The 111,645-nt window shown below is 52.9% G+C and carries 117 protein-coding genes and 3 pseudogenes (2 of these 120 running past the window's edge); 49 read left to right on the top strand and 71 right to left on the bottom strand.

The window, feature by feature from the left end; translation table 11 throughout:
• Together ACMGGR_RS12700 and ACMGGR_RS12705 are read left to right on the top strand one after the other, a co-directional pair.
• Window positions 1-520, top strand: partial view of a hypothetical protein gene (locus ACMGGR_RS12700; protein WP_414147019.1) — the end only. 743 nt of this gene lie to the left of the window's left edge; only the last 520 of its 1,263 coding nucleotides appear in the window; its start codon lies off the left edge, out of view; its stop codon occupies window positions 518-520.
• 325 nt (window positions 521-845) lie between these two features.
• The gene (locus ACMGGR_RS12705) at window positions 846-1,055 is read left to right on the top strand and encodes a hypothetical protein (RefSeq protein ID WP_414148959.1); all 210 of its coding nucleotides are present in this window, start codon (window positions 846-848) and stop codon (window positions 1,053-1,055) included.
• 3 nt (window positions 1,056-1,058) lie between these two features.
• Here the strand turns inward: ACMGGR_RS12705 and ACMGGR_RS12710 are convergent, their stop codons facing one another.
• Window positions 1,059-2,285, bottom strand: a complete 1,227-nt coding sequence (locus ACMGGR_RS12710; RefSeq protein ID WP_414147020.1) for an MFS transporter — start codon at window positions 2,283-2,285, stop codon at window positions 1,059-1,061.
• Window positions 2,286-4,727: 2,442 nt separating this feature from the next.
• On the opposite strand from ACMGGR_RS12710, the gene ACMGGR_RS12715 reads away from it, so the two are divergent.
• Window positions 4,728-5,192 (top strand): STM2901 family protein, encoded by a 465-nt coding sequence (locus ACMGGR_RS12715; protein WP_414147021.1) that lies wholly within the window; start codon window positions 4,728-4,730, stop codon window positions 5,190-5,192.
• Window positions 5,186-5,524: a DUF1493 family protein gene (locus tag ACMGGR_RS12720; protein WP_414147022.1), complete on the top strand. Its 339-nt coding sequence runs from the start codon at window positions 5,186-5,188 to the stop codon at window positions 5,522-5,524. Before ACMGGR_RS12715 ends, ACMGGR_RS12720 begins: the two co-directional genes overlap by 7 nt.
• A gap of 339 nt (window positions 5,525-5,863) precedes the next feature.
• Here the strand turns inward: ACMGGR_RS12720 and ACMGGR_RS12725 are convergent, their stop codons facing one another.
• The gene (locus tag ACMGGR_RS12725; RefSeq protein ID WP_414148960.1) at window positions 5,864-6,271 is read right to left on the bottom strand and encodes a glycoside hydrolase family 19 protein; all 408 of its coding nucleotides are present in this window, start codon (window positions 6,269-6,271) and stop codon (window positions 5,864-5,866) included.
• Between ACMGGR_RS12725 and ACMGGR_RS12730 the strand changes: the two genes are divergently transcribed.
• From ACMGGR_RS12730 to ACMGGR_RS12745, 4 genes and pseudogenes are all read left to right on the top strand, one after another.
• A complete protein-coding gene (locus tag ACMGGR_RS12730; RefSeq protein ID WP_414149018.1) occupies window positions 6,249-6,437 on the top strand; it encodes a hypothetical protein in 189 nt (62 codons plus the stop codon). The genes ACMGGR_RS12725 and ACMGGR_RS12730 overlap by 23 nt on opposite strands.
• A gap of 126 nt (window positions 6,438-6,563) precedes the next feature.
• Window positions 6,564-7,031 carry an STM2901 family protein gene (locus ACMGGR_RS12735; protein WP_414147023.1) on the top strand — a complete coding sequence of 156 codons (468 nt, stop codon included), beginning with the start codon at window positions 6,564-6,566 and terminating at the stop codon, window positions 7,029-7,031.
• On the top strand, window positions 7,025-7,342 hold the full coding sequence (locus ACMGGR_RS12740) for a DUF1493 family protein (RefSeq protein WP_414147024.1): 318 nt from the start codon (window positions 7,025-7,027) through the stop codon (window positions 7,340-7,342). Before ACMGGR_RS12735 ends, ACMGGR_RS12740 begins: the two co-directional genes overlap by 7 nt.
• A gap of 136 nt (window positions 7,343-7,478) precedes the next feature.
• Window positions 7,479-7,679 (top strand): annotated as a pseudogene (locus tag ACMGGR_RS12745) (integrase); the annotation flags it as partial.
• A 98-nt stretch (window positions 7,680-7,777) separates the two neighbouring features.
• Here the strand turns inward: ACMGGR_RS12745 and ACMGGR_RS12750 are convergent.
• Together ACMGGR_RS12750 and ACMGGR_RS12755 are read right to left on the bottom strand one after the other, a co-directional pair.
• Window positions 7,778-7,951: pseudogene (locus ACMGGR_RS12750) on the bottom strand (NADP-dependent isocitrate dehydrogenase); the annotation flags it as partial.
• 140 nt (window positions 7,952-8,091) lie between these two features.
• The gene (locus ACMGGR_RS12755) at window positions 8,092-8,331 is read right to left on the bottom strand and encodes a DNA polymerase V (protein WP_414147025.1); all 240 of its coding nucleotides are present in this window, start codon (window positions 8,329-8,331) and stop codon (window positions 8,092-8,094) included.
• 199 nt (window positions 8,332-8,530) lie between these two features.
• Here ACMGGR_RS12755 and ACMGGR_RS12760 point away from each other — a divergent pair, with 199 nt between their 5' ends.
• Window positions 8,531-9,235: a hypothetical protein gene (locus ACMGGR_RS12760; protein ID WP_414147026.1), complete on the top strand. Its 705-nt coding sequence runs from the start codon at window positions 8,531-8,533 to the stop codon at window positions 9,233-9,235.
• 223 nt (window positions 9,236-9,458) lie between these two features.
• On the opposite strand, the gene ACMGGR_RS12765 is transcribed toward ACMGGR_RS12760, so the two are convergent.
• The 4 genes from ACMGGR_RS12765 to ACMGGR_RS12780 all read right to left on the bottom strand — a co-directional run bounded on the left by ACMGGR_RS12765 (window position 9,459) and on the right by ACMGGR_RS12780 (window position 11,599).
• Window positions 9,459-9,641: a hypothetical protein gene (locus tag ACMGGR_RS12765; RefSeq protein WP_414147027.1), complete on the bottom strand. Its 183-nt coding sequence runs from the start codon at window positions 9,639-9,641 to the stop codon at window positions 9,459-9,461.
• A gap of 382 nt (window positions 9,642-10,023) precedes the next feature.
• Window positions 10,024-10,167: a hypothetical protein gene (locus ACMGGR_RS12770; protein WP_343215880.1), complete on the bottom strand. Its 144-nt coding sequence runs from the start codon at window positions 10,165-10,167 to the stop codon at window positions 10,024-10,026.
• 256 nt (window positions 10,168-10,423) lie between these two features.
• Window positions 10,424-10,810, bottom strand: a complete 387-nt coding sequence (locus ACMGGR_RS12775) for a hypothetical protein (protein ID WP_414147028.1) — start codon at window positions 10,808-10,810, stop codon at window positions 10,424-10,426.
• A 621-nt stretch (window positions 10,811-11,431) separates the two neighbouring features.
• Window positions 11,432-11,599: a hypothetical protein gene (locus ACMGGR_RS12780; RefSeq protein WP_414147029.1), complete on the bottom strand. Its 168-nt coding sequence runs from the start codon at window positions 11,597-11,599 to the stop codon at window positions 11,432-11,434.
• Window positions 11,600-11,820: 221 nt separating this feature from the next.
• Between ACMGGR_RS12780 and ACMGGR_RS12785 the strand changes: the two genes are divergently transcribed.
• The 3 genes and pseudogenes from ACMGGR_RS12785 to ACMGGR_RS12795 form a co-directional block, all read left to right on the top strand.
• Window positions 11,821-12,267 carry an STM2901 family protein gene (locus ACMGGR_RS12785; protein WP_414147030.1) on the top strand — a complete coding sequence of 149 codons (447 nt, stop codon included), beginning with the start codon at window positions 11,821-11,823 and terminating at the stop codon, window positions 12,265-12,267.
• Window positions 12,261-12,587, top strand: a complete 327-nt coding sequence (locus ACMGGR_RS12790; RefSeq protein WP_414147031.1) for a DUF1493 family protein — start codon at window positions 12,261-12,263, stop codon at window positions 12,585-12,587. Before ACMGGR_RS12785 ends, ACMGGR_RS12790 begins: the two co-directional genes overlap by 7 nt.
• Window positions 12,588-12,723: 136 nt before the next feature.
• Window positions 12,724-12,924: pseudogene (locus ACMGGR_RS12795) on the top strand (integrase); the annotation flags it as partial.
• A 98-nt stretch (window positions 12,925-13,022) separates the two neighbouring features.
• Here the strand turns inward: ACMGGR_RS12795 and icd are convergent.
• Window positions 13,023-14,273, bottom strand: a complete 1,251-nt coding sequence (gene icd / locus ACMGGR_RS12800; protein ID WP_246758818.1) for an NADP-dependent isocitrate dehydrogenase — start codon at window positions 14,271-14,273, stop codon at window positions 13,023-13,025.
• Between the two features lie 130 nt (window positions 14,274-14,403).
• On the opposite strand from icd, the gene rluE reads away from it, so the two are divergent.
• The 8 genes from rluE to ACMGGR_RS12840 all read left to right on the top strand — a co-directional run bounded on the left by rluE (window position 14,404) and on the right by ACMGGR_RS12840 (window position 22,286).
• Window positions 14,404-15,036: a 23S rRNA pseudouridine(2457) synthase RluE gene (rluE, locus tag ACMGGR_RS12805; protein ID WP_246758817.1), complete on the top strand. Its 633-nt coding sequence runs from the start codon at window positions 14,404-14,406 to the stop codon at window positions 15,034-15,036.
• A 19-nt stretch (window positions 15,037-15,055) separates the two neighbouring features.
• A complete protein-coding gene (locus tag ACMGGR_RS12810; protein WP_246758816.1) occupies window positions 15,056-15,529 on the top strand; it encodes an NUDIX domain-containing protein in 474 nt (157 codons plus the stop codon).
• A 61-nt stretch (window positions 15,530-15,590) separates the two neighbouring features.
• Window positions 15,591-16,688, top strand: coding sequence for a tRNA 2-thiouridine(34) synthase MnmA (mnmA, locus tag ACMGGR_RS12815; RefSeq protein WP_246758815.1), 1,098 nt, complete (start codon window positions 15,591-15,593; stop codon window positions 16,686-16,688).
• Window positions 16,689-16,746: 58 nt separating this feature from the next.
• Window positions 16,747-17,388: a high frequency lysogenization protein HflD gene (hflD, locus tag ACMGGR_RS12820; RefSeq protein WP_246758814.1), complete on the top strand. Its 642-nt coding sequence runs from the start codon at window positions 16,747-16,749 to the stop codon at window positions 17,386-17,388.
• Window positions 17,389-17,406: 18 nt separating this feature from the next.
• Window positions 17,407-18,777, top strand: a complete 1,371-nt coding sequence (gene purB, locus ACMGGR_RS12825; protein ID WP_246758813.1) for an adenylosuccinate lyase — start codon at window positions 17,407-17,409, stop codon at window positions 18,775-18,777.
• 160 nt (window positions 18,778-18,937) lie between these two features.
• Window positions 18,938-19,606 (top strand): two-component system response regulator PhoP, encoded by a 669-nt coding sequence (gene phoP, locus ACMGGR_RS12830; protein WP_246758812.1) that lies wholly within the window; start codon window positions 18,938-18,940, stop codon window positions 19,604-19,606.
• Window positions 19,606-21,066: a two-component system sensor histidine kinase PhoQ gene (gene phoQ / locus ACMGGR_RS12835; protein WP_246758810.1), complete on the top strand. Its 1,461-nt coding sequence runs from the start codon at window positions 19,606-19,608 to the stop codon at window positions 21,064-21,066. Before phoP ends, phoQ begins: the two co-directional genes overlap by 1 nt.
• A gap of 92 nt (window positions 21,067-21,158) precedes the next feature.
• On the top strand, window positions 21,159-22,286 hold the full coding sequence (locus ACMGGR_RS12840; RefSeq protein ID WP_246758809.1) for a cupin domain-containing protein: 1,128 nt from the start codon (window positions 21,159-21,161) through the stop codon (window positions 22,284-22,286).
• 76 nt (window positions 22,287-22,362) lie between these two features.
• Here the strand turns inward: ACMGGR_RS12840 and pepT are convergent, their stop codons facing one another.
• Window positions 22,363-23,598 (bottom strand): peptidase T, encoded by a 1,236-nt coding sequence (gene pepT, locus ACMGGR_RS12845; protein WP_414147032.1) that lies wholly within the window; start codon window positions 23,596-23,598, stop codon window positions 22,363-22,365.
• Between the two features lie 101 nt (window positions 23,599-23,699).
• Complete coding sequence (locus ACMGGR_RS12850; protein ID WP_414147033.1) at window positions 23,700-24,269, bottom strand: helix-turn-helix domain-containing protein; 570 nt, start codon at window positions 24,267-24,269, stop codon at window positions 23,700-23,702.
• 91 nt (window positions 24,270-24,360) lie between these two features.
• Between ACMGGR_RS12850 and ACMGGR_RS12855 the strand changes: the two genes are divergently transcribed.
• Window positions 24,361-25,545, top strand: coding sequence for a benzoate/H(+) symporter BenE family transporter (locus ACMGGR_RS12855; RefSeq protein ID WP_414147034.1), 1,185 nt, complete (start codon window positions 24,361-24,363; stop codon window positions 25,543-25,545).
• 123 nt (window positions 25,546-25,668) lie between these two features.
• Here the strand turns inward: ACMGGR_RS12855 and cobB are convergent, their stop codons facing one another.
• Genes cobB through lolC form a run of 5 tightly spaced genes read right to left on the bottom strand, consistent with a single transcriptional unit; the run spans window position 25,669 to window position 30,566 of the window.
• Complete coding sequence (gene cobB, locus ACMGGR_RS12860) at window positions 25,669-26,502, bottom strand: Sir2 family NAD+-dependent deacetylase (protein WP_246758805.1); 834 nt, start codon at window positions 26,500-26,502, stop codon at window positions 25,669-25,671.
• A gap of 10 nt (window positions 26,503-26,512) precedes the next feature.
• A complete protein-coding gene (gene nagK / locus ACMGGR_RS12865) occupies window positions 26,513-27,424 on the bottom strand; it encodes an N-acetylglucosamine kinase (protein ID WP_414147035.1) in 912 nt (303 codons plus the stop codon).
• A 1-nt stretch (window position 27,425) separates the two neighbouring features.
• A complete protein-coding gene (gene lolE, locus ACMGGR_RS12870) occupies window positions 27,426-28,670 on the bottom strand; it encodes a lipoprotein-releasing ABC transporter permease subunit LolE (RefSeq protein ID WP_246758803.1) in 1,245 nt (414 codons plus the stop codon).
• Window positions 28,670-29,374, bottom strand: coding sequence for a lipoprotein-releasing ABC transporter ATP-binding protein LolD (gene lolD, locus ACMGGR_RS12875; protein ID WP_246758801.1), 705 nt, complete (start codon window positions 29,372-29,374; stop codon window positions 28,670-28,672). Before lolD ends, lolE begins: the two co-directional genes overlap by 1 nt.
• The gene (gene lolC / locus ACMGGR_RS12880; RefSeq protein ID WP_246758800.1) at window positions 29,367-30,566 is read right to left on the bottom strand and encodes a lipoprotein-releasing ABC transporter permease subunit LolC; all 1,200 of its coding nucleotides are present in this window, start codon (window positions 30,564-30,566) and stop codon (window positions 29,367-29,369) included. Before lolC ends, lolD begins: the two co-directional genes overlap by 8 nt.
• A 256-nt stretch (window positions 30,567-30,822) precedes the next feature.
• Here lolC and ACMGGR_RS12885 point away from each other — a divergent pair, with 256 nt between their 5' ends.
• Window positions 30,823-31,032: a hypothetical protein gene (locus ACMGGR_RS12885; RefSeq protein WP_246758799.1), complete on the top strand. Its 210-nt coding sequence runs from the start codon at window positions 30,823-30,825 to the stop codon at window positions 31,030-31,032.
• A gap of 77 nt (window positions 31,033-31,109) precedes the next feature.
• Window positions 31,110-34,556, top strand: a complete 3,447-nt coding sequence (gene mfd / locus ACMGGR_RS12890; protein ID WP_414147036.1) for a transcription-repair coupling factor — start codon at window positions 31,110-31,112, stop codon at window positions 34,554-34,556.
• Between the two features lie 54 nt (window positions 34,557-34,610).
• Here mfd and gvpU read toward each other — a convergent pair whose 3' ends face one another.
• Entirely contained in the window at window positions 34,611-35,036 is a 426-nt protein-coding gene (gene gvpU, locus ACMGGR_RS12895) for a gas vesicle accessory protein GvpU (RefSeq protein ID WP_246758797.1), read from the bottom strand.
• Between the two features lie 193 nt (window positions 35,037-35,229).
• A complete protein-coding gene (locus tag ACMGGR_RS12900) occupies window positions 35,230-36,462 on the bottom strand; it encodes a diguanylate cyclase domain-containing protein (protein ID WP_414147037.1) in 1,233 nt (410 codons plus the stop codon).
• Window positions 36,463-36,670: 208 nt separating this feature from the next.
• Between ACMGGR_RS12900 and ACMGGR_RS12905 the strand changes: the two genes are divergently transcribed.
• The gene (locus tag ACMGGR_RS12905) at window positions 36,671-37,561 is read left to right on the top strand and encodes an oxidoreductase (protein ID WP_414147038.1); all 891 of its coding nucleotides are present in this window, start codon (window positions 36,671-36,673) and stop codon (window positions 37,559-37,561) included.
• Window positions 37,562-37,671: 110 nt separating this feature from the next.
• On the opposite strand, the gene ACMGGR_RS12910 is transcribed toward ACMGGR_RS12905, so the two are convergent.
• The 3 genes from ACMGGR_RS12910 to ACMGGR_RS12920 form a co-directional block, all read right to left on the bottom strand.
• The gene (locus ACMGGR_RS12910) at window positions 37,672-38,703 is read right to left on the bottom strand and encodes a methionine synthase (RefSeq protein WP_246758794.1); all 1,032 of its coding nucleotides are present in this window, start codon (window positions 38,701-38,703) and stop codon (window positions 37,672-37,674) included.
• Between the two features lie 29 nt (window positions 38,704-38,732).
• Window positions 38,733-39,710 carry a DUF1852 domain-containing protein gene (locus ACMGGR_RS12915; RefSeq protein ID WP_414148961.1) on the bottom strand — a complete coding sequence of 326 codons (978 nt, stop codon included), beginning with the start codon at window positions 39,708-39,710 and terminating at the stop codon, window positions 38,733-38,735.
• Window positions 39,711-40,085: 375 nt separating this feature from the next.
• The gene (locus tag ACMGGR_RS12920; RefSeq protein WP_414147039.1) at window positions 40,086-40,748 is read right to left on the bottom strand and encodes a glutathione S-transferase family protein; all 663 of its coding nucleotides are present in this window, start codon (window positions 40,746-40,748) and stop codon (window positions 40,086-40,088) included.
• Window positions 40,749-40,863: 115 nt separating this feature from the next.
• Here ACMGGR_RS12920 and ACMGGR_RS12925 point away from each other — a divergent pair, with 115 nt between their 5' ends.
• From ACMGGR_RS12925 to ACMGGR_RS12935, 3 genes are all read left to right on the top strand, one after another.
• Window positions 40,864-41,757 (top strand): LysR substrate-binding domain-containing protein, encoded by an 894-nt coding sequence (locus ACMGGR_RS12925; protein ID WP_414147040.1) that lies wholly within the window; start codon window positions 40,864-40,866, stop codon window positions 41,755-41,757.
• A 73-nt stretch (window positions 41,758-41,830) separates the two neighbouring features.
• Window positions 41,831-42,568 carry a 2-phosphosulfolactate phosphatase gene (locus ACMGGR_RS12930; protein WP_414147041.1) on the top strand — a complete coding sequence of 246 codons (738 nt, stop codon included), beginning with the start codon at window positions 41,831-41,833 and terminating at the stop codon, window positions 42,566-42,568.
• Between the two features lie 52 nt (window positions 42,569-42,620).
• The gene (locus ACMGGR_RS12935) at window positions 42,621-43,130 is read left to right on the top strand and encodes a GrpB family protein (RefSeq protein ID WP_414147042.1); all 510 of its coding nucleotides are present in this window, start codon (window positions 42,621-42,623) and stop codon (window positions 43,128-43,130) included.
• A 225-nt stretch (window positions 43,131-43,355) separates the two neighbouring features.
• Here the strand turns inward: ACMGGR_RS12935 and ACMGGR_RS12940 are convergent, their stop codons facing one another.
• Window positions 43,356-43,487: a hypothetical protein gene (locus ACMGGR_RS12940; protein WP_414147043.1), complete on the bottom strand. Its 132-nt coding sequence runs from the start codon at window positions 43,485-43,487 to the stop codon at window positions 43,356-43,358.
• Between the two features lie 32 nt (window positions 43,488-43,519).
• Complete coding sequence (locus ACMGGR_RS12945) at window positions 43,520-44,374, bottom strand: LysR family transcriptional regulator (protein ID WP_414147044.1); 855 nt, start codon at window positions 44,372-44,374, stop codon at window positions 43,520-43,522.
• Window positions 44,375-44,448: 74 nt separating this feature from the next.
• Here ACMGGR_RS12945 and ACMGGR_RS12950 point away from each other — a divergent pair, with 74 nt between their 5' ends.
• Window positions 44,449-45,372 (top strand): DMT family transporter, encoded by a 924-nt coding sequence (locus ACMGGR_RS12950; RefSeq protein ID WP_414147045.1) that lies wholly within the window; start codon window positions 44,449-44,451, stop codon window positions 45,370-45,372.
• A 29-nt stretch (window positions 45,373-45,401) separates the two neighbouring features.
• Here ACMGGR_RS12950 and ACMGGR_RS12955 read toward each other — a convergent pair whose 3' ends face one another.
• Window positions 45,402-46,121: an SDR family oxidoreductase gene (locus ACMGGR_RS12955; protein WP_414147046.1), complete on the bottom strand. Its 720-nt coding sequence runs from the start codon at window positions 46,119-46,121 to the stop codon at window positions 45,402-45,404.
• A 115-nt stretch (window positions 46,122-46,236) separates the two neighbouring features.
• Window positions 46,237-46,869 carry a glutathione S-transferase family protein gene (locus ACMGGR_RS12960; RefSeq protein WP_414147047.1) on the bottom strand — a complete coding sequence of 211 codons (633 nt, stop codon included), beginning with the start codon at window positions 46,867-46,869 and terminating at the stop codon, window positions 46,237-46,239.
• 117 nt (window positions 46,870-46,986) lie between these two features.
• Here ACMGGR_RS12960 and ACMGGR_RS12965 point away from each other — a divergent pair, with 117 nt between their 5' ends.
• The 3 genes from ACMGGR_RS12965 to ACMGGR_RS12975 all read left to right on the top strand — a co-directional run bounded on the left by ACMGGR_RS12965 (window position 46,987) and on the right by ACMGGR_RS12975 (window position 49,976).
• Window positions 46,987-47,892, top strand: coding sequence for a LysR family transcriptional regulator (locus tag ACMGGR_RS12965; RefSeq protein ID WP_414147048.1), 906 nt, complete (start codon window positions 46,987-46,989; stop codon window positions 47,890-47,892).
• A 98-nt stretch (window positions 47,893-47,990) separates the two neighbouring features.
• Entirely contained in the window at window positions 47,991-48,758 is a 768-nt protein-coding gene (locus ACMGGR_RS12970) for an enoyl-CoA hydratase/isomerase family protein (protein WP_414147049.1), read from the top strand.
• An 84-nt stretch (window positions 48,759-48,842) separates the two neighbouring features.
• On the top strand, window positions 48,843-49,976 hold the full coding sequence (locus ACMGGR_RS12975) for an alkene reductase (protein ID WP_414147050.1): 1,134 nt from the start codon (window positions 48,843-48,845) through the stop codon (window positions 49,974-49,976).
• 42 nt (window positions 49,977-50,018) lie between these two features.
• Here the strand turns inward: ACMGGR_RS12975 and ACMGGR_RS12980 are convergent, their stop codons facing one another.
• The 5 genes from ACMGGR_RS12980 to ACMGGR_RS13000 form a co-directional block, all read right to left on the bottom strand.
• On the bottom strand, window positions 50,019-50,807 hold the full coding sequence (locus ACMGGR_RS12980; RefSeq protein ID WP_414147051.1) for an alpha/beta fold hydrolase: 789 nt from the start codon (window positions 50,805-50,807) through the stop codon (window positions 50,019-50,021).
• A 159-nt stretch (window positions 50,808-50,966) separates the two neighbouring features.
• Complete coding sequence (gene yajD / locus ACMGGR_RS12985) at window positions 50,967-51,311, bottom strand: HNH nuclease YajD (protein ID WP_246758780.1); 345 nt, start codon at window positions 51,309-51,311, stop codon at window positions 50,967-50,969.
• Between the two features lie 586 nt (window positions 51,312-51,897).
• Window positions 51,898-52,461 carry an Ail/Lom family outer membrane beta-barrel protein gene (locus ACMGGR_RS12990; RefSeq protein WP_414147052.1) on the bottom strand — a complete coding sequence of 188 codons (564 nt, stop codon included), beginning with the start codon at window positions 52,459-52,461 and terminating at the stop codon, window positions 51,898-51,900.
• Between the two features lie 733 nt (window positions 52,462-53,194).
• Window positions 53,195-53,743 (bottom strand): glycine zipper 2TM domain-containing protein, encoded by a 549-nt coding sequence (locus ACMGGR_RS12995; protein WP_246758778.1) that lies wholly within the window; start codon window positions 53,741-53,743, stop codon window positions 53,195-53,197.
• Between the two features lie 284 nt (window positions 53,744-54,027).
• The gene (locus tag ACMGGR_RS13000; RefSeq protein WP_246758777.1) at window positions 54,028-55,332 is read right to left on the bottom strand and encodes an NAD(P)/FAD-dependent oxidoreductase; all 1,305 of its coding nucleotides are present in this window, start codon (window positions 55,330-55,332) and stop codon (window positions 54,028-54,030) included.
• A gap of 528 nt (window positions 55,333-55,860) precedes the next feature.
• On the opposite strand from ACMGGR_RS13000, the gene ACMGGR_RS13005 reads away from it, so the two are divergent.
• Window positions 55,861-56,460, top strand: coding sequence for a carbonic anhydrase (locus ACMGGR_RS13005; protein WP_414147053.1), 600 nt, complete (start codon window positions 55,861-55,863; stop codon window positions 56,458-56,460).
• 13 nt (window positions 56,461-56,473) lie between these two features.
• On the top strand, window positions 56,474-57,922 hold the full coding sequence (locus ACMGGR_RS13010; protein ID WP_414147054.1) for a SulP family inorganic anion transporter: 1,449 nt from the start codon (window positions 56,474-56,476) through the stop codon (window positions 57,920-57,922).
• Window positions 57,923-58,090: 168 nt separating this feature from the next.
• Here the strand turns inward: ACMGGR_RS13010 and ycfP are convergent, their stop codons facing one another.
• The 20 genes from ycfP to yceD all read right to left on the bottom strand — a co-directional run bounded on the left by ycfP (window position 58,091) and on the right by yceD (window position 74,307).
• The gene (gene ycfP / locus ACMGGR_RS13015; protein WP_246758774.1) at window positions 58,091-58,633 is read right to left on the bottom strand and encodes an alpha/beta hydrolase YcfP; all 543 of its coding nucleotides are present in this window, start codon (window positions 58,631-58,633) and stop codon (window positions 58,091-58,093) included.
• A gap of 22 nt (window positions 58,634-58,655) precedes the next feature.
• Window positions 58,656-59,663 (bottom strand): beta-N-acetylhexosaminidase, encoded by a 1,008-nt coding sequence (nagZ, locus tag ACMGGR_RS13020; RefSeq protein ID WP_414147055.1) that lies wholly within the window; start codon window positions 59,661-59,663, stop codon window positions 58,656-58,658.
• Window positions 59,664-59,678: 15 nt separating this feature from the next.
• Window positions 59,679-60,527, bottom strand: a complete 849-nt coding sequence (gene thiK / locus ACMGGR_RS13025) for a thiamine kinase (RefSeq protein ID WP_414147056.1) — start codon at window positions 60,525-60,527, stop codon at window positions 59,679-59,681.
• On the bottom strand, window positions 60,511-61,080 hold the full coding sequence (gene lpoB / locus ACMGGR_RS13030) for a penicillin-binding protein activator LpoB (RefSeq protein ID WP_246759286.1): 570 nt from the start codon (window positions 61,078-61,080) through the stop codon (window positions 60,511-60,513). The genes thiK and lpoB overlap by 17 nt, the downstream gene beginning before the upstream one ends.
• Before the next feature lie 43 nt (window positions 61,081-61,123).
• On the bottom strand, window positions 61,124-61,492 hold the full coding sequence (locus ACMGGR_RS13035) for a YcfL family protein (RefSeq protein WP_246758771.1): 369 nt from the start codon (window positions 61,490-61,492) through the stop codon (window positions 61,124-61,126).
• Window positions 61,493-61,504: 12 nt separating this feature from the next.
• Window positions 61,505-61,855 (bottom strand): purine nucleoside phosphoramidase, encoded by a 351-nt coding sequence (hinT, locus tag ACMGGR_RS13040; RefSeq protein ID WP_246758770.1) that lies wholly within the window; start codon window positions 61,853-61,855, stop codon window positions 61,505-61,507.
• 199 nt (window positions 61,856-62,054) lie between these two features.
• Window positions 62,055-63,488: a PTS glucose transporter subunit IIBC gene (gene ptsG, locus ACMGGR_RS13045; RefSeq protein ID WP_414147057.1), complete on the bottom strand. Its 1,434-nt coding sequence runs from the start codon at window positions 63,486-63,488 to the stop codon at window positions 62,055-62,057.
• Window positions 63,489-63,794: 306 nt separating this feature from the next.
• Window positions 63,795-64,589 (bottom strand): metal-dependent hydrolase, encoded by a 795-nt coding sequence (locus ACMGGR_RS13050; protein ID WP_414147058.1) that lies wholly within the window; start codon window positions 64,587-64,589, stop codon window positions 63,795-63,797.
• A gap of 9 nt (window positions 64,590-64,598) precedes the next feature.
• Entirely contained in the window at window positions 64,599-65,591 is a 993-nt protein-coding gene (gene holB / locus ACMGGR_RS13055) for a DNA polymerase III subunit delta' (protein ID WP_246758764.1), read from the bottom strand.
• The gene (gene tmk, locus ACMGGR_RS13060) at window positions 65,588-66,220 is read right to left on the bottom strand and encodes a dTMP kinase (protein WP_414147059.1); all 633 of its coding nucleotides are present in this window, start codon (window positions 66,218-66,220) and stop codon (window positions 65,588-65,590) included. The genes holB and tmk overlap by 4 nt, the downstream gene beginning before the upstream one ends.
• On the bottom strand, window positions 66,210-67,229 hold the full coding sequence (mltG, locus tag ACMGGR_RS13065) for an endolytic transglycosylase MltG (protein WP_414147060.1): 1,020 nt from the start codon (window positions 67,227-67,229) through the stop codon (window positions 66,210-66,212). Before mltG ends, tmk begins: the two co-directional genes overlap by 11 nt.
• On the bottom strand, window positions 67,226-68,041 hold the full coding sequence (gene pabC / locus ACMGGR_RS13070; protein ID WP_414147061.1) for an aminodeoxychorismate lyase: 816 nt from the start codon (window positions 68,039-68,041) through the stop codon (window positions 67,226-67,228). The genes mltG and pabC overlap by 4 nt, the downstream gene beginning before the upstream one ends.
• Window positions 68,042-68,166: 125 nt before the next feature.
• Complete coding sequence (gene fabF, locus ACMGGR_RS13075; protein WP_246758759.1) at window positions 68,167-69,408, bottom strand: beta-ketoacyl-ACP synthase II; 1,242 nt, start codon at window positions 69,406-69,408, stop codon at window positions 68,167-68,169.
• An 89-nt stretch (window positions 69,409-69,497) separates the two neighbouring features.
• Entirely contained in the window at window positions 69,498-69,734 is a 237-nt protein-coding gene (acpP, locus tag ACMGGR_RS13080) for an acyl carrier protein (RefSeq protein ID WP_124233666.1), read from the bottom strand.
• A gap of 154 nt (window positions 69,735-69,888) precedes the next feature.
• On the bottom strand, window positions 69,889-70,623 hold the full coding sequence (fabG, locus tag ACMGGR_RS13085; RefSeq protein ID WP_246758758.1) for a 3-oxoacyl-ACP reductase FabG: 735 nt from the start codon (window positions 70,621-70,623) through the stop codon (window positions 69,889-69,891).
• A 13-nt stretch (window positions 70,624-70,636) separates the two neighbouring features.
• Window positions 70,637-71,566, bottom strand: a complete 930-nt coding sequence (gene fabD, locus ACMGGR_RS13090; protein ID WP_414147062.1) for an ACP S-malonyltransferase — start codon at window positions 71,564-71,566, stop codon at window positions 70,637-70,639.
• Between the two features lie 16 nt (window positions 71,567-71,582).
• Window positions 71,583-72,536, bottom strand: a complete 954-nt coding sequence (locus ACMGGR_RS13095; RefSeq protein ID WP_246758756.1) for a beta-ketoacyl-ACP synthase III — start codon at window positions 72,534-72,536, stop codon at window positions 71,583-71,585.
• Window positions 72,537-72,542: 6 nt separating this feature from the next.
• Entirely contained in the window at window positions 72,543-73,577 is a 1,035-nt protein-coding gene (plsX, locus tag ACMGGR_RS13100; protein ID WP_246758754.1) for a phosphate acyltransferase PlsX, read from the bottom strand.
• A 23-nt stretch (window positions 73,578-73,600) separates the two neighbouring features.
• On the bottom strand, window positions 73,601-73,771 hold the full coding sequence (rpmF, locus tag ACMGGR_RS13105) for a 50S ribosomal protein L32 (protein ID WP_013025362.1): 171 nt from the start codon (window positions 73,769-73,771) through the stop codon (window positions 73,601-73,603).
• A gap of 14 nt (window positions 73,772-73,785) precedes the next feature.
• Window positions 73,786-74,307 (bottom strand): 23S rRNA accumulation protein YceD, encoded by a 522-nt coding sequence (yceD, locus tag ACMGGR_RS13110; protein ID WP_246758753.1) that lies wholly within the window; start codon window positions 74,305-74,307, stop codon window positions 73,786-73,788.
• A 142-nt stretch (window positions 74,308-74,449) separates the two neighbouring features.
• Between yceD and ACMGGR_RS13115 the strand changes: the two genes are divergently transcribed.
• Complete coding sequence (locus tag ACMGGR_RS13115; RefSeq protein WP_246758752.1) at window positions 74,450-75,031, top strand: Maf family protein; 582 nt, start codon at window positions 74,450-74,452, stop codon at window positions 75,029-75,031.
• Between the two features lie 108 nt (window positions 75,032-75,139).
• Here the strand turns inward: ACMGGR_RS13115 and rluC are convergent, their stop codons facing one another.
• Window positions 75,140-76,102, bottom strand: a complete 963-nt coding sequence (rluC, locus tag ACMGGR_RS13120; RefSeq protein WP_246758751.1) for a 23S rRNA pseudouridine(955/2504/2580) synthase RluC — start codon at window positions 76,100-76,102, stop codon at window positions 75,140-75,142.
• A gap of 571 nt (window positions 76,103-76,673) precedes the next feature.
• Here rluC and rne point away from each other — a divergent pair.
• Entirely contained in the window at window positions 76,674-80,588 is a 3,915-nt protein-coding gene (rne, locus tag ACMGGR_RS13125; RefSeq protein ID WP_414147063.1) for a ribonuclease E, read from the top strand.
• Window positions 80,589-81,270: 682 nt separating this feature from the next.
• On the opposite strand, the gene flgL is transcribed toward rne, so the two are convergent.
• The 11 genes from flgL to flgB all read right to left on the bottom strand — a co-directional run bounded on the left by flgL (window position 81,271) and on the right by flgB (window position 91,154).
• Window positions 81,271-82,236 (bottom strand): flagellar hook-associated protein FlgL, encoded by a 966-nt coding sequence (gene flgL, locus ACMGGR_RS13130; protein ID WP_246758748.1) that lies wholly within the window; start codon window positions 82,234-82,236, stop codon window positions 81,271-81,273.
• 20 nt (window positions 82,237-82,256) lie between these two features.
• Window positions 82,257-83,909: a flagellar hook-associated protein FlgK gene (gene flgK, locus ACMGGR_RS13135; protein WP_246758747.1), complete on the bottom strand. Its 1,653-nt coding sequence runs from the start codon at window positions 83,907-83,909 to the stop codon at window positions 82,257-82,259.
• Between the two features lie 121 nt (window positions 83,910-84,030).
• A complete protein-coding gene (gene flgJ, locus ACMGGR_RS13140; RefSeq protein ID WP_246758746.1) occupies window positions 84,031-84,972 on the bottom strand; it encodes a flagellar assembly peptidoglycan hydrolase FlgJ in 942 nt (313 codons plus the stop codon).
• A complete protein-coding gene (locus ACMGGR_RS13145) occupies window positions 84,972-86,069 on the bottom strand; it encodes a flagellar basal body P-ring protein FlgI (protein ID WP_281434519.1) in 1,098 nt (365 codons plus the stop codon). Before ACMGGR_RS13145 ends, flgJ begins: the two co-directional genes overlap by 1 nt.
• Window positions 86,070-86,078: 9 nt before the next feature.
• Entirely contained in the window at window positions 86,079-86,780 is a 702-nt protein-coding gene (locus tag ACMGGR_RS13150; protein ID WP_246758744.1) for a flagellar basal body L-ring protein FlgH, read from the bottom strand.
• A gap of 72 nt (window positions 86,781-86,852) precedes the next feature.
• A complete protein-coding gene (gene flgG, locus ACMGGR_RS13155; protein WP_246758743.1) occupies window positions 86,853-87,635 on the bottom strand; it encodes a flagellar basal-body rod protein FlgG in 783 nt (260 codons plus the stop codon).
• A gap of 17 nt (window positions 87,636-87,652) precedes the next feature.
• A complete protein-coding gene (locus ACMGGR_RS13160; protein ID WP_246758742.1) occupies window positions 87,653-88,393 on the bottom strand; it encodes a flagellar basal body rod protein FlgF in 741 nt (246 codons plus the stop codon).
• A 21-nt stretch (window positions 88,394-88,414) separates the two neighbouring features.
• Window positions 88,415-89,623, bottom strand: a complete 1,209-nt coding sequence (gene flgE, locus ACMGGR_RS13165) for a flagellar hook protein FlgE (RefSeq protein ID WP_414147064.1) — start codon at window positions 89,621-89,623, stop codon at window positions 88,415-88,417.
• 26 nt (window positions 89,624-89,649) lie between these two features.
• On the bottom strand, window positions 89,650-90,321 hold the full coding sequence (flgD, locus tag ACMGGR_RS13170; RefSeq protein WP_246758740.1) for a flagellar hook assembly protein FlgD: 672 nt from the start codon (window positions 90,319-90,321) through the stop codon (window positions 89,650-89,652).
• 11 nt (window positions 90,322-90,332) lie between these two features.
• Window positions 90,333-90,737, bottom strand: a complete 405-nt coding sequence (gene flgC, locus ACMGGR_RS13175; protein WP_414147065.1) for a flagellar basal body rod protein FlgC — start codon at window positions 90,735-90,737, stop codon at window positions 90,333-90,335.
• A gap of 3 nt (window positions 90,738-90,740) precedes the next feature.
• Entirely contained in the window at window positions 90,741-91,154 is a 414-nt protein-coding gene (gene flgB, locus ACMGGR_RS13180; protein ID WP_246758737.1) for a flagellar basal body rod protein FlgB, read from the bottom strand.
• Between the two features lie 155 nt (window positions 91,155-91,309).
• On the opposite strand from flgB, the gene flgA reads away from it, so the two are divergent.
• From flgA to flgN, 3 genes are all read left to right on the top strand, one after another.
• Window positions 91,310-91,975 carry a flagellar basal body P-ring formation chaperone FlgA gene (gene flgA, locus ACMGGR_RS13185; RefSeq protein WP_246758736.1) on the top strand — a complete coding sequence of 222 codons (666 nt, stop codon included), beginning with the start codon at window positions 91,310-91,312 and terminating at the stop codon, window positions 91,973-91,975.
• Between the two features lie 100 nt (window positions 91,976-92,075).
• The gene (gene flgM / locus ACMGGR_RS13190) at window positions 92,076-92,378 is read left to right on the top strand and encodes a flagellar biosynthesis anti-sigma factor FlgM (protein ID WP_414147066.1); all 303 of its coding nucleotides are present in this window, start codon (window positions 92,076-92,078) and stop codon (window positions 92,376-92,378) included.
• Between the two features lie 4 nt (window positions 92,379-92,382).
• The gene (flgN, locus tag ACMGGR_RS13195; RefSeq protein ID WP_246758734.1) at window positions 92,383-92,814 is read left to right on the top strand and encodes a flagellar export chaperone FlgN; all 432 of its coding nucleotides are present in this window, start codon (window positions 92,383-92,385) and stop codon (window positions 92,812-92,814) included.
• A 111-nt stretch (window positions 92,815-92,925) separates the two neighbouring features.
• On the opposite strand, the gene murJ is transcribed toward flgN, so the two are convergent.
• The 4 genes from murJ to rimJ all read right to left on the bottom strand — a co-directional run bounded on the left by murJ (window position 92,926) and on the right by rimJ (window position 96,919).
• Window positions 92,926-94,464 carry a murein biosynthesis integral membrane protein MurJ gene (gene murJ, locus ACMGGR_RS13200; protein ID WP_414147067.1) on the bottom strand — a complete coding sequence of 513 codons (1,539 nt, stop codon included), beginning with the start codon at window positions 94,462-94,464 and terminating at the stop codon, window positions 92,926-92,928.
• 128 nt (window positions 94,465-94,592) lie between these two features.
• Complete coding sequence (locus ACMGGR_RS13205) at window positions 94,593-95,507, bottom strand: Gfo/Idh/MocA family protein (RefSeq protein WP_414147068.1); 915 nt, start codon at window positions 95,505-95,507, stop codon at window positions 94,593-94,595.
• Window positions 95,508-95,669: 162 nt separating this feature from the next.
• On the bottom strand, window positions 95,670-96,323 hold the full coding sequence (locus tag ACMGGR_RS13210; RefSeq protein ID WP_414147069.1) for a DUF480 domain-containing protein: 654 nt from the start codon (window positions 96,321-96,323) through the stop codon (window positions 95,670-95,672).
• Window positions 96,323-96,919 (bottom strand): ribosomal protein S5-alanine N-acetyltransferase, encoded by a 597-nt coding sequence (gene rimJ / locus ACMGGR_RS13215; RefSeq protein ID WP_246758727.1) that lies wholly within the window; start codon window positions 96,917-96,919, stop codon window positions 96,323-96,325. The genes ACMGGR_RS13210 and rimJ overlap by 1 nt, the downstream gene beginning before the upstream one ends.
• Before the next feature lie 317 nt (window positions 96,920-97,236).
• On the opposite strand from rimJ, the gene grxB reads away from it, so the two are divergent.
• The 7 genes from grxB to solA all read left to right on the top strand — a co-directional run bounded on the left by grxB (window position 97,237) and on the right by solA (window position 102,257).
• Entirely contained in the window at window positions 97,237-97,884 is a 648-nt protein-coding gene (grxB, locus tag ACMGGR_RS13220) for a glutaredoxin 2 (RefSeq protein WP_414147070.1), read from the top strand.
• A gap of 152 nt (window positions 97,885-98,036) precedes the next feature.
• A complete protein-coding gene (locus ACMGGR_RS13225) occupies window positions 98,037-98,600 on the top strand; it encodes a lipoprotein (protein WP_414147071.1) in 564 nt (187 codons plus the stop codon).
• Between the two features lie 210 nt (window positions 98,601-98,810).
• A complete protein-coding gene (gene pyrC, locus ACMGGR_RS13230; RefSeq protein ID WP_246758724.1) occupies window positions 98,811-99,854 on the top strand; it encodes a dihydroorotase in 1,044 nt (347 codons plus the stop codon).
• A gap of 72 nt (window positions 99,855-99,926) precedes the next feature.
• Window positions 99,927-100,172, top strand: coding sequence for a DNA damage-inducible protein I (gene dinI / locus ACMGGR_RS13235; protein ID WP_246758723.1), 246 nt, complete (start codon window positions 99,927-99,929; stop codon window positions 100,170-100,172).
• Between the two features lie 162 nt (window positions 100,173-100,334).
• A complete protein-coding gene (locus ACMGGR_RS13240) occupies window positions 100,335-100,553 on the top strand; it encodes a hypothetical protein (RefSeq protein ID WP_414148962.1) in 219 nt (72 codons plus the stop codon).
• A gap of 237 nt (window positions 100,554-100,790) precedes the next feature.
• The gene (gene bssS, locus ACMGGR_RS13245) at window positions 100,791-101,045 is read left to right on the top strand and encodes a biofilm formation regulator BssS (RefSeq protein WP_246758720.1); all 255 of its coding nucleotides are present in this window, start codon (window positions 100,791-100,793) and stop codon (window positions 101,043-101,045) included.
• A 105-nt stretch (window positions 101,046-101,150) separates the two neighbouring features.
• Window positions 101,151-102,257, top strand: coding sequence for an N-methyl-L-tryptophan oxidase (gene solA / locus ACMGGR_RS13250; protein WP_414147072.1), 1,107 nt, complete (start codon window positions 101,151-101,153; stop codon window positions 102,255-102,257).
• 78 nt (window positions 102,258-102,335) lie between these two features.
• Here solA and proP read toward each other — a convergent pair whose 3' ends face one another.
• From proP to ACMGGR_RS13265, 3 genes are all read right to left on the bottom strand, one after another.
• Window positions 102,336-103,805 carry a glycine betaine/L-proline transporter ProP gene (gene proP / locus ACMGGR_RS13255; protein ID WP_246758718.1) on the bottom strand — a complete coding sequence of 490 codons (1,470 nt, stop codon included), beginning with the start codon at window positions 103,803-103,805 and terminating at the stop codon, window positions 102,336-102,338.
• A 317-nt stretch (window positions 103,806-104,122) separates the two neighbouring features.
• A complete protein-coding gene (locus ACMGGR_RS13260; protein ID WP_246758717.1) occupies window positions 104,123-104,716 on the bottom strand; it encodes an NADPH-dependent FMN reductase in 594 nt (197 codons plus the stop codon).
• A 321-nt stretch (window positions 104,717-105,037) separates the two neighbouring features.
• Complete coding sequence (locus ACMGGR_RS13265) at window positions 105,038-106,090, bottom strand: rhodanese-related sulfurtransferase (RefSeq protein ID WP_246758715.1); 1,053 nt, start codon at window positions 106,088-106,090, stop codon at window positions 105,038-105,040.
• Between the two features lie 208 nt (window positions 106,091-106,298).
• Between ACMGGR_RS13265 and ACMGGR_RS13270 the strand changes: the two genes are divergently transcribed.
• The 3 genes from ACMGGR_RS13270 to mdtG all read left to right on the top strand — a co-directional run bounded on the left by ACMGGR_RS13270 (window position 106,299) and on the right by mdtG (window position 109,814).
• Window positions 106,299-107,393, top strand: coding sequence for an NADH:flavin oxidoreductase/NADH oxidase (locus ACMGGR_RS13270; RefSeq protein ID WP_414147073.1), 1,095 nt, complete (start codon window positions 106,299-106,301; stop codon window positions 107,391-107,393).
• Window positions 107,394-107,549: 156 nt separating this feature from the next.
• Window positions 107,550-108,470 (top strand): Kdo(2)-lipid IV(A) acyltransferase, encoded by a 921-nt coding sequence (locus ACMGGR_RS13275; protein ID WP_246758712.1) that lies wholly within the window; start codon window positions 107,550-107,552, stop codon window positions 108,468-108,470.
• Between the two features lie 123 nt (window positions 108,471-108,593).
• The gene (gene mdtG / locus ACMGGR_RS13280) at window positions 108,594-109,814 is read left to right on the top strand and encodes a multidrug efflux MFS transporter MdtG (RefSeq protein WP_246758711.1); all 1,221 of its coding nucleotides are present in this window, start codon (window positions 108,594-108,596) and stop codon (window positions 109,812-109,814) included.
• A 4-nt stretch (window positions 109,815-109,818) separates the two neighbouring features.
• Here mdtG and ACMGGR_RS13285 read toward each other — a convergent pair whose 3' ends face one another.
• Window positions 109,819-110,133, bottom strand: a complete 315-nt coding sequence (locus tag ACMGGR_RS13285) for an ArsR/SmtB family transcription factor (RefSeq protein WP_414147074.1) — start codon at window positions 110,131-110,133, stop codon at window positions 109,819-109,821.
• A gap of 15 nt (window positions 110,134-110,148) precedes the next feature.
• The gene (locus ACMGGR_RS13290; RefSeq protein ID WP_414147075.1) at window positions 110,149-111,273 is read right to left on the bottom strand and encodes an alkene reductase; all 1,125 of its coding nucleotides are present in this window, start codon (window positions 111,271-111,273) and stop codon (window positions 110,149-110,151) included.
• A 267-nt stretch (window positions 111,274-111,540) separates the two neighbouring features.
• Between ACMGGR_RS13290 and ACMGGR_RS13295 the strand changes: the two genes are divergently transcribed.
• A protein-coding gene (locus ACMGGR_RS13295; protein WP_281434518.1) for a flagellin crosses the window boundary here: on the top strand, window positions 111,541-111,645 show its beginning. 705 nt of this gene lie beyond the right edge of the window; 105 of the gene's 810 nt are visible here — the first part of the coding sequence; its start codon is at window positions 111,541-111,543; its stop codon lies off the right edge, out of view.

The raw sequence follows: 111,645 nt of genomic DNA on the forward strand, positions 1-111,645 counted from the left end.
ACTTCATGATTCTTTTATTAAGCATTATAATCAGCTTAATAGCCATTCTATTAGCGACTATAGTTTTAAAAAACTAGAAGTGGCTACATCGATATTTACAACATCAATTTTTGAGGATTCACTTATTAACAAAATAATACTTTCAATGACAGTTATTGAAGTCTTATCAAATAAAACCAGAAAATCTGATGAAGAACAAAAAGGCATAGACCATTTAGTAACGGCCGTTAACACAAATAATGACATTGATGAAAATATCAAGAAAAAATTGATACAAACATTAGATTTTGCCAGAACTGAATCTATAGGTAAAAGCTGCAAAATATTAGTAAAGGAATTACTAGAAGGTAAGGACGCGAAATTATTCCATAAACTCTATGAGTATAGATCTCAATTAGTTCATGCCGGTACTTTAAAAGACAACAAAGAGGAGATGTACAAAATATATAGCGATTCTTATAGCTTAACTAAAAGATTGCTAATAGCATATCTAAACCAACTAAATAACTCTAATCAGTGAGTCTAGTTAATTATTAATAATATGGGTTAGTTTTTTTCGGGCGTGTCCGTATGTGGAGGAAACCATCGCAGCTTTTAATCGCTGAGTCATTGAATAGTTAACTAAGTTGTCTAGGGTTATGTTACTGCTCCAGGGTGAATCACTCCGCTCTATCAATGTTGTACAGCCTTTATAGAGCAGGGTGATAGTGGATAACTGTTCAATAATTATGTCCATATCGTCCCTACTCAAGGGGCCAGATTAAGGGGGTTACCTGGCGCCTCCTTCATAGTTACTGAGCTTGAGAACAGTAATAATGAATAGATAATCCGTGACGATTCCTCACATGCACGGGACCTTTCAAATCAGTTTATGTCATCAGCGCCGATTGGTGGTCACATTGGGGGTCTTGACAGAAAGGGAATTCAGGTTTAGCTTTAATATTAGCCAGTTACTGGCAAAGGCGATCCCAGTCAGAGGAGCCAAATTTAAAAAGCCCGCTCTTATGAGCGGGCTTTTTGCTGGGAAATATTCAGTCACCCTTCCGCATCAATAATGACTAATCGACTTCTGTCAGATTAATGCCAGTTACGTTTGGCAGGCACAGCGCGGCAATAATTCCAGTGCAATATGACACAATCGCCAGTATGCCCATCGAATAGCCTAAAGCAAAATGACTCGACGCAATTCCTACCAGAGCAGGCATTAATGAACCAAAGCCGCGTCCAAAGCTGGCACAAAAACCAGCCCCGCTACCGCGAATATGCGTTGGATAAAGTTCAGAAAAAGCGGGTGCCAGACCTGAAGCTAAACCGCCCTGCAAAGCACCCAGAAAAAACCCCAGTACAAGCGTGATATTTAAGCTGAAGATGGCAAACATATAAACGCTGACCACCGCCATCTGGCACAGTAGAAACAGTATGATAGTTTTCCAGCGGCCAAATTTATCGCTTAGCCTGCCGTAAAGAAATGGCCCGCCTAACGAACCAAGGATATTTATCGCTAAATAGCCGGACATAGATACTACCGGCAAGCCAAGCTCCATACGTAAATAGGTTGGCAGCCAGGTGATCATTATGTAAGCCCCGCCAAATATTCCACTTGCCAGGATTGTGGCCGTAACGGTAATACGACGATGGCCGGACTGAAATATCTCTGTGACTTTGCCAGATTTCTTATCTGCCCTTGAAAAAACGGGTGATTCAGGAACCAGACGACGAATGAACCACACTAAAACCGCAGGCACTATGCCGATAAAAAAGAACACTTTCCATGCCGTTTCCTGCGGGAAAAAGTTCAGTAAAACAGGTAAAACAGCCAGCGAAATGGCATAGCCAATTGCGTATCCACTTTGAATCGATGCCCCAACACGTCCACGATAGCTGGCGCGAATAACTTCGCTGATTAGTACTCCTCCAACGACCACTTCTCCGCCGTAGCCCAGGCCCTGTAAAAAACGAACGATAAGAAACTGCCAGAACTCGCCGCATAGCGCAGTAAGTGCCGTAAAGCAGGCAACCCATAATACCGTTAGCTGCATGACGCGTATGCGGCCCCAGCGATCGGCCAGCATACCCGAGCTCCACCCTCCAAGCGCGCTACCGATTAACGATGCGGAGCCTAATATACCGGCCTCAGATTTAGTCAGTATGGCCAGGCTTAATAAAATTGGCATCACCAGCGCAAAAATCGTGCTGTCCATGGAGTCAAGGACGAATCCACCTAAACATGCCCACCAGGTCTTTTTTTCATTTCCGGTGAGTTCGCTATACCATCCTGTTTTCATTTTTCACCTGCTATTGGCTATAAGAAACAAAAAGAGAAGCTTTTTTAAAGAAAGTTTTTTTGATGGTGCCTTTTAGAAATATATTAAAAATAAAATAGACAACAGCGATTCCGTAATCTTTTGTGAGCGTTATCCCATTACTGCTCGGATATAAAACAAAGAAAAATACCATCCGTATGTTTCAAGGAAAAATAAAATCACTAATACTTATTCAGCTATGAGTTTTATTTATCGCGCACTGATTTATTGTGGCAGGAGTGCCGTAGGTAAAATCGCCGTTAATTTGCTTCTGGATTTTAATAAAAATTTTTCACACAGTATTGAGAGGTAAAGAGGGAATGGGAAGCTAATTTTCAATATCGAATATTAACGAACGAAACAATTAGTCATTTCTCTTGATAAAAAATAAAATCGGGCACCTGACTTCAACGGCACCAGGTATCAAAAAAAATGGAAGACTAATGTTAAAGAGGTTGACAATAAACCAGCTTTTTCTCTAATAAAATAACTCCAACCAAAATAAATAAGCACAACCAATAAAAATGCATCCGATAAATCTTTTTCTCAGGCCAATCAAAATCGCCTGATACGTCGTCGCATCACGTTCCGCCTGATTATTAAAAAAAGCAATTCCTTTTGAATTAAACCCGTGCTCCACAACTTTTTCCATTTCCCAATTATTTACATGAAAAACCTTGACTAATTCCCCTCGCTGTTGGCTATGACAACCTATTTAATGTTGAGAACAACTAAATTCGGTTAATCACAAATTTTATGGGTCATTTTCGATACGTTTTTACACCGGAGAAACTGGCGATTTTCCGTATAAGTCGGATGGGTACAGGCACATGCAACCGGGAAAAATTCGCCCCCCATTTCAAACCTTAAATTTACTGCAATCTTTTGATAATCATCACAGAAAAAAATTACGATATTTAATATAAAAAACCGCTTCAACAGGCCGAACTCTCAACATTTATTCAAAAGGGAATTTTTATGAGTGCTATAACCCCGGATATGCCAGGAGCATTTGGCGATGGCGTAACGATATCCGGCGTTGAAGCTATTGCGAGCTGGGCCGTTGGAGCTGCATTAGGCGCGACAATAGCAGCATTTCAGTATGGGGAAACTTGCTGGTGGTAACTCACAAAATTAAATGGGCTATTTTAAACGCCGTAATTCTTATTATTGTTAATTCAATTTTTAAATACTTTTCCACTGAGGAGTTTTGGACAATAAAAAACATATTCCAGGTTTTTATTACTGCTGTACTAATCGCAATCGTTAACTATAAATTTATAAAATAGATTGAAGAGCGGTTTACTTCCCTTCTTAAGTCGTAAAACACATGCGGCAGCGTTTAAATTTTTACTTATCTGGGTTAAAGCTTTACGGGATATATAAATATCTGACAACGCTTCGGTAAGCAGACAACAAAAATATCAAAAGCGCGCTGATTGGTGTCATCGGCGCGCCTTACTTACGTTTCACCAATTATTTTTTTTATCGGTAACCAATCGCATCACTCAGACGATGATTACGACGACCAGTTTTATAATGGTTCGGATCCCTGTCATCCGCTTTCCCTTATCGAGAAACTGCGACCGACCAGCACAGCCCTCATATTTTCCCATAGCAGATCGCTCTATTGTCAAAGCTTGTTTGCTATATTTAAACCTCTCAGGAACAGTTTCAAAAAACCGGCTACCAGCCGTTTTTTTGTGCCTGCTTTATAGCAAGTCGAGATAGCTCAATAAGCTATCTTTTTTCGCTACTGGAAGCCCACAACGCAGATAGATAAAAGTTTTACTGTCATAATCTCTATTTGCCGGTAAACGGCTTTTTTGTGCACAGGAAACGCATCTGAAATAGCAGTCTTCCAGTTTCTCGAAGATCTTCCAGGCAGGTCTGTTTTAAGCATTTTCGCGTGACCAGCGGCGACGCATGCTGTCCTTACAGAAGGAGACTTTTTTATCGCCGCCTTTTGGTGAAACAGAACAGGGAATTGATATTCAAAAACTCGTGGGCTAAAAATCACAAAAAATGACGGACAAATGCAATGATGACCACGGCAAAGGATTGAACAGGCCCATCACCTTCTTTCGTTAACAGGACTTTAAAGCTGCGCTGGTAAATCTCGATCCACTCACCAGCCTGACGCAACGTGAAATGGTAATTGAACTACGCGAGGTTCTGTAAAAAATCAATGGTCGTAACCATCCGCCGCCCGCGCGGGCTATCTTGATACTCTCTCTGTATGCTGTTTTGATGTCATCGTAGCGCGCCATTGCTGCCTTCCCACACAACTATTTTTAGATACAGTGGTAATGCCCATTACTAAAAGCGAGCGATACGGTTGCGGTCCGCAATTATGTGTTTACGTAACCTCTAAAAAAATCCATATTAATAGCTCTGATACAACTATTAGCTTAAGGATGAGTGATGGATACTGTTGAAGAACTGAATAACACATATTATTACGCAGGTAGATCTAATCTTACTGCCTGTGAACTGCTTTTCATGATATTTTGTGAGAAAACTGTCGAGCAGTTGGGCCTTGGCATCGCGGATTTTAGTGCAGTCGTTGCTCTTTTAGCAGGTAGGAACGATCAGTTAACGCGAACAAAACCGCGTGATGCGCTCGAGGGAACCTCGCGCTTATCTAAGGCGTCGCGTAGGGTTTTCGGAAATGCAAAATTTCCCTATGGAATTAGGTTGCCGACCTTTATTGGTGGCTATACACCCCGGACGATGAAGCTGAGAATGGTTGCTAAAATAGGGACATTTACTGGCCGTACTATCCCCGTTGGGGGGTGGATGATTTTGGCTTCAGACATGTCAAAAATTTCATATAAAACAGTTCGTGATTATAATAGTATTGCACGCGGTAAGGATAAAATATGGTGACGGATGAAGAAGTATTGAAGTTTTTCCGTGATGATCTTTCTATACCTGTTAACTGGAAAGGGAAAGCAGTCCCTCTTGAACTTGATACGCATTTGCAGGATTATGCGGCCCCAGATGAATTACCGTATACTATAGAAGATTTCGGTAAAAAATTTAAAATTGATGTATCAGTAATAGATATGAATTATTACTGTCCAATAGTAAGAATTCCATTCATTAAGCAACTTATAAATGGTAAAAAATTAAAAGAAGAAAAACTAAAAAATCGGCCAGAATTTACTGTGCGAATGTTTGCAGAGTCTGCGAAAGCAGGCCGCTGGCTATACGATTGATTCAGGCAAGGCCCGGCAATGGCCTGGCCTAAGCCGAAGTCACCAACCTGGCGGTTTTTTATCTGGGGCGGTTTTTTATCTGGGGCGGTTTTTTATCTGGGAGCCGCATCTTCATTCCTAAACCTTTTATATCAATAGCTTAACGTCCACTTTTATCTTACGTTAAGCTCACAGGCTTAAAGTTTACAAGCGACGCATTCGAAAAAATCCTACTTTGAAAAGATAGTACGCTAATTTTAGACAAAATTAATATTGCGTTAACTTATACTATCTTTGTTTCCTTGGGCTGTGTGCGGATATTGCAGTAATCATGTTAAAGCATTGCATCCTTTACTTGGGCTAAAATAAACGCCTGTCAGGTAATCCATGTTCACCACCATTAATCCTGTGTGTCATTGCCACAATATCATCTTTATCTGCCAGCCTGTTTAACCCATGCTGCGTCCAGAAAAGACCTGCTGAATCAAGGGCGAGTAGTATATCACTGGCTAAAATTTCAGGATGATGAATCAAATCTTTGTATAAATCTTCGCCAGTTTTATCGTAATTATAACGACCCGTGATTGGTATGAATCCTCTTCCTCTTGATATATAACCGTCACCTCGCTTAGTTTTTCCCAACTGCTTGTTGCCTTCATAGGCATTATGATTCGGGTCTATACCCTGCTCGGTTAATGAAGAAAAGCCCTTACTTCCTTTACAAAGCTGCGCAAGAAAGTGGCAGATGCTTAATCTCGATCCACTCACCAGCCTGACGCAACGTGAAATGGTGATTGAACTAAGCGAGGTTCTGTACAAAATCAACGGTCGTAACCATCCGCCGCCCGCGCGGGCTATCTTGATACTCTCTCTGAAAGCTGTTTTGATGTCATCACAGCGCGCCATTGCTGCCTTCCCACACAACTATTTTTAGATACAGTGGTAATGCCCATTACCAAAAGCGAGCGATACTGTTGCAGTCCGCAATTATGTGTTTACGTAACCTCGAAAAAAATCCATATTGACAGCTCCGATACAATTATTAGCTTAAGGATGAGTGATGGATACTGTTGAAGAACTGAATAACACATATTATTACGCAGGTAGATCTAATCTTACTGCCTGTGAGCTGCTTTTCATGATATTTTGTGAAAAAACTGTCGAGCAATTGGGTTTAACGATAGCTGATACAGGAGCGGTTATCGCAATAGTTTCAGGCAGAAATGATATCCCAACCAGAACCAAGCCTGGTGGCACGATTGTGAATACGTCACGAGCCTCAATAGCTTCACGTCGTGTTTTTAAAAATGTAAAGTTCCCATACATGATTAAGCTGCCAACATTAATTGGTCACATTACCAATCCCAAAAGTCTAAAAATAAGAATGGTTGCAAATATAGGGACATTTGTAGGACGCACGATTCCTGTGATGGGCTGGCTTATTTTAGCGTCTGACGTATCGCAAATTACATATCGTACAATGATAGATTATAACCGCATTGCAAGAGGTAGTGATAAAATATGGTAGATAACATTGAAAGTAAAATATTTGAGTTGGTGGGGGCGTTCACCGGATTCGGATTAAAAGAGCTATCATTGACTGCTGAAACCGATATTGATGCGGATTTAAAATTGGACGATAGTGAGGCTGAAGAGTTGATGGAGATATATTTTAATCAGTTTAGAGTTAAAAAGCTAAATTTTAATATTAATACATATTATCCTCAAAAGCCGTTATCATTAAATCCATTCAAAAAAAAACCTCCTGTAGCCGTGCCAGCTTTTACGATTGGAATGTTAATTGAATCAGCAAAAGCAGGCCGCTGGCTATACGATTGATTCAGGCAAGGCCCGGCAATGGCCGGGCCTGATGCTACTTTAATAGCTGTAGCGCTAAATCTTCGGTCAGGTCCGGCTCGCCTTTTGACAGCTTCACTACCATATTCGCTAAACGCTCATTCGTAACCGGTCGACTTTCAGTAAGGCTCAAGACAAAGCAAATATTGCCCGGGCTGAAGGGACGCCGGCAACGTTTCATGAACAGCCTTCGCTGTCTGAACGGTTCTCGAGGGAACAGGGAGTGGATACCAGACTTTTACTGGGTCATAAATCGCAAAGACAGACCGACAGATATCATGACGATCGGGGCAAGGAATGGTTGCTTGTTGCGCTTTAAAAGGGCGGGTTTTGATAAAATTTTGATAACCGTTAGCAGGCTATCAAAAGCCAACACAATTTCAACAACCGTGTTGGCTTAGTGTTGCAAGAAGCAGCTTACATATGCTGAATCATAGCATCGCCAAACTCTGAAGATTTCAGCAGCTTAGCGCCGTCCATCAGACGTTCGAAGTCATAGGTAACGGTTTTGGCAGCAATCGCGCCTTCCATACCTTTAACAATCAGGTCTGCGGCTTCGAACCAGCCCATGTGACGCAGCAGTATTTTTGCAAAGTAGTGTTATGTTACTGATAAGCATAGATTTTACCTATGCTTTATGCAGGGATGTGCTTCACAATTAATGTCTTGAAACCCCTTTAAAATCAGCTCACTGCTATGAGTTTTGGGGAATAAAATCCGCGGCAAATCCTTCAAAATTCACCATTGTTTGGATTTAATAGCTGGAATGTTCGCCTGTCGCCTTCTTCCGTCGATACATCTTTAAAGATGCACTGGTAGATCTCGATCCATTCATTAGCCTGACGCAACGTGAAATGGTGATTGAACTTAGCAAGGTTTTGCACAAAATCCACGGTAGCGACTGTCCGGCGTCCTTGCGAGCTTATCCTGATACTTTCTCTGTATGCTGCAATGTCATCATAGCGTGCCATAGCTGCCTTCCCAGTAAACTGCTTTTATATACAGTATTTAGGTGGACTTGAAATGGCAAGTAACTTATCTGGATTACCTGTTTACACAACGACAAAATGAACACATTATAACTGTGGTTAATAGATAACCATATGTTTCTGCTGTGTATGTTGTGAGTCCCCATCAGCAGATCTATGAAAAACAACAAGGATTGTAAAAATGTCACATAATGTATTACTAGCGGAAAAACTTGAAGCAGACAGGTATTTATCTTTATTATTGGAAAAAAGCATACACAAAACAAAAGAAGAAGCATTAAAGCAAGCTAAACTCATTGGAAGTGGAATCCAGCGTCTGACATGGTATTCCTCTTGTTTTTTTGAAAACTATAAAGATGTTTGTGAAAAACAAAAAATTGAAGATATACGATTTGCCAAGGCGCTTATTAAAATAATAAAAAACCTAAACTCTAATGTTATAAATGAAATGGTCACTATATTTGTTGACCAAATGGTAAGAGGCTTATCCGATGAAAGAATTAGAAATATTACGCGAATATTAGCACGAAATGGTTCATCGATCACAACATCAACATTAACATTAACAAAACTTTCCTTTAGTTATACAATTGCTTCTGCTGTGAGTTCAGGTTTTGGTATGCGCGCTGCTATCGATAGCGCCACCACTTTGTGGACAGGAAGAGCTGTTTTAACTGCAAATTTATACGGTTATGTCCAAAAAGCCGCGAATGCAGCAGAAAGGCTAAAAAAGAGAAATTTAATTTATTATTCTGCGCTTTATCAAGAAGAATTAGAAATGCTTTATTTTCTTATTGAACCCTTAATCAATAGAGTTGATAACTTCGGCAGATCATTCCTCACAGATCAAGAGATAGCGAGTAATATTTTAAGGATTACATCATGAAAAAAATGCTAAGGGTTTTTTGGCAAGATTTAATAAGAATAATTACGAGAATATACTTGCCGCTATGTACAACTGTAATCTTCGCCATGATTGCAGCCAACTTCTGGCCTGATTATTTTCATGTTACTACTTTTATCTATCTGGTTATTTCCTTTTGCGTTAGCGATTATCTTTTTAAGAAAAAACCCAAATGATATAAAGCCCGGCAATGCCGGGCCTGTTGTTATTTAAGTATCTGCAAAGCAAACTCTTCTGCTGAATCCGGATCACCGTCTGATAGCTGTCGAATCATCTTTGCCATGCTCTCATTTGTGACCGGCTGCTCTGCGGCCAGCAGTTGAATAGCGGCCTCGCCGAACAACTGGCATACAGCATCGCGTGCCTGTTCTGTGAAATCCGTTTCCATAACCTTTCCTTTATTGCGATGAATTAAACCACCGAATAATAAGAAAGTTGCTCGTTACCGATCCCCTCACTATCTCCTGACTCTATATTAAAAATAATCATTCCAGAAGTATAATTACTGTACGTAATCGTCGATGGAAACCACGTACTTAGCCCGATAATAGACTAAGACGGCGAGCTAATCGGCACTGCTGTCAACGTTCCTACACCGGGTCCGTTCTTGCTGAGTTCAACGTTTCCCGTAGCATAACCTGTAATAGCATAAAGCTGCGTTAGTTGGGATGTGCTGAAGCTGTCGGAAGACGTCATTACCGTATCATCCATTAACGTTCATGCTATCAGTGTCATTCTGCGCTACTGGTATAGTTTGTACTGACGGCAAACTACGCTTTATTTCTTTTTTTTATCCCTGTCAGACGTTCCCAGAAATAATTTAGCGCCGCAGATCCCATTGTCCCGGACATGCCAGCGGCAGCGAGCGTGTAATAGATGCTGAGGCGCGATTCCATCACGCGCAGTCTGCCCATCAATCCGGCAAAACCTGGCACGACAACTTGCGCAAGAGCAGCGATCCAGCTCCACGCTGGATTTTTCCTGTAAATCTAAAAATATATTTAATCAGCCTGCCCCATATAGACATAAAAATAATGAGCACCGAGGCCAATAGGCCATAGGTGCCGGGGCTCTATGTGGCATTTTCATAGCTTCGCCTTCATGAGCGGGTGGCTGTGTTATAAGAGAAATAAAAAAGGCCTACCGAAGTGAGCCTTTGAGGTATTAAAGTTAATTTATATCCTGACTATCTTTATAAATATTTCCCAAAACATTTTTTATACAAATCGGCATCATTCTCTGTCTGAAGAAACTTCTGGCTTCAGAATAAGGAGTTGTCATTCCTTCTTGCATTTTTCTAAACCCTTCAGCCCCTTCAATAGAAACTTTCACAAAATCAGTTTCATCTATCTTGAAATCTGATAATGAATATCCAGAGTTTTTGAATTTTTTGACCTCTCCGTCAACTATATGCGAAATATTTGCATCGGTTGCCATAGCCTTATCGGTTATTTGCCATTCCATTTCGCATAAATCTTGAGCAGCTTTTTGAGGGTTACTGATGGCGGCAAAAGATGGACTAGCCAATAATACAAAAATAAAAGCTAATAATTTCATAGCCCCTCCTTGAGAAAAGAAGAACTTTAACCTTAAAACTGGCAAAGGTGAAGGCCGTACTAATAAAATGCAAACAATAACTCCCCCCGCGATTATGCCAGGGCTTAAATATTTTATGTTTATAAGACCACTACATCTCCGATCTTGTCTGTTCAAATCTGGCCCTTTCTAAGGGGGCAAGTACTTTACCAACCTTGATACAGCTGAATGAGCTATAACAGCTGCTATGCGCGCCAGTGCTCACAGCATAGAAATGTGAGGGCATTTATCCTTTCCGAACGCTGGCGTTTGACCATACTGTCAGTTACCGGGTTATTACTTACCTTAAAAAAGGAAGCACTGAGCTTTACCTACGCCAAAATTCAGAGTTGTTCTTGAATACAAACTCTATAATGGCAAACCTTATATCGCGCCTTCCATACCTTTAACAATCAGGTCTGCGGTTTCGAACCAGCCCATGTGACCCAGCAGTATTTTTGCAAAGTAGTGTTATGTTCCTGATACGCGCAGACTTTCCCTATACTTTATGCAGGGATTTACTCCACAATTAGTGTCTTGAAACCGCTTTAAAATCAGCTGACTGCTATGAGTTTTGGAGAATAAATATCTGCGGCGAATTCTTCAAAATCCGCCGTTGTTTGGATTGAACAACTGGAATGTCCGGCGATCGCCCTCTTCAGTCGAAACGTCCTTGAAACCGAGTTGGTAGATTTCAATCCACTCGTTCGCCTCGCGCAGCGTCCAGATATAATTGTATTGCGCCAGGTTCTGCACAAAATCGACAGCCATTACCGTTCTGCGCCCTTTCCCGTCAATTTTGATGCTTTATCTGTATGCGCTGCCGATGTCGTCGTAGCACGCCATACGCCCCTCAATTACTGTTTTTATATACAGCAGTAGACCCTATCGACAGAAGCAAGCGATACTATTGCAGGCCGCGATCATGTGTTTACGTAATAATCAAAATCTTTCATCATGTAGTCGGAAATTTATCAACTTAAGGACAAGTTATGGATACTGTTGAAGAGTTAAACGGAACCTATTTCTACAAAGGAGTCTTCAACCTTTCGGCGGGGGAATTGTTTTTCTGGATTTTTCTTGATGCTGTACATGAACAATTCGGTGTGTCTGACATTGTAGCGGCGGTCGGTGTCATTCTGGGACAACCTACTCGCCCGACAAGAGGTAAATTCGCAGGCGCAACCAAGGGTACTTCAATAGTTTCTGAAACCTCGCGTCGTTATCTAAATATAGAGCTGCCGTTCCGCCTACCGACATTTACTAATGCCAGCCTCAGAACCCTGAAGCCCAAATTTGTTAACAATCCTGGCGCTTTCGTCGGACGAACCGTTCCGGTGCTTGGCTGGGCAGTCTGTGCATCTGATATAGCAATAATAGCATTCAGGGCGACCACGAACTACAACCGGATAGCCAGAGGAAACGACAAGATATGGTGACTGATGAAGACGTTCTGGATTTCTTCCGCAGAGAACTGCCTCTGGTAACATCTCTACGCCTGAAACCCGTTCAGCTGAAGCCAGACACCATCCTGCAAGAATATGCAGAAGTTGAGGATCTGGCACAGGCGATAGACAGATATGCAGATAAATTCGGTATCGACGTATCTGTATTAAATATTGAAAATTATTTCCCCTGGGAAACCCCATGGTTTTTCCGAAAATGGTTTACCAAAAAATCTGTAAAGCCATCCCGGAAGCCACTAACAGTTGCAATGTTTGCTGAATCAGCAAAAGCAGGCCGCTGGCTATACGATTGATTCAGGCAAGGCCCGGCAATGGCCGGGCCTGATGCTACTTTAATAGCTATAGCGCAAAATCTTCCGCCAGGTCCGGCTCGCCTTCTGACAGCTTCACTACCATATTCGCTAAACGCTCATTCGTATCCGGCCGACCTTCAGTAAGGCTCAGGACAAAGCAAATATTGCCCGGGCTGAAGGGACGCCGGCAACGTTTCATGAACAGCGTTCGCTGTCTGAACGGTTCTCGAGGGAACAGGGAGTGGATACCAGACTTTTACTGGGTCATAAATCGCAAAGACAGACCGACAGATATCATGACGATCGGGGCAAGGGATGGTTGCTTGTTGCGCTTTAAAACGGCGGGTTTTGATAAAATTTTGATAACCGCTAGCAGGCTATCAAAAGCCAACACAATTTCAACAATCGTGTTGGCTTAGTGTTGCAAGAAGCAGCTTACATATGCTGAATCATAGCATCACCAAACTCTGAAGATTTCAGCAGCTTAGCGCCGTCCATCAGACGTTCAAAGTCATAGGTCACGGTTTTGGCAGCAATCGCGCCTTCCATACCTTTAACAATCAGGTCTGCGGCTTCGAACCAGCCCATGTGACGCAGCATCATTTCAGCGGACAGGATAACGGAACCTGGGTTCACTTTATCCTGACCTGCATATTTAGGTGCAGTACCGTGAGTGGCTTCAAACAGCGCGCATTCGTCGCCAATGTTTGCGCCAGGCGCGATACCGATACCGCCAACCTGTGCCGCCAGGGCATCGGAAATGTAGTCACCGTTCAGGTTCATACAGGCGATAACGTCATACTCGGCTGGACGCAGCAGGATCTGCTGCAGGAACGCATCGGCGATCACGTCTTTAACAACGATCTCTTTGCCGGTGTTCGGGTTCTTGATTTTCAACCATGGGCCGCCATCGATCAGCTCGCCGCCGAACTCTTCTTTCGCCAGCTGGTAACCCCAGTCTTTGAAAGCGCCTTCGGTGAACTTCATGATGTTGCCTTTGTGTACCAGCGTCACGGAGTCGCGATCGTTGGTGATAGCATACTCAATCGCTGCACGGACCAGGCGTTTGGTGCCCTCTTCCGAACAAGGCTTAACGCCGATACCGCACTGCTCAGGGAAGCGAATTTTCTTCACGCCCATTTCGTCGCGCAGGAATTTAATTACTTTGTCCGCTTCCGGCGTACCGGCTTTCCATTCGATACCGGCATAGATATCTTCAGAGTTCTCGCGGAAGATCACCATATCGGTATCTTCAGGACGTTTTACCGGGCTTGGCGTGCCGGTGTAATAACGTACCGGGCGCAGACAGATATACAGATCCAGCTGCTGGCGCAGGGCGACGTTCAGGGAGCGAATACCGCCGCCAACTGGCGTGGTCAGTGGGCCTTTGATCGCCACACGGTACTCTTTGATTAAATCGAGGGTTTCTTCTGGCAGCCAGACGTCCTGACCGTAAAGCTCGACTGACTTCTCACCGGTGTAAATCTCCATCCAGGAAATTTTACGCTCACCGTTGTAAGCTTTCTGTACAGCGGCATCAACCACCTTGATCATCACGGGAGACACGTCAACGCCAATGCCGTCACCTTCAATAAAAGGGATGATTGGGTTGTTTGGTACGTTCAGTTTGCCCTGATCCAGGGTGATTTTCTGACCTTCCGCCGGAACAACTACTTTGCTTTCCATTAACCTCTCCTGAGAACGCTTTTTGTTAATGATTTGTAAGATGCGGGTCAATACTACTTGAATATTCACGCCGCGCCAATCCTCACCGCTTTGCGTTATAATGCGCCCATTATGAACAAGTGCAATGACTATGCGTAAATCTTCCTTTAATAATCACCATGTTAAACGTCCAGGCGCGGCCCGTAGCGCAAAAGCTGCCGACAAGGGCCCACGTCGTGTTATCGTTTTTAACAAACCTTTTGACGTGCTGCCGCAGTTCAGCGATGAAGCCGGGCGCAGCACGCTAAAAGATTACATTTCAATAACTAATATTTATGCTGCCGGTCGTCTGGACCGCGACAGCGAAGGCCTGATGGTGCTGACTAACGATGGCGCATTACAGGCAAAATTGACTCAGCCAGGCAAACGTACCGGAAAAATTTATTATGTTCAGGTAGAAGGCGCACCTCAGGAGAGCGATATTCAGCCGCTGCGTGATGGCGTTAATCTGAAAGATGGCCCGACCCTGGCGGCTGGCGTAGAAATCGTCGCCGAACCCGCATGGATCTGGCCGCGTAATCCGCCGATTCGTGAACGAAAAGCCATTCCCACCAGCTGGCTGAAGATCACGCTGTATGAAGGACGAAACCGTCAGGTGCGCCGCATGACGGCCCATATCGGCTACCCTACTTTACGTTTAATCCGCTTTGCGATGGGCAAAGTAGAACTGGAAAACTTATCGCCCGGTGAATGGCGAGACGTCACCAGCGAGTTCCCCGACTAAAAACAGCAAGGAGTCAGCCATGTTTAAGCCGCACGTTACCGTAGCAACCGTGGTCCAGGCGGAAGGTCACTTTCTGGTGGTAGAAGAGATGGTACGAGGTCGTGCGACCCTGAATCAGCCTGCCGGTCATCTGGAAGCCAACGAAACGCTGTTGCAGGCCGCCGCGCGTGAGCTGTATGAGGAGACCGGCATTGAGGGTGTGCCGCAGGCTTTTCTGCATCTTCATCAGTGGATAGCGCCTGACGACACACCTTTTTTGCGTTTTCTGTTTGCGCTGGATTTACCAAAAATGCTGCCCGCTTATCCACAGGATCGCGATATCGATCGCGCTTTATGGCTGCCGCCGGAAGAGATTTTCGGCGCGAAAAAGCTTCGTTCTCCGCTGGTTGCCGAAAGTTTACGAATTTACCAGCAGGGAACCCGCTATCCGCTTGAGCTGCTGAGCGCTTTTCAGTGGCCCTTTAGCGAGGATGCGCCCGCCGCTGACGCGTGATAGAATACGCCGCAATTTTAAAGTGCAGCCTTTAACTGCAACTCAAAGTCGGGTACTTCTCATGTCGTTAAATAAAAAAGTGATCGTCGGTATGTCCGGCGGTGTGGACTCCTCCGTTTCCGCCTGGTTACTGCAACAGCAGGGCTATCAGGTAGAAGGCCTGTTTATGAAGAACTGGGAGGAGGACGACGGTGAGGAGTACTGTACCGCCGCAGAAGATCTGGCGGATGCGCAGGCCGTTTGCGACAAGCTGGGCATTCATCTGCACACGGTAAACTTTGCGGCGGAATACTGGGACAACGTGTTCGAGCACTTCCTTGAAGAATATAAGGCTGGCCGCACGCCGAACCCGGATATTCTCTGCAATAAAGAGATCAAATTTAAAGCCTTTCTGGAATTCGCTGCCGAAGATCTGGGTGCGGATTTCATCGCCACCGGCCACTACGTGCGCCGTCAGGATGTTGCCGGTAAAAGCCAGCTGCTGCGCGGCCTGGACGATAACAAAGACCAGAGCTACTTCCTCTATACGCTAGGCCATGAGCAGATTGCGCAAAGCCTGTTTCCCGTTGGCGAACTGGCCAAGCCGGAAGTGCGCCGCATCGCGGAAGAGCTGGAGCTGGTGACGGCGAAGAAAAAAGATTCTACCGGTATCTGCTTTATCGGCGAACGTAAATTCCGCGATTTCCTGGGCCGCTATTTGCCAGCCCAGCCTGGCCGCATTGTCAGCACGGAAGGCGAAGTAGTCGGTGAACACCAGGGTCTGATGTACCATACGCTGGGCCAGCGTAAAGGTTTAGGCATTGGCGGCACCAAAGAAGGCAGCGAAGAGCCGTGGTACGTGGTGGATAAGGATGTGGCAAACAACCTGCTGGTTGTCGCCCAGGGCCATGACCACCCGCGCCTGATGTCGGTTGGGCTGATTGCCCAGCAGCTGCATCTGGTCGATCGTGAGACGATAACGGCGTCCTTCCGCTGTACGGTAAAAACCCGCTATCGCCAGGGCGATATTCCCTGCACGGTAACGCCGCTGGACGCCGACAGGCTGGAAGTTCGCTTTGACGAGCCGGTTGCGGCCGTGACGCCAGGCCAGTCGGCGGTGTTTTATCAGGGCGAAGTTTGCCTGGGCGGCGGCATTATTGAAGAGCGTCTGCCGCTTTAAGGATTTTGCCGGGTGCCTGCCCGGCTTTTCCGCCTTACCGGCGCATACAGGAGTTACCGTGGCGAAAAATTTTTATGATATTACGCTGGCTCTCGCAGGCATCTGCCAGTCGGCACATTTGGTCCAGCAGCTGGCGCATCAGGGGCACTGCCCGCCAGAGTCGCTGAAGGTGTCACTGGAAAGCGTTGTCGATCTGAATCCTTCTTCCACGCTGGCCGTTTACGGCGGTAAAGAGGAAAATTTACGTTTCGGTTTAGAAACGCTGATTGCGGTGCTGAACAGCAGCAGCCGCCACGGTGCGGGCGCAGAGTTAACCCGCTATACGCTGAGCATGATGGTGCTGGAGCGCAAGCTGAGCGCAAGCAAAACGGCGCTGGACGATCTGTCAAAGCGCATCGCGCAGCTTGACCGCCAGCTGGTACATTACGATTTAGAGTCCGATACGCTGCTCAGCGCAATGGCGGCGATTTATGTCGACGTCATTAGCCCGCTTGGCCCGCGCATCCAGGTGACCGGCTCGCCCGCCGTGCTGCAAAACTCGCAAATTCAGAGCAAAGTTCGCGCCGCGCTTCTGGCCGGTATCCGCGCTGCGGTACTCTGGCAGCAGGTTGGCGGTGGCCGACTGCAGCTGATGTTTTCCCGAAATCGTCTCGTCACCGAGGCGAAGCAAATTTTATCCCGTTGTTCCCAATCTCTTTAATCTTCAGGAGTTACACTGATGGAATTATCCTCTCTGACTGCCGTCTCCCCGATTGATGGTCGTTATGGCGACAAAGTCAGCCCGCTGCGCGCTATTTTCAGCGAATTTGGCCTGCTGAAATTCCGCGTCGAGGTTGAAGTACGCTGGTTACAAAAACTGGCCGCCTGCGCAGAGATCAAGGAAGTTCCTGCATTTGATGCTGACGCAAACGCTTACCTTGATGCAATTGTGGCTAATTTCAACGAAGAAGACGCGGCACGCATCAAAACCATCGAGCGCACCACCAATCATGACGTCAAAGCGGTAGAATATTTTCTGAAAGAGAAAGTGGAGCCGGTTGCCGCACTGCACGCCGTGTCGGAATTTATTCACTTTGCCTGTACTTCAGAAGACATTAACAACCTGTCTCACGCGCTGATGCTGGAAACGGCCCGTCGCGAAGTTGTCGTGCCTTACTGGAACAAAATCATTGCGGCAGTAAAAGATCTGGCAGTGCAGTATCGTGATATTCCGCTGCTTTCCCGCACGCATGGTCAGCCCGCTACCCCTTCCACGCTGGGCAAAGAGATGGCCAACGTTGCTTACCGCTTTGAGCGTCAGCTGCGTCAGCTGGAACGCATTGAAGTACTGGGCAAAATCAACGGCGCGGTAGGTAACTATAATGCCCACATTGCCGCCTATCCGGAAGTTGACTGGCATCAGATGAGCGAAAGTTTTGTGACCTCTCTGGGCATCACCTGGAACCCGTATACCACGCAGATCGAACCGCACGATTACATTGCCGAAATGTTTGACTGTATCGCTCGCTTCAACACCATCCTGATCGATTTCGACCGCGACGTGTGGGGCTACATTGCGCTGAACCACTTCAAACAGAAAACCATTGCAGGCGAAATTGGTTCTTCTACCATGCCGCATAAAGTTAACCCGATCGACTTCGAAAACTCCGAGGGTAATCTGGGTCTGGCGAACGCGGTGATGCAGCATCTGGCCAGCAAACTGCCGGTTTCCCGCTGGCAGCGCGATCTCACTGACTCTACGGTATTACGTAACCTGGGCGTCGGCATGGGCTATGCGCTGATCGCCTATCAGGCGACGCTGAAAGGCGTTTCCAAGCTGGAAGTTAACCGTGACCGCCTGCTGGACGAGCTGGATCACAACTGGGAAGTACTGGCAGAGCCGATCCAGACCGTGATGCGCCGCTACGGCATCGAAAAGCCGTACGAGAAGCTTAAAGAGCTGACGCGCGGCAAACGCGTTGATGCAGCGGGTATGAAAGCCTTTATCGACGGGCTGGAACTGCCGGAAGAAGAGAAAACGCGCCTGAAGCTGATGACGCCAGCAAATTACCTTGGCCGCGCCGTGCAAATGGTTGATGAACTGCCGTAATTGCGGCGCTGCGTTTAATTAATTCTACAACCTGCCATACTCTTTTCAGGCCGACGCAAGTCGGCCTGTGTTAACCTGTTGTTTACCTGCTTTAACCTATACTTTTCTCAGATAAAAATCAGGCCCGGTCTTTGACCGAATCTACAGAAAGGATAATGTTATGCGCGTACTGATAGTGGAAGATAATCCCCTGCTGCGTCACCATCTGGCCGTCCAGCTGCGCGAAATGGGTCATCAGGTTGATGCGGCAGAAGACGCTAAAGAAGCGGATTATTTCCTTAATGAACACACCCCCGATATTACCCTGGTGGATCTGGGCCTGCCCGATGAAGACGGCATGACTATGATCCGCCGCTGGCGTGGTCTGGAAGTGAAGCAGCCCATCCTGGTATTGACCGCTCGCGAAGGCTGGCAGGCCAAGGTTGAAGCGCTGGAAGCCGGTGCCGACGACTACGTGACTAAACCGTTTCATATTGAAGAAGTGGTTGCCCGCATGCAGGCGCTAATGCGTCGCAACAGCGGACTTGCCTCGCAGATTATTACCCTCGCACCTTTCCAGGTTGATCTTTCCCGGCGGGAACTGAGTATTGACGAGCAGCAGATTAAGCTGACCGCCTTTGAATATACCATTATCGAAACGCTGATCCGCAACGCCGGAAAGGTTGTCAGTAAAGATTCGCTGATGTTACAGCTTTATCCCGATGCTGAACTGCGTGAAAGCCATACCATTGACGTACTGATGGGTCGCTTGCGTAAAAAAATCCAGGCCGTTTATCCGCAAGATGTGATTACTACCGTCCGCGGACAAGGTTACCGGTTCGATCTTTAATGTCGCTCTTTCGTCCTGAAACGCCCTTTTCGCTACGTGCCCGCTTTCTCCTTGCCACGGCTGCGGTCGTCCTGATCCTGTCACTCTCCTACGGCATGGTGGCGGTAGTGGGTTATGTGGTCAGCTTCGATAAAAATACCTATCGGGTTATGCGCGCGGAAAGCAATCTGTTTTTTACGCTGGCACAGTGGCAAAACCATCAGTTAACCATCGCGCAGCCGGAACGGGTCTCGCTTAACTTCCCGACGCTGGTCTTTATTTACAACGAAGATGGCAAGCTGCTCTGGCAGCTGCGGGACGTGCCGGAAATTCGCACCCGCATCAAGCGTGAATGGCTGAAGCGCGCCGACTTTTACGAAATCGACGCCGATAACAGCACCAGCCGTCGCGCGCTGGGTAATAACCCGGATGCACAGAATAAGCTGACCGCCTATGACGATAATAATAACGATACCTTTACCCACTCGGTAGCGGTCAACCGTTACGCGGCCACCACCTCACTCCCGGCGCTCACCGTGGTGGTGGTGGACTCGATTCCGCAAGAGCTACAGCATTCGGACGTGGTCTGGTCGTGGTTCAGCTATGTGCTGCTGGTCAATCTGCTGCTGGTTATCCCTTTGCTGTGGCTTGCCGCGCACTGGAGCTTGCGGCCTATTGGGTCACTTGCCGCACAGCTGCGTGAGCTTGAGCACGGTACGCGCGAAACGCTGGCCGACGAAACGCCGCAGGAGCTAAAAAGCCTGGTGCGCAACCTTAATTTTCTGCTGGATAACGAGCGCCAGCGCTATACCCGTTATCGCACCACGCTCAGCGATCTGACGCACAGCCTGAAAACGCCGCTGGCGGTACTGCAAACCACGCTGCGCTCGCTGCGCGGCGGCCGCAATCTCTCGATTGAGCAGGCTGAACCTATCATGCTGGAGCAGATCAGCCGCATCTCACAGCAAATTGGCTACTATCTGCACCGTGCCAGCATGCAGGCCGATCATAACGTTCTGAAACGCGAGCTGCATTCCGTTCCCGGCCTGCTCGATGGTCTTTGCTCGGCGCTGAACAAGGTTTATCAGTTAAAGGGCGTTGAACTGACGCTGGATCTCTCGCCGGAGATCACCTTTATCGGCGAACAGAACGACTTTATGGAAGTGATGGGTAACGTGTTGGATAACGCCTGCAAATATTGTCTGGAGTTTGTTGAAATTCGCGGTCGCCAGACCGATGACGAGCTGCATCTGATTGTTGAAGATGACGGTCCGGGCATTCCGGAAAGCAAACGCGATATGATCTTTATCCGTGGGCAGCGGGCCGATACATTGCGGCCAGGACAAGGCTTAGGATTGGCGGTTGCTCGCGATATTCTTGAGCAATATGCGGGCGATATTATTGCCTCCACCAGCGAGCTGGGCGGTGCCAGAATGGAGGTCATTTTTAAACGTCAGGAAGGCCTACACCCCGGCGAATAGCCCAGTTTGCGGCAGCCGCCGCAAATGCTTTTCCCCGCTCTTCTTCCCCGCTGTTATAATCGATAAAATTCAGCGTTTCAGGAACTCGCAATATGGACTATCAGCTCGATCTTAACTGGCCCGATTTTATTCAGCGCTACTGGCAGAAACGGCCGGTCGTGCTTAAGCGCGGCTTTAAAAATTTTGTCGACCCTATTTCGCCGGACGAACTGGCTGGTCTGGCGATGGAAAACGAGGTCGATAGTCGGCTGGTTAGCCATGAGGACGACAAGTGGCAGGTTGCCCACGGCCCGTTCGAAAATTACGACCACCTTGGCGAGCACAACTGGTCGCTGCTGGTACAGGCGGTCGATCACTGGCATGAGCCTTCTGCCGCGCTGATGCGCCCTTTCCGTTTTCTGCCCGACTGGCGCACCGACGATCTGATGATCTCCTTCTCCGTGCCCGGCGGCGGCGTTGGCCCGCATCTTGACCAGTACGACGTCTTTATTATTCAGGGAACCGGACGCCGTCGCTGGCGCGTGGGCGAAAAAGTGGCGATGAAACAGCACTGCCCGCACCCCGATTTACTGCAGGTAGAGCCGTTTGACGCCATTATTGATGAAGAGATGGAGCCGGGCGACATTCTTTATATCCCGCCAGGATTTCCGCATGAAGGCTACTCGCTGGAAAGCGCCATCAACTATTCAGTAGGCTTTCGTGCGCCAAGCGGCCGCGAGCTAATCAGCGGCTTTGCGGATTACGTTCTTTCGCGCGAGCTGGGCAGCCGTCGCTTTACCGACCCGGATGTGCCCGCGCGTGAAAACACCGCGGAGATCCTTCCGCAGGAACTGGACGGCATCCGCGAGATGATGCTGGAAGTGATTAACCAGCCGGAGCACTTTAACCAGTGGTTTGGTGAATTTATCTCCCAGTCGCGTCATGAGCTGGACGTTGCGCCGCCGGAACCGCCTTATCAGCCTGATGAGATTTACGATGCGCTGCAACAGGGCGACAGGCTGCAACGCCTGGGCGGCCTGCGCGTGCTGTCGATTGGCGAAGCCGTCTTTGTTAACGGTGAGAAGCTGGAATCCCAGCAGCCACAGGCGCTGCGCGTGCTGGCGAACCATCATTCGCTGAGCGCAGAAGCACTGGGCGAAGCGTTAAATGACCCATCCTTCCTGGCACAGCTGGCAGCGCTGGTAAACAGCGGTTACTGGTACTTTAGCGAAGAAGAATAGTTATCACGGCCTGACTGCTATTCTGGCGAAGAAGATAAATAAAGCGTGCCGCGACAGGGACGTCGCGGCCCGAACACTATGACTTTTTCGCCTGCTCGGCAGTTAGCGCGGCAATACGCACAATCACCGCAACTGCTTTTTCCATAATATCCAGCGAGGCAAACTCATGCTTGCCGTGGTAGTTATAGCCGCCGGTAAAGATATTGGGACAAGGTAACCCCTTGAACGACAGCGCTGCGCCATCCGTGCCGCCGCGTATCGGCTTCGTCTTCGGCTCTATGTCACAGTCGCGCATCGCCTGAAGCGCCAGCTCGATAATATGCGGATGCGCCTCCACTTTTTCACGCATATTGAAGTAGCTGTCTTCTGTCTGTACTTCAATCGCCGTTTCCTTTGGCTGGTCCTTTGCCAGCGTCGCGGCAATATCTTTCAGCGTCTGCTTTCTTGCGTTAAAACTGTTGCGGTCAAAGTCGCGAATAATGTAGTGCAGCTCGGCTTTATCCACGCAGCCCTTGATACCGTGCAGATGATAAAAACCCTCATAGCCTTCAGTCTGCTCCGGCACTTCTTTTTGCGGCATCGCCGCATGAAAACGCATGGCCAGATCCAGTGCGTTGACCATCACGCCTTTCGCACTGCCCGGATGCACATTATTACCGGTGATTTTTACCGTGGCGGAAGCGGCATTGAAGTTTTCATATTCAAATTCACCCAGATCGCTGCCGTCCATTGTGTAAGCCCAGTCAGCGCCAAAAGCCGCCACGTCAAAGCAGCTGGTACCTTTGCCCGTCTCTTCGTCCGGCGTAAAGGCAATGCGAATATCGCCGTGCGGAATATTTTCATTTTTTAGCCGGGCGATTGCCGTGACAATTTCTGCCACGCCCGCCTTATCATCAGCGCCCAGCAGCGTTTTACCATCGGTGGTGATCAGCGTGTGTCCCGTCAGGCGGTGCAGCACGGGAAACATAACCGGTGACAGCACTTCTGTCCCTACGCCCAGAGCAATATCGCCGCCGCGATAGTTTTCCACAATCTGTGGATTGACATTTTTACCGGTAAAATCCGGTGAGGTATCCATATGGGAGATAAAACCGATGGTGGGGACCGACCAGTCGACGTTCGCGGGTAATGTTGCCATTACCACGGCGTGGGTGCTCAGCGTGACGTTGCTTAAACCCAGCGCTTCCAGTTCTTTTTTCAGCTCGCGGGCCAGCTGCCATTGCCCATCGGTACTGGGAACCTGGCGGGTGTGAGCTTTAGACTGTGTGTCAAATGAGACATAGTGTAAAAAGCGATCGAGTAAATTATTCATCAGCCTTCCCTCTGAGTGCGGATGTTTATTATCTGTCTTTTTGCCTGGCGTTTATTGCGTCAGGTCAGTTGAATGAAAAGTGCCTGCGCGGCGTCGTCCTGTTAACGGTTCGCTTTACCACCCGGATAATGGATCAGGCTATGGAAACGTACCGATTGCGCGCTGCTGTTACGATAGCTGTGCGAGACGTCCGCCTGAAAGCGCAGCCCTTCACCCGCTTTAAGCGTATGCCATTGCTCGCCAATCGCCAGCTGTAGCTCGCCTGCAATCACCACCACGTGCTCAATAACGCCGCTGTCGTGGGCCGAGGATTCACTAAGGGCGCCAGCAGCCAGTTCTACCACCAGCATATCGAAGCCCAGCTGCGGGTCGAAAGGAAACAGTGAGCTAATCTGCATAGCGCTATTTTGTTGCTGCCAGCGTCGGGTTTCTTCGCTACGAAGAATCTCCGCATTTGAGGCTTCCGCCGTAATAAACAGCGAGAACGGTACGTTAAAGCCCGTGGCTATCTTCCATAGCGTCGCAACCGTGGGGCTGGATTCGCCGCGCTCTATCTGGCCCAGCATCGCTTTGCTCACGCCTGTTTGCGCGGCGGTCTGGCTAAGACTCCATTCGCGCGCCAGGCGGAGCGTTTTTAGCATCCGGCCAGGTTCCGGTAGTGCCTGCGTCATTACTCTCCTCCTTTTTTTGACAGTATAGCGCTTGTGCGTTATAACGCACATCATCGGTTTGTGCGTTATAACGGTCAACGCGGAGAAGGTTATGCGGCCTGCTTTTTCATTACGTCATCTTACTTTGCCGGCCCTCGCGGCGGGTTTTGTCGCCGTGCTGGTGGGCTACACCAGCTCCGCCGCGATTATCTTTCAGGCTGCCGGTGCCGCAGGCGCCACCACCGCTCAGCTTGGCGGCTGGCTGAGCATGCTGGGTCTGGCGATGGGAATCACCTCGATTGGGCTATCGCTTTATTATCGCGCGCCCGTGCTGACGGCCTGGTCAACGCCTGGCGCCGCGCTGCTGGTCACCAGCCTGCCCGGCACCTCCATGGCAGACACGATTGGCGTATTTATTTTTGCCTCGGGGCTGATTTTTCTTTGCGGCGTAACCGGGCTATTTGCGCGTCTGATGAATCATATTCCTCAGGCGATTTCTGCCGCGATGCTGGCAGGTATTCTGCTGCGTTTTGGCCTGGATGCCTTTGTTTCGCTGCAACCTGATTTTGTGCTGACGGCCAGTATGTGTCTGGCTTATCTGCTCGCCCGTCGCTTTCTGCCGCGCTACGCCATTGTCCTGACGCTGCTGGTTGGGCTGGCCGTCGCGGCCCTGAAAGGTGAAATTCACTTTTTGCACCAGCCGCTGGCTTTTGCCGTGCCGCAATTTATTATGCCGCACTTCAGCTGGTCGACGCTGCTGGGTATCGGCGTGCCTTTCTTTGTGGTGACAATGGCCTCACAGAACGCGCCGGGCATCGCTACGTTAAAGGCAGCTGGCTATCAGGTGCCGATTTCGCCGCTGATGAGCTGGACCGGGCTGGCTTCGCTGTTGCTGTCGCCCTTCGGCGGATTTTCCGTCTGTATTGCGGCCATTACCGCCGCCATCTGTATGGGGCCGGATGTGCATCCGGATCCGCAACGGCGTTACTGGGGCGCAGCGTGCGCAGGATTTTTCTATTTACTGGCTGGTTTGTTCGGCGGTGCGATTGGCCAGCTGTTCAGCGCGCTCCCGCCAGCACTAATCCATACCATTGCCGGACTGGCGCTGCTGGGAACGATAGCGGGAAGCTTACAGCGCGCGCTGGCAGAAGATAAACAGCGTGAAGCAGCAGTGATTACCTTTTTAATCACTGCTTCCGGCCTTTCGCTGCTGGGTATTGGCGCGGCGTTCTGGGGGCTTATTGGCGGCATTATCGCGCATCTGGTTCTGGCGCTGCCACAAAGGAAAACCGTTTAGCCTTAACATTTTTATTCAGCCTGGCCGTTGCTCTGCTGCCCACTGCTTTGCACCAATCCAGCAGCGACTGTCCCAGCGACACAGTCGCCTGCCCGGCCAGCAGCCACTTCCCCCGCAACTCTGCTACTTAATTTTCGCCAGCATTTTATGCACAAACCTCGGCACCACTTCGCTCGCCAGCCCGTACTCTTTTTCTTCAAACTCGCTGCCTACCTGGCTCGGTTCCAGATTCAGCTCGACGGTATGCGCACCCTGTAATTTCGCTTCATGCACAAAGCCCGCCGCCGGGTAAACGTGGCCGGAAGTGCCGATAGCAATAAAATAGTCCGCCTGCGCCAGCGCCTGATAAATCTCATCCATTTGCAGCGGCATCTCGCCAAACCACACGATATGCGGCCGCAGCACGGAAGGAAACTGACAGCAGTGACAGCGATCGTCCTCTGTTACGTCGCCCTGCCAGTGCAGCACCTGGCCGCTGGAAACGCAGCGTACCTTTAGCAGTTCGCCGTGCATGTGAATAACGTGGCGGCTGCCTGCGCGTTCATGCAGATTATCGATATTTTGCGTGACCAGCAGGAAGTGGTCACCCAGCGCCGCTTCAAGCTCCGCCAGCGCTGCATGAGCGGCATTGGGTGTAATCTCATCCGTCTGCATAAGCTGACGGCGACGTGCGTTATAAAACGCCTGTACTTTTTGCGGATTGCGGGCAAAACCCTCCGGCGTCGCCACCTCTTCCACCTTATGCTCTTCCCACAGGCCGTCAGCCGCACGGAAAGTCTGAATGCCAGACTCGGCGGAAATGCCTGCGCCGGTCAGCACCACCACGCGCGGTAATGGATGCTGGGCGATCTCCAGAGTGCGGTCGCGTTCGAAAATGCGCTGGCGAAAACGCTGCTGCACTTTGCGGCGGTTTTTCTTATAGCGGGCCAGCCTCAACCGGCGACGGGGTGTACGCATGATAAATCCTCTAATCCTTAATGTGCAGAAAGGCGGCGCCGCGCATGCCGCCTGCATCTCCATGACGAGCTTTGGCAAAGCGTGGCGGCTTTGCCCCCGGCAACAGGTGCTTCGCTACCTGCTGCGCCAGTCCGTCATAGAGCGCGTCAAAACCAGACAGGCCTCCGCCCAGCACCACCAGATGTGGATCCACCAGCGTCAGCCAGTTTGCCAGGCAAACGGCCAACAGCGCCTGGTAGCGCGCGGTATGGGCAATGGCCTGCTCGTCCTGCTGATAATAGCGGCTGGCTATCTCTGGTGCGTTAAGATCTGACTGATAGTGTAGCCGCCACAGGCGAGCAAAACCCGGCCCCGACAGCCACGGCTCAATGCAGCCACGCTTGCCGCAGCCGCACAGTGGCTGTACCACATCGCGCCCAAGTACTTCCAGCGCGTCAAGCGGCAGGCGCATATGCCCAAATTCGCCCGCAATGAAATTGCGTCCGGTCAGCGTTTTGCCTTCAATCACCAGGCCGCCGCCCACGCCCGTACCTAAAATCAGGCCCAGCACCACCGGATAGGCTTTAAACTCGTCGTCCCAGGCTTCCGACAGTGCAAAACAGTTGGCGTCGTTATCAATACGCACATCGCGGCCCAGCCGTTGGCTGAGATCCGCCTGAAGACGCTGCCCCTGCGCGGCCGGAATGTTGGCGGTAAATACCGTGCCGTCATCCGGCACGGGCAAACCGGGTATGCCCATGCCTATGCTACCTGGCTCACCGCAAAACGCGTCGGCCTCGTGCGTTAGCGCCACCAGCGTAGCCAGCAGCTCTGCGTAATCCTGCGTTGGCGTGGCGACGCGCTTGTGCCAGATTTGCTGGCGCGCCGCATTATAAACGCCAAGCGCAATTTTGCTGCCGCCGACGTCAAAACCGTAATACATCTTACTGCCCACTCAGCACGCGAGCCGGGTCGATGCGGCTGGCGCGCCTGGCGGGATACCAGCTGGCAATCAGGCTCAGCACCAGCGATGTTACCAGCACGATAGCCACATCCAGCCAGTGAACCTCTGACGGTAAGAAATCGATAAAATAGATATCGCCGGAGAGGAAATGATAGCCGGTCAGGGTTTCAATTCCGTGGATAAGCGGCGTCAGGTTATAGGCCGCCAGCACGCCGACCACCACGCCGCTGACGCTGCCCAGCAGACCTGCCATCAGGCCATACCAGACAAAAATCGCGCGGATCAGTCCGTCTTTTGCGCCCAGCGTACGCAATACGGCGATATCGCCGCTCTTGTCCTTCACCGCCATTACCAGCGTCGACACGATGTTAAAGCAGGCCACGCCAATCACCAGCACCATCGCCAGATACATAATGGCGCGGATCATCTGGATATCGCGGTACATATAGCCATAGGTGCCAATCCAGCTGCGAATATAGACGTAAGAATGCGTAACTTCGCCCGCGTCCCGCACCAGCTTCTGCGCGGCGAAAGGATTGGTCATCTTCAGCGCGATGCCGGTGACGCTGTCGTTCATCGCCAGATAGTCCTGCGCATCCTTTAGCGGCACCAGCGCCAGGCTGTGGTCCAGCATGCCGCTCAGCGCCAGAATACCGCTAACCTGTAGCCGCACGCGTTTGGGTTGCAGCAGCTTGTGCTCGGTATCGCTGTTGGGGATCATGATGGTTAGCCAGTCGCCCTGCTTTACCTTCAGGCTGTTGGCGACGCCCTGCCCCAGGATAATCTGCTGCTTGCCCGCGCTGAAGCTTTGCCAGGCGTTGTTCTGTACATAGGCCGGGAGCGCGCTGAGCTTCGTTTCCTGCTGCGGATCGACGCCTTTAACCTGAATCGCCTGCAGCTTCGCGCCGCTTTCAATCAGGCCAGTGAAGTTAATATAAGGTGCCGCCGCCGCGATACCCGGTACCTGCTCAACCTTTGGCAATAGCGTCTGCCAGCCGGTAAAAGGCTGATTAACCGGCTCGATTTCGCCGTGCGGCACCACCGCCAGAATGCGATTATTAAGTTCGCGTTCAAAGCCGTTCATCGCGCTCAGCCCGACAATCAGCACCGCCACGCCCAGCGCGATACCAACCGTGGAAATCACCGAAATCAGCGACACCATGCCGCCACGACGGCGCCCGCGGCTGAAGCGCAGGCCCAGTAGAAGAGAAAGAGAACTTGCCATTACGCCATGCCCGCCAGCGTCAGCTCTTCACTGAGTACGCCGTCACGCATCTCCATCTGGCGGTTCAGCCTTTTGGCCAGATGCAGATCGTGTGTCACTACCAGGAAAGCGGTGCCCTGACGCACGTTCAGTTCGCCCAACAGATCGAAAATGGCGTCTGCGTTACGCGCGTCCAGGTTGCCGGTCGGCTCGTCCGCCAGCACTAAACGCGGATTATTCACCAGCGCACGCGCTATCGCCACGCGCTGACGTTCGCCGCCGGAAAGCTCGGAAGGACGATGCGCCGCCCGTTTTTCCAGCCCGACCGCGCGCAGCATTTCAATGGCTTTCTCTTCTGCCTGCGCCTTGCTGGCTTTGCCAATCAGCAGCGGCATCGCCACGTTTTCCAGCGCGCTGAAGTCCGGCAGCAGGTGGTGAAACTGATAAATAAAGCCCAGTTCGCGGTTGCGCAGCTCGGCTTTCGCCGCCGAAGACATGCCGTTCAGCGATTTACCGTTAAACACCACGTCGCCCGAAGTTGGCGTATCCAGGCCGCCCAGCAGATGCATTAAGGTACTTTTGCCGGAGCCGGAACTGCCGACAATCGCCATCATTTCGCCGGGTGCCACGCTGAAAGAGACGTTGCGCAGCACGTCAGTCTGGACGCTGCCTTCCTGATAGCGTTTGCACAGGTTGTCGCACTGCAACAGGATGTTGTTACTCATAACGTAAAGCCTCAGCGGGTTGAACGGCGGCCGCGCGCCAGGAAGGATAAAGGGTGGAAAGCAGCGCCACGGCCATTGCCACGACGGCGATGGTAGCTACCTGTACGCCGGAAATGTCGACGGGCAGCGCCGCGCCGTCAAGGAAAGCGCCAATCAGCGGCATCAGGTTGTTGAGCTGGCTGGCCAGCAGCACGCCCAGCAGTGCGCCAAGCAGCGCGCCGACCACGCCCGCCGTTGCGCCCTGTACCATAAACACCAGCATAATCTGGCGGCGCGTCAGGCCCTGGGTTTGCAGGATCGCCACTTCGCCCTGCTTTTCCATAATCAGCAAGCCAAGCGAGGTAATGATGTTGAACGCCGCGACGGCGACAATCAGGCTAAGCAGCAGCCCCATCATATTTTTTTCCATTTTCACCGCCTGGAACAGTTCGCCTTTGCGCTCGCGCCAGTCTTTCCATACCAGACCGGCAGGCAGCTTTTGCCCGCTGAGCGTATCGACCTGCAGCGGCTTATCCAGCCACAAACGCCAGCCGGTGATATGGCCTGCCGGATAGCGCATCAGCCGCGAAGCATCCTGCTGGTTGAGCAGAATCTGGTAGCCGTCTACTTCGCTGTTGGCGGCGAAGGTACCAATCACCGTAAACAGGCGCTGGCTTGGCAGGCGGCCCATTGGCGTGAACTGGCTGGCGGAAGGCACCATCAGACGAACCTGATCGCCCCGCTTCAGGCCGAGCTGCTCTGCCAGCTGCTCGCCAACGATAATGCGGTACTGATTGGGCTGTAGCTCGCTTTGCTTAACGTTAACCAGAAACGGCGTCAGCGGATCCGGCTCGTCGGGGTTAATCCCCAGCATGACGCCGACGCCGACGCTGCGCGCGCTTTGCAGCACCGCGTCGCCGGTGGTCAGCGGCGTGACGCGATCAACGCCCTGTAGCTTCAGCGATGCCGCAGTAACCTGTTGCGGATCGAGAGAACCTTTTTCGCTGGTGATCAGCGCCTGGGGCATCAGGTTTAAGGTGTTTTTTTCCAGCTCGTGTTCAAAGCCGTTCATCACCGACAGCACGGTGACCAGCGCCAGCACGCCGAGCGTGATGCCAATGGCGGAGAGCCAGGAAACAAACCGCCCGAAGCGGTCTGATGCTCGCCCACGCATATAGCGCAGGCCGATAAATAACGCGACAGGTTGATACATGTTATCCGTCTTTTGGCGGTAATAAGGCAAAAAGTGATCGAAGATGATAAAGGTTAGCCCGGCGTTATGGAACCTCTAAGCCGCTGACTCTTTTACTAAGTTTTATGATCCTCGAGGCTTGCCGCACTTCGTGGCGAAATATCACACGAAAAACGACCGTTATTTACCCAATTGTTACGCAGGAAACGGCATAAACTTACCTTATCCCCCGGGGGAAAACTTTTGGGCAGCGTGAGTAAAGGCGGGAGCAGGCATAATGTCAAGATATCCTAAAGGCAGTATTGTCAGGCATAAAACTGGCGAAATTAAAGGGTTAGTGGTCAACGTCTTCGAACAGGGCGACGCGCCCGCGGGCTATTACGTTAAGTGGGACGACGGCAACCACAGCTATCACGGCGAAAAAGAGTTGATCTGGGCAAACATTGACCGGCCCAGAATGCACTACACGCAACAATCGCCAAAATAGAGGTATACTCGGTTAGCCGAACAGGAAACGTCTCGTTTCCTGCTCTCCCTTTTTGTGAAGAGACCGACTGACTGATTATGCCTGAACATGCCCGATATAACCTGCCAGCAAAAGCAGGCGACCAGCGTCAGCTGGGACAACTCACCGGTGCCGCCTGCGCGGTAGAAAGTGCTGAAATTCTCGCGCGTCACGGCGGCCCAGTGATGTTGATTGCACCGGATATGCAAAACGCGCTGCGTTTGCAGGATGAAATCCGGCAGTTTACCGACGAGCCGGTAATGACCCTGGCCGACTGGGAAACGCTGCCTTTTGACAGCTTTTCGCCGCATCAGGAAATTATCTCTTCACGTCTTTCGACGCTTTATAACCTGCCGACGCTGACAAAAGGCGTGCTGATCCTGCCGGTGAATACGCTGATGCAGCGGGTCTGCCCGCACAGCTTTCTGCACGGTCATGCGCTGGTGATGCGTAAAGGCCAGCACCTGTCGCGTGATGCGCTGCGCGCTCAGCTGGAGCAGGCTGGCTACCGTCATGTCGATCAGGTAATGGAGCACGGTGAATATGCCACGCGCGGCGCGCTTCTGGATCTCTATCCGATGGGCAGCGAACAGCCCTACCGCATCGACTTTTTTGATGATGAGATCGACAGCCTGCGCCTGTTCGACGTTGACAGCCAGCGCACGCTGGAAGAGGTAGAGGCGATTAACCTGCTGCCCGCCCACGAGTTTCCGACCGATAAAGCAGCCATTGAGCTGTTCCGCACGCAGTGGCGCGAACACTTTGACGTCAGACGTGAAGCTGAACATATCTATCAGCAGGTGAGCAAAGGCACGCTGCCTTCCGGCATTGAATACTGGCAGCCGCTCTTTTTTGAGCAGGCGCTACCTTCGCTGTTTAGCTATCTTCCTGCCAATACGCTGTTGATTAATACCGGCGAGCTGGAAAGCGCGGCGGAGCGCTTCTGGCAGGAAGTGATGGCGCGTTTTGAAAATCGCCGTGTCGATCCGATGCGGCCCTTACTGTCACCGGAAAAACTCTGGCTGCGCACCGACGAACTGTTTGGCGAGCTGAAAAAGTGGCCGCGCGTCCAGCTGAAAAGCGACGAGCTGGCAGAGAAAGCGGCCAATACCAATCTGGGCTATCAAAACCTGCCCGATCTGGCGGTGCAGGCGCAGGCAAAAGCGCCGCTGGACGCGCTGCGGCAGTTCCTGGAGAATTTCAGCGGTCCGGTGATCTTTTCGGTAGAGAGCGAAGGCCGCCGCGAAGCGTTACAGGAGCTGCTGGCCCGCATCAAGCTCACGCCGAAAACCATTCACGCCTTAAATGACGCGCAAGAACCCGGCGCTTATCTGATTATTGGCGCCAGCGAGCACGGCTTTATCGACAGCCTGCGCAACCGGGCGCTGATTTGCGAAAGCGATCTGCTGGGCGAGCGCGTCAGCCGTCGTCGTCAGGATAGCCGCCGCACCATTAACCCGGACGTGCTGATCCGCAACCTGGCGGAGCTGCATCCTGGCCAGCCGGTGGTGCATCTGGAGCACGGTGTTGGTCGCTATATCGGTCTGACCACGCTGGAAACCGGCGGCATTACCGCCGAGTATCTGATGCTGGCCTATGCCGGAGACGCCAAGCTTTACGTACCGGTTTCTTCTCTGCATCTGATCAGCCGCTACGCTGGCGGCGCGGACGAAAATGCCCCACTGCACAAGCTGGGCAGCGATGCCTGGTCGCGCGCGCGGCAAAAAGCGGCGGAAAAAGTGCGCGACGTGGCCGCCGAGCTGCTGGATATCTATGCCCAGCGCGCGGCTAAAGCGGGCTTCGCCTTTAAGCACGATCGCGAGCAGTATCAGCTGTTTTGCGACAGCTTCCCGTTTGAAACCACGCCGGATCAGGCGCAGGCGATTAACGCGGTGCTCAGCGATATGTGCCAGCCGCTGGCGATGGACCGGCTGGTCTGCGGCGACGTGGGCTTTGGTAAAACCGAAGTGGCGATGCGCGCTGCCTTCCTGGCAGTGGAAAACCACAAGCAGGTTGCCGTGCTGGTGCCAACTACCCTGCTTGCCCAGCAGCATTACGATAACTTCCGCGATCGCTTCGCCAACTGGCCAGTCCGCATTGAGATGCTTTCCCGCTTCCGCAGCGCTAAAGAGCAAACGCAAATTCTGGAAGAAGCTCGCGAAGGCAAAATTGATATTCTGATCGGCACGCACAAGCTGTTGCAGAGCGAGATTAAATGGCGCGACCTGGGGCTGCTGATTGTCGATGAAGAGCACCGCTTTGGCGTGCGTCATAAAGAGCGGATTAAGGCGATGCGTGCCGATGTCGATATTCTGACGCTGACCGCCACGCCAATCCCGCGTACGCTCAATATGGCAATGAGCGGCATGCGCGACCTGTCGATTATCGCTACGCCGCCAGCGCGTCGTCTTGCGGTAAAAACTTTCGTCCGCGAGTTCGATAATCTGGTGGTACGTGAGGCGATCCTGCGTGAAGTGCTGCGCGGCGGCCAGGTTTATTATCTTTATAACGATGTGGAAAACATTGAGAAAGCCGCGAACCGCATTGCGGAGCTGGTGCCGGAAGCGCGCGTTGCTATTGGTCACGGCCAGATGCGCGAACGCGACCTGGAACGGGTGATGAACGATTTCCATCATCAGCGTTTTAACGTGCTGGTTTGTACCACCATTATCGAAACCGGCATCGATATTCCTACAGCGAACACCATTATCATCGAACGAGCCGACCACTTTGGCCTGGCGCAGCTGCACCAGCTTCGCGGCCGCGTGGGCCGTTCACACCATCAGGCCTATGCGTGGCTGTTAACGCCGCATCCGAAGTCGATGACTACCGATGCGCACAAGCGTCTGGAAGCTATCGCCTCGCTGGAAGATTTGGGCGCGGGTTTTGCACTGGCAACGCACGATTTAGAGATCCGTGGCGCGGGCGAGCTGCTGGGCGAAGATCAGCATGGCCAGATGGAAAGCATCGGCTTCTCGCTTTATATGGAGCTGCTGGAAAACGCCGTCGACGCGCTGAAGGAAGGTCGCGAGCCATCGCTGGAGGATTTGACCAACAGCCAGACCGATATCGAACTGCGCATGCCTTCGCTGCTGCCGGACGATTTTATCCCGGACGTAAATACGCGCCTGTCGTTCTACAAGCGGATTGCCAGCGCGCAGCAGGAAGGCGAGCTGGATGATTTGAAAGTCGAGCTGATTGACCGCTTTGGTCAGCTGCCGGATGCCGCGCGCAACCTGCTGGACATTGCCGCGCTGCGCCTGATGGCGAAAAAGATTGGTATTCGTCGCGTCGAGGCCAGCGAGAAAGGCGGTTTTGTCGAGTTTGCCGAGAAGAACAAGGCCGATCCAGGCTGGCTGATTGGCCTGCTGCAGAAGGAGCCGCAGAACTGGCGGCTGGATGGCCCCACTAAGCTGAAGTTCACGCGCGAGCTTGCTGAACGCAAGTTGCGCATGAAGTGGGTACGTGACTTTATGGCACAGCTGCTGGAAAACGCGGCCGCCTGAACCATCACCGTTTCAGTACGTTAATAACGGCTGAAACGGTGCTTTCCCGGCTCATCAGTCGTTAGTCGAAATACCCAGCATAAAGCCGTCGATCTCTTCTATTTTGATCCTGAGCAGGCCATTTTTATGGTGTGAGAACTGTTCGGAACCGAGGCGGAAAGAGACATCTTTCAGATGCAGAAAGTTAAGCGGCACGGAAGCATCATCATCTTCCGGCGTGTAATAGGCTTCGCCGGTGCGTTTGAAATAGTTGGCAATCGCCTGTTCTACCGTGCCTTCCTCAACCTTGCCAAAAAACTCGGCGATTTGTTCGTAATATTCCTTGCCGGAAATGGTATTTCCCGTCACCAGCGCCCCTTTAACAAACAAGGTAACGCCCAGGCCCACGCCAAATTTGCTGGCGATATTGGCAATAAAATTCAGATCGGCATCGCGCATTTTACTGGCGAACACGTTAGTCATTTCACTCTGTTCAGACATGATTATCTCCTTGCCTTATGGAAGCGATACATCAGCTTGAGTAATGAGTTTAGTGGATAACGGGTCGCTGACCACTGCCTGCTGCGAGTTTTACCTCCGGGCCGTGCCTTATGCGCTATTTCAGGGGGGGAAATAAACTGAACGGGCGATATGCTGCTGAAGGCTACCGCTAACGACGTGCCTGAACGCCAGATCAGAAAAACTGATATGACCCATCACGTCGTGCTTTCGCCTGGTACATCGCTATGTCGGCATGCTCAAATAAATTTTTAACCGATGCCGTCCCGGGCCGCGCCAGGCTAATACCTATCGCCGCCCCGATCCGTACTTCCTTATCATTAAAGACAAAAGGCTCTTTCAGGCTGTCAATGAGGCGCTGGGCGATGGCGGACGCTGCCTGCCGATTGCTGCACCTGGCTGCCACTACAAACTCGTCGCCGCCAAGGCGTGCCACCGAGTCGCCCGGGCGCATGCAACCTTGTAACCGTTCGCTTACCTGTTGCAGTAAAGCATCTCCTGTCGCGTGTCCCATTGAATCATTCACGGCCTTGAAGCCGTTCAGATCGATAAACAGGACCGTGGTGTAGGCCAGATCGTCACGCTGCGCCAGCATTTCGCTAATCTGGTTGTTGATCCAGGCCCGGTTAGGCAAGCCGGTCAGCGTATCGCGAGTTGCCAGTTTCTCAAGCTCCTGCATCTTTTTCTTATCACGGGTAATATCGCGAGAAACCAGCACTGCGCCAATATTCTTGCCCGTAGAAGGATTCCTGACGCCGCAGGCCTTTGTGCCAAGCGTAATATAGTGACCGTCGCGATGTAGCTTGCGTACCTCGACTACGTCCGGCAACGTGCCGCCGTTGAAGATATGTTGCAGTGCCTCCGTCGCGGGTGCCTGGTCATCGGGGTGCAGGAAATTGACTACCAGTTGACCCACCACCTCATCGGCTGACCAGCCTATCATTTCGCTATAGGATGGCGAGATAGAAACGTATCGGCCATCTTTATCGCAATGGGCAATCAGGTCGGTGCTGTTTTCAATCAGCAGACGATATTCCGCTGCCGTGCGCAGCGCATCCTCAAGAGCTTTGCGCGGCCCGGTGATATCAAGGATGAAGCCGCTATACTGTTTTTCCGATGCCCCAGGTTGACTATCCGGCAAGCCGGAAAGGATTACACGCCGCGTGGTTCCGTCCAGACAATGGATAGGTATTTCGATATGAAAAGGCGTCACCCGTTCCAGCGCCGCCGTCAGCTGGAGCGCGATATTGGTATCATCGTCAGCCTGTGCCAGCCTCAACCATGTACTTAACGTGACGCCTTTCAGTGCGGGCATCAGGCCGGCCGGATTTTCCTGGCTGGTGACGCATACGCCCTGGCTATCCGTGGACCAGACGGCGGAAAGAGCGGGTTTGTTCACAGTGATCATGGTGGCCGGTCCCATTGTTTACTGAAGCGCCAGCCTGTTCGGCAGCCGTTTCTGTAGTGCTATCTTGCCCGCAAAATGCACGAGGCATTATCTATAACGAGATTCAAGGTCAGAAGTAGTAGCCTACGTATATCGGCAAAGCGGCCTACAAACTTTAATGGACCTTAACGTATGGTATGTAACAACGCTGACTTCAGGAGGACTTATTATGTCTGACCGCCCTACAATTGCGCTTGTCGGCCCCGGTGCGATAGGTACTACCATCGCCGCCGCGCTTCATGAAGTTGGTCGCACGCCGATACTTTGCGGACGGACCGCGCATTCGCAATTAGTTTTGCATCACGATAAGGGAGAAGTCGTCGTGCCAGGCCCGGTCCTGAATAACGCCTCTATCGTCACCCATCCGATAGAGTTGGTCTTTGTGGCAGTAAAAACTACTCAGGTAGCTGACTGCGCAGACTGGCTGGCCGCGTTATGCAATGAAAATACCGTAGTCTGTGCCCTGCAAAACGGCGTGGAGCAGAAAACCCAGCTGAAACCCTACGTCAACGGGGCAACGGTACTGCCTTCCGTAGTATGGTTTCCGGCGCAGCGCGAGCCTGATGCTTCCGTTACCCTTCGCGCCAAACCGCGTTTGACTCTGCCCAGTTTGCCGCAGGCACAACGTGTCGTAGATGCGCTTGACGGCACGCGCTGCACGGTGGAGTTGTCGTCAGATTTTCTCTCCATTGCCTGGCGAAAACTGCTACAGAATGCGGCAGCAGGTCTAATGGTGCTGGCAAATCGCCGCTCGGGGATGTTTTCACGCACGGATATTACCTCACTGACCCTGGCTTATCTGGGGGAATGTCTGACTGTCGCGCGAGCGCAGGGTGCAATACTTCAGGATAACGTTCCACAGGAGATCGTCGAGGGTTTTCAGCGTGCGCCTGCGGATCTGGGTACCTCTATCCTCGCCGACCGCCAGGCTAACCGCCCGCTGGAATGGGATATACGCAACGGCGTTATTCAGCGTTATGGTCGCTCACAGGGTATTCCAACCCCCATCAGTGACATCGTTGTCCCCTTGCTGGCGGCAGGCAGTGAGGGGCCGGGTTAAATCCTTTTACCCGTATTTGCTGCCATCAACCCTGGTAAGCTATAAAAAAAGCAGGACGACCGTATCAGCCGCCCTGCTTCGAACTCTGTTTCAGAAGGGATTAACCCGTCTTATTTTGCCAGCAACTCTTTGCGAACGATTTCCGCGCCTGCACTCAGGGCATTCAGCTTGCCTCTCGCTACATGGCGTGGCAGCGGGATCATGCCGCAGTTAGTGCAAGGATAAAGCTTGTCGGCATCGACAAACTGCAGGGCTTTACGCAGCGTTGCGGCGACTTCTTCCGGGGTTTCAATGTTGTTGGTTGCCACGTCAATGGCACCAACCATTACTTTCTTACCGCGAATCAGCTCAATCAGCTCCATTGGCACGTGCGAGTTCTGACATTCCAGCGAAACGATATCAATATTAGATTTTTGCAGCTTAGGAAAAATCTCTTCATATTGACGCCATTCTGAACCCAGCGTTTTTTTCCAGTCCGTGTTGGCTTTGATGCCGTAGCCGTAGCAAATGTGCACGGCAGTTTCGCACTGCAGGCCTTCGATAGCTCTTTCTAACGTTGCGATACCCCAGTCGTTGACTTCATCAAAGAAAACGTTAAAGGCAGGCTCATCAAACTGGATAATATCGACACCGGCGGCTTCTAATTCTTTGGCTTCCTGGTTAAGGATTTTAGCGAATTCCCAGGCCAGTTTTTCACGGCTTTTATAGTGACCGTCATACAGCGTATCGATCATGGTCATCGGACCAGGCAATGCCCATTTGATTGGCTGTTTGGTTTGCTGACGCAGGAATTTGGCGTCTTCAACAAAAACCGGCTTGCGGCGCGCAACATCGCCAAACACCGTAGGCACGCTTGCCTCATAACGGTCGCGGATTTTAACGATTTCGCGCTTCTCAAAATCAACGCCGTCAAGGTGTTCAATAAACGTAGTAACAAAGTGCTGACGCGTCTGCTCGCCATCGCTAACGATATCAATACCGGCCTGCTGCTGGTCGTCCAGGCACAGGCGCAGCGCATCTTTTTTACCGTCGACTAATTCATCGCCCTGCAGTTTCCAGGGTGACCAGAGCTGCTCTGGCTGAGCAAGCCATGATGGCTTAGGTAAGCTGCCAGCAGTAGAAGTAGGTAGTAATTTTTTCATCGCAGGTGACCTTATATTTTTTTGATTAATCAAGAAACGGAACGTGCAAACCACTGCTCAAGAAGAGCCTGGTACGGTTTGATAAAGTGCTCTTCAGTAAACTTCCCTTGTTCTACTGCCAGATGGCTGCGTTCTTCTCGATCGTAAACAATTTGCGTTAAGGAATAATCCTGATAGTTCAGATCCGGGCGGTACTCTTTTCCTGCCGCGGAATTGGCGTTGTAAATTTCTGGCCGATAGATTTTCTGAAAAGTTTCCATCGTGCTGATAGTCCCAATCAGTTCAAGATTGGTGTAATCGCTGAGCAGGTCGCCAGAAAAATAGAAAGCTAAAGGCGCCACGCTATTGGCCGGCATAAAATAACGAGCCTGCAGGCCCATTTTGGCGAAATAGCGGTCGGTCAGAGAATATTCATCCTGCTGATATTCAATGCCCAGCACGGGATGCGTATTACCGGTACGGTAATAGGTATTTTTGCTGGAAACGCTCAGACAAATAACCGGCGCTTTTTTGAAGTTTTCTTTGTAAACGTCCGAGTTGATAAAGCTTTTGAAGATATTCCCGTGCAAATCACCAAAATTATCCGGCGTGCTGAAGGCAGACTGATTTTTGTTGTGCTCTGACAGCAGTACGCTGAAGTCATAATCCCGCACGTAAGAGGAGAAGTTATTACCCACAATACCGTCAATGCGTTGGTTAGTTTTTTTATCAACGATATTGGTTTTCAATACTTCAATGACCGGGAAGGCTTTACCCGTGCCTTCAATGTCCAGCCAGGCGGAGATGATGTCCAGCTCAACGGCATAACGGTCTGCTTTAGGGTTATCCCAGTGCGCCAGAGAGTTGAAACGATTGTTCATCATCACTAAGGCGTTGTGCAGGTTTTCCTGACGTTTCTCACCCCTTGCCAGGTTCGCAAAGTTGGTGGTGATACGCGTATTTTCGGAAGGGTTATAATTTTCGTCGAAACGAAGGCTCTTAATGGTGAAGCTAAATGCGTTAGTCATCGTCATCCGGTATCCTGATATCTGTTATAAACCTGATTCTGTTGCTTGCTGTCAGGACATCCTGATGTTCTTTGCAGGCTTTCTCATTCAGTTGTGTTTATGTTATCTGTGTTAATAACTATGCATACTTTATGCCTGAGTCACAGAATGAAAAAAAGTGATTTAATTTCAACGAACATGAGAGAAATTCATGTTGCGTCGGGCAGATGATGAAAATGATGGCGGGCGTGGCCGGATGGTCGCCTAAGCAGGCATGCTTTTAGCAGAACAGCAGGCACCCTGCTTTGAACACCGGATGCCTGATAAGAGATAACTTCCCGAATGCCAGGCTATTTGCGGCATTCTGTTTTGAGCATACCCAGGCTTGAGGTTGCTTCAGACGTTTGACGCGTTCAAAACGCCAGCCATGCGTTTTTCTACTTCGTCACGCGTCGATGCCCACGCGGGCACGGTCTCCAGCAGACGCTGCTGCCAGGCTATCAGCCCCGGAAACTCGTCAAACGGCGCGCCGGTGCGTTTGTATTGCGAAAAAGGTGCGGCGATATCAATATCGGCAAGCGTCAACGCATCGCCAACAATGAACTTTCGGTTTGCAAGTTGCTCATCCAGAGCCTTTGCCGCGCTACGAATATTGCTTATCGCCAGCTGGATAATCGCTTCGTCCTTTGGCTTATCCATAAAGGTTTCCCCGGCCCACGCATCGAACAGCAGAGTAGAGAATATCCGCCATTGCTCACCGGACCAGAACATCCATTGTAATACTTCCCACTTCTCTGACGGCGTGCGGCCAGTCAAACTGGAATCTGCTTTGTCGGCCAGGTAGAGGTTAATGGCTGACGCTTCCCAGATAATGGTGTCGCCGTCCTGCAATACGGGAGAAAGACCGTGCGGGTTTAGCTTCAGAAACTCGGCAGTATGGCTTTCTCCTTTGAACAAGTCGATATTCATTCGTTCGATATTAATACCCATAACCGCAGCGGCGGTTGTGACACGTCGGAGGCTGCCTGAACCAGGGTCGCCGTAAATTTTGATGGACATAATTTCCTCATGGATCGGTGATTGTTAACTCAGCCTGTAGTGAAGGATCCACGTTAAACTTTTTCTTCTGGTAAATGTATACTGCGATTTTGCAGAACACTTATCTGGAATATAAATGAATGACCGCTGGCTTGAGATAGAGGTTTTCACCCGTGTTGCAGAGGCGGGAAGCTTTTCCCGTGCCGCCCAAGAGCTTGGGCTGTCACAGCCTTCAACTTCTCGTATCATCACCGGGCTGGAAAAGCGTCTGGGCGTGAAGCTCTTGCTGCGCACGACCCGCAACATGGCGTTAACTGAAGCGGGTGCAGTGTTTCTGGAAAAGGCTCGCCAGGCGGCTGCCGATTTAGAAGAGGCCGAAGATGCGGCTCGGGGAGTTGATTCTCTGCGGGGAACTGTTCGCCTGGCAGTACCCGTGATGTACGGTACCAGAGCGATCATTCCCGCCTTACCGGCTTTTCTCGAACGCTATCCCGATCTGCGGGTTGAAATTACCATGCGGGACGAGCGACAGAACCTGGTGGCTGCCGGCATTGATGTAGCCATCCGTATGGGCGACCTTGAGGACTCTACCTTTGGCGCAAGGCAAATTGCCTCCGTGCCGCGAATGTTAGTGGCATCACCAGCCTATCTCGCCAGGAAAGGCGTGCCCAGAGAGCCGGAAGAACTCACTTTTCACGACGCGATCCTGCACGAGTTGAGCTTTCCTGAAAAGAGCACGCTAAAACTGTTTAAGGCAGGTGCAGACCAGGTTGTAACGCTGCGTGGACAAATCAAAATTGATGCGGCTCCGGGTATTCTGGCGGCTGCAATGGCAGGTTTGGGCATAGCCAACGTGACAACGGTCATGTCCGCACAAGAGCGAAGCGACGGCAGCCTTGTGCAGCTATTACCAGACTATGAGCTTGAGCCTTTAAAGGCGTATGCCGTTTTTCCTGCCGGTCCCAGGCCATCGGCTAAGGTACGGGCGCTGGTCACTCACCTTATCGCCGCCTGCGGGAAGAGTTTATAGCTTCACAATGGGTTTAGCGGAAACGAAGATATGTTAAATTTAGGTTATTGAAACCTGTAACGGAAAACATATCGTGGAATGGTTTAGTCAGGACAGATTTGATGTGCGCCTGGAATGGGGTTTATCTGCCATTGATTATCTGGCTAAAGACGCTGACTGCGCGGTAATCGTCGACGTTATGTCATTCTCCACGTGCGTTAGTCTGGCTATTGATAATGGTGCTCGTATCTATCCCTGGCCGTGGAAAGATGGCTCTGCCATCGAATACGCTATAAAAATTGGGGCGAAGACAGCCAGTCCGGACAGAAAATTCCATAGCAAGGGGTACAGCCTGTCACCGGTTTCTATACGGAGCATAAGCGATGGCGAAAGCCTGGTACTTCCCTCTCCTAACGGTTCCGCAATTTCCTTTAAGGCACGTGAAGCGGGAATTACGGTTTTCAACGGTTGTTTCAGGAATATGGCTGCAACGGCGAAGGCATGCGGCGATTTCAGGCGTGTCCTGATCATTCCTTGTGGCGAACGTTGGCCTGATGGCAACCTCCGCCCATCAATTGAAGATTATGCAGCAGCAGGTGGCATTATCGCTGCTATGGAGCGCGGCAGTTGTTCACCAGAAGCGCAGGCGGCAGTGGCAACCTGGCAGCTTTACCAGCAGCAAAATCTCCTGCCGCTTTATGAGTGTTCCTCCGCAGTTGAACTTCAACAGCGTGGATTTGCCGAAGATGTCGCGCTTTGCCTTGAAGTAGATACAACCAGACTGGCGTGCAGGCTGTATGGTGATTTTTATGCTTCAGGTTTGCATCAGTAGATGATTCAGGAGATATGATGGTGGATGCCTGAGCATAAATGAGGCTATAACAATGCGAACAATAACCGTGGTACAATACGATAAGCGGTGGCCCGATATTTTCCTGCTTGACCGTTCGCTAATACAAGGAGCGCTTGGGGAAATAGCTAAAAATATTTACCACATAGGTAGCACTTCGGTACCGGATTTAGCAGCTAAACCCGTCATCGACATACTGCTGGAAGTTTCTGGGCTAAACGAACTGGATAAACTTGAGCCTGCTATGGCTGGTATCGGCTATGTTGCCCGAGGGGAAAATGGCATTCCTGGTCGTAGATACTTTATCAAAGGTGGCGATCGGCGTAGCCATCAGGTTCATGCGTTTATAGCAGGAGATACGCAGATTATAAGGCACCTGGCTTTTCGTGATTACCTTATAAAAAATAAAGAAGTAGCCAAAGAATACGCTGCCATAAAGCATGCTGCGGCTGTAATCAGTCAAAACGACGTTCCTCGCTATAGCACGCTCAAAGCGGATTTTATCAGGCATCATGTGCAGCTTGCACTCATTGATATGAAATGACGGAAAAGATTATCGTCAAGCGCCCGGGCTATCGGGTCGAATTTCGGAGCTATTGAGAGCTGCTTCCTGCCAGGAAATGCCTTACACCCTTTCTCCGGATATTTGGTAAAAAACCAGTTCTGTCAAATTTGCTACAAAACCGAAAAAGCCGCCTATCCGGGTTATGCTATTCACTTAACCAAAAGAAGAATTTTACCTCGCTGTACGCTGGATGCCCGCGAAGCATCACAGGCTACAGAGCAGAAAACCCGCCTTGAGCGGGTTTTCTGCTTTATGAGACGCCGCCAGGCAGTGCGCCCGCATCAGCCAGAGGCAACATTTGCGCACCTTGTGGGCAAAGTTATGCTTCATTTTCATTTAAGCCTGCGTTTATAAGCGGTGGCCCTCGCCTACAACCGAAACGATTGCTGTATCGCGCGCGCCAACAGTTTAACGGCCTCTTCCTCGCGAGATGCAGCGTTGCGCATAAACACGATGTCATGGTCTGGAATAACCGGCATATCTTCGAGGATATTCATGCGCCCGGTAACCTTGCCACGGTCAATAAGGCTGACGGCTAAGCCTGCTTCCACACATGCTTTAATTGCCTGATTTGAGGGACTTTCAAGCACGATGCGCGAACGCCGACCTGACGCTTTGAGCGATTCAATCATCGCTTCACGGTAAGGGCAAGACTCGGCGTGGACGGCCAAAGGAAGAGGATCGTCAAGCGCCACGGCTGTACTCTTTGGGCCGACCCAGACCGGCGTAGTTGACATTAACAGCTGGGTATTCGGGCCAATAAGCCCTTTGCACTGGGCTACTATGGCCGTCTGCAATTTGGCACGCTGCACCCAGTCTCGTAATACATAACTCGGCCCCGTTTTCAGCTCCAGCACAACGTTTGGCCAGGCCGCGGTAAAAGTCGGCAAGATATCCTGTATGACCCTGATCGCGTATTCATCAGGTACTCCCAATGTAATCCGCCCGGTGAGGTTAGTGCCGTGCAGATCGGCTAAAACCTGATCGTGCGTGCGTAACAGCCCGGCGGTAGCGCTTAACAGACGCTTCCCCAGTGCCGTGAGAGAAACTGACTGGTTATCGCGATTCAGCAGTCGGCCACCCGCTACCGCCTCAAGCCGCTGAATATGAACGCTCACCGCCGCAGGGCTTTTATGCAACTGTTCGGCTGCCGCGCTGAACTTCCCGCTGCGAACCACGGTATGAAAGGTACGTAACAGCTCGATGTCAAGAATGGCGGCCATGATTTAATCCTGATGAACAACTGCTTCATATTATTTTGATTTACCAGATTACACCTGCCCCGTAGCCTTTGAGAATGAAAAAAACAATCCAGCTTCAACCCGCTAAACCGTCGTGCCGCAACTGGCGTCAGGCCCTGCCGCTGCCTTTACTTGAGGCAGGGCTGGTGCTGACCTGGAGTTCGGGATTCGTTGGCGCACGCTTCTCCATCGATTACGCCCCGGCGTTACTTGTGGTGTTCTGGCGTAGCGTGGTGGTCTCTCTTCTCCTGCTGCCCTTTGTCTACAAACAACTAAGGACCACACCTTTTCTTATCCTGCTGAAAAATGCCGGGACAGGCTTGCTGGCAATGGCCGGGTATATGACCGGCGTGACGCAAGGCATCGCGCTCGGCGTTCCGGCCGGTCTTGTCGCTCTGTGCGCAGATCTGCTGCCGCTGGGTATGGCGCTGCTGGCGGCGGTGTTTCTCGGTGAGCAGTTAGCGCGCCAGGTCTGGCTGGGGCTAATCGTCGGATTGGCTGGAGTGATGTGGGTGATGCAAAGCGTGCTGGGGCTGGGCAACGCGCCGCTATGGGCCTACGGCTTGCCGGTGGCAGGCATGCTGTCCCTTGCCGTAGCGACGTTGTGGCAGAAACGCATCGGCTCTGCACAATCAATGGGCCTGATACCCAATCTCTGGCTACAGTGTTTCGTTTCAAGTTTCGCATTCGCCGCCATACAGGGTAGCCAGGGTAGCCTGGCACCGATCTGCAATATGGGCTTTGCTCTGAGCGTGCTGTGGACAGTCACCCTGTCCACTTTCGGCGGCTACGGTCTGTATTGGGTCTGCCTGCGACGAAGCTCCCCGACCCGGGTTGCCAGCGTACTGTATCTTAGCCCGCCGATCACCCTGGTCTGGGCCTGGGCCATGTTTGATGAGCCTCTGTCCTGGCAGATGGCGTCCGGGATGGCAATTTCTGCGGGCGGCATCTGGCTGGTAATACGTGCCGGGGATCGATGATCTAATCCCGTCCACCTGAGAGCAAAACTTCACAAAAAAGTCAGATTACCCACCGATGCACCACCGTCGACATACAGCGTCTGCCCCGTCATAAAAGCAGCCTCTTCGGACATAAGAAAAGCAGCCGTTGCCGCAATTTCTTCGGGTTTACCAAACCTCTTCATAGGTACACCGGCAAGGTAACGCTTTTCCCCTTCGCTATCGGGAGGATTATTTTCCCGAAACAACGTCGTTTCGGTAGGCCCTGGCGCGACCGCATTCACCGTTATTCCCGTTTGTGCCAGTTCCAGCGCCCAGTTGCGGGTGAAGCTGATCAACGCTGCTTTTGCAGCCGCATAAGCCGTACGCTCAACGCTTCCCAGCACCGTAAGGCTGGAAATATTCACAATGCGCCCCCAGCCCCGCTCTTTCATCCCGGCAAGGATCGCCTGAGTACCCTGCAAAGCCGGATAAAGATTAACCCGCATGACGTCGTCAAACGAGGATAAATCGATCTCCCCCAGGCGCTGCGGCTTGACCAGCCCAACGTTATTTACGATGCCGTCAAAGGCGAAGCGAAGGCTCAGCTGCTCAAAGGTCTTTTGAGTGGCGGCGACGTCTGCAAGATCGGCGTTAACCAGCGTGCCGGGGAAGTTATCGACCGCTCCGCGTGCCAGGCCGACCACCTGATGTCCCGCGTCGGCGAGGCGCCGGGCAAGCGCCAGCCCAATGCCTTTACTGGCACCGGTAATTAAAAAAGTTCTCTGCATTATTTACTCCGGTTAATGATCTCTGGATCTTTTCGCCAGAGAGGGAAATAGCATTACAGTCCACATCTACGCTGTCGTAAAGGCGACAGGTTATAAGCGGCGGTGCCTGAAAGGATTAACCTGTCGCCAGCGCGTTAACGCGCTCAATGGCACGCTGCACCGCAGGACGAGAAGCGACTGCATCAAACCAGCGCGCCACGTCAGGCGTATCCTCAAGGCTGACGCCAGCAAATTCACGTCGCCAGAACCAGCCAAAGTGGGCAATATCGGCGATAGAAAATTCTTCACCGGCAACAAAAGCGTGACGGGCCAGCACGCCATCCAGCACTTTTACCGTGCGGGCGGCTTCGGTTGAAAAACGCTGCATCGCCAAAGGCTGTGGTTCGGCGGCCTGACGCTGGAAAAAACCCGCCTGACCAAAGGCTGGCCCCAGTGCGGAAGCATGGAAGAACAGCTGTTCAAATACGCGCGCCCTTGCAGCGCCCGACGCGGGTAAAAGCTTTCCGGTTTTTTCGGCAAGATAAATGAGGATGGCGGCTGATTCCGTCAGAACCAGCCTGTCGGAGGCCGCCGTACTGTCTACAAGCACAGGCACTTTGCCGTTCGGGTTCAAGGCGATAAATTCGGCCTTTTTTTGTTCGCCCTGGCGCACGTTCACCGGGTGCAATACATAGTCAAGCTCCAGCTCTTCCAGCGCTATCGGGACTTTAATGCTGTTTGGCGTAGCGAATGCATAGATATCAATCATGGCCGTTTCCTTGTTGAGTGTTAGTCAGGTTTGACGTGATGAACAACATATTGGCTGGCGTGCTTCAGGAATGGTAGATATCCTCACGTGATAACAACTATTCTTCGGGGGAATAACATGGATCGCTTTCAGGCGATGGCAACGTTTATACGCGTTGTGGATACGGGCTCTTTTTCTGCCGCCGCCAGGCAGCTTAACGTTGGCCAGCCTGCCGTATCAAAAATCGTTGCCCAGCTTGAATCACGGCTGCAAACCAGTTTACTGACGCGTTCTACTCACGGCCTGACGCCCACTGAAGCCGGGCAACGGTTCTATGAACGTGCGCGAGCCGCAATCCAGGAAGCGGACGAAGCGGAACTGGCTGCTCGAGGCGCAGGGAAAGGGTTATCGGGAAAGCTCCGGATTTCGGCGGCAACGACTTTTGCCAGGCTGCATATCATCCCGCGCCTTCCGCAATTTCTTGCAGAACATCCGGAGCTGGACGTTGATGTCATTCTTGATGACCGGGTGATCGATTTAATCGCAGAAGGGGTCGACGTGTCGTTACGCATGGGAGCGTTACCTGACTCTTCTGCCGTGGCGCGCAAGCTGGCCACCAGCGCCCGCTCGGTTATCGCTACTGAGGAATATCTGGCGAATAAGGGAGAACCGGCAACACCCGCTGAACTGGCAGAGCATGAGGCCGTTCTCTATAACCCCCAGCCGAACTTCTGGTCATTCACCCGTGAAGGCGCGGTAACTTCTGTGGCGGTTAAAGGACGTATTCGCGTTAGCGCCGCCGAAGGCCAACGCGCAGCCGTGCTGAGCAACATGGGATTGTGCATCGCTTCTGACTGGATGTTTGCAGAAGAGCTTAAAAGCGGTACGGTCAGAAAAGTGCTGACGGCCTGGCAACTGCCAGCCATCGACTTGTGGGCAGTATTTCCGAACGGTCGGCTGGCAAGTGCCAAAGCGCGCCAGTTTGCAGGATTTGTGGAAACGATTATGAACGAGGAAGGCTCTCTTCATTCCAGTAAGGAATAGGCGTTATCTAATCTGACGGCGATCTCATTCATAATGGAATGGGGTAGTGTTGTTTCACGGTCAGTCAATACCGACTGGCATGAACAAGGAACATCACTATGACAACGTTTGCAGCCTACCAACATGCTTTCCCTAACGCTCGCCTGACCCGTAAATCTAATGGCGTACTGGAAGTTAAATTCCATACTCACGGGGAAAAACTGGTGTTTGATGGTCATACTCATGAACAGTTTGTTGCGCTGTTCCATGCCATCGGTGAAGACCGTGAAAACCGCGCGGTTATCCTGACCGGCTCAGGCGATGCTTTTATGGACGCCATCAGTCCGGAAGGTTTTGATTTCTTCAGTCCCACAGGCTTCGACAAAATCCTGCGCGAAGGCAGAAAAGTGCTGAGCAATATTCTGGATATCGAAGTTCCGATGATTACCGCCCTTAACGGCCCTGTGTTGCTCCACAGTGAATATGCCCTGCTGACCGACATTGTGCTGGCCACGCCAGAAACGGTTTTTCAGGATAAACCCCATTTTGAGTTCGGCATCGTTCCCGGCGACGGTGTTCATATCCTCTGGCCTGAAGTTATTGGCTCAATCCGTGGACGCTATTTCCTGCTTACCCGTCAGATTCTGGATGCGCAAACGGCAAAAGACTGGGGCGTCGTCAATGAAATCGTGCCGGCAGATACTCTTCTGTCCCGTGCCCATGAAATTGCCGACGGCATTGCTGCCCTTCCGCCGCTGACTTCACGCTATACCCGCATTGCGCTGACGCAGCGTCTGAAACGCCTGATGGACGAAGGCGTTGGCTATGGCCTGGCGCTTGAGGGGATCAGTGCGGCGCAGGTTGCTCATACTATGGCGCAGCAGTAGATCCATCCGGAATCTTACCAATCTTTAAAGCTGACTGGCGGGGCCTTGATAGCTGAAGGCACCTGCTTATTAACAGGGGAAATGATGAAAACGCTATTAACACCGATAACAGCAGGCCAGTTGCAGTTAAAGCATCGCATAGTGATGGCGCCCACCACGCGTATGAGAACCGTACAGGGTGGCATACCTGGTGAACTGATGATTGAATATTATCGGCAGCGGGCAAGCGAAGGCGGGCTTCTTATTGCAGAGGCAACGGCGGTATCGCCTTACGCTAATGCCTATGCGGATGCGCCCGGTATTTTTAACGATCGGCAGCAGGCAGGATGGCAAAAACTGGTCGAAGCGGTGCACGCGCGCGGCAGTCAGATTGTGCTTCAGCTCTGGCATCCCGGTCGGCAGTCTTTACCCGAACTCTCTCTGGGCCGTCAGCCCGTCGCGCCCTCGGCGCTTATTGCCAGGGAAACTTATGGCGTGGCAAAAAATGATAACGGAACCTATGAAGGAAAACTTTTTCCCGAGCCGCGCGCGCTGGAAACAGATGAAATCAAACAGCCGATCGATGAATTACAACAGGCGGCCCGCCGTGCCATGGCCGCCGGATTTGATGGCGTTGAGCTGCATGCCGCCAATGGCTATTTGCCAGAGCAATTTCTGTTAGACGGCAGTAATCAACGCACCGACAGCTACGGCGGCAGTCTGGAAAACCGCGCGCGTTTTCTGCTGGAGTCCGTTGCAGCCCTGACCAATATCTGGGGCAAGGGACGCGTTGCGGTACGCCTCTCTCCCAGTGGTATTTACGGGGATATGCATGACAGCGATCCGACCACGACATTTCGCTACCTGGTTGCACAGCTAGATTCTTTTGAACTGGCATACCTGCACATTATTGAACCCCGCATTACCGGGCCGGAAGACAGAGAGGCAGGATATTATTCAGAGCCGGTCGCCAGCCGCGACTTACGACCTTATTACCACGGGAAGATTATTGCGGCAGGAGGATTTAAATCTGAGAGTGCGGAAGAGATGCTGAAAAGTGGCGATGCCGATATGATCGCCTTTGGTCGACTCTTTACCTCAAATCCGGATTTGCCGGAGCGCATTCGCCATGATTTACCCCTCACCGCCTATGATCGCACCACCTTTTTTGGCGGCGATGAGCGCGGCTATACGGATTATCCCGTGCACGGGGCTTTAGCATCTGCCAGCGCCTTATAGAGGATAAAAAGGGCACTATCGTGCCCGCAATCCTGATTATACTCAGTAACCAGCCACGTGAGCAGCTTTCATTATCAGTCCGGCTACCGCTTCCGGCTGTGAAATCATGGAGACATGGCTGGCCTTTAGCTCAATCGTATCGGCATGCATGCGTTTCGCCATAAAGCGCTCCAGATCTGTATTAATAGTGCGGTCCTGGGTTGAAACGGCATAAAAGGTTGGCTTGAACTGCCACGCCGCCTCGGTCGTTCTGGCTATTTTAATGGCTTTTCCCATCGGCTGCTGGGCGGCATAATAGACTTTTGCCTGGTTTTCCGGCAGGTCGTTGGCAAAATCGTGAAGAAATGCCGATTCCGTTAATTTCGCATAATCGCCCTGCCATTTAATGCCCGCAGAAGCGGGCGCGGCCGGGAATTTTTTGGTCAGTGCCGTATAGTCTTCATTAGCGGCAGGTGCACGAGCGGCAATATAAACCAGTCCTTTCACCTCAGGATCGTTCCCTGCCTGACTAATTACCATCCCGCCGTAAGAATGTGCGACCAGAATAACCGGGCCATTCTGTAGAGCCAGTGCGCGTTTTACCGCAGCAACGTCATCATCCAGAGAAGTAGTAGGATTTTGCACCGAGGTCACATTAAGACCCTTAGCCTGCAGTAGTGGAATCACTTTTCCCCAGCTGGAGCCGTCAGCAAATAGTCCATGCACCAGCACAATATTTTTAACCGGCTGTTGTGGGGCGCTTAAATTCGTTCCGGCTTCAGCATGAGCGGCAGTAACCCCTGCTCCACTGAGAGCTATACAGGCAATAAGAGACAAACTACGCAGTTTCATATCAAGTCCTGATTGAGAAAGATATTTGTACTATAGCAACCCGCTCGCAGGCAAAGGACATCCTGCGAGATTTTTGATGGGGCATCCCGACAACGGGGCCAGGACTGTAGTGTTATGCTGCGCGGAGGAGTTGCACGCCAGAAGCGGTTAAGGCTGGCGTTACTTTTTCTTGAGCATCGACTTCAGGTCAGCAAAGGGGTTGTAGGTGGCGGCGGCAACATCTTTTTGCGCATCCTCTCCTGCAATCACAGTTGTGCCGTACTGATCGGCTTCGGTGTATTTGGAATGCTCGTGGTCATGGCAGTACAGGCAAAGCAGCTCCCAGTTACTGCCATCTTCCGGGTTATTGGTATGATCGTGATCGATATGGTGAACGGTGAGTTCACGCAAATTTGAATAGACAAACTCTCGCGAGCAGCGTCCGCATACCCACGGGTAAATTTTCAGTGCTTTTTCACGGTAGCCGCTTTCCAGCCGACCGTAGTTTTTTGGGATGAAAGCCATGGATGATGTCACCTGTCATAAAAGGATAGTTTTACGCTAATGCGCCTAATATATCCCACAATGACGCGGAAGGAGAAATGTACGTGCGTTTACGCTTCGTCAGGTTGCATAACAGAGCTATCCCGGCAAGAAGCGTTAGTTCGCTGACAAAGCCCTGCTGATAAGATTTTGCTCAGATAAAGGGAAAGAGCGTGCTGCTGACCCTTTTACTCACCATTGTACCAGTGCCACAGCTGAAAGCAGCAAGCGTAACAGTAACGTATACCTGCGATAATAAATATCCAGGCCAACAAGTCCACTGGATTAAACAAAAGATCTCTGCAATTTAACCGGATCATCGGCGCAAAAGTAAAAAAAGTGCATATACAAAGTATATTTATTATTGCAGATTCTCTTCTTTTACATAAGAACTTACTTTCTTTTAAATGTTTGAACCTTTCATTTGCCATTATCTGCCGCATCCTTTTTCAGCGTCATTTAGAAATCCATTTAACTGACAATGCAATATTTCATAATCACAATAACAAATAACTATTTTCTCTTTTATAAATCCCGACAACCAGGTCGGGATTTATATGGTTCATTATCAGAAACGATAGCCAAGACCAATATTAAAACCATTTACCGTTACGTTATCGTTAAATTTGACGCGGGTTCCCTCGTAACCAACGTTAACGGAGAGGTAATCTGTAGGATTAATAACCACGCCTGCGCCATAAGCAAAAGAGGTTTTACTTACGTCAGTTTGTTCTGAATACTCAGAGAGATACGTTACTTTATCTTTTACTTTAGTATGCGCCATACCAGCCAGAGCATACAAACTAACGTAATCGTTAATACGGTATGCAGGGCCAGCCAGGAGCGAATAGTATTTTACATCGGTTTTACCGTCATAACCGCTGATATCGTCAAAGGCCTCAACACGCTCGGAATAGCCGTCATCACCTTTCATGTAAGTAAATGAGCCGATAATGCTGACGGGTGACGCCCATTCATAACGATACTGAACGTTTACCCCACGGATATTTTTAAAATCCTCAACCTTGCTCTGTGCATAGCCAAGGGAGAGTGTATGGTTGTTAGCGAGAACATTACCGCTGATAAGCAGGACAGTACAAAGTAACGCTACGGCTGTGATATTCATTTTCATCGTTTATCATTCCCTTTTTACTGATTTAATTAGTCCTCCCTACGCGCTAACGCAGGGTTATGCCACCTGCTTTATCAGTACGCTACTGGAAAAGTTTAATTAACTTTCAGAGCGTACTGAACAGGATTTTCTTACAGGCATCCCGGTTACCTTTTGGTACAGCACCAGTATGCAGGAAGGGGTCGCCCCGCTGCAGGTTTTCCAGCCTTATGCTGATTTAATCAGATCTATCGACGCTCCGGCACAGGCTGGCATAGTTGCTCAGTCGCTCATACAGTACGCAGATGACGGATTCTTACCAGAGAAAATAAGCACCCTTAGTGCGTCAGAAAAAATCTTCCATTCTTTTCCATATATGAAATACCGACCATACAACTGTAACAGAACAGGCACTGAGAATTTTTATGCGCACATTATGCACCCAAATTAAAAATCCTCAAGAGAAAATGCAGAGGAAATTATATAAGAATCACGCTTGCGAAGGCAAAAACTTAAATAAATGCGTTATTTAATCAGATAATTTATTCGCCGGGCGTGGGGTTTTAAGGAAAAAAAAGAACGATGCTTCCAGTTAAATTTAAATTAAGTCGAAAGTGTGGAAAAAATTCAGCCACCTGATAATTGCAGGCCCATCCTGAACCATAAAAAAAGCCCCATCTGAGAAGATGGGGCCATAGACTTTTAGCGAACAAATAGCGCGGGGGAAATCCCCCTGACAGCGGACTTAACTGAATTAAGCCTGGTTAGCCTGATTATTCAGGACCAGCTGCCCATCGCTGTTGAGCGGAATACGCGTGCCGGGATCGTTATCCATACGGATTTTTCCCTGCTGGCTGCCAATCTTATAGGTAACGTCGTAGCCCAGCGTTTTTTCCTGCTTGTCGTAGACAGTTTTGCAGCGCTGCTCGGTAGTGGTATAGGTGTCGCCGTTTTGCATTGCACCCTGAACCTGATTACCGCCGTAGCCGCCAGCCAGCGCCCCGGCTACGGTTGCTACATCGCGCCCACGACCGCCGCCGAACTGATGCCCCAGAACGCCACCCGCTACTGCGCCAAGCACGGAGCCTGCAATACGATGTTCATCCTGCACGGCGCGACGGTGGGTCAGCGTGACGTTACGACATTCCTGACGCGGATTTTTTGTGGTTTCTTTGATTGGCGTGGCGGAAAGCACCTGGGCAAACTGCGGCCCACGATCGAAAACGTTCATGCCCGCTACAGCAGCGACGCCCAGCGCGGCCGCTACGCCAATGCCGATACCTGCCAACATAGATTTATTCACGGGACTGCCTCCTGAAACTGTTACCGCACATCATTGCCTGCCGTGCCGATCCGTTGCGCTGGCGGTGATCTGGCGTGTGCGACGCGCCTTGATACGTAAAGTTTGCTTATCAGGACCAGTTATGACAATAAGAATTCCGGACGAAATAGTTATGTTAACTCAAATACAAATCTTTTTAAGAGAGTTCTTAAAGCGGGCTGTGGCGGGAATTTACAGTAGAAAGGCTTATAGCAACGGCATAGCTATAAGCCTTTTTGTTAACGTTTACACGGTACTGATTTTGATTAGTGCAGCTTTAGTCGAGGACGAATAACGCGGTTAATACTGCCTACCAGCATCATCAGTCCCGTCTTGAAATAGCCGTGCAGCGCGACCTGGTGCATACGGTATAGCGAGATATACACGAAACGCGCAATGCGCCCTTCCACCATCATTGAACCGCGCATCAGGTTACCCATCAGACTGCCAACGGTGCTAAAACGGGAAAGCGATACCAGCGAACCGTGGTCTTTGTAGACGTAGGCTTTCTGCGCATGGCCTTTCATCTGCGCAAGGATGTTATCCAGCACGCGCGACGCCATCTGGTGCGCTGACTGGGCGCGCGGCGGCACAAAACCTCCGGAAGGTAGCGCGCAGGATGCGCAATCGCCAATGGCATAAATGTCCGCATCGCGGGTAGTTTGCAGCGTAGGCTCCACCACCAGCTGATTGATGCGGTTGGTTTCCAGGCCGCCAATCTCTTTCATAAAGTCCGGTGCTTTAATCCCCGCCGCCCAAACCATTAAATCGGCGTTGATATACTCACCCGATTTAGTATGCAGGCCGTGTTCATCCGCGCTGGTCACCATCGTCTGGGTCAGAACGCGCACGCCTAGTTTGGTTAGCTCCTGATGCGCAGCGGTAGAGATACGCGGCGGCAGCGCGGGCAGGATGCGTTCGCCAGCTTCTACCAGCGTCACGTTCAGCGCGCTGTTGTTCAACCCTTTGTAACCATAGCTGTGCAGCTGTTTGACCGCGTTATGCAACTCGGCAGAGAGTTCTACGCCGGTTGCGCCGCCGCCAACAATAGCGATATTCACTTTTTCCTGTGAGCCTTCGCTTGCAGAGAACTTCAGGAACAGGTTCAGCATTTCGTTATGGAAGCGGCGAGCCTGATGCGGATTATCCAGGAAGATGCAGTGATCTTTAACGCCCGGCGTACCGAAATCGTTTGATGTACTGCCCAGCGCCATCACCAGCGTGTCATAGGCCAGCTCGCGTGCGGGAACGAGTAGCTCGCCCTGGGCATCGCGGATTTCCGCCAGCTGTAGACGTTTATTGTCGCGGTCAATATCCGTCAGCGTCCCCAGCTGAAACTGAAAATGGTGATTGCGAGCGTGGGCCAGATAGCTTAGCGCGTCGATCCCTTCATCTAACGACCCCGTTGCGACTTCATGCAGCAGCGGTTTCCAGAGATGGCTGTGATTACGATCCACCAGGGTGATTTCCGCTTTCTTGTTCCGGCCCAGTTTATGACCAAGCTGCGTCGCCAGCTCAAGCCCGCCGGCTCCTCCGCCGACAATAACAATCTTCTTCATTGGTGTAGTCAAACGACCCCCTCAAATTGTGAACCAATCGTTAATTAAAGGTTAAATAATATCCTTAATTAACATAGGGTTGGCGATTTATTCGCTATCTACAGGCAGCATAGCATGAGGAAAAACGGCAGTCCTGCAAAAATTGATATAGGTCAACTTTTTCAGCCCTTTCCTGACAGGCCACTGTTTTAAATGGGCAAAACGGTGGCCAGCCAGGAAAATGGGACGTTTTAAGGTTACAGACATAGTTATTTAACACGCTAATCGGAATTAACATGAATAACGCAGCAGATATAAATCCACTGGTCTGCGAAGGAGGTAATTTAAAGATTTCCATAAAGGCTGTACTTTTTGAGAAAAAATTTCTGCGACACTATTTTTATAAAAACCATTTAAAGTAACAGAAAGTTATATTTAATTAATAACTCTGCATTCATTCCAGTAATTACCGCAAAAGCTTTATTTTCTAAAAATGCCTGGTTCATTAAGTTTTCCTTAAGAAATTTACATTACCTTCTTTTAACAGCAAAGGAGCAAGGAATGAAAATAATTAACAGGCTAATGGCCCGAAACCGAAGTTGGGTACAGCTGCAAAAAAACCGCGATGCCGATTATTTTTTAAAGATGGTGACAGCCCAGCAACCGCAGGCGTTATGGATAGGCTGCTCCGATAGCCGCATGCCCGCGGAAGTGCTGACCTGTGCGCCGCCCGGCGAAATATTTGTGCATCGCAATATCGCTAATATGGTACTGGAGGACGATGAAAGCTTGATGAGCGTGTTGCAATATGCGCTACAGCATTTACAGATAACCACCCTTATTGTTTGCGGACACTATGGCTGTGGCGGTGTTAAGGCCGCGCTTGAATTAAAAAAGAGCCAAACGGAAGAGCTCGATCCATTAATACGGCGCTTGTGTAAGCTTTATCGGGATCTTGATGGCTGGATGTCCATCTTTAAGCCGGAGAAACAAATAGCCACGACCGATATTAAAACGCTTACGCAATATCATATTCTGGCGCAGACAATTAATTTAATTCATTCTGCACCGGTTAAATCAGCGCGACAGCAGGGAAAAGAGATTGCTGTGTATGGTTGTCTGTATGAACTGCACAGCGGCCGTTTAAAAAGATTGATTTAAAAGGACATAAATAATGAATTTGAAAACGTTACGCGGTGATATCCTGGCCGGAACTGTGGTTTTCCTTGTCGCGTTACCGCTCAGCCTTGGGATTGCCCAGGCCTGCGGACTGCCGCCGTTTGTTGGTCTGCTGACCGGCGTGATTGGTGGGCTGGTGGTGACGCTGCTTAGCCCTTCCCGTTTTGCAGTAAGTGGCCCCGCAGCAGGGCTGGTGACCATTATCACCGTGGCGATGGCAAGCCTGGAGAGCTTTTCATTGTTGCTGGCCGCGCTGGTATTTGCAGGCGCGCTGCAAATTCTCGCCGGTTTTCTTCGCGTCGGGCGCTGGATTAGCCTGGTACCGGGATCGGTGATCCAGGGCATGATGGTGGCTATCGGCCTGCTACTGATTCGACAGCAAACGCCTGCGGCGCTTGATGCGGAAGGTGAAACGGTGACAAAACTGTTTTCGCCTGTCTCGGTCTTCGTGGCGCTGGGTGCCATAACGATCCTGTTCCTGTGGCAAAAGCTTCGTACCCAGCACCGTTTTTTTGGTCTGGTACCCGGCGAGCTGGTCGCGGTGCTCTGGGGCTGCCTGGTGATAGCGATTGGCGGACGTGTGATGCCGGAAGCTATCGCCACGCTGGACAGGCTGGCCCTGCCGGAAGTGGACTCTTTTTCCTCGCTGGCCCGACAGTTTCGGCATCCGGATTTTATTCATGCGTGGCGCAATCCAAAAGTCTGGCTGACGGCCTTAACGCTGGCGCTGGTGGCAAGCCTGGAGACGTTGCTTAGCCAGCAGGCGCTGAAAAAGCTGGTCGCACAACATCCGGCCCCGTCGTCAAATAAAGAGCTTTGTGCCCAGGGCGTAGGCAATATGTTAAGTGGCCTTCTGGGCGGCATCCCCGTTACGGCGGTAATTGTTCGCAGCTCAGTTAATGTTAATGCAGGCGCAAAAAGTAAGCTTTCCGTTTTGCTGCACGGCATGCTGCTGCTTTGCTGCGGTCTCTTTTTTGAATCGATGCTGAATACTATTCCGCTGGCCAGTCTGGCCGCCATTCTGATTTACACCGGCTACAAGCTGGCTACCCCTGCGGTTTTTGTTCGCCAGTGGCGCCAGGGCATCGTCCAGTTTATCCCTTTTATAACCACTACTATTGGTATTATCTTTGTGGGCATGTTGCCCGGCCTGTTCGCCGGTGTTTTGATGCAGCTGCTGTGCAGCACTATTGCCGGTCATCGTAGCGCTATTCAGCTAAGCCGCTACAACGACTGTTTTGTGCTGCGCTTTAATCAGAACCTGACTTTTTTGCACAACGCACAGCTACAAAATTTATTAGCTAAAATTCCCGACAACAGCATGATTATCGCCGAGCACAGCAGCGCGGAATATATGGATGCAGATATTCGCTCAACGCTGGCGGAGTTTGGCGAACTGGCCTCGCGCAGAAATATTGTGCTTGACCAGTGGCCGCAGTCATAAAAGCAGTAAAGCTGGCAGAGAAAAAGCTGCCAGCGTTTACCGACGAAGGAAGATTTGCCAGCATTCACCGGCAGAAGTAGATTTACCAGCGTTCACCAGCAGAAGAATATCTGCCAGCATTTACCGGCAGACGAAGGTTTACCAGCGGTCACCGGCAGATTTTAGCCCTCAACCCAGCGTCTTAAAGGCTTTGATACGCTGCAGATGAGAAGAGATGTTTTTGAATTTATGGCTCTGGATTTCATCCCAGATAATTTCGTAATAGTCAGCCAGCGCCGCCGCGCTGCGCTGGCTATCCAGCGCTTCATCCTGACGGGAAAGGATAACCAGGCAACGGTCGCGATTTTTTTCGCGGAAGTTGCTGACGCACTTGGTGGCGATATCCAGATACTCTTCCGGCCGGTTGATTTTGCCCGCCATATTCTCTTCCGGCCACAGGTTAGGATTAAACATTACCTGGCGAATATCGTTAAGAAAGCCGATCCGTTCCGCCCAGAAACCGCCCAGCCCTACGCCGCAAATCATAGGGCATTCATCATCGGAGGTGCGCAGAATTTTGTCCGTTTCGTTCAGCAGAAACTGCATATCGTGTTTAGGATGCAGCGTACTGTAGCTCAGCAGCCGCACGTCCGGATCGATAAACTGTAGCTGCAGCACCTTCTCGTGATTGCCAGGGCTGTTGGAATCAAAACCGTGCAGATAAATAATCATCGGCTTCCTCCTCGTTTGTCTGTCAGCTGCGCTTTTCCAGCCAGCGCGTTTGCAACGCGGTCAGCGCCTGGCTGGTTTCTTTCCAGCGCGATGACGCCAGCAGCTGTTGACGGGTAAATGTTCCGCGATGATACAGTCGGGTAGCGCGCTGTGCATCGGCCGGCGAAAGATTATCCAGCACGCTAACGGCACCGCTGCGGTTGTTGCAAACCAGAATCATATCGCAGCCCGCATCCAGCGAAGCCTGGCCACGCTCGGCGTAGCTGCCCATGATTGCCGCGCCTTCCATCGATAAGTCGTCGGAAAAAATAACGCCGTCAAAGCCCAGCTCGTTACGCAACACGTTTTTCAGCCAGTGTGCCGAACCGCTGGCGGGACGCGAGTCTATCTGAGTATAGATAACGTGCGCAGGCATCACCGCATCCAGCATTTTTTCGTCAATCAGCTGCTTAAAAATCTGCATATCGTGCTGGCGAATCACCTCTTCGGGGCGATCGTCACGCGGCGTCTCTTTGTGTGAATCCGCGCTAACCGCACCGTGGCCGGGGAAATGCTTGCCGGTGGTTTTCATCCCTGCTTCGTGCATGCCGTTGATAAAATGGCGCGCCATTGTCAACGCAATAGCGGGATCCTCATGGAAGCTGCGTTCACCGATGGCAGCACTGCCGTGACCGATATCCAGTACCGGCGCGAAGCTGATATCTATATCCATCGCTATCATCTCGGCGGCCATGAGCCAGCCCGCCTGCTGCGCCAGCGCTGCCGCTTCTGCCTCGCTGTTTAATGCTGCAAAAGATTGCATCGCCGGTAGACGCGTAAAGCCTTCGCGAAAGCGCTGGACCCGTCCGCCTTCCTGATCGACGGCAAGCACCAGCCGATGACGCGAGGCCGCGCGAATTTGCCTGATAAGCTCCTGTAGCTGCTCAGGATCGTGATAGTTACGGCTAAACAGGATCAGCCCGCCCACCAGCGGATGTTGTAAAATTTCACGCTCTTCCGCGTCCAGCTCGTAACCGAGCACATCTAACATTACCGGTCCCACAAATTACCTCTTGTCATCTACCCGCTGCCAGGCCTGCGCCGCCAGCGTAAAAAATGTTTTTTCGCCGCTCTGCTGCCAGCGTAGTTCATACCAGCTGGCCATCAGCAGCGCCAGCCACGGCTGCCAGCGCGCTATTTGCCGCAGCAGCAGGCTGGCGTCGATATGTTGTAAAGCAGCATAATGATTTATCAGTGCCAGCGAGTTTTCTTTATCAAGACCGTTACCGGCGATAACTGCCGCCAGCTCCAGCGCCACGTCACCATCGCTGGCATATTCCCAGTCAATCAGCCGCAGCCTGCCGTCACACTCAACGATATTGCCCGGATGGACATCCATATGTAACAGCGCATAGCGCAGCGGCTTTGGCTGCCCCTTGCGCTGTAAACGCCTGAGCGCGCGCAGCCAGCCGCAATGACGTCTTTCCGGCTGGCTGAGCTGCCAGTATCGTTCCAGCAGTTTTTGCATCTGCAAAGGATACCCTGTCGGCGCTTGCCGATGCAGACTGGCAAGAGAGTGAGCCACGCGCGGCAGAGCAGCCAGAAACGCCTTTTCGCTGAGCACTGCGCCCGGCTGCCAGCCAAGCAGCAACCAGTTATCCGCATAGCCGTAGACCGCAGGCGCAAGGTTGCTGGCGGTCAGCTTACGCAGGATACGGTATTCACGACGCCGGTCGACTCCTGGAATGGGCTGGGCTTTGCGCTGATAACGCGCCAGCAGCGTGCTGTTTTCCCGTTCTATCTTTGTGGTCAGGCCGGTCAGTCCCGCCAGCGGAAAAAAAGAACCGGCGGATTGCTCCGCCGGAAATCTTTGGCAAATCAGCTTACCGAGCGCCGGATCAGTGCTGTACGACACCGCTGCCTGACCAGATAAGTTCACCGGTCTGCACCAGCATGAGCTGCATTTGCAGGTCAGGAGATTTTATATCGCCCTGCACGTTGGTATAGAGCACATACTGCGCGCCAACGTAGCGAGCCAGACCAACGGCTTTGCTGCGCGAACCCAGGCTATCTTCAGCTGAAAGGCCCAACGTCTGTTTTGCCGTCGCCAGCTGTTCAGGCGCAACCAGCTTAAACTGGCTGTTGTTTTGCAGCGCATTTTGTAGCGCGGCGGTGGCTTTGGCGCGCTGCAGGCTGCCGTTAGTGCTGTTTTTTACGCCATCAATCAGCAATACGCTGCCGGGGGTGACGCCATCGGCCCGCAGCATCTGTGCCACCAGTGGCGTAACGCTGGCATCCCAGTTGATAGACTGCATTTTTGGCGGCTGCGGCACCGTTTCAACCGGCTGCGGCTGTTCTGGTACAGGTTGCGGCTGCACGGGAACAGGCTGCGGCTGTGCAGGCTCGACCGGCGCGGGCTGCTGACGCTGCTGCATAACACAGCCGCTCAGGATCAGCGCCAGTAGCATAGCGCCAGAGAGTTTTATGACCTTCCTTTCCACCTTCAGTCTCCTACAGATACAGGTACAGACGAACTTTACTGGCCGTCAGGTTACCCGTTTGTGATGATATTTCAATACTGCCATGCGGCACGACGGTGACCGTTCGCGGCGCTTCAAAGGGAAGAATTTCCAGCCCTTTATCGTCATACCAGTAAAAACGGTAATGCAGCTTCACCGGTTTTTCCTGCTGGTTATAGAGCTGTGATGAAGCGCGCTGCTGCCCTTCATGCACGGATAAAACCGGCTTATCGGTGATGATGCCGGCCGACAATACCGACGACTCCATCACCAGCGACTGCGAAGTATCGATGGTGGTGCGGTCGCTGGTGCAGCCACTCAGCAATGCCAGCATGGCGCCGATTGCGATAGTTCGCTTCATAAGTGTCCCTGATTAGCGAGCCAGCATTGGCCCAAGCGGGCGGCCGCCCAGCAGATGCAGGTGGATATGGTAAACCTCCTGCCCGCCGTGCTGGTTGCAGTTCATAATCAGGCGATAGCCATCTTCCGCAATTCCTTCATCTTTAGCGATTTTGGCTGCGACCACAATCATCCGGCCCAGCGCGGCTTCGTGCCCTGCTACCGTATCGTTTGCCGTCGGGATTAAAATATTAGGCACGATCAGAATATGGGTAGGAGCCTGAGGGGAGATATCGCGAAAAGCGGTGACCAGTTCGTCCTGATAAACGATATCGGACGGAATTTCACGTCGGATAATTTTACTGAAAATGGTTTCTTCAGCCATGGTGCATGTCCTTTAGCTATGAATGGAGTTACGGCAGTATGAGCGAGATATTTGTTTTCTTTCAACCTTCCGCTGACTTTTCTTTGCGGCGCTGCTGCTTTTACCGCCTGCGGCCATAAAAAAAGGGAGCTTTCGCTCCCTTTATGGTTGTTTCTGCCGGACTGCCGGGGCGTATTAACCCTCGCGGCATTTCGGGCCATTACATATTGCGGATGTAGTCATCCATATCGGTTTTCAGGTTATCTGATTTGGTACCAAAGATAGCCTGCACGCCCGAGCCTGCCACAACCACGCCCGCTGCGCCAAGGCGCTTCAGGCCGGACTGATCGACTTTCGAGACGTCAGCTACGCTAACGCGTAAGCGAGTGATACAGGCATCCAGGTTGGTGATGTTCTCTTTGCCACCAAAAGCCGCCACCAGGTTAGCGGCCATTTCGCTGGAAGCGCCCACTGTCTGTTCAGCTGTCGTCTCTTCGCGGCCTGGCGTTTTCAGATTGAATTTAGCAATCAGTACGCGGAAAACGGTGTAATAGATCAGGCCGTAAATGATACCAACAATCGGGAACAGCCAGATTTTGCTGCTGTTGCCGCTCAACACGATAAAGTCGATCAGGCCGTGCGAGAAGCTGGTGCCGTCGCGCATCCCCAACAGAATACAAATTGGGAAAGCCAGGCCGGCCAGAATAGCATGGATAACATAGAGGATCGGCGCAACGAACATGAATGAGAATTCAATAGGTTCGGTGATGCCGGTCAGGAACGAAGTCAGCGCAGCGGAGATCATGATGCCGCCCACTTTCGCACGGTTTTCTGGTTTGGCAGAGTGCCAGATAGCAATTGCCGCCGCTGGCAGACCGTACATCTTAAACAGGAAGCCGCCTGAAAGTTTACCCGCAGTTGGGTCACCCGCCATGTAGCGAGGAATATCACCGTGGAAAACCTGACCCGCTGCGTTGGTGAATTCACCAATCTGCATCTGGAAAGGGACGTTCCAGATATGGTGCAGACCAAACGGCACCAGCGAACGCTCAATTACGCCGTAGATACCAAAAGCGACCACCGGGTTCTGATACGCAGCCCACTGGGAGAAGTCCTGAATGGCAGTCCCGACCGGGGGCCAGATAAAGGAGAGAATAACGCCGACAAAAATGGCGGTAAAACCGGAAATAATCGGCACGAAGCGTTTACCGGCAAAGAAGCCAAGGTATTCCGGCAGCTTGATGCGATAAAAGCGGTTAAACATATAGGCCGCAATGGCACCGGCGATAATCCCGCCCAGCACGCCCGTATCGGCAAGATGTTTAGCGGTAATCTCGGCAGCTGGCATATGCAGTACCAGCGGCGCAACTACCGCCATGGTTTTGACCATGATACCGTAGGCCACTACCGCAGCCAGTGCGGAAACACCATCGTTATTGGTAAAGCCCAGCGCCACGCCGATAGCAAAAATTAGCGGCATATTGGCGAAGACCGATCCGCCCGCTTCCGCCATCACGTTGGAAACTACCGCGGGTAGCCAGCTGAAGTTGGCGGAACCGACGCCAAGCAGGATACCGGCAATCGGCAGCACCGATACCGGCAACATCAGCGATTTACCGACCTTTTGCAGGTTTGCAAATGCGTTTTTGAACATAGTGTAAAACTCCTGAGTATAGGTGCTTTTACGCGTTTTCAGGCGCGATAACGGGGGGAGGATCCGTTATAAAATGGAGCGCTAAGCGCCCTCGTGATTTATTACGAACTGTAAAATAATTCGTTCAGCATTTGTTTGACGGTTATCACGTTTCATTGAACAACCGCCTGCTATGTAGTTTATTTCTGGTCAGCACGCCAGTAATTGCGCAATAAAAAACCGTATTCCCCGGGCTGGGGCAATACGGTTCGCTGGTATTACAAATTTATTACGAGCAATAAAATAAAGTTTCGACAGTCAGAATAATTACTGGTCCTGCAGGCGCTCGGGCGACACATGGAACAGGCGGGAAAAGTTGGCTGTCGTAGCCTCTGCCAGCGCTTCGATACTGACGCCCTTCAACACCGCCATATAGTCTGCAACGTCTCGGGTATAGGCTGGCTGATTTTCTTTGCCGCGATAAGGAACGGGGGCCAGGTAAGGCGAATCCGTTTCCACCAGAATTCTGTCCAGCGGCACGTAGCGAGCCGCTTCGCGAATCGTTTCCGCGTTGCGAAAGGTAACGATGCCGGAAAACGAAATATAAAAGCCCATATCCAGCAGTTTTTCCGCCGTCTCACGATCTTCCGTAAAGCAGTGCAGTACGCCACCGCACTCCTCAACCTTTTCTTCTTTCAAAATGGCCAGCGTATCTTCCCGCGCGTCACGCGTGTGCACAATGACCGGCTTGTTTAAATCACGGCCGATACGAATATGCTCGCGGAAAGAAGCCTGCTGCTGCGCCAGCGTTTCTTTCTGGTAGTAATAATCCAGACCCGTTTCGCCCAGCGCAATGACCCGCTCATCCGCCGCCAGCTGGCGCAGCTCGGCAAAATCGTAAGGCTCTTCCTGGTTAAGCGGATGCACGCCGCAGGAGTAAGCAACGTTATGACGATCGCCAATTAGCTGCGTCATCGCTTTATAACCGGGCAGCGTGGTGGCGACCGCCAGCATAAATTTTACGTCGCGCGCGGCCGCTTTAGCCAGCACGTCATCCAGATCCCGGTGCAGCTTTTCGTAATCAAGGCCATCAAGATGGCAGTGTGAATCAACTAGAAACATAATAGTTCTCTACTTCAGGCCCACCAGCGAGGCATGCAGCATCTGCTCCCATGCCAGCAGCTGGTCGGTCAATAATAATTCGCGGTTGACGGCAACCACATTGAGCAGGCGATCCCGGCAATACATCCACTGGCGAACGCTTTCATCAAGGGCGCTGGCGGGCAGCTGTTGCGCAATTTGCGCAATCAGCGCCTGACTGTCGGCATTGGCGATAAACTCTCCGCCGCCCTGCTGCCATTTAAGCGCATCCACCAGCAGCGCGCAGAGCCAGCCTGTACGCTGCGCGGCATCGTCATGGTTAAGTACTGGCAGCAAGGATAGCATATCTTGCTGCAGCGCCTGAGGCAGCGCCGCGCACAGCGTCTGCCGCGCGCTCCAGCCATTTTCAAGCAGCTGTAGCGCTGCGGCCGGCGCGCCACCGCTCAGGCGCAGCGCGGTCAGACAATCCTGCTGCGGCGCACCGTTCTGCTTTTGTAGCCAGCCCATGCTTTGCGCTTCGTCTGGTACGGCCAGATGGAAGGTCAGGCAACGGCTACGTAGCGTCGCGGGCAGCTGGGAAGGCTGTTCGCAACAAAGCAGGAACCAGGTATTGGCAGGCGGCTCTTCCAGCGTTTTCAGCATTGCGTTGGCGGCCGCTTCGGTAAGCTGCGCGGCATTTGGCAGCCAGATGACTTTTGAACCGCTCTGCTGGGCGTGGTGAAAAAGCTTTTCCGTTACGCTGCGCACGGCATCAATGCCTAACGAGCTTTTCCCTTTTTCCGCCGTCAGTTCATACCAGTCCGGGTGCGTATGGGCCTGCATCAATTTACAGGCGTGGCACTCACCGCAGCTTTTCAGTCCGTCTTTACGTTGGCACATTAACCAGCGGCTAATGCCCCAGACCAGCGAAGCGTCGCCCATTCCCGGTAGCGCCTGCAGCAGTAGCGCATGATGTCCGCGCCCTGCCTCGTGCTGGCCGATAATTTGCCGATAAGGCTGGTTTAGCCACGGATACCAGATCATGACTGTTCCTGTAGCCACTGCACCAGAGTCTGGTTAATCGCTGCTGATACTTCTTCAATGTTTTGCGTAGCATCAATCGTTTTGATGCGTGCATCGCCGGCGGCAAGCGCAAGATAACGCTCGCGCGTGCGGGTAAAGAAGTTCAGCGACTCCTGCTCAATGCGATCCAGCTCGCCTCTGGCTCTGGCACGCTGCAGGCCGATTTCCGGCGTGACGTCCAGATAAAGCGTTAAGTCAGGCGCAAAATCGCCCAGCACGCTCTGCTTCAGCTGGTTCATCAGCGTAGTATCCATACCGCGGCCGCCGCCCTGGTAAGCCTGAGAAGAGAGATCGTGGCGATCGCCTACTACCCATGCGCCGCGAGCCAGCGCGGGCTTAATAACATTTTCAACCAGCTGGACGCGTGCGGCATAGAGCATCAGCAGCTCGGCCTGATCGGTCACTTTTTCGCCTTCGATGCCCTGCTTAATCAGCTCACGCAGTTTTTCCGCCAGCGGCGTACCGCCAGGCTCGCGCGTAAAGACGATGTCATTAATGCCCTGCTGGCGTAGCGTGGCAACAATCGCCTCGCGCGCTGTGGTTTTGCCCGCGCCTTCCAGCCCTTCGATGACGATAAATTTACTTTTCATTTTTTTCCTTGAGCGCAAGACGCCAGGCCTGCACGGCACGGTTATGGCTGGCCAGGTTGGTGGTAAAGGTATGGCCACCTTTGCCGTCCGCTACAAAGTAGAGGAAGTCCGTTTTTAACGGCTGCGCGGCGGCTTCCAGCGATGCTTTACCCGGCATGGCGATAGGGCCTGGCGGCATCCCGGAGATAACATAGGTGTTGTAGGCCGTTGGCGTTTCCAGATCTTTGCGCGTCAGCGTGCCTTTATAGCTGTCGCCCATGCCATAGATGACCGTAGGATCGGTTTGCAAACGCATCCCAATACGCAGGCGATTGATAAAGACCGAAGCAACCTTGCCGCGTTCATCGCCCAGCGCCGTTTCTTTTTCAACAATCGAAGCCATTGTCAGCAGATCGTTTTTATCTTTATAAGGCAGCCCTTCCGCTTTGCTTTGCCATAGCGTATCGACAATTTCTACCATCTGTTCGTGGGCGCGCGTCAGGATCGCCACGTCAGTGGTGTTGGCCGTATAGGAATAGGTATCCGGATAGAACCAGCCTTCTACTTCCTGTGGCGGGATTTTCAGCGTGGTGGCGACCGTACTCAGTTTATCATCCGGCAGCATATGTTTGATATAAGGCGCGGCACGCAGCTGTGCCAGCCACTCCTGCATTCTGGAACCTTCAATAAAGCGAATGGGAAACTGCGCTTCCTTACCGCTGGAAAGCAGCGCCAGCATCTGGCGAACGGTCATTCCCTGGGTAAACCGGTAGGTCCCGGCCTTAAACTTAGCCAGCTCCGGCTCAAGCTTGAGCAACCAGCCAAACCAGACGGTATGCGGTATGATTTTCTGCTGGTTTAGCTCTGCTTCCAGCACGACGCGGCCCGAACCGGCCGGTAGCGTAAAAATGGCTTCTTTATTAATGGATAGAGGCGAATCGGCAAGCTGTTTTACCTGCCAGTAGCTCCAGGCCGTGCCTGCGATGACCAGCGCGATCAGCCCGCCAAGAAGTTTGCTTTTTACTGTCATAAATTTCCCTGAAAATCGTTCAGCTTACTGAGCCGGTTGAATAGCTCTCTTGAGCCGTAACGCCGGTTTTCAATTTCAGCAACCGGTAACATCGGCATCAATGCATTAGTAATAAAAATTTCGTCCGCTTTTTCAAGCGCCGAGGGCGGCACGCTGACTTCGGTGACCGCGATATTTTGCTCGGCAAGCTGCCGGATAACCCACCGGCGCTGAATACCGTTTACGCCGCATTCTGTCAGCTCGGGCGTATAAACGCTTTCGCCCTCGCGCCAGAATAAATTTGCCGCACAGCATTCCACCAGCATCCCCCGGGTGTCAAGCACCAGCGCCTCGTCGGCAGCGGTCTGCTCAAGCTCTGTGCGGATCAATACCTGCTCCAGCCGGTTGAGATGTTTTATGCCGGCCAGCAGCGGATTACGGCCCAGCCTGACGGAGCTTAACGCCAGCTTTACGCCGTTCTGCCTGAGTTGATGATAATGCGCAGGATAATCGGACAGCATGATAACGCGTGAAGGCTGCTGACAGCCGCTGGCGCTGTAGCCACGTCCGCCTGCACCGCGGGAAACGATGACTTTGAGCACGCCTGCCGAACGTGTGGCGGCGGCCATTACCATTTCATTTTGCAGCACCTGCCAGTTGACATGGTGAATAAGCAGTCGGTCGCAGGCTTCACGCAAACGGTTAAGGTGCGCGTTCAGCGCAACAACTTTTCCGTGCATGATGCGTGCCGTGGTAAAGCAGCCGTCGCCAAACTGTACGGCGCGGTCTTTAACCTGAATGGTTTCCTGCAGCTCGCCGTTTATCCAGATCATCAATGTTCCTTATTCGCTGTTTTTATGGTCAGCAAGCCTTATCCCGACCTGTCGCCGCAAAAGGGTAATACCGGTATAAAAACAAAAAAGCCCGCGCGCGGCGGGCCTGTCATAAAAGCAGGTCGTTAAATTTTACGGAAAATCAGCGAGCCGTTGGTGCCGCCGAAACCGAAGGAGTTGCACAGAGCATACTCCAGACCTTTAACCTGACGCGCCGTGTGGGGCACAAAATCCAGATCGCAACCTTCATCCGGATTATCCAGATTGATGGTTGGCGGAATGACCTGGTCGCGCAGTGCAAGGATGGAGTAGATAGATTCTACCGCGCCTGCCGCGCCTAACAGATGACCGGTCATGGATTTCGTTGAGCTGACCATCACGCGGGATGCCGCCGCACCAAAGACCGACTTTACGGCCTGGGCTTCTGCAATGTCGCCCGCTGGCGTCGAGGTGCCATGTGCGTTGATGTAGCCAATTTGCTCTGCTGACAGCTGCGCATCACGCAGGGCATTTTCCATCGCCAGCGCCGCGCCCGCACCGTTTTCCGGCGGTGAGGTCATATGATAGGCATCGCTGCTCATGCCAAAACCTACCAGTTCAGCGTAGATTTTCGCGCCGCGTTTTTTAGCGTGCTCATACTCTTCCAGCAGGACGATTCCCGCACCGTCGCCCAGCACGAAGCCATCGCGATCTTTATCCCACGGACGGCTTGCCGCCTGCGGATTGTCGTTACGGGTTGAAAGCGCACGCGCCGCGCCGAAGCCGCCGATGCCCAGTGGCGTACTGCCCTTTTCCGCGCCGCCGGCCAGCATTACGTCCGCATCGTTATAGGCAATCATACGTGCTGCCTGACCGATGTTGTGGACGCCGGTAGTACAGGCGGTAGAAATGGCAATGCTCGGCCCTTTCATGCCGTACATAATCGTCAGGTGACCGGCGATCATGTTCACAATGGTGGAAGGCACAAAGAAAGGACTGATTTTACGTGGGCCACCGTTAACCAGCGACGTATGGTTTTCTTCAATCAAACCAAGACCGCCAATACCGGAACCGATTGCGGCACCGATACGGTGAGCATTTTCGTCAGTAATGACCAGACCGGAATCCTGCATGGCCTGAATGCCAGCGACAACTCCATATTGAATGAAAGCATCCATCTTGCGCTGATCTTTGCGCGAGATAAATTCTTCGCAGTTAAAATCCTTTACTAAGCCAGCAAAACGCGTTGCGTAAGCGCTAGCTTCAAAATGGTCGATCGGGCTGATGCCACTCTGACCGGCAACAAGAGCATTCCAGGTAGACTCTACGGTATTGCCGACAGGAGACAACATGCCAAGACCGGTCACAACTACACGACGCTTAGACACGTTCGTCCTCCAGGGAGGGGAAAATAGGGAAATCAGTGGGACGTACAGATAAAACTCAGGCGGTCGAGTGACCGCCTGGAGATGCTCACTTAGCCCTGGTGACCATTGATGTAATCAATAGCAGCCTGAACGGTAGTGATTTTCTCAGCTTCTTCGTCCGGAATCTCGGTATCAAACTCTTCTTCCAGAGCCATTACCAGCTCAACGGTATCAAGAGAATCAGCGCCCAGATCTTCTACAAAAGAGGCAGTGTTAACAACTTCTTCCTGCTTAACGCCAAGCTGCTCGCCAATGATTTTCTTAACGCGTTCTTCGATAGTGCTCATACTATTAAATTTCCTATCAAAACTCGCTTTCGCGATGGTTTTCGTAGTGTATAAAATGTTGAAAAAGATGCAACTAAATCCCGGCTGGTCAAACCACGAATTTACGCTATTTTGCGGGTTTTACCGCAAATAACGCAAATACTTTTCGTGATTATCAGACCATGTACATTCCGCCATTGACGTGCAGCGTTTCACCAGTGATGTACGCCGCCTCGTCAGAGGCTAAAAATGCAACGGCACTGGCGATTTCCTGCGCGTCGCCAAGACGACCCGCCGGCACTCCCGCCAGAATGCCCGCACGCTGCTCTTCAGTCAGCGCACGCGTCATGTCGGTTTCAATGAAACCGGGAGCCACAACGTTAACGGTAATACCACGTGACGCGACTTCCCGCGCCAGTGACTTGCTGAAGCCGATCAAACCCGCTTTTGCTGCTGCGTAGTTTGCCTGGCCCGCATTACCCATTGTTCCAACAACGGAGCCAATGGTAATAATTCGGCCTACGCGTTTCTTCATCATAGCGCGCATTACCGCTTTTGACAGGCGGAATACGGAAGTAAGATTAGTGTCCAGGATATCCTGCCACTCATCGTCCTTCATACGCATCAGAAGATTATCACGCGTGATGCCAGCATTATTGACTAAAATGTCTACTTCGCCAAATTCCGCGCGAATATTTCCCAGCACTTCTTCAATAGAAGCACTATCGGTCACATTCAGCAGCAGGCCTTTGCCATTGCTGCCCAGGTAAGCGCTGATAGCTTCTGCGCCGCTCTGGCTGGTCGCCGTACCGATCACTTTCGCGCCGCCCGCGACCAGTTTTTCTGCAATCGCACGGCCAATGCCGCGGCTCGCGCCGGTTACCAGCGCAATTTTTCCTTCGAAGTTCATCTTCATCCTCTTTTTACTGCTCGATCGCCGCTGACAGGCTGGCCGGGTCGTTCACCGGTGCCGCCGTCAGGGTGTCTACAATTCGCTTTGTCAGCCCGGTCAGTACTTTACCCGGCCCGGCTTCCAGCAGTGACGTTACGCCCTGCTGCGCCATAAATTCTACGCATTCGGTCCAGCGAACCGGGCTGTACAGCTGGCGAACCAGCGCGCTACGAATAGCTTCCGCCGAGGTTTCGCAGCGCACATCAACGTTGTTCACTACCGGAATAGCCGGCGCGTTGAAGGTCAGCTGTTCCAGCGCAACGGCCAGCTTGTCTGCCGCAGGCTTCATCAGCGCGCAGTGAGAGGGTACGCTGACCGGTAAAGGCAGCGCACGCTTGGCACCGGCGGCCTTACAGGCTGCACCAGCACGCTCCACCGCCGCTTTATTTCCGGCAATCACTACCTGGCCCGGTGAGTTAAAGTTCACCGGCGAGACAACCTCGCCCTGCGCCGCGTCTTCACAGGCTTTGGCGATAGAGGCGTCGTCCAGGCCGATAATCGCCTGCATGGCGCCCGTTCCTTCCGGAACCGCTTCCTGCATCAGTTTGCCGCGCAGTTCAACCAGCTTAATGGCGTCTTTAAAATCGATCACGCCTGCGCAAACCAGCGCACTATACTCGCCAAGGCTGTGTCCTGCCAGCATTGCTGGCGCAGATCCGCCTTTTTCCTGCCAAACGCGGAAAATAGCAACAGATGCAGCCAGTAAAGCGGGCTGGGTCTGCCAGGTTTTGTTCAGTTCTTCAGCAGGACCGTTCTGCACCAGCGCCCACAGGTCGTAACCCAGCGCGGCGGAAGCTTCGCCAAAAGTTTGTTCAACCAGCGGATTTTCAGCGGCCAGTTCGGCCAGCATGCCCACCGTCTGCGATCCCTGTCCCGGGAAAACCATTGCAAATTGCGTCATTGTTCTATCCTGTTAATCAAAAACGAACCAGCGCCGAACCCCAGGTGAACCCGCCACCAAAGGCTTCCAGCAGAATCAGCTGGCCCGGTTTAATCCGACCGTCGCGCACCGCTTCGTCCAGTGCAGACGGCACGGAAGCGGCAGAGGTGTTGCCGTGACGATCGAGCGTGACCACCACTTTATCCATCTCCATGCCCAGCTTGCGCGCGGTTGCGCTGATAATGCGCAGATTAGCCTGATGCGGCACCAGCCAGTCGATAGCTTCGCGCTCCAGGTTATTGGCTTTCAGCGTTTCTTCAACGATGTGCGCCAGCTCCGTCACCGCAACTTTAAACACTTCGTTACCGGCCATTTTGAGGTACGAAGGCTGATCCTGGTGCTCACGATCCTGATTGGCGAGAGAGAGAAGCTGACCATAGCGGCCATCTGCATGCAGATGGGTAGAAATGATGCCTGGCTCTTCGCTCGCACCTAATACTACCGCGCCTGCGCCATCGCCAAACAGGATGATGGTGCCGCGATCCTCAGGATCGAGCGTGCGCGCCAGCGCGTCAGCACCGATCACCAGCGCATTTTTTACCGCGCCGTTTTTGATGTACTGATCGGCCACGCTCAGCGCGTAGGTGAAACCAGCACAGGCGGCAGCCAGATCGAAGGAAGCCGCATCGTTAATATCCAGCATCTGCTGGATCATGCAGGCAGAGCTTGGAAACGCGTGGCTGGAAGAGGTGGTCGCCACCACAATCAGGCCAATATCGTTTTTGTCGATACCCGCCATTTCCAGTGCGCGTTCCGCGGCGTGGAAACCCATCGTGGCCACGGTTTCGTCTGCTGCTGCAATACGACGTTCACGGATACCGGTTCGTGTGACAATCCACTCGTCCGAGGTATCCACCATTTTTTCCAGATCGGCGTTAGTCCGCACCTGTTCGGGCAGATAGCTGCCCGTACCGATAATCTTCGTATACATGTACGCTCAGTCACTCTTAGGTAATACAGTTTCAAGGCGGGCGGCAATCCGCTCGGGAAGTTGCCGCCGCACCGCCTGCTCTGCCTGTTTTATTGCCGCAACAAATGCGTGCTGGCTGGCAGCGCCGTGGCTTTTTACCACGGTTTTGCGTAGCCCCAACAGGCAGGCGCCATTGTACTGGTCAGGGTCGAGCTGGCCGAACCGCTTCGCCAGGCGTTTTTTGACAAAACGTCCTAACAGCGACAGCCACCAGGCCCTTTTTTTACCTTCGCCTTGTGATTGCAACAGCGAAAGAAACACTCTTACCACGCCTTCCATAGTCTTTAACGTCACGTTGCCGATGAAACCATCGCACACAAGGACGTCTGTTTTGCCGGTAAGAAGTTCGTTGCCTTCGAGGTATCCAATATAGTTAATTTCCGGCGACTCTCGCAGAATAGTTGCGGCGTCCCGGATACTGTCTAAACCTTTGGTCTCTTCCTGACCGATATTGAGCAGCGCCACGCGAGGACGCGTAACGGACAGCATATCTTCTGCCATTACCGCCCCCATCACGGCGAACTGCACCAGCATGGCGCTGGTTGCGTCGACGTTAGCGCCTAAATCCAGCACCACCGTTTTACCTGCCTGTACGTTAGGCAGCACGGTCATCAGTGCCGGACGCTCAATGCCGTTTAACGGCCCAAGCACAAGTTTAGCCAGCCCCATCAGTGCACCTGTGTTACCGGCACTGATGCAGGCTTCTGCCCGCCCCTCTTTCACCAGCTCAAGCGCCACGCGCATGGAGGTACCCCGGCTGTGGCGTATCGCCTGGGCAGGCCTGGCATCACTGGCAATAACCGACTCGGCAGGAATAATCTGCAGACGTTCCCGCAGGGCGGAATCAGCTTTTGCGAGTAATGACGTGATTTTGTCGGGATGACCGACCAGAAGAAGGTGCAGCTGCGCGTCTGATGCCAGTGCCTGCATTGCCGCAGGCACTGTCACGCAGGGACCGAAATCCCCGCCCATGGCATCAATCGCCAGGGTCAAACGTGTCAAAGTATCGCCGGCTGGGCCGTGAATTACTTAACGATGACCTTGCGACCGCGGTAGTAACCATCCGCAGTGATGTGGTGACGCAGATGCGTTTCGCCAGAAACTTTATCTACGGAAAGAGTGGCAGTGGTCAGCGCATCGTGTGAACGACGCATGCCACGTTTGGAACGGGTTGGTTTATTCTGTTGTACGGCCATGGACCTTACTCCTATTACTTACGCTTTAAACTGGCTAATACGGCAAATGGGTTTGGTTTTTCCGCCTCTGCAGGCAACTTGCCAAAGACCATGTCCGCCTCGGACACTTCACAGTGTTCAGAATCATGCACCGGAACGACAGGCAGGGCGAGGATGAGTTCATCTTCTACCACCGCCAGCAGATCAATTTCGCCAAACTCGTTGACGTTGACCGGCTCGTACGCTTCCGGCAGTGCCTCTGCCTGTTCGTCAGTGACGACCGGGCTGAAGCAATACGTTACGTGGACGGCATGCGGAAAGGACTGGCCGCAGCGTTGACAAGACAGCGTAACGGAAACCGCAGCAGTGCCATTCAGCACGGCTAAACGCTGATTGTCGATCGCGAACGACATCGTACAATCTACATCACTGTCCACACTCACTACCGATTCGGCAAGACGCTCCACCTGTTCAGGGGTGTAAACGCCCTGGTAATCCAGGCGCTTCTGAGCGGTGCGAACCGGATCGAGAGTCAGGGGTAATTTTACCTTTTGCATAGGGCGCGCATATTAACTTTGTAACGAGATAGAGTCAAAGAAAAAGGCCGTTTTACAGCATCTTTCACCCATTATTCGCATCCAGTGCGGCGCATAGTTTAAAATGTCCTGCACTCCTGCGCTATCTATTCCGGAAAAAATTATGACACAGCTGGTTCTGGCTTCAACTTCCCCTTTCAGAAAAGTGCTGCTTGAGAAGCTAGGCATGCCCTTTATTACTGCTGCGCCAGACGTGGATGAAACACCACAACCTAATGAATCGGCAACAGATTTAGTACAGCGACTTGCCGCTGCCAAAGCGCGTGCGCTGGCCGTTAACTACCCTGCCCATTTGATTATAGGCTCCGATCAGGTTTGCGTGATTGACGGTAAAATAACCGGAAAACCTCATACTAAAGAGAAGGCCTGCGCGCAATTACGTCAGGCCAGCGGGCACAGCGTGATTTTTTATACAGGGCTGGCGCTTTTTGACAGTCGAAATAATAACCTGAAGGTGATTTGTGAACCCTTTAGCGTGGATTTCAGATTATTAAGTGAAGAAGAAATCATTAACTATGTTGATAAAGAGCAGCCGCTTAACTGTGCGGGAAGCTTTAAAAGCGAAGGGCTGGGAATAACGCTGTTCGATCGGTTAACCGGCCGCGATCCTAATACGCTGGTAGGACTGCCGCTGATAGCGCTTTGCGAGATGCTGCGTGAGGCGGGCGTGAATCCGCTGGAGTGAGATGTGGTGAGAGCCGCGCTTCCATGCGCAAATCGTTCTCGACGTGAGGACGCCAGCCGCCGTGCTTAAAAACAATGATTAATCTGAGAAAGCCTGCAATACAGCCTGTTACTTATCCGGCGATGTTTTCCTTAATACCGCCAGGCAATGTTTAAGTTCATCATCCAGCGGAGCTTCAACCCGCATTACTTCGCCGGTATTAGGATGGGTGAACTTCAGCGCAGCCGCGTGCAGAAAAAGCCTTTTAAGTCCCGTACCTGCCAGCTGGGCGTCGAAATCCCGCTCGCCGTAGCGGTCATCAAAGGCAATCGGATGACCCGCATGCAGCGTATGGACACGGATCTGATGTGTGCGCCCGGTAATCGGACTGGCTTTTACCAGCGTGGCTTTGGCGTAGCGCTCTTCTACTTTAAAACGCGTTTCCGACGGTTTGCCTTCGCTGCTGACGCGCACTATACGCTCGCCGCTTTGCAGAATATTTTTCAGCAGCGGTGCCTGCACGGCCTTGATATGGGAAGGCCACGAACCGCGCACCAGCGCCAGATAATCTTTTTGCATGCCTTTTTCACGTAGCTGCTCATGCAGCGAACGCAGCGCGGAACGCTTTTTGGCCACCAGCAGAATGCCCGAGGTATCGCGATCGAGGCGGTGCACCAGCTCCAGAAAGCGCGCCTCAGGACGCAGCGCGCGCAGCCCTTCAATCACGCCGAAGCTCAGCCCGCTGCCACCGTGGACGGCCGTGCCTGATGGCTTGTTCATCACCAGAATATGATCGTCTTCATAGATAATGGCGTGAGCAAGCGCGGCAACCTTGTCCAGCTTTGGCGAAACCGCGGCTTCTTCCCGCTCGGCGACGCGTACCGGAGGAATACGCACTTCATCCCCCGCTTCCAGCTTATATTCTGGCTTAATTCGACCTTTATTAACGCGCACCTCGCCCTTGCGCAAAATGCGATAAATCATGCTTTTTGGCACGCCTTTAAGCTGCGTGCGTAAAAAATTGTCGATGCGCTGTCCCGCTTCATCAGCGGAAATCGTCACCATTTGTACTGCAGGAGTATTGGTTTTCATGGTTCGCGATTCTAAATAGAGCGCCAGGATAGCGCCACTTCTTTTTCTGTGCTTAACTGACAGTGACCTTATCCTGCCAGAGTTTAAGACTGTTTTTTAGGCAATTTGCTGAAAAGCGCTGCAAATCGTCTGAATTGCTGGAATAAACTTCGCAGAGCGGGAAAAGTCACCTTGCTATCACAAGCTTAGCGATGGAATAATGATTCCGTTTTCCTGGTTAATCCTTGTGAAACGAGAAAAAAGCGTTATAAGAGATTTTGCCGGATAGCCCATACACGCAGCAATGGCGTAAGACGTATTGTGCAATCAGGCATTTAGCGGGCTGCGGGTTGCAGCCTGGACGACAAGACGGGATGGGTTCACTCTGGTTAGTTCTGGCGGTTTCCCTTCTTTAATAAATGCGCTGTTTTCCAGATGAAAAACAGGCTACCGAGATTTTGCGCCCCTTGAGCCGCCGATAACCGGGAGGTTGACGGCTTTGCGATGAGACACGGGGCCATCGGTCAGAAGCGTCCAGCGTTACTATTGCCCGTAGCTTTGTCACTAATGTAAGAATAATGAGTAAGTTACGATGAAAAGAATGTTGATCAACGCAACTCAACAGGAGGAGTTGCGTGTTGCCCTCGTGGATGGACAACGCCTGTACGATCTGGATATTGAAAGCCCCGGACACGAACAGAAAAAAGCGAACATCTATAAAGGTAAAATTACCCGCATTGAGCCAAGTCTGGAAGCCGCCTTTGTTGATTACGGCGCTGAAAGACACGGTTTTCTCCCTCTGAAAGAAATCTCCCGCGAAAACTTTCCTGCTAACTATTCTTCTCACGGCCGCCCAAATATTAAAGACGTGCTGCGTGAAGGCCAGGAAGTCATTGTTCAGATCGATAAAGAAGAGCGCGGTAATAAAGGCGCGGCGTTAACCACCTTTATTAGCCTGGCCGGTAGCTATCTGGTTCTGATGCCAAATAACCCGCGCGCTGGCGGTATTTCACGTCGTATTGAAGGCGATGACCGCACCGAGCTGAAAGAGGCGCTTTCCGCGCTGGAGCTGCCGGAAGGCATGGGTCTTATCGTTCGCACCGCCGGCGTTGGCAAGTCAGCCGAGGCGCTGCAGTGGGATCTGAGCTTCCGTATGAAGCACTGGGAAGCCATCAAAAAAGCCGCCGACAGCCGCCCTGCTCCCTTTCTGATCCATCAGGAAAGCAACGTCATCGTTCGCGCGTTCCGCGACTATCTGCGCCAGGACATCGGCGAAATCCTGATTGATAACCCGAAAGTGCTGGAGCTGGCTCGCCAGCATATCGCCGCGCTGGGCCGTCCGGATTTCAGCAGTAAAATTAAGCTCTACACCGGTGAAATCCCGCTGTTCAGCCACTATCAGATCGAGTCGCAAATCGAGTCGGCCTTCCAGCGTGAAGTGCGCCTGCCGTCCGGCGGCTCTATCGTTATCGACAGCACCGAAGCGCTGACCGCGATTGATATCAACTCCGCTCGCGCTACCCGCGGTGGCGACATCGAAGAAACGGCATTTAATACTAACCTGGAAGCGGCAGACGAAATCGCCCGCCAGCTGCGCCTGCGCGATCTGGGCGGCCTGATCGTTATCGACTTTATCGATATGACGCCGGTTCGCCACCAGCGCGCGGTAGAAAACCGCCTGCGCGAAGCGGTGCGTCAGGATCGTGCCCGTATTCAAATCAGCCATATTTCACGCTTCGGCCTGCTGGAGATGTCTCGTCAGCGCCTTAGCCCATCGCTGGGTGAGTCAAGCCATCACGTTTGTCCTCGCTGTAGCGGTACCGGCACCATTCGCGATAACGAATCGCTGTCGCTCTCCATTCTGCGCCTGATTGAAGAAGAAGCGCTGAAAGAAAACACCAAAGAAGTCCACGCGATTGTTCCGGTTCAGATTGCTTCTTACCTGCTGAACGAAAAACGTGAAGCGGTGAGCGCTATTGAGAAGCGTCAGGGCGGCGTGCGCGCCATTATCGTGCCAAACGATCAGATGGAAACGCCACACTACTCCGTGCTGCGCGTGCGCAGTGGCGAAGAGACGCAGACCCTGAGCTATCATCTGCCGAAGCTGCATGAAGCGGAAATGGCGCTGCCTTCTGAAGAAGAGCACGCCGAGCGTAAGCGTCCTGAACAACCTGCCCTGGCAGCGTTTGTTATGCCGGATGCGCCACCTGCACCGCAGGAAGCGCCAGCTGCTGCGCCAGCCGAGCCGGTGGCTGCTCCTCAGCCTGCCGCTGTTGCCGCACCGGGCAATGAGCCTGGTCTGGTTGGTCGCTTCCTTCGTGGCCTGAAGAAAATGTTCGCGGGTGAAGAAAAACCTGTTGAGCAGCCGCAGCCTGAAGCAGTAGTGGAAGAAGAAAAAGCGCCGGAAGCCGCGCCACCGCGCAGCGAACGCCGCAACAACCGTCGCCAGAATAACCGCCGCGATCGTAACAACAGCGAGCGTTATGGTGACCGTAGCGAACGCAACAACGATCGCAACGGCGAACGTAACGAGCGTAATAACGATCGCAATGGCGAACGCACTAACGATCGCAACAACAACCGTAACGACCGCAACTCTAACCGTAACGAGCGCATGGTACGCGACATCGATCCAAACGCGGAAGCGCGTGAAGATAATCGTCGCAACAAGCGTAACGTTGCTGCGCCACAGGCAGATGCGCCAGTCAGCGAAGAAGTGCGTAACCAGCAGCGCGAAGAGCAGCAACAGCAGCGTCGCGAACAGCGTGCTGAACGTAAACGTCGCCAGGAAGAAAAACGCCTGGCCGCGCAGGAAGAGAAAGTTGCTGAAACCGCACCGGTAATGGAAGCGGAAGCCGCAACCGAGCAAAGCGAAGAGACGGTGCAGGTTATGCCGCGTCGCAAGCCGCGCCAGCTCAATCAAAAAGTGCGTATTGAAACGGCCGAGCAAACCGCCGCCCGCTCTTTCGCGCCAGCCGAGCCGGATTCCGCTGAAGAGCAGCCAGCTCTGACTAACGCGTCAGATGTTACCGAGGCGGAAGATGAAGATCGCGACAGCAACAGCATGCCGCGTCGTTCACGCCGTTCGCCACGCCATCTGCGCGTCAGCGGCCAGCGCCGTCGTCGCTATCGTGACGAGCGTTATCCAAATCAGTCACCGATGCCGCTAACCTTTGCTGCCGCTTCTCCGGAAATGGCTTCAGGTAAGGTATGGGTCTCTTATCCGGTAGCGCACGTTTCTGACGACAATGAAATCGAGCAGTCTGTCGTGCCGGATTACGGTCATGAAGACGCCCTTGCTGAAACGCTGTCTCAGGAAGTGCAGGACGAAGCGCAGCCGGTGCACATCGCCGAGCCACAACAGGAGCCAGCTACCGTTGCTGAGACCGCGGCTTTTGCAGCACCGGTCATCGCTGACAGCACCGACGCTATCGACGCTCCGGTGAACGAAGAGCCTGCGGTTATTTCGGGCGCTGACGAAAAAGCGGCTGAAGCTGTTGCACAGCAGGCTTTCCCGGCCGACCAGGGCCAGGCCGACATCCGCCCGCAGGGCGTGGCTGAAGAAGCGCCGGTTGCGCAGACGCCAGCCGTAACTTCTGCAACGGATGTTAATGCAGAAACTGCACGTCAGGTTGAAGAAGTGCTGAACGCGCCGGAAGTAACGGAAGAACCTGTTACTACTACCGAGCCTCATGCACCAGTGCCCGCCCGCGACGAACCTGCTGCTGCGGCAGCACAGACGTATGCTTCTGCACCTGCGGCCTCGCCTGCGCCAGTAGCTTCTGCCCAGCCTGAAGCTAGCACACCAGCAGCATCTGCTCAGCACGAAGCGGCACCTGTAGCAGCTCAGGCTGAAGCGACTACCCCTGCGGCATCTGCTCAGCAAGAAGCGGCACCTGTAGCAGCTCAGACTGAAGCAACTACGCCTGCGGTACCGGCTCAGCAAAAAGCGGCACCTGTAGCAGCGGCTCAGGTTGAAGCGACTACCCCTGCTGCACAGCATGAAGCGGCACCTGTAGCAGCGGCTCAGGCTGAAGCGACTACTCCTGCTGCACAGCATGCAGCAGCTCAGTCAGAAGCTACCGCGCCTGAGGCACCGGCTCAGCATGAAGCGGCGCCTGCAGCAGCGACTCAGGCTGAAGCGACCGCGCCTGCGGCACCGGTTCAGCACGAAGCGACGCCTGAGTCACCTGCTCAGCCTGAAGCTGCGCGCGGATCGTTTGCTTCCGCTGCGCCAGCTAAGCTACAGGCACCGGTCGATGCTGCGCCTGTGCAGCAGGCACCGGCGCCAGCGGAAAGCGTGGTAAAAGCGCAGTCGGAAACCGCGGTTCCAGCGTTCAAGCATCACGCTACGGCACCGATGACCAAAGCGCCAGCGCCGGATTATCAGCAAGAGCCAGCCCGTCACAGCGACTGGGTTCGTCCTGCTTTTAACTTTGAAGGCAAGGGTTCTGCGGGCGGTCACGCTGCAACGCATCAGGCAACTGCACCGGCTACGCGCCCGTAGCAGTTCCCGCTGATAAAAAGCCCTGGTCACTGACCGGGGCTTTTTTTTGGCTGCCTGCCAGCAAAGTGACCGAGGTTTTTTGGGCTACCTGCCAGCGAGATAACCGAGGCTTTTTTAGCTACCTGCCAGCAAGGTGACCGAGGCTTTTTGGCTACCTGCCAGCGAGATAACTGAGGCTTTTTTAGCTGCCTCCCAGTGAAGAGACCGAGATTTTTTTTAGCCGCCTGTCAGCGAGATAACTGAGGCTTTTTTAGCTGCCTCCCAGCGAAGAGACCGAGATTTTTTTTAGCCGCCTGCCAGCGAGATAACCGAGGCTTTTTTAGCTGCCTCCCAGCGAAGAGACCGAGATTTTTTTTAGCCGCCTGTCAGCGAGATAACCGAGGCTTTTTTTAGCTGCCTGCCAGCGAGGTGACAACGGGCCAGCATTACCGGCCAGTGAAACTTTTCGTTTGGCTATAGCCTTATATTTTCATGCTTAGGTTTACGACAGAAGTTCGGTTTAAGAAAGCTGCATAGTGCGAGAAGATGGCGAAAGTTGCTCGCCCCGTTTTTACCGGGCTGCTGCATCAGTTTGAACAGGGGGGTTTATTACTGGCAAAAAAAATCCCGTCGTCAGGAGGTTAATCTGAAGACGGGAAAAAGGTGGACGAACCCGGTTTAAGCGCGTCCAAAATGGGTAAACCTAAGAATTAATTTTAAACAGTGACATCTGTGACATTGAGCTGAACACCTTATAAGAAGCCTGCAGCGCCGCCTGCTTCATGGTGTAGGACGAAATCGTACTGGTATAGTCCGCATCAACCAGGTTACTCATCTGGGTTGACTGGTTCAGCGTGGTATCGTCAGCTTTAGATTCAATATTATCCAGCTCGCTGAGCTGGGTACCCACTTCAGACTGCACTTTCAGTACGTTGTTCATCGAGTTACGGAGACCGCGGTTGGCCTTCGCCATATCCGCCGCCGCCGCGTCTTTAGTGGTTCCGTCGGCATCTGCCAGCGGCTGCTTCAGCGCGTTAATCGCCGTATTCAGCGTGGTAAAAATATTGGCTTCGCTGGCGCTGCCGTCCGGCTCTGGCGTGGCATTGCTGGTCAGGCTGGTAAACACCTGGCTGCCGGTATGGTTGGTCACCATAGTACGGCTGTCATCCACTTTCTGGCTGATTGCCGTATCGCCGCCGTTATAGGTCACGTTGCCGCTGGCGTCCTGGGTAAAAGGCGCGGTATCCGACTTATAGCCAGCGAACATATAGCGGCCATTACCATCCGTCGAGTTCGCCAGGTTCATCAGCTGATCGCGCAGGCTGGTCAGCGTAGTCGCATAAGTCGAGCGGTCTTCGTCCGACAGCGTACCGGTAGACGCCGCAACAACCGCCGTCTGTGCCTGGGTAATCACGTTAGTTACCTGAGACAGGTTGGTATCTTCCTGTGACAGATTACTGGTAGCGAAGTTACGGGCCGTTTTGTACTGGCTGGTTTGCGCCTGAGCCTGAGAAAGCACAACTGCCTGAGCCGCCGCGACCGGGTCATCCGATGGATTGACCACGCGTTTGCCGGTTGATAACTGTTGACCTGACTTCAGCCAGCTGGCCTGCGAATCAGAAATGCCGCGCATCTGCTGGTCATAAATCATTGTGGTACTTAAGCGCATGATTTTATCCTTCTGAGGAATCAGCTTACGGCGCCAATCAGCGCGTTAAAAATGGTTTGGGCAGTCTGCAAAATCTGCGCGTTCGCCGTGTAATACTGCTGGTAGCGCGTCAGGTTGCCATACTCTTCATCCAGGTTGACGCCGGAAACGGACTGCTGCTGGTTGGTCAGCTGCGTTACCACGTTCGTCTGGGTGGTGCTGGTCGTTTCCAGGTTGCTGGTTTTGTTGCCAATCGTGGCAACCATGCTGGCATAGCCCTGCGTAATCGTGCTGCCGCCGCTAATGACACCTTTGGTCTGCAAATTCAGCAGCGACTGCGCGTTGTTGTTGTTGCTTACTCCATTATCGGCATCGGCAGCGGCGACTTTAGCTTCGTCGGTAATGTTCACGCTCATATTAGCGATGGTGTTGGCTACCGGCTTGACCAGGAAGCTGTCTTTCGCCGCAGGCGTGCCGCTGACCGTCAGCTGTAAGCCATCGAAACTGAGCGTTGGGTTACCGCTGCTGTCCGTTCCCGCCGTGGCGGTCACGCTGGCATTGTCGGACTGGCGCTTGACGTTCCAGTTGGTGCCGTCGTAGCTCACCGTATAATCTGAGGCCTTTACGCTGCTGGTATCTGTCCACGCCGCAGAGACGGAAGCCGTACTGGTATTCTTTGTATTTGCCGTGACGGACGGGCCGCCAAGGTTAAAGAAAGCTTCGCCCGCATCGCCATTGCTGTCATAGCCCGCTTCGTGCTGGGTGTTGAAGCTGTCGCCCAGCGCCATCGCCATCTGGCCAAGCTGGTTACGGGTTGTATCCAGGTCGCTACGGAAAGCGAGCAGACCGCCCAGCGAGCCGGTTGTAATCTGGCTATCGGGAATTTCAGTGGTTTTACCGCTGGTGGAGTCCACGGTCGCCACTACTTTACGTGTTGGATCGGCGCTGGAAGAGACAGAGGCCAGTTTGTTATAGCTGTCGCCCTGTACCAGCGAAATACCGTTGCCGATGCTGATGTTGTAGCTGCCGCCATCCTGCTGACTGACGGTCACGCCGACAATATTGTTCAGATCGCTGACCAACTGGTCGCGCTGATCCAGCAGATCGTTAGGGGAGTTACCCGCGCCCGCGCCTTTCAGCTTGGTGATCTGCTGGTTGATATTGGCGATCTGTTTGGCGTAGCCGTTGATCTGGTCGACGCTGGAAGTGATCGAGGTGCTCAGGCTGCTGTCCGCGTTACGCAGATAGGTATCGGTCACTTTGAACTGGTTTACCAGGCCATCTGCCTTGCCCAATACTGCCTGACGCGACGAGGAGTCAGAAGCGTTACTGACCAGCGTTTGCAGGGAAGAGAAAAAATCCTGCACGGTAGTCGACAGCGTATTGGTAGTGCCGGAGAACATATCGTCAATGTTCGACATCTGGCTATACTGCGTGGTCAACGCGCTGGACTGGGTGCTGGCGCTGCGCAACTGGTTAGTAATAAACGCATCGTACTCGCGGTTGACGCTGGCAACCGAAACGCCGTTACCATAATACTGCGTACCGTTCAGCGTACTGCTTGCCTGAGCCAGAACCGTTGTCTGACGTGAATAGCCGGCAACGCTGTAATTGCTAATGTTGTTACTGGTGGTGCTCAACGCGGCCGAAGCGGCGTTGATACCGGTCATAGCGGTATTAATTAAGTTAGACATGTCGGTTCCTTATCACCCTGGCTCAGCACGGCCCGGCAGTACAATCGGTTACCGGCCTGCGTTAACGCAAATCCGGCTTTACAAAGTTATCGGCAAAATTAACGCAAACTTGAGCGAGAAATCAGAACAAATCGCCCAGATCCTGGGTGTAAGCCTTCACGACCTTTTCGCCCATATTTTTGAATTGCTGGATCATTCCCACCAGCTTCTGCGCATATTTTGGATCGGTTGCGTAGCCTGCGGCCTGTAACGCTTTCGCGCCCTGCTCCGGCGTCGCCGCCGTGGTAACCGCCTGATAGCGCGGGTTATTGGCAATCAGTTTTACGTAGTCGTTCAGCGCATCGAAATAAGAGTCGTAAACGCGGAATTTGGCTTTTACCTTTTTCGCTTCGCCGTGCTCATATTCGGTGGTGGTGATTTCCGTGGTTTTGCCCTGCCAGCTGCCCGTCGCTTTGATACCAAAAAGGTTGTAGCTCGGCTTGCCTTCAGCGGTCATGATCTGGCGCTGTCCCCAGCCAGACTCCAGCGCGGCCTGCGCCAGGATCAGGTGATGAGGAATACCGGTACCGGCGCTGGCCTCGATGGCCGGCTGTGACAGTTTGGCGATAAAGTCGCTGCTGTCGCCGCTGAGCGGCGTGTCCGCAGGCGCTGGTAAGCGCGGTACGGCCTTACGCACAATCTGTTCCATCGCCAGCGGCGGCAGCGTGTTGATAAAGTCTTTGTCCAGCATCATCGGCACGGTGCCCGCTTTTTCATCGGGCGACTGCGCCTGCTCCATTTGCTTGACCATCATGTCGGCCAGGCCCAGTCCTTTAGAGGCGATCTGCTGCCCAATCTGCTGATCGTACATGGACGTATAAAGACGCGTCTGTTCAGTGCTCAGCAGGCCATCCTGCGGCAGCGCCTGACGCATGCTTTTCAACATCATTTGTACAAACATCCCTTCTACCTGCTTTGCAACTTCCCGCGCATGCGCTTTCGGGTCGCTGCTGGCCTGACGTTTCAGGGTGTTCAGGGCGCCGCTGTCATACGCGGCTCCCATCAGAGACTGGGTATCGCTCATCAGATAATTTCCAGTTTGGCGTGCAGACAGCCCGCGCTCTGCATTGACTGCAGGATAGACATTAAGTCGATTGGCGTAGCGCCCAGTGCGTTCAGTGCGCGAACCACGCTGTTCAGATTGGCGCTGGCGTTAACGCTTTGCAGTGCGCCACCGCTCTGACGTAAATCGATCTGCGTTTGCGGCGTCACTGCCGTCTGGCCACCCGCAAACGGCGTGTTCGGCTGGCTAACGTTCTGCTGCTGGTTAACCGTGACCGACAGATTGCCCTGAGCGATAGCGCAGGAACTGAGCATCACTTCGCGGTTCATGACTACCGAGCCGGTACGCGAGTTGATAATCACTTTCGCGTCCTGAATCGGCACCGACACATCGATATTCTGGATATCGGCCAGCAGGCGAACCTGGGAAGTGCCGTTGGCAGAAACCTGTACCTGCACGGTACGGCCATCCAGCGCCTGGGCTGAGCCGTAGCGACCGTTAATCGCATCCGCGATGCGCTGCGCCATGCTGAAGTCTTCTTCATTCAGGAACAGGTTAATGACGTTAGAGGTACCGAAGTTATTCGACAGCTCGCGTTCAATGGTGGCTCCGCCGGTGATGCGACCACCGTTAACCTGGTTTACCGTCACGCTGCTGCCGCCTGCTGAAGCACCCGCACCGCCGACCAGAATGTTACCCTGAGCCAGGGCGTAAACCTGATTGTCGACGCCTTTCAGCGGCGTCATCAGCAGCGTACCGCCACGCAGGCTCTTCGCGTTACCCATTGAGGAAACCACCACGTCAATCACCTGCCCCTGGCGGCCGAACGCTGGCAGCTTGGCGGTGACCATCACCGCCGCCACGTTTTTCAGCTGCATGTTGGTGCCGCTTGGGACAGTAATACCCAGCTGCGACAACATGTTGTTCAAACTCTGCGTGGTAAACGGCGTCTGGGTGGTCTGGTCACCAGACCCGTCCAGGCCAACCACCAGACCGTAACCGATCAGCGAGTTATCGCGTACGCCGCCAACCGTGGTCAAATCGCGAATGCGATCGGCGTGGGCGAAGGCGCTGATAGCGGTCAGCAGCAGCAGGGTGAATCGAATAATCTTACGCATTTTAACCTCTTAGAATGGTGACAGGTTCAGGAAGAACCGTTGCAGCCAGCCCATCGTCTGTGCCTCATTGATATAGCCGTTGCCGACGTACTCAATGCGGGCATCCGCCACCTGGGTCGAAATTACGCTGTTGCTGCCGCTGATGGTGCGTGGGTTGACCACGCCCGAGAAGCGGATAAATTCCGTACCCTGGTTAATCTCAATCTGTTTCTCACCGACCACTTTCAGGTTGCCGTTCGGCAGAACCTGGTTCACGGTCACGGTGATGGTGCCGGTAAAGGTGTTGTTCGCCGTAGCGCCGCCTTTACCTGCAAAAGTATTCTTGCCGCTGCCATCCAGCGTAGCTTTGTCGCCGCCCAGCAGGCCGGTCAACGCGCTTGGTACGGCGGTCAGGCCCACAGTGGCACTGCCGTCGCGTCCCGCAGACGCGGTGGAACTCTTACTGGCACTGACGTTTTCCTGCAGGGTAATGGTCAGCGTATCGCCAATATTACGTGGACGACGATCCTCGAACAGCGGCTGGTAGCCGTAGTTCATTGGCATCACGCCCTGAAAAATGGAACCGTTAACAACCGGTGGCGAAGCAGGCAGCGGCTGGGCCGTTGTCGAACCTTCCACCAGAGGCTTACGTGGAACTAAAGCACAACCGTTAAGCGTCAGCAGCGCTAAGGCTACCAACAAGCGTCCAGGCATTGAGATTTGCTTCGCCATGGAATTAACCTTTAATAATGAATGAAAACTTTTATCAGAGCCGGGCGAACCCGGCCGTTACTGCTGTTTTACTTACAGCTGAGTCAGCTTGGCCAGCATCTGATCGGATGTGCTGATTGCCTTACTGTTGATCTCATAGGCGCGCTGCGTCTGAATCATGCTTACCAGTTCCTCGGCAACGTTAACGTTGGAGGTTTCGACATAGCCCTGATAGAGCAGGCCCGCGCCGTTGTTGCCTGGCGTGCTGTCCGTTGGCGCACCGGATGCCTGCGTTTCCTGGTAAAGGTTTTCACCTTTGCTTTCCAGACCGGCATCGTTAATAAAGGTGCTCAGCGTCAGCTGACCAACCTGCGTCGGCTGAGTCTGGCCCTGCACCGTTACGCTGACCACGCCGTCACGGCCGATAGTCATGCTCAGTGCGTTAGCCGGAATAGTAATCGCAGGCTGCACCGGGAAACCGGCGTTGGTCACCAGCTGGCCGTTCTGGTCAGTCTGGAAAGAACCGTCGCGGGTATAGGCCAGCGTGCCGTCCGGCATCTGCACCTGGAAATAGCCCTGACCGCTGATCGCCACATCTTTCGATGAGTCGGTTTTGTTCAGGTTACCCTGGGTGTGCAGACGTTCTGTCGCTACCGGACGCGTACCTGTACCCATCTGCATACCGGAAGGCAGTGTCGTCTGCTCAGAAGACTGCGCGCCAGGCTGACGAATGGTCTGGTACATCAGGTCTTCAAACACGGCACGCTGGCGTTTAAAGCCGTTGGTGCTAACGTTTGCCAGGTTGTTCGAAATGACGTCCATATTAGTTTGCTGAGCGTCAAGACCGGTTTTGGCAATCCATAAAGAGTTAATCATGTTGTATTCCTCTGCACTTAGCTCATTGACAGCAGCTGGTTAGCGCGTTGTTCATTTTCATCGACGCTGGAGATAACTTTCATCTGCATCTCGAAGCGGCGTGAGTTAGCGATCATATCGACCATGGTCTGGGTAGAGCTGACGTTGCTGCCTTCCAGCACGCCAGGCATCACCTGAATGGTCGGGTCGCTCTGCAATGTCTGTGCCCCACCGGTGGGACGGAACAGGCCGTCGTCACCGCGAGTCACCTGCGAGCCGGTGGCTTTCACCAGCTTCAGCCGTCCCAGCTGCACAGTGGCGTTCGGCGGATCGCCCGGGTTCAGCGCGGTAATCGTTCCGTCAGCAGCAATGGTGATTTCCGACCCTTGCGGCACGGCGATCGGTCCACCGTCGCCCATGACCAGCTTGCCCTGAATGGTGAGCTGCCCGGCCGGGTTTAACTCCATGTTGCCGTTGCGGGTGTAGGCTTCAGAGCCATCTGCCGCCTGCACCGCCAGCCAGCCATCCTGACGAACAGCAACGTCCAGCGAGCGTCCGGTATAGTCCATCGCGCCTGGCGTCATATCCGATCCCGGCGTTGAAGCCGTGACCAGCGTACGGGTTGGCAGCGACTGGCCCTGCACCGGCACGGCACGCAGCGCGTTAAGCTGCGCACGGAAGCCCGGCGTTGAGGCATTGGCCAGGTTGTTGGCCGTGACTGCCTGCTGTTCGAGGGTCTGGCTTGCCGCCCCCATTGCTGTATATATCGCGTGATCCATAGGACTCCCCTGTTAGCCGAATTAACGCAGGTTGACCAGGGTGTTGAGGATCTGGTCCTGAGTTTTGATGGTCTGGGCGTTGGACTGATAGTTACGCTGTGCCACGATCATGTTTACCAGCTCTTTACTCAGGTCAACGTTGGAAGATTCCAGCGCGCCTGCGGTCAGGGTGCCCAGGTTACCGGTGCCTGCCAGACCAATCAGTGCCTGACCAGAAGACGCGGTTGCAGACCAGACGTTGTTACCTTCAGACTTCAGGCCTTCCGGGTTAGCAAAGTTAGCCAGCGCGATCTGCCCCAGAGTCTGGCTTTTCTCGTTGGAGTAGTTGCCGACTACGGTGCCGTCGTTGTTAATCTGGTAGCTGGTCAGGTCGCCCGGCTTGTAGCCATCCTGCGTTGGGTTACCAAACGTTGTGGTGCCGGTGTTCTGCTGCTGGCTGCCGGTCATATCCAGCGAGAAAGTCGTCGCGGCTGAACCGTTCAGGCCCGCCAGCGATACCGACTGGGTTGCCGTGGAGGTCAGCTGACCGCTGGTGTTAAAGGACATGTTAAAGGTGCCCACGTCCGCCGTTGGATCCGCTGCGCTGCCATCCTTCACGTTCACGGTCCAGGCGTTGTCGCCGGTCTTGGTGAAGTAAAGGTTCAGGTTGTGCTCGTTACCCAGCGAGTCATAGGTGGTCATTGACGCTTTGCTGTTGTAAGAAGCCGTATTGTTAATATCCAGCGGCGTGGTAGTCGGCACGCTGTCGGTAGAGTTCAGGTTCGCCACCAGCGCTGCGGTAGAGGTCGATTTAGCCGCCATCGCCGTTGTTGGGATGCTCAGCGCAACCGGGTTAGCACCGGTCTGCACGGTTGGTGGCGTACCGGTTGCCGGATAGCCGGTCAGCTGCAGGCCGTTGGCGTTGACGATGTTGCGGTTGGCGTCCAGGGTAAACTGGCCGTTACGGGTATAGGACACCGCGCCGCTGCTGTCGGTCATACGGAAGAAGCCAGACTGGCTGATCGCCACATCCAGGCCACGGCTGGTGGAAGTGGTGGTACCGTCGTTAAAGTCCTGCGTTACCGCAGCCACTTTTACGCCCAGGCCCACTTTAGAATCCGCGAACATATCGGCGAAGGAAACGGTAGCGGATTTAAAACCCACCGTTGCGGAGTTAGCGATGTTGTTGCCGATAACGTCAAGGTTGCTGGAGGCGGCGTTTAAGCCACTGACTGCCTGAGAAAATGCCATCTGTGTATTCCTGAATTGGGGTTAAGTTAAATAATCTGACGAACATTCGCGACGGTGGTCGTACCCATCGTGCCGAGGTCCAGAACGGCACCGCTGGTGTCGTTAGTAACCCCATTAACTAATGCATAGTTCAGCGGCTGCGCGACCAGCTGACCGCTGGCGTTGCTGGCGCTGATAGCCACGCTGTATTTACCGTCTGTTGCCGTGGTGCCATCAGCCTGTGAACCATCCCATGAGAAGGTATGGACACCGGCACTCAGCGCGCCCAGGTTGATGGTTTGCACCACTTTGCCGGACGAATCAGAAATAGTTGCCGTAGTCGCCGTGGAGGCCTGCGTCAGGCTAAGGCCGAACGGCGTAGTCTGGCTGCTGCCAACCAGCACCTGCGAGCCATCGACCATCACGCCGTGACCAATCAGCGTGGAAGCCTGCAAAGACTGTCCGCTGTTGATCTGGCCGGAAATCGATCCCAGCGTGGTGTTCAGTTTTTCAATACCGCTCAGGGTGTTGATCTGCGCCAGCTGGGTAGTCAGCTGGCTGTTGTCCATCGGATTCGTCGGGTCCTGGTTTTTCAACTGCGTGACCAACAGGGTCAGGAAGTTACTTTGCAGGTCGGCTGCCGAGGTATCGGTAGTCGACGACGACGAGGTAATAGCTGTGTTATCAAGTGACTCATTAACGCCAACGGTAATGCCCATCTGCCTGTTCCTTATTGACCCATGGTCAGGGTTTTCATCATCATTTGTTTCACGGTATTCAGTACTTCAACGTTGGCCTGGTAGCTGCGCGAGGCCGACATGGTGTTAACCGTTTCCCCGACCACATCGACGTTTGGCATCTTTACGTAGCCCTTGGCGTCTGCCATCGGATTACCCGGCTCGTAAACCAGTTTTGCTGGCGTCGGGTCATCAACGACCTGCGACACGCGTACGCCACCGGTTGCTTCGCCTGGCTGCGCGTCGGTCTGGAAGACGACCTGCTTTGCCACATAAGGCTGACCATCCGGGCCGGTGACGCTGTCGGCGTTGGCCAGGTTACTGGCGCTGACGTTCAGGCGCTGCGACTGGGCGGCCATTGCCGAACCGGCGATGTTAAAAATATTCAGTAAAGCCATAAATTATTGCCCCTGTAGTACGGACATCATGCTTTTGATCTGCCCGCTGATGACGGTCAAATCCGTCTGGTACTTCAGGCTGTTATCGGCGAACTCGGTACGTTCACGGTCCATATCCACCGTGTTGCCATCCAGCGAAGGCTGGGAGGGCACGCGGTACATCAGGTCCGCTGATGAAGGTTCCGCCGACTGTGCAGCGATATGGCGTGATGACGTTGTCGCCAGCGACATGCCCGTTCCCTGCGCCCGGCCCTGCTCCATCACTTTGCTCAGCTGGCTGGCAAAATCGATATCGCGCGCCTGATAGCCCGGCGTGTCCGCGTTAGCGATGTTAGATGCCAGGATCTCCTGCCGCTGGGCACGCAGGTTTAGCGCTTCGGTGTTAAACCGCAGTGCCGCGTCAAGTTTGTCGAGCATGCTTCCTCCGCAAGTTGAATTTCAGTGAGGAGAGAATAAGCGGACCAGGAATAATCTGATCGGCGGAATAGCGCTAAAAAGCGTCGTTAATTTGCGCCTTGACTTTGCGCGGGCGTCAGTAGAATTGTTGCCATGTTGTACTGAGGATGAAAAAAATGCGTGGTTTGACTTTCTTCCTGCTGGGACTGGGGATGGCGACAATGTCCGCCAGCGCCGCCGACTTAACGGCCCAGCTCAATCAATTTTTTAAAGCGCGCTATGGAGAAACCGGCCAGGGCGCCGATACTCTGAGCGTGGTGGTCAAAACGCCACAGACGCAATGGCCCACCTGTGAGGCTCCACAATTTTCTTTACCGGGCAATAGCCGGATGTGGGGCAACATGAGCGTGGCTGCTAACTGCGATCAGAATCGCCGTTACCTGCAGGTACAGGTTCAGGTTGAGGGTGACTATCTGGTGGCGGCTCGCCAGGTGGTACGCGGCACGGCGCTGACCGCAGATGATTTAAAAGTCGTACATGGCCGTCTGGATACGTTACCGGCACGTGCGGTTATTAACGCCGCCGACGTGGCTGACGGCATTGCGCTGCGGGATATTATTCCCGGCCAGCCGCTCACGATGATGATGGTGCGCCAGCCGTGGCGAGTAAAAGCAGGTGATAACGTTAATGTTATTGCCAGCGGAGACGGTTTTAATGTTGCCAGCGAGGGGCGCGCCATGAATAATGCGACCGCCGCGCAGCTGGTCAGAGTCAGAATGAATTCGGGACAGATTGTTAGCGGTAAAGTCGGCCCGGATGGGAATATTCTTATAACGCTATAAACAGCTAAAGATGGCTTCATCTCTGCCGATAGTGTAAATAACAGACGTAATACACTTAGCTATTCAGGCCGCGATTTGCCTGAACTTACAGGAGCCAGATATGAGCATCGACAGAACTCAGCCTACGAAGCCAGCCAGCACTGTGCAGCCTCGCGATCTTCCCGAAGTTGCCACGCCAAAGGCCCAGAAGACAGAGACAGAAACGAAAACTACCCCGTCGGGTACTCAGGTAGTATTGAGCGGCGCCCAGTCGCAGCTGACCAAAGCCAGCTCGCAGGATATTAACACCGCGCGCGTTGAGCAGCTGAAGAGCGCTATCCGTAATGGCGAGTTGAAAATGGATACCGGCAAAATTGCCGATGCCCTGATTCAGCAGGCCAAAGACTCTATAGAAGGTAACTAGGTAAATGACTAAGCTGCTGACCGCGCTTGATAAAATGTTGGAAGTACTGAAAAGTCTGGCTGACGTAATGACGGCAGAGCACCAACAGCTCTCAGGCGGCCAGATCAACAGCAGCTTACTGCAGCGTATTACGGAAGATAAAGGTTCTCTGCTGGCGACGCTCAACTTTCTTGAGCAGCTGCGCCGCGACGCGGAGAAAGAGGCTGGCGTTTATGCGCCCTACAGCGGTCAGCCAGAAATGGCCCGTCGCTGGTCAGCCCTTCAGGAACAGACAGTAAAACTGCGCGACACCAATTTACACAACGGCATGCTGCTGAATCATCAAATCTCCTTTACTGAAAAGGCGATTGAGGTATTGAAACCTTATCAGACGCAGAGCTTCTACGGCCCGGATGGCCAGGCGACTTCAAGCAGCTACGTGAACCGTAAAGTGTAAGTCTTTAAGAAGATACGTTAAGCGTTAGCCTTAAAGTAAGGCGCCGTTGAGCGCCACGCATAAAAAACCCCGGCAGATGACCGGGGTTTTGCTTTTGTTTTACCGCTGTTTTCAGGCGATTGTTGTGCGGGCGAAATCTTTCACGCGGAAACCCAGCAGCGCCAGTACCGCAAAGTAGACGCCGCCGCCCACGGCACAGACTGCCGCCAGCCGCAGTAAGCGCATCAGCATGTTGCCTTGCGCCCAGTCCGGCATTACCCAGAGAATGCCCACCAGCGCCGCCGCCATCGCCACCACGGCAATCACCAGCCGCAGCAGAAAGCTAAACCAGCCGGGCTGCGGCTGAAAAATTTTCTGCTTTCTGAGCTGCCAGTACAGCAGCGAAGCGTTCAGGCAGGCCGCCAGGCCAATCGACAGCGCCAGACCGGCATGCTTCAGCGGCCCGATAAACGCCAGGTTCATCAGCTGCGTCATTACCAGGGTAATAATGGCGATTTTTACCGGCGTTTTAATGTCCTGCCGCGAATAGAAGCCCGGTGCCAGGATTTTCACCACGATCAGCCCCATCAGGCCAACCGAATAGGCGACCAGCGCGCGCTGGGTCATTGCGGCATCGAAAGCGGAAAACTTGCCGTACTGGAACAGTGAAATAGTCAGCGGTTTGGCAATAATCCCCAGCGCCACCGCGCTCGGCAGCGCCAGCACGAAGCAGAGACGTAATCCCCAGTCCATCAGGCGGTTATATTCCTGGTGATTGTTGCTGGCAAAGCTTTTCGCCAGCGAAGGCAGCAGAATAGTGCCCAGCGCCACGCCCAGCACGCCGGAAGGAAACTCCATCAGACGGTCGGCGTAATACATCCAGGAAACGGAGCCCGAAACCAGAAAAGAGGCAAAAATAGTGTTAATGATCAGCGAAATCTGGCTCACTGAAACGCCCAGTATCGCTGGCCCCATCTGGCGCATCACTCGCCAGACGCCCGCATCCTTCAAATTCAGGCGCGGCAGCACCAGCATGCCGATTTTCTTTAAATGCGGCAGCTGATAGCCCAGCTGCAGCACGCCGCCAGCCACGACGGCCCAGGCCAGCGCCATCACCGGCGGATGAAAATGCGGTGCGGCAAACAGCGCAAAACCGATCATGCTGACATTCAGCAGCGTGGGCGCAAAGGCCGGAACGGAAAAACGGTTCCAGGTATTGAGGATTGCGCCCGCCAGCGAGGCCAGAGAGATAAGCATGATGTAGGGGAAGGTGACGCGCAGCAGTGCCGAAGTCAGCGCGAACTTATCGGCGGTATCGGCAAAGCCCGGTGCGGTAACCAGAATCACCCACGGCGCGGCAAACATCCCGGCCAGCGTGATAATCGCCAGCGCCAGCGTCAGCAAACCGGAAACGTAAGCGACAAAAACCCGCGTCGCTTCCTCGCCCTGCTTACTTTTATACTCGGCAAGAATGGGCACAAAAGCCTGGGAAAACGCGCCTTCAGCAAAGATACGGCGCAGCAAATTAGGTAACTTAAAGGCGACAAAGAAGGCGTCGGTTGCCATTCCCGCGCCGAAAACGCGCGCCACTATGGCATCGCGCGCAAATCCCAGCACGCGAGAAAACAGGGTCATCGAGCTGACCGCTGCCAGTGATTTCAACAGGTTCATTTTCTTCCTGATTTTTTTTGCAAGGATGCGGCTCGGGCCACGGTAATTACTCGGCCACGGGCAAACCGCCTGAAGGTGGGCATAGTCTACTGATATAGCGCTAAATAACCATATTCGATTGTTACACGTTATTCTCTGTCGCTGTCGCGCCAGAGCTTTTCAATAACGCGCTGCGCGGCCAGCGCCTGCTCGCCGGAGGTTTGCGGCATAGTCTGATTTTGCACGCAGTCAATAAAATGACGGGCGGCGCCAACAAATCCTCGCTGCTCTAGCGTGCTTTGCCAGCCCGGTACCGGCTCAATAATCAGGCGGCCAGCGGTTTCCTGACGGAGTTCACGCATCTCATCAACCTGCCAGACGCTGCCGTCCGCTATCGCCACCACCGATTCACGCTGCGTCCCCGCCCGTCGGTGCATACTGGTAGTGATTTGCAGATTGCCGTAATGAAAATGGTGCTCGGCGTAGAGCATTTCGCCTTCATCGTTGGTTTGTAAAATGCCGCCCTGTAGCGTTCCCCCGCCGCCCAGCCACAGCGCCGTATCCACCACGTGCAGATAGTCATCCAGTAAGGTAAAGAAAAGATCGTGCGGCCCGACGCTGTCACAGCGATGCTTATCCATGCGCAGCGAAGCGAGATGGTTAACCTGCTTCAGCTGAAGATAACGAGGCGCAAAACGGCGGTTAAAAGCTACCATCAGTTTGCGCCCGTGCCTGTGCGCCAGTGCCACCAGCTGCTCAGCTTCAGCAAGCGTAGCCGCCAGCGGCTTGTCGACGCAGACATCTTTTCCCGCCAGCAGCAGCTGCTTGACAATGCTGAAGTGCGTGGCGGTGGAGGTATGAACAAAGAGAGCATCGCAGGCGTCGCTCAGCCCGTCCAGCGTACTGTAAAGCGGAATACGCCAGCTGTCGCATACCGCGCGGGCTTTCTGCTGGCCGGGAGAAAACGCGCCGACAAACTGAAAGTCCCGGGCGTTAGCCAACACCGGTAGCCAGGCTTTTTGCGCAATATTGCCTAAACCGACCATCCCTATACGTAACGTCATCACACACTCCTGGCGACTATGCGGCCTTAAGCCCTGTCGTTATTTCAGCATCCGGCGACGCCGGTTAACTTATCCGATTCTGCTACGCCCGCCATCATCTGACTCAGGCTGTTTCAGCCGTGCTCGCTATGGCTGGTTGCGGTTCTGTAAGCCGCGCCTGCTTCAATTTTCACCGTTAACTATGGCAGTAAGCTTTGCCAGCTGTTGCCTGAGCTCTGCCATTTCGCGCTCCAGGTCGGCAACGCGCTCGTTCAGATCGCCATTTTCCGTCGCTGTATCGGTAACGGCCAGCGCCGCTTCATCCACCTGGCCGCTGAAAAGATGCATATAGCGGCTTTCTCGCTTGCCTGGCTCGCGTGCCAGCCTGACCACAAAAGGGCCATCTTCTCGCGTCGCCAGATTTTCCAGCGTCTGCTCCACCTCGGCCATATCGGCAAATTCATGCAGGCGAGTACTGCGCGTACGCAGTTCGCCCGGCGTTTGCGCGCCGCGCAGCAGCAGCGTGGCGACCAGCGCAAACTCGGCGGGGGACAGTTTTAGCTGGCCGAACTCGCTGTTACAAAAACGATGTTCGTACTTCACTACCCGCTGCCCGGCACCGCTAAAAGCGGTAATCAGATGTTTTTTAGCCAGCATGTCCAGCGAATCCTGCACGCTGGTTTCACCAAGCGTCATCACCGGTTCACGGTTTGATTTCTGGTTGCAGGCCGTCACGACGCCGTTCAGCGACATAGGATATTGGTCCGGCGTGGTGACCTGTTTTTCCAGGAGACAGCCGATAATGCGCGCCTCAACGGGCGAAAGCGTCATTTTCATTAAAAGGATCCACGTCGTTCAGGTGTCCATTCTCTGGCAGTCAGCGCGGTCAACACGTGATCCTGCCAGCGTCCGTCAATCAGCAGATAATCTTTGGCATAGCCCTCTTTCTCAAAGCCGAGCCGCGCCAGCAGATCGCCGCTACGCTGATTATGCGGCATATAGTTAGCCATGATACGGTGCATCCGTTGCTGGCGCTGCATATAGCGAATCGCCGACTGTAATGCCTCAAACATCATGCCCTGGCCCTGCCACTTCTGCCCCAGCGAGTAGCCCAGATAGCAGGCGTGGAAAGAGCCGCGCACCACATTACTGAAGTTTGCCACGCCGCGCACTTCGTTTTCGTCCGGATCCATCACCGCAAAATAGTAGGCGCTGCCCTGCTTATGCATATCGGTTATCAGCCCCAGCCGCGCCTGCCAGCCGGAAGGATAGCAGTGGCTCTCGTCGCGAATCGGCTCCCAGGGCTTAAGAAACAGCCGGTTTTCTGCATAATAATCCGCCAGACGCCAGGCGTCGCGCTCGTGGATTAGACGCACGACCAGCCTGTCGGTGGTCAGACGAACTTTGGGCGCAGCGGAACGATAGCCAAACATCTTCTCTCCTGAGCAGGGGCAGTTAGGTTAAATACCGGCGCAAAAGAGTGGCTGGCCGGTTTAAGCAGCTTCTCTTCACTATAACCGCCCGGTTAGCCATGTAAAATATTGCGGGTGAAATTTCAAAAAATAATGACGGAAGCCGCTGAAAATAGCGGATAAAATGCGCTCTCAATGACGCTTACTTCCCGCCTTCGCCCTGATTTTCGCGCTTATACCGCGGTTTGCCCTCGTGCTAAATCTCTTCCATACTCCCTTAATACATTCAGAAGATTACAGGCAAGACCGTTAATCTTCACCGCTGTAAGGAGGCATTCTTGAAACTGTTTATTTACGATCACTGTCCGTTCTGCGTAAAAGCCCGCATGATTTTTGGTTTAAAAAATCTGCCGGTTGAACTGATCGTTATGGCCAATGATGACGAAGAAACGCCGAAAAAATTGATCGGTCAGAAAATGGCGCCGATCCTGATGAAGGAAGACGGTAGCTGCATGCCGGAAAGCCTTGATATCGTCGACTATGTAGATAAAAGCGACCGCGAACCGCTGCTGACGGGGCGCACTAATCCGGCCATCAGCGACTGGCTGCGCCACGTTAACGGCTATTTGAATAAGCTTCTGCTGCCGCGTATCGCCAAAGCACCTTTTGCCGAATTCGCCACGCCGGAGGCGCGCAGCTATTTCAAAAATAAAAAAGAGGCCAACGTTGGCAGCTTTGACGAACTGCTGCAGCACTCGGAAGGCTTTATCAAGAATATCAACGATGACCTACGCAAGCTCGATAAGCTAATCGTGAAACCCAATGCCGTAAACGGCGAGCTTTCGCTGGATGATATTCGTCTGTTCCCTGTACTGCGCTCGCTGACGCTGGTGGCAGGAGTAGAGTATCCCAGCCGCGTGGCCGACTATCGCGACAATATGGCGAAACAAACCCAGGTTACCCTGCTCTCCTCTGTTGCCGCCTGATCTTCCGGGGCCACATTCGTGGCCCCGCTTTATTTCGTCACAAATTTTCCCGCAACCTTTACCGCCAGCCTGGTGACTCTCGGCCGTTTGTCCGGCAAGCTAGCGCTTCGCGTCAGAAGGGGTATCTGACGTCTCAAGTTCAGAGGAGCACTATGAAAAAGTTTTTTTGGGGGCTAAGCGCCCTGTTGCTGGTGGGTATGTTAACCGGCTGTAATCAGCTGACGCAGTACAGCATCAGCGAGCAGGAAGTAAACCAGGCGCTGCAAAAACATAACAATTTTGAAAAACAGATTGGCGTTGCCGGACTGGTCGATGCCCATATTGTGCTGACCGACCTCAGCAGCAAGATTGGGCGTGAAGAACCCAATAAGGTAACGCTTTCCGGTAAAGCCACGGTGGATATCAGCTCGCTGTTCGGTCCACAGCACGCGGTAATGCTGCTGACCATGAAAGCGCAGCCGGTTTTTGACAAGGATAAAGGCGTCATTTACCTGAAAGATATGCAGCTCACCGACGTGCAGGCGCAGCCGGAAAAGATGCAGGGCGCGCTGAATACGTTAACCCCTTATCTGAATCAGTCGTTGAAAGATTACTTTAATCAGAAACCGGCTTACGTCCTGAGCACGGATCGCAGCAAGGCAGAGTCGCTGGCGAAGCGTTTTGCCAAAGGGCTGGAAGTAAAACCCGGCGAGCTGATCATTCCGTTTACCAATTAATCGCTTATGGCCTGCCTGCTGGCAGGCCGTTACGCCAGTCCGACACGCTGCAAATTTACGGTAAGCTTCAGGCAGACTTCCTCTTCTCTTACGGAGCAGCGCTTTTTTGCAACTTCTTTCATAAAGCAGGTGCAAACGTTTGGCTTTGCCCCTATCCTTGATACCCGGCCAAATCGCGCCATATCGATTTCCTTTCTGCCGGAGCCCGTAATGACTGCACACCCTCAGCTTGTAATCCGCCGCCCAGACGACTGGCATATCCATCTGCGAGATGATGAGATGCTGAAAACCGTGCTGCCCTTTACCAGCGAGGTGAACGGCCGCGCTATCGTTATGCCTAACCTGGTGCCGCCAGTGACCAGCGTTGCCGCCGCCATCGCCTACCGCGAGCGTATTCTGGCGGCCATTCCTGACGGCCACGCTTTTACGCCCTTAATGACCTGCTACCTGACCGACTCGCTTGATGCGGATGAAGTCGAGAAAGGCTTTAACGAAGGCGTCTTTACCGCCGCGAAACTCTATCCGGCGCATGCCACGACCAACTCCAGCCACGGCGTGACCAATATCGCCTCTATTGCGCTGGTGCTGGAGCGCATGCAAAAAATCGGTATGCCGCTGTTGATCCATGGTGAAGTGACCGACTCACACGTTGATATTTTTGACCGTGAGGCGCGCTTTATCGAAACGGTGATGGAGCCGCTGCGTAAACAGTATCCGGAACTGAAGGTGGTTTTTGAACACATCACTACCAAAGAAGCCGCGGCTTACGTGCAGGAAGGCAATCGTTTTCTGGGCGCGACCATTACGCCACAGCACCTGATGTTTAACCGCAATCACATGCTGGTTGGCGGCGTGCGCCCGCATCTTTACTGCCTGCCAATCCTGAAGCGCAACGTGCATCAGGAAGCCTTAAGAAAGGTTATCGCCAGCGGTAACGACCGTTTCTTTCTGGGAACGGATACGGCACCGCATTTGCGTCATCGTAAAGAGGCCAGCTGCGGCTGCGCGGGCGTCTTCAACGCCCCCTCTTCACTTCCCGCCTACGCTACGGTATTTGAGGAAATGGACGCGCTGGAGCATTTTGCCGCTTTCTGTTCCGAAAATGGCCCGCGCTTTTATGGTTTGCCGCTGAACGAAGGCACCCTCAAGCTGGTACGTCAGCCGTGGACGGTGCCGGAAAGCGTGACCCTTGGCGAAGATACGCTGGTACCGTTCCTGGCGGGCGAGACGCTGAACTGGCGCGTAGAGCTGTAACACGCAGGATAAAAAGGATTGCGTCCGGTTCCTTTGCTGTATATATTCACAGTACATTAATCGGAGGCTTTTATGCGTATTGAAGTCACTGTCGCAAAAACTACCTCTCTGCCGGCTGGCGCGATTGACGCGCTGTCGGCAGAGCTAAGCAAACGTATCGACAAGCAATTTCCTGAATCCGCCCACAGCGTCTCGGTGCGCTATGCAGCCGCCAATAATCTGACGGTGATGGGCGGCGGTAAAGAGGCGAAAGACCAAATCACCGATATCCTGCAGGAAACCTGGGAAAGCGCCGACGACTGGTTTATCACCGACTGATCGGCTCTGCCCTCTCTTCCGTTTTTTGCCGGGTTCGCCGCCCGGCTTTTTTCGTCTTCCCCCTGTTCGCGCCTGCCAGAATCTGTCTATAGTAGTCACACCCGATTAATGACCGCCGTTGGCTAAGAGGACGCTGTGAATGTCGAAAACCCTGAAGAAGCGATGACCTTTGGTGAACTGCTGGCGCTGATTGCCGATCAGCAGCGCCGTTTAAGCGTGCTCGAAGTCGCCTTCTCTTCCCTCTCTCTTTGTCTCGATGAGCGCGCTTCGCTGCTGCTGGTTGAAAAGCTGCGTCTGGAAGCAACGCGCCCGGAGCACGATGAAAATAAACAGCAGCATTTTGCCGCGCTGGCAGAAGAACTGGCCAAACGAGCCGGGTGAATAATATTTATTCAAGTTTTATTATTTCTCTGCCGATATTTATATTATCGGGACGGATTAAAAGTTTCTGCGTACGCTAATCCCGTTAAAAACAGAGTCAAATGGCCTTAATTGAAACTTCGTTCTGTGGGCAGCAGAATTTCTGTTATAATTATCCTGCTCTATGAAAAAAGGCCGCTTTGAACCTCGATAAATCACTTCGTTGTCATTGTCAACACGAGTAATAAGGGGGTTATAATGGACAGAAACAAAGAGGTTATCCAGACGCATCCCCTCATTGGGTGGGATATCAGTACCGTGGACAGCTACGATGCGATGATGATCCGTTTGCATTCGCTTACCTCTAACGAGCAGCCGAGCGATGAGGCAGAAGTGGGTCAAACCTATTGGTTGACCACCGACGTAGCCAGGCAATTTATCTCTATTCTCGAAGCTGGCATAGCCAAGATAGAAGCGACAGAATATCAGGATCGCGATTACAAAAAGCACTAATTTCGAACGCGTTACCCTGAAGGCACCCATACGGGTGCCTTTTTCATTAGCGGCGCTTTTGTTATCCTGCCCTGATTGCCGGTTTAACTAAGGAGCCAGGTGCAGATGGTATATGACTTAATAGTGGTAGGCAGCGGCTCGGTGGGCGCAGCGGCGGCATGGTACGCCAACCAGGCGGGCCTGAATGTGCTGATGATTGACCGTGCGCACCCGCCGCATCGTGAAGGGAGCCATCACGGTGAATCACGTTTAATCCGTCACGCGTACGGCGAAGGCGCTCGCTACGTTCCGCTGGTACTGCGTGCCCAGCAGCTATGGGACGAACTGGAGCAGCGGTGTGGCGAACGTATTATGCAGCGCAGCGGCGTCATTAATCTTGCTCCTGTTAATTCCGAATTTATCCGCAACGTTCGGCAAAGCGCCGATGCATTCAGTTTACCGGTGGAAGTGTTAACCGGTGAAGAAGCCGCACGCCGCTGGCCACAACTCTCTGTTCCTGAAGGTTATATCGGCGTCTTTGAACCGCGCTCCGGCTACCTGAAGTCAGAACTGGCGCTACGCCATCTTATCCGTTTATGTGAACAGGCCGGCTGTGCACAGCTGTTCAACTGTGCAGTTACGGCACTGGGCGAGCGCGACGGATTACAGCTGGTGGAGACTTCAGAAGGCATTTTCCGCGGGAAAAAGCTGTTGGTCAGTGCGGGAACATGGGTTAAAACACTGCTGCCTTCGCTACCCGTTACGCCGGTGAGAAAAGTCTTCGCCTGGCATCAGGCCGACGGCCGCTACAGTGAAAATAATAAATTTCCGGCTTTCACCGTCGAGATGCCTGACGGCACACACTTTTATGGTTTTCCTGCAGATAACAACGCGATCAAAATCGGCAAGCACGACGGTGGTCAGCCGATTACCGCGCCGGAACAGCGTAAGCCTTTTGGTGCCGTAGCCGAAGATGGCAGCGAGCTGTTTAACTTTTTACGCCATTTTTTGCCCGGCGTCGGCGTTTGCCTGCGTGGCGAAGCCTGCACTTATGATAATACGGCGGATGAAGATTTTATTATCGATACGCTAAATCCGGACAGGATGATTATTACCGGCCTAAGCGGACACGGTTTTAAATTTGCCACGGTATTAGGTGAAATAGCGGCCCGGTTTGCGCAAAACAAATCGACAGAATTCGATTTAACGCCCTTCTCCCTTAGCCGCTTTTAAATAAAAAAAGACGGCAATAAATTGCCGTCTTTTCCACTCAGATAACTTCCGTAAATAACGTTATAGTTTCCCGGAAAATTATTTTGACGCTATTGCCGCTGCGTCTTTCTTTTGCTGACGCAGACGGAGTTTATTAATCAGCTTGTGCGCTTCCGCTTTGCTGGCCACCGCCGGTGCCGATCCGTTCAGCGGCTTGCGCGCCGTTTCACGCATAGTGAAAACGGTGATCACGCCAATAACGCCAGCCCCCATCAGATAGTAAGCAGGCATCATCAGATTATGCGTGGTTTCTACCAGCCAGGTGGTCATCAGCGGCGTCGTACCGCCAAACAGCGAAACGGACAGGTTAAAGCCGATAGCCAGCGCGCTGTAACGAATATCCGTAGCAAACAGCGCAGGCAGCGTGGCAGGCATTGACCCGCTGAAGCAGGTATGCAGCACGCCCAGAATAATCAGGCCCGCGAACACCAGCCACATATTGCCGGAGCCAATCAGCATCAGACAAGGTACGGCCAGCACGATCAAACCAATTGCGCCGCTTAAGATCACCGGACGACGGCCCAGGCGATCGTTCCAGTGACCGGAAAACAGCGTCAGCGGCATCATCACAAACATCACTACCAGAATCAGCAGCAGGCTGCTCATCTCGCTCAGACCCAGCACGCCAGTGAGGTAGCTTGGCATATAAGAGGTCAGCATATAGTTAGAGACGTTAAACAGCAGCACCAGGCCGATACACTTCAGCATCTGCGCGCGGTATTTGCTAAGCATTTGCAGCAGCGTCAGGCGCGGTTTGCTGTGCTCCAGCGCGTCCTGTTTTTCCATATGCTTCTGGAACGCCGGCGTTTCTTCCAGCTTCAGGCGCACGTAGAGTCCGAACAGGCCAAGCGGTGCGGCGATAAAGAATGGAATACGCCAGCCCCAGTCCAGCAGCGTTGCTTCCGGCATGGCGGCGGTCAGGCCGGTAACCAGGCCCGCGCCGAGCAGGTAGCCACCCAGCGTACCGAACTCCAGGAAGCTGCCCATAAAGCCGCGACGGTTATCGGTAGAGTATTCCGCGATGAAGGTCGCGGCACCGCCATATTCGCCGCCGGTGGAGAAACCCTGAACCAGACGGGCTACCAGCAGCAGGACAGGTGCCAGGATACCGATGCTGTTATAGCTGGGTATCAGGCCGATACAGAAGGTGCCGATAGCCATCATGATCATCGTGACGGCCAGTACTTTCTGACGCCCTACCTTGTCACCCAGCGGGCCAAAGACCAGCCCGCCGATGGGACGCACCACGAAAGCCGCCGCAAAGGCACCGAAAGCCGCAAGCAGCTGCGCCGCAGAGCTACCGCCGGGGAAGAAGACTTTACCAATAGTGACCGCAAGATAGCTGTAGACGCCAAAATCAAACCATTCCATGGCGTTGCCCAGCGCAGCTGCACCGACGGCGCGCTTCAGCATGTCTTTATCAACGATGGTGATATCGTCTACGGTGAGTTCTTTCGATTTTTTCTGCCAGAAGTGCTTTTTGTGTCTGGTTTCTGGTTGCGTGCTCATACAATCCCCTTAGTGAGAATGACTGGCAGCATCATAGCTTTCGTTGCCGGTGGAGCCTGGGGTGAAGAGAGGGAATGAAAGCTATAAAGCAGCAAAGTTTGAAAGTACAGCGGGTAAAAACGTTTCTTTACGGGAATTTACTCTATACGACAGGCTCCTTTTTATCAAGTTTGTGACAGAAATCGCTGTAATAGCCGATTTATTCACTGGTAAATCGTGTGGCCATTGTGCAAGTCAGACAGAAAAGCTGGGCCGTTAGCCCTCTTCCCTCCGACGTTTTACAAAACGCCGAAGGAAAAGGTATTAGTGTCTTTCTGCTATCCCCAGAGATGACGTCCGGCGGTATTACTTTGCAGGTTCTCTGGATCCACCAGCAGGGCTTGCTCAAGATGCAGCCAGAGTTTTCTTAGCTCTGGCCCGGTGCGTTTGTCAGCCAGCAGCGACTGTTCATCCATTGCAGGCAGCATTAGCGGATGTTCAGTAGTGGCCCGGGGACTGCAATCTTCTATCAATCGACAACCGAGGATATGCAGCATTTCCGTCAGCTGCGCCTGCGCAAGCGTTGCACGCACTGAAAGGTTGGGAAAGGCCAGCCGCTTTTCCATTAGCTCTCCGCTGCCAACAATCCAGTCCAGCGCATTTTTCATCACGCCTGAAACACCGTGCGCATACTCGGGGCTTACCAGTAAGAGCATATCGGCCTCGGCAAGCGCCTTACGCCAGCGACTAACCTCTTCACCAGCCTGCTCATCATTGTCCGCATTAAACAGCGGCAGGCGGCCCAGCTCTGAGTAGATCCTGAAATCTATGTTCTCTGGCTTAATAAGCTGCATGGCTCGCAGAAAAAGATGGTTAACCGAGGCGCTACGCAGGCTGCCCGCAACGGCAAGAATCCGGGGTTTATGGCTCATTGTTTTCCCTTTTGTCGAACTGTGTTAGCAGCTGGTACATGAATTATTGACCAGCTGTCATGCTCTGAGATAAGCCAGCATACTCCCTAGCCAAAGCCGACGCTAAACGGTGTTTTTAGTATGTTGTAACTATCGGCGGCATCATTATGCAAGCAGAAATGCCGCAACGGCCAATGAGGACGAGCGTTCAGCAAGCAGGGGGTCAGAGAATGACCGATGAGAATCGGCGGCTTTAGCCAATACCAAACCGCATAACATGGGCCTGATAAGATAAAAAATATAAAAGCGACCGGCGTCCTTGCCGGTAACTGCGCTGAAAACTTAATTATCCGGCGTGGGGATTTTCAGCGTCATATTTAGCAAGCCGCGCGACTTGTTGAAAATTTTATTGCCGTTTTCGCGTCCCGCCCGGCGAGCACGCTGCTCTTCCGGCGTTAGCGCCAGCTCTTCCATGCAGATTGGGCTACAGCAATCGTGATATTTTTCCGCGCAGCTCGGACACTGGATAAACAGCAGATGACAACCGTCGTTTTTACAGTTTACATGCGTATCGCAGGCCGTCCCGCACTGGTGGCAATGTGCGATAACATCTTCTGAAATACGTTCGCCCATACGCTCGTCAAAGACAAAGTTTTTCCCCTTGAAGCGTACCGGCAAGCCCTGCTCGCGCGCGCGACGGGCGTACTCAATAATCCCGCCTTCAATGTGATAAACATTTTCAAAGCCGTTGTGACGCATCCACGCACTGGCTTTTTCACAGCGAATACCGCCGGTGCAGTACATCACGATTTTTTTGTCTTTGTTGTCCTGCAGCATATCAACCGCCATCGGCAGCTGATCGCGGAAGGTGTCCGCCGGAATTTCCAGCGCGTTGTCAAAATGGCCCACTTCATATTCATAGTGGTTACGCATATCGACAAAAACCGCGTCCGGATCGTCCAGCATGGCGTTGACTTCGCCCGCCTTGAGATAGCCGCCAACGTCGCTGGCGTCAAAAGTTTCATCGGTAATACCGTCGGCAACGATGCGTTCGCGCACTTTCAGGCGCAGCACCCAGAACGATTTCCCATCATCGTCGAGCGCGATATTCATGCGCAGGTTATCCAGCGCCGGATCGAAAGCGTACAGCATCGCCTTCATCGCTTCGTACTGGCTGGCCGGTACGCTGATCTGCGCGTTAATGCCTTCCGCAGCGACGTAAACGCGACCAAAGACTTTTAATTTTGTTAAGGCGATATAAAGCGCATCACGGAAGGCTTTTGGATCGTTGATGGTGAAATACTTGTAGAAGGAGACTGTGGTACGCGGCTCGGTCTCGGCCAGCATCCGCGCTTTCAGCTCTTCATTAGAAACAAGGTTATGTAACACTGGCATGGTGTACGTTCCTGCGACTTTTGAGAAATTTTGCGGGCGCTATCATACCTGAATGTTGTCAGAATCAAACCGAAATCCAGCGGGTTTGTAAAAAAGAAGCTACCGAAGCTGGCGTTATGCAAGTGACAAAAAAGCATATCCTGACCAACATCACAAAAAAATCTGCCTATAGTTAGCCTGTTCAGTCTTACATTTATGGAGAAAGTGCATGAGCCAGCTATTTAGCCCAATCAGTCTGGGTAAGTTAACGCTTAAAAACCGTATCGCCATTGCCCCTATGTGTCAGTATTCCGCCGAGCACGGCAAAGCAACAGCCTGGCACCGCATTCATCTTGGCCATCTGGCGCTTTCCGGAGCGGGACTGTTAATTATTGAAGCCGCAGCGATTGAGCCTGCCGGACGCATCACGCCGCAGGATTTAGGGCTGTGGGATGACCAGACCGAACAGGCGCTGGGCGAAGTGCTGCACGACGTGCGTAAATATTCCAAAATGCCAATCGGCATTCAGCTCGCCCATGCCGGACGCAAGGCCTCTACCGATGTACCGTGGCACGGCGGCAAATTTTTGCAGCCGGAACAGGGTGGCTGGCAGACCTCCGCGCCTTCCGCCGTCCCTTTTGACGAGGGCGACAATACGCCGCTGGCGCTGACCGCCGAGCGTATTGAAGAGATTAAGCAGGCGTTTGTCGATAGCGCCATCCGTGCCGACCGCCTGGGCCTGGATCTGATTGAGGTTCATGCCGCGCACGGTTATCTGCTGCATGAGTTTTTATCGCCACTGTCCAATAAGCGTGAAGATAAGTATGGCGGCTCGCTGGAAAACCGGATGCGTCTGACGCTGGAAGTTTTCCGTGAAGTGCGCCGCGTCTTCCCGGCGGACAAGCCGGTTGGCGTGCGCATTTCCGCGACTGACTGGGTGAACGGCGGCTGGGATCTGGAACAGTCTGTGGCACTGAGTAAAGCGCTGGCCGCAGAAGGCTGTGCCTATATTCACGTCTCCAGCGGCGGCCTGGCGCCAGAGCAGAAAATCAGCGTCGGCCCGAACTATCAGGTGCCTTTCTCCGCGGCGATTAAAAAAGAAGTGTCTGTTCCGGTTATTGCTGTGGGGCTGATCACCGAGCCACATCAGGCCGAAGCCGTGCTGGTAGAGCAGGAGGCCGATATGGTCGCCCTGGCGCGCGGCATGTTATATAACCCACGCTGGCCGTGGCATGCCGCTGCCGCCCTGGGCGCAAAAGTTGATGCACCAGAGCAGTACTGGCGCTGCGAACCGCATGAAGTAAAAGGCCTGTTTAACTCCTGATGTACCTGTTAACGCCAGCGCCATCGTGCGTCTGGCGTTATAAACCGCTTGAATCCCCACGCATTAATTCAGTTTACCGTCAAAAAATGGCACAATAGGTCATAAACAATAAATTCCGGGCAGCATAATAATGCCCTTTTTACGATCTGGACACTCATGACTCAGCTGCCTCAGTTTACGCGCGCTTTGTTGCATCCCCGTTATTGGTTTACCTGGTTGGGTATAGGCTTGCTCTACCTGTTGGTGCTGCTGCCCTACCCCCTGCTCTATCGTCTTGGCTGCGGCCTGGGACGCCTTGCCATGCGTTTTATCACCCGCCGCGTAGAGGTTGCCCGCCGTAATCTGGAACTCTGCTTTCCGGAAATGCCGGAAGCGGAACGGGAAGCGATGGTGGTACGTAATTTTGAATCAGTCGGTATGGGCCTGATTGAAACCGGTATGGCCTGGTTCTGGCCAGACTGGCGTATCAGCAAATGGTTTCAGGTAAGCGGTCTGGAACATATTGATAAGGCCCATCAGGAAGGCAAAGGTGTGCTGCTGATCGGCATGCACTTTTTGACCCTGGAACTGGGCGCGCGAATTTTCGGTATTCATAACCCCGGTATTGGCGTGTATCGCCCTAACGACAATGCGCTGCTCGACTGGCTGCAAACGTGGGGAAGAATGCGCTCGAATAAAAGCATGCTGGACCGCAAGGATCTGAAAGGCATGATCCGCGCGCTGAAAAACGGCGATATCATCTGGTACGCGCCCGATCACGACTATGGCCCAAAAAGCAGCGTCTTTGTGCCTTTCTTTGGCGTGGAAAAAGCCGCCTCGACCAAAGGCAGCTATTTGCTGATCCGCAGCGGTCAACCTGCGGTTATTCCTTTTGTGCCGCGCCGTTTGCCACACGGCAAAGGCTACGAGATGGTTATCCTGCCTGCGGAAGATGCGATGCCGCTGGACGATGAAGCCGCCACCGCCGCGCGCATGAACAAAGTCGTCGAGCATGGCGTGCTGATGGCACCAGAACAATATATGTGGCTGCATCGCCGCTTTAAAACCCGCCCGGCGGGTGAACCTTCCCTGTATTGACCATCCGGGCGGTGAGCGGCTTCCTCAACGCCCGCTTAATCGCCCGCTTTTTCTCAGGTTTCCGCTATTAACGCCGTATTTTTGAGCGCATACTTAGCTTGCTAATAAAATACACAGGCGCTTATGGCTACTACTGACTTTCCTTCGGCCATCAACTGGCAAAAAAATCTGTTTATCGCGTGGTGCGGCTGTTTCCTGACCGGCGTAGCCTTTAGCCTGGTGATGCCTTTCCTGCCGCTCTATGTAGAAGAGCTTGGCGTGACCGACCCGGAGGCGCTGAACCTGTGGTCCGGTCTGGTGTTCAGCATTACCTTTCTGTTTTCCGCTATCGCTTCACCGTTCTGGGGGGGCCTGGCCGATCGCAAAGGCCGCAAAATCATGCTGCTGCGTTCGGCGCTGGGGATGGCAATCATCATGGTTTTGATGGGCATGGCGACCTCTATCTGGCAGTTTCTGGTGCTGCGTGCGCTGCTGGGCCTGCTGGGCGGATTTGTCCCCAATGCGAATGCGCTGATTGCCACGCAGGTACCGCGCAAAAGAAGCGGCTGGGCGCTGGGATGGCTGTCGACCGGGGCGGTGAGCGGCGCGCTGATCGGGCCGCTGATTGGCGGCCTGCTAGCAGACAGCTTCGGCCTGCGTCCCGTCTTTTATATTACCGCCACCGTGCTGTTTATCTGTTTCCTGATGACGCTGTTCGCCATCCGCGAAGAGTTTGTACCGGTGCAGAAAAAAGATATGCTGCACGCCCGCGAGGTTTTTACCTCCATTAAGAAGCCAAAGCTGGTGCTGTCACTGTTTGTCACCACGCTGATTATTCAGGTTGCGACAGGCTCTATCGCACCCATATTGACGCTGTACGTGCGGGATCTGGCTGGCGATATTCAAAACCTGGCCTTCGTCAGCGGGCTGATTGCTTCGGTTCCGGGGGTGGCGGCGTTGATCAGCGCGCCACGGCTGGGCAAGTTAGGTGACAGGATCGGCCCGGATCGTATACTGATCGCTATGCTGATCGTTTCCGTGCTGCTGCTGATCCCCATGTCGCTGGTACAGAATCCTCTTCAGCTGGGCATTCTGCGTTTTTTGCTGGGCGCGGCTGACGGCGCGCTGCTGCCTGCGGTGCAAACGCTGTTGATCTATAACGTCAGCAACGGCGTGGCCGGTCGCATTTTTAGCTATAACCAGTCTTTCCGCGATATCGGTAACGTAACCGGCCCGCTAATGGGTGCGGTAGTCTCTGCCCACTGGGGTTTTCGCGCGGTATTTATGGTTACGGCTGGCGTGGTACTTTTTAACGCGGTCTACTCTTGGTACACGTTACGTTACCGGACTGCTCAGGCCGAATAACAGGCTACAGCTCGTTAAGAAACTGAGTCACCATTCCGGCGATCTCGCTAATACGAGGTTCACAGCGGCGATAGTAAGTCCATTTACCGACCTTGTTCGCCTCAAGAAGCCCCGCTTCCTGCAACACTTTCAGGCACAGCGAGGTGGCGGGCTGTGATAAGCCCGCCTTATCCTGAATAAGGCTGGCGCATACGCCATATAGCCCAAAATCGTATAGCTGGCTGTAACCGGAAAAAGCTTCCTGCGGTTTTTTAAGCCAGCTCAGCACGGCCATACGCGTTGGGTTTGCCAGCAACTTCATGGCATTTTCAGGGGTCATCCAGCCTCACAACCATCAGGAACGATAAAACGGATAGTCAGTATATCCTTTACGGGTGCCGCCATACAGCGATGCTGCATCCACAGCGTTCAGTGGATAGCCATTGCCTAAACGCAGCGGTAAATCCGGATTAGCAATAAAAGTCCTGCCGAAGCCGAACAGATCGCCCCAGCCCTGCTGCAGGATGTGTTCAGCTTTTTGCTGCGTGTAGCGGCCGGAATACATAATTGGCCCATGAAACGTGTCGCGCAGTGCGTTGCGGAAGCTTTCCGGCAGATCGGGGCTGTTATCCCAGTCAGCTTCTGCAATCGACAGATAGCCAACATTAAGCGAGTTCAGCATTTTTGCCGCCGTGATATAGGTGGTATGCGGATCGTTTTCTACCAGGCCCAGATAAACTCGCTCTTCGCTGGTGCTGGTAAATAGCGGCGCGAATCTTACGCCTACGCGCTGGCTGCCAAACACCGAGCTGACCGCCGCGATGATTTCCTGTAAAAAACGCAGCCTGTTTGCCAGCGAGCCACCATATTCATCGGTGCGAAAATTGCTGTGCTGGGAAATAAACTGGTTGATCAAATAGCCGTTAGCAGCGTGCAGCTCTACGCCATCAAATCCGGCTTCCTGCGCGTTCTCCGCAGCCTTACGGTACAGCTCTACAATTTCTTTTACTTCTGCGCTTGTCAGCTCGCGCGGCATCTCCGGCGCGGTAAGCATGCCTTCGCCCGGAGCGGTTTCAATAAATACGCGTACGCCTTCTGCCGCAATAGCGGAAGGGGCGACCGGTGGCTGTTTACCCGGCTGGAGTGCACTGTGCGAGACGCGGCCAACGTGCCAGAGCTGGCAAAATAGTGTGCCACCTTCCTGATGAACAGCTTCCGTTACCTTTTTCCAGCCGGCAATCTGCTCTGCACTGTGGATGCCCGGTGTCCAGGCATAGCCTTGCCCTCGCGGTTCAATCTGTGTTCCTTCGGTGATCATAAAACCGGCGCTGGCGCGCTGACGGTAATAGTCCACCATCATTTCGCCGGGAATGTTGCCTGGTTGTTCGCTACGGCAGCGCGTCAGCGGCGGGAGCGCAATGCGGTTACGCAACGTCAGATTGCCCATCTGCAAAGGCGTGAAGAGAGTTTTAGTGTTCATAGAGCGCATTATCCTGCTAATTGAAAACGCCCATTATATTTAAACATTTAAATATGTAAATGCATTTAGCCGTTGCAGGTCACCCGTTAACGGTAAAAAATAATTAAGCTTTTGATTTATCAGATAAGAGTGCTGGCCAGGCCAGTTGTACAGGATTTATGTCGATTCTGTTTAAAGTTTTTTCAGTGTGTGACGATAAATAATACAGACGGTGACGGGCATCCTGGCGCCGTATCCGAACCCTGGTAAAATTTTAAGGAAACGATCATGTCCGTTATCAATACTAACATTATGTCACTGACCACTCAGAACAACCTGAACAAATCACAGGCTTCTCTGAGCACCGCTATCGAACGCCTGTCTTCCGGCCTG

The sequence above is a fragment of the Erwinia sp. BNK-24-b genome, assembly GCF_047456155.1.
GTDB lineage: Bacteria > Pseudomonadota > Gammaproteobacteria > Enterobacterales > Enterobacteriaceae > Erwinia > Erwinia phyllosphaerae.

Coding starts and splice junctions, on each gene's coding strand:
- ACMGGR_RS12910 (WP_246758794.1), bottom strand. CDS start 38,703: ATGAAAAAATTACTACCTACTTCTACTGCTGGCAGCTTACCTAAGCCA.
- ACMGGR_RS12950 (WP_414147045.1), top strand. CDS start 44,449: ATGAAAAAAACAATCCAGCTTCAACCCGCTAAACCGTCGTGCCGCAAC.
- ACMGGR_RS12945 (WP_414147044.1), bottom strand. CDS start 44,374: ATGGCCGCCATTCTTGACATCGAGCTGTTACGTACCTTTCATACCGTG.
- ACMGGR_RS12980 (WP_414147051.1), bottom strand. CDS start 50,807: ATGAAACTGCGTAGTTTGTCTCTTATTGCCTGTATAGCTCTCAGTGGA.
- nagK (WP_414147035.1), bottom strand. CDS start 27,424: ATGTATTACGGTTTTGACGTCGGCGGCAGCAAAATTGCGCTTGGCGTT.
- ACMGGR_RS12990 (WP_414147052.1), bottom strand. CDS start 52,461: ATGAAAATGAATATCACAGCCGTAGCGTTACTTTGTACTGTCCTGCTT.
- yceD (WP_246758753.1), bottom strand. CDS start 74,307: ATGCAAAAGGTAAAATTACCCCTGACTCTCGATCCGGTTCGCACCGCT.
- ACMGGR_RS13050 (WP_414147058.1), bottom strand. CDS start 64,589: ATGTTTCTAGTTGATTCACACTGCCATCTTGATGGCCTTGATTACGAA.
- ACMGGR_RS13005 (WP_414147053.1), top strand. CDS start 55,861: ATGAAAATAATTAACAGGCTAATGGCCCGAAACCGAAGTTGGGTACAG.
- rne (WP_414147063.1), top strand. CDS start 76,674: ATGAAAAGAATGTTGATCAACGCAACTCAACAGGAGGAGTTGCGTGTT.
- mltG (WP_414147060.1), bottom strand. CDS start 67,229: ATGACAGTAAAAAGCAAACTTCTTGGCGGGCTGATCGCGCTGGTCATC.
- ACMGGR_RS13240 (WP_414148962.1), top strand. CDS start 100,335: ATGACCTTTGGTGAACTGCTGGCGCTGATTGCCGATCAGCAGCGCCGT.
- ACMGGR_RS13290 (WP_414147075.1), bottom strand. CDS start 111,273: ATGAACACTAAAACTCTCTTCACGCCTTTGCAGATGGGCAATCTGACG.
- pabC (WP_414147061.1), bottom strand. CDS start 68,041: ATGATCTGGATAAACGGCGAGCTGCAGGAAACCATTCAGGTTAAAGAC.
- ACMGGR_RS12970 (WP_414147049.1), top strand. CDS start 47,991: ATGACAACGTTTGCAGCCTACCAACATGCTTTCCCTAACGCTCGCCTG.
- ACMGGR_RS12810 (WP_246758816.1), top strand. CDS start 15,056: ATGTTTAAGCCGCACGTTACCGTAGCAACCGTGGTCCAGGCGGAAGGT.
- ACMGGR_RS12940 (WP_414147043.1), bottom strand. CDS start 43,487: ATGAAAATGAAGCATAACTTTGCCCACAAGGTGCGCAAATGTTGCCTC.
- ACMGGR_RS13035 (WP_246758771.1), bottom strand. CDS start 61,492: ATGAAGCGAACTATCGCAATCGGCGCCATGCTGGCATTGCTGAGTGGC.
- ACMGGR_RS13115 (WP_246758752.1), top strand. CDS start 74,450: ATGACACAGCTGGTTCTGGCTTCAACTTCCCCTTTCAGAAAAGTGCTG.
- yajD (WP_246758780.1), bottom strand. CDS start 51,311: ATGGCTTTCATCCCAAAAAACTACGGTCGGCTGGAAAGCGGCTACCGT.
- ACMGGR_RS12920 (WP_414147039.1), bottom strand. CDS start 40,748: ATGTCCATCAAAATTTACGGCGACCCTGGTTCAGGCAGCCTCCGACGT.
- ACMGGR_RS12770 (WP_343215880.1), bottom strand. CDS start 10,167: ATGGGCAGACTGCGCGTGATGGAATCGCGCCTCAGCATCTATTACACG.
- ACMGGR_RS12960 (WP_414147047.1), bottom strand. CDS start 46,869: ATGATTGATATCTATGCATTCGCTACGCCAAACAGCATTAAAGTCCCG.
- rluC (WP_246758751.1), bottom strand. CDS start 76,102: ATGAAAACCAATACTCCTGCAGTACAAATGGTGACGATTTCCGCTGAT.
- ACMGGR_RS12965 (WP_414147048.1), top strand. CDS start 46,987: ATGGATCGCTTTCAGGCGATGGCAACGTTTATACGCGTTGTGGATACG.
- ACMGGR_RS13205 (WP_414147068.1), bottom strand. CDS start 95,507: ATGACGTTACGTATAGGGATGGTCGGTTTAGGCAATATTGCGCAAAAA.
- ACMGGR_RS13145 (WP_281434519.1), bottom strand. CDS start 86,069: ATGCGTAAGATTATTCGATTCACCCTGCTGCTGCTGACCGCTATCAGC.
- solA (WP_414147072.1), top strand. CDS start 101,151: ATGGTATATGACTTAATAGTGGTAGGCAGCGGCTCGGTGGGCGCAGCG.
- ACMGGR_RS13160 (WP_246758742.1), bottom strand. CDS start 88,393: ATGGATCACGCGATATATACAGCAATGGGGGCGGCAAGCCAGACCCTC.
- ycfP (WP_246758774.1), bottom strand. CDS start 58,633: ATGATTATTTATCTGCACGGTTTTGATTCCAACAGCCCTGGCAATCAC.
- mnmA (WP_246758815.1), top strand. CDS start 15,591: ATGTCGTTAAATAAAAAAGTGATCGTCGGTATGTCCGGCGGTGTGGAC.
- flgC (WP_414147065.1), bottom strand. CDS start 90,737: ATGGCTTTACTGAATATTTTTAACATCGCCGGTTCGGCAATGGCCGCC.
- ACMGGR_RS12935 (WP_414147042.1), top strand. CDS start 42,621: ATGCGAACAATAACCGTGGTACAATACGATAAGCGGTGGCCCGATATT.
- ACMGGR_RS12975 (WP_414147050.1), top strand. CDS start 48,843: ATGAAAACGCTATTAACACCGATAACAGCAGGCCAGTTGCAGTTAAAG.
- flgL (WP_246758748.1), bottom strand. CDS start 82,236: ATGCGCTTAAGTACCACAATGATTTATGACCAGCAGATGCGCGGCATT.
- holB (WP_246758764.1), bottom strand. CDS start 65,591: ATGATCTGGTATCCGTGGCTAAACCAGCCTTATCGGCAAATTATCGGC.
- ACMGGR_RS12740 (WP_414147024.1), top strand. CDS start 7,025: ATGGTAGATAACATTGAAAGTAAAATATTTGAGTTGGTGGGGGCGTTC.
- cobB (WP_246758805.1), bottom strand. CDS start 26,502: ATGCGTACACCCCGTCGCCGGTTGAGGCTGGCCCGCTATAAGAAAAAC.
- ACMGGR_RS13275 (WP_246758712.1), top strand. CDS start 107,550: ATGACTCAGCTGCCTCAGTTTACGCGCGCTTTGTTGCATCCCCGTTAT.
- ACMGGR_RS12905 (WP_414147038.1), top strand. CDS start 36,671: ATGTCTGACCGCCCTACAATTGCGCTTGTCGGCCCCGGTGCGATAGGT.
- dinI (WP_246758723.1), top strand. CDS start 99,927: ATGCGTATTGAAGTCACTGTCGCAAAAACTACCTCTCTGCCGGCTGGC.
- acpP (WP_124233666.1), bottom strand. CDS start 69,734: ATGAGCACTATCGAAGAACGCGTTAAGAAAATCATTGGCGAGCAGCTT.
- ACMGGR_RS12885 (WP_246758799.1), top strand. CDS start 30,823: ATGTCAAGATATCCTAAAGGCAGTATTGTCAGGCATAAAACTGGCGAA.
- lolE (WP_246758803.1), bottom strand. CDS start 28,670: ATGGCAAGTTCTCTTTCTCTTCTACTGGGCCTGCGCTTCAGCCGCGGG.
- ACMGGR_RS13095 (WP_246758756.1), bottom strand. CDS start 72,536: ATGTATACGAAGATTATCGGTACGGGCAGCTATCTGCCCGAACAGGTG.
- flgJ (WP_246758746.1), bottom strand. CDS start 84,972: ATGAGCGATACCCAGTCTCTGATGGGAGCCGCGTATGACAGCGGCGCC.
- icd (WP_246758818.1), bottom strand. CDS start 14,273: ATGGAAAGCAAAGTAGTTGTTCCGGCGGAAGGTCAGAAAATCACCCTG.
- mfd (WP_414147036.1), top strand. CDS start 31,110: ATGCCTGAACATGCCCGATATAACCTGCCAGCAAAAGCAGGCGACCAG.
- ACMGGR_RS12710 (WP_414147020.1), bottom strand. CDS start 2,285: ATGAAAACAGGATGGTATAGCGAACTCACCGGAAATGAAAAAAAGACC.
- ACMGGR_RS12850 (WP_414147033.1), bottom strand. CDS start 24,269: ATGACGCAGGCACTACCGGAACCTGGCCGGATGCTAAAAACGCTCCGC.
- ACMGGR_RS12760 (WP_414147026.1), top strand. CDS start 8,531: ATGTCACATAATGTATTACTAGCGGAAAAACTTGAAGCAGACAGGTAT.
- ACMGGR_RS12955 (WP_414147046.1), bottom strand. CDS start 46,121: ATGCAGAGAACTTTTTTAATTACCGGTGCCAGTAAAGGCATTGGGCTG.
- ACMGGR_RS12755 (WP_414147025.1), bottom strand. CDS start 8,331: ATGGCACGCTATGATGACATTGCAGCATACAGAGAAAGTATCAGGATA.
- ACMGGR_RS12840 (WP_246758809.1), top strand. CDS start 21,159: ATGGACTATCAGCTCGATCTTAACTGGCCCGATTTTATTCAGCGCTAC.
- lpoB (WP_246759286.1), bottom strand. CDS start 61,080: ATGCTACTGGCGCTGATCCTGAGCGGCTGTGTTATGCAGCAGCGTCAG.
- ACMGGR_RS12785 (WP_414147030.1), top strand. CDS start 11,821: ATGGATACTGTTGAAGAGTTAAACGGAACCTATTTCTACAAAGGAGTC.
- fabG (WP_246758758.1), bottom strand. CDS start 70,623: ATGAACTTCGAAGGAAAAATTGCGCTGGTAACCGGCGCGAGCCGCGGC.
- gvpU (WP_246758797.1), bottom strand. CDS start 35,036: ATGTCTGAACAGAGTGAAATGACTAACGTGTTCGCCAGTAAAATGCGC.
- ACMGGR_RS13265 (WP_246758715.1), bottom strand. CDS start 106,090: ATGCCAGTGTTACATAACCTTGTTTCTAATGAAGAGCTGAAAGCGCGG.
- ACMGGR_RS12855 (WP_414147034.1), top strand. CDS start 24,361: ATGCGGCCTGCTTTTTCATTACGTCATCTTACTTTGCCGGCCCTCGCG.
- flgM (WP_414147066.1), top strand. CDS start 92,076: ATGAGCATCGACAGAACTCAGCCTACGAAGCCAGCCAGCACTGTGCAG.
- ACMGGR_RS13150 (WP_246758744.1), bottom strand. CDS start 86,780: ATGGCGAAGCAAATCTCAATGCCTGGACGCTTGTTGGTAGCCTTAGCG.
- flgK (WP_246758747.1), bottom strand. CDS start 83,909: ATGTCTAACTTAATTAATACCGCTATGACCGGTATCAACGCCGCTTCG.
- proP (WP_246758718.1), bottom strand. CDS start 103,805: ATGAGCACGCAACCAGAAACCAGACACAAAAAGCACTTCTGGCAGAAA.
- ACMGGR_RS12705 (WP_414148959.1), top strand. CDS start 846: ATGCACGGGACCTTTCAAATCAGTTTATGTCATCAGCGCCGATTGGTG.
- ACMGGR_RS12900 (WP_414147037.1), bottom strand. CDS start 36,462: ATGATCACTGTGAACAAACCCGCTCTTTCCGCCGTCTGGTCCACGGAT.
- lolD (WP_246758801.1), bottom strand. CDS start 29,374: ATGAGTAACAACATCCTGTTGCAGTGCGACAACCTGTGCAAACGCTAT.
- mdtG (WP_246758711.1), top strand. CDS start 108,594: ATGGCTACTACTGACTTTCCTTCGGCCATCAACTGGCAAAAAAATCTG.
- ACMGGR_RS13285 (WP_414147074.1), bottom strand. CDS start 110,133: ATGACCCCTGAAAATGCCATGAAGTTGCTGGCAAACCCAACGCGTATG.
- flgD (WP_246758740.1), bottom strand. CDS start 90,321: ATGGGCATTACCGTTGGCGTTAATGAGTCACTTGATAACACAGCTATT.
- nagZ (WP_414147055.1), bottom strand. CDS start 59,663: ATGTTAGATGTGCTCGGTTACGAGCTGGACGCGGAAGAGCGTGAAATT.
- rpmF (WP_013025362.1), bottom strand. CDS start 73,771: ATGGCCGTACAACAGAATAAACCAACCCGTTCCAAACGTGGCATGCGT.
- ACMGGR_RS12735 (WP_414147023.1), top strand. CDS start 6,564: ATGGATACTGTTGAAGAACTGAATAACACATATTATTACGCAGGTAGA.
- ACMGGR_RS12790 (WP_414147031.1), top strand. CDS start 12,261: ATGGTGACTGATGAAGACGTTCTGGATTTCTTCCGCAGAGAACTGCCT.
- flgE (WP_414147064.1), bottom strand. CDS start 89,623: ATGGCATTTTCTCAGGCAGTCAGTGGCTTAAACGCCGCCTCCAGCAAC.
- ACMGGR_RS12765 (WP_414147027.1), bottom strand. CDS start 9,641: ATGGAAACGGATTTCACAGAACAGGCACGCGATGCTGTATGCCAGTTG.
- rluE (WP_246758817.1), top strand. CDS start 14,404: ATGCGTAAATCTTCCTTTAATAATCACCATGTTAAACGTCCAGGCGCG.
- flgG (WP_246758743.1), bottom strand. CDS start 87,635: ATGATTAACTCTTTATGGATTGCCAAAACCGGTCTTGACGCTCAGCAA.
- ACMGGR_RS13270 (WP_414147073.1), top strand. CDS start 106,299: ATGAGCCAGCTATTTAGCCCAATCAGTCTGGGTAAGTTAACGCTTAAA.
- murJ (WP_414147067.1), bottom strand. CDS start 94,464: ATGAACCTGTTGAAATCACTGGCAGCGGTCAGCTCGATGACCCTGTTT.
- ACMGGR_RS12925 (WP_414147040.1), top strand. CDS start 40,864: ATGAATGACCGCTGGCTTGAGATAGAGGTTTTCACCCGTGTTGCAGAG.
- hinT (WP_246758770.1), bottom strand. CDS start 61,855: ATGGCTGAAGAAACCATTTTCAGTAAAATTATCCGACGTGAAATTCCG.
- flgB (WP_246758737.1), bottom strand. CDS start 91,154: ATGCTCGACAAACTTGACGCGGCACTGCGGTTTAACACCGAAGCGCTA.
- ACMGGR_RS12915 (WP_414148961.1), bottom strand. CDS start 39,710: ATGACTAACGCATTTAGCTTCACCATTAAGAGCCTTCGTTTCGACGAA.
- ptsG (WP_414147057.1), bottom strand. CDS start 63,488: ATGTTCAAAAACGCATTTGCAAACCTGCAAAAGGTCGGTAAATCGCTG.
- ACMGGR_RS12775 (WP_414147028.1), bottom strand. CDS start 10,810: ATGAAATTATTAGCTTTTATTTTTGTATTATTGGCTAGTCCATCTTTT.
- ACMGGR_RS12730 (WP_414149018.1), top strand. CDS start 6,249: ATGCTTAATCTCGATCCACTCACCAGCCTGACGCAACGTGAAATGGTG.
- ACMGGR_RS12720 (WP_414147022.1), top strand. CDS start 5,186: ATGGTGACGGATGAAGAAGTATTGAAGTTTTTCCGTGATGATCTTTCT.
- tmk (WP_414147059.1), bottom strand. CDS start 66,220: ATGAAAAGTAAATTTATCGTCATCGAAGGGCTGGAAGGCGCGGGCAAA.
- flgN (WP_246758734.1), top strand. CDS start 92,383: ATGACTAAGCTGCTGACCGCGCTTGATAAAATGTTGGAAGTACTGAAA.
- fabD (WP_414147062.1), bottom strand. CDS start 71,566: ATGACGCAATTTGCAATGGTTTTCCCGGGACAGGGATCGCAGACGGTG.
- purB (WP_246758813.1), top strand. CDS start 17,407: ATGGAATTATCCTCTCTGACTGCCGTCTCCCCGATTGATGGTCGTTAT.
- phoQ (WP_246758810.1), top strand. CDS start 19,606: ATGTCGCTCTTTCGTCCTGAAACGCCCTTTTCGCTACGTGCCCGCTTT.
- ACMGGR_RS12715 (WP_414147021.1), top strand. CDS start 4,728: ATGGATACTGTTGAAGAACTGAATAACACATATTATTACGCAGGTAGA.
- ACMGGR_RS12780 (WP_414147029.1), bottom strand. CDS start 11,599: ATGGCTGTCGATTTTGTGCAGAACCTGGCGCAATACAATTATATCTGG.
- ACMGGR_RS13225 (WP_414147071.1), top strand. CDS start 98,037: ATGAAAAAGTTTTTTTGGGGGCTAAGCGCCCTGTTGCTGGTGGGTATG.
- ACMGGR_RS13010 (WP_414147054.1), top strand. CDS start 56,474: ATGAATTTGAAAACGTTACGCGGTGATATCCTGGCCGGAACTGTGGTT.
- ACMGGR_RS13210 (WP_414147069.1), bottom strand. CDS start 96,323: ATGAAAATGACGCTTTCGCCCGTTGAGGCGCGCATTATCGGCTGTCTC.
- pyrC (WP_246758724.1), top strand. CDS start 98,811: ATGACTGCACACCCTCAGCTTGTAATCCGCCGCCCAGACGACTGGCAT.
- phoP (WP_246758812.1), top strand. CDS start 18,938: ATGCGCGTACTGATAGTGGAAGATAATCCCCTGCTGCGTCACCATCTG.
- bssS (WP_246758720.1), top strand. CDS start 100,791: ATGGACAGAAACAAAGAGGTTATCCAGACGCATCCCCTCATTGGGTGG.
- pepT (WP_414147032.1), bottom strand. CDS start 23,598: ATGAATAATTTACTCGATCGCTTTTTACACTATGTCTCATTTGACACA.
- lolC (WP_246758800.1), bottom strand. CDS start 30,566: ATGTATCAACCTGTCGCGTTATTTATCGGCCTGCGCTATATGCGTGGG.
- flgA (WP_246758736.1), top strand. CDS start 91,310: ATGCGTGGTTTGACTTTCTTCCTGCTGGGACTGGGGATGGCGACAATG.
- ACMGGR_RS13260 (WP_246758717.1), bottom strand. CDS start 104,716: ATGAGCCATAAACCCCGGATTCTTGCCGTTGCGGGCAGCCTGCGTAGC.
- rimJ (WP_246758727.1), bottom strand. CDS start 96,919: ATGTTTGGCTATCGTTCCGCTGCGCCCAAAGTTCGTCTGACCACCGAC.